87 protein-coding genes, 1 tRNA gene and 3 pseudogenes (1 of these 91 running past the window's edge) are annotated in these 115,343 nt (G+C 69.1%); 45 read left to right on the forward strand and 46 right to left on the reverse strand.

Annotated features, from left to right (window positions below; genetic code table 11):
- Positions 1-980 precede the first annotated feature (980 nt).
- Positions 981-1,562, forward strand: coding sequence for a hypothetical protein (locus AWX74_RS14880; protein WP_091276966.1), 582 nt, complete (start codon positions 981-983; stop codon positions 1,560-1,562).
- 1,856 nt (positions 1,563-3,418) lie between these two features.
- Here AWX74_RS14880 and AWX74_RS40740 read toward each other — a convergent pair.
- Entirely contained in the window at positions 3,419-3,682 is a 264-nt protein-coding gene (locus AWX74_RS40740; protein WP_207550332.1) for a hypothetical protein, read from the reverse strand.
- Between the two features lie 21 nt (positions 3,683-3,703).
- Between AWX74_RS40740 and AWX74_RS42520 the strand changes: the two are divergent.
- Positions 3,704-4,627 (forward strand): annotated as a pseudogene (locus AWX74_RS42520) (recombinase family protein); the annotation flags it as partial.
- Between the two features lie 381 nt (positions 4,628-5,008).
- Here the strand turns inward: AWX74_RS42520 and AWX74_RS40750 are convergent.
- Together AWX74_RS40750 and AWX74_RS14890 are read right to left on the reverse strand one after the other, a co-directional pair.
- Positions 5,009-5,179 carry a hypothetical protein gene (locus tag AWX74_RS40750; RefSeq protein WP_207550333.1) on the reverse strand — a complete coding sequence of 57 codons (171 nt, stop codon included), beginning with the start codon at positions 5,177-5,179 and terminating at the stop codon, positions 5,009-5,011.
- 20 nt (positions 5,180-5,199) lie between these two features.
- Positions 5,200-5,271, reverse strand: a tRNA-Arg gene (locus AWX74_RS14890).
- A 73-nt stretch (positions 5,272-5,344) separates the two neighbouring features.
- Here AWX74_RS14890 and AWX74_RS14895 point away from each other — a divergent pair.
- From AWX74_RS14895 to AWX74_RS15005, 22 genes are all read left to right on the forward strand, one after another.
- Positions 5,345-5,731 (forward strand): response regulator transcription factor, encoded by a 387-nt coding sequence (locus tag AWX74_RS14895; protein WP_006539829.1) that lies wholly within the window; start codon positions 5,345-5,347, stop codon positions 5,729-5,731.
- Positions 5,732-5,953: 222 nt separating this feature from the next.
- Positions 5,954-7,654: an arginine--tRNA ligase gene (gene argS, locus AWX74_RS14900; RefSeq protein WP_091276969.1), complete on the forward strand. Its 1,701-nt coding sequence runs from the start codon at positions 5,954-5,956 to the stop codon at positions 7,652-7,654.
- A 5-nt stretch (positions 7,655-7,659) separates the two neighbouring features.
- Positions 7,660-8,973, forward strand: coding sequence for a homoserine dehydrogenase (locus AWX74_RS14905; RefSeq protein ID WP_347280159.1), 1,314 nt, complete (start codon positions 7,660-7,662; stop codon positions 8,971-8,973).
- Complete coding sequence (gene thrC, locus AWX74_RS14910; protein WP_091276973.1) at positions 8,970-10,094, forward strand: threonine synthase; 1,125 nt, start codon at positions 8,970-8,972, stop codon at positions 10,092-10,094. Before AWX74_RS14905 ends, thrC begins: the two co-directional genes overlap by 4 nt.
- Before the next feature lie 59 nt (positions 10,095-10,153).
- A complete protein-coding gene (gene thrB / locus AWX74_RS14915; protein ID WP_207550334.1) occupies positions 10,154-11,119 on the forward strand; it encodes a homoserine kinase in 966 nt (321 codons plus the stop codon).
- A gap of 510 nt (positions 11,120-11,629) precedes the next feature.
- Positions 11,630-13,969 carry a transcription termination factor Rho gene (gene rho / locus AWX74_RS14925; RefSeq protein WP_091276980.1) on the forward strand — a complete coding sequence of 780 codons (2,340 nt, stop codon included), beginning with the start codon at positions 11,630-11,632 and terminating at the stop codon, positions 13,967-13,969.
- Between the two features lie 271 nt (positions 13,970-14,240).
- The gene (gene rpmE, locus AWX74_RS14930; protein ID WP_006544700.1) at positions 14,241-14,477 is read left to right on the forward strand and encodes a 50S ribosomal protein L31; all 237 of its coding nucleotides are present in this window, start codon (positions 14,241-14,243) and stop codon (positions 14,475-14,477) included.
- Between the two features lie 102 nt (positions 14,478-14,579).
- Positions 14,580-15,650: a peptide chain release factor 1 gene (gene prfA, locus AWX74_RS14935; protein WP_054565086.1), complete on the forward strand. Its 1,071-nt coding sequence runs from the start codon at positions 14,580-14,582 to the stop codon at positions 15,648-15,650.
- Complete coding sequence (gene prmC / locus AWX74_RS14940) at positions 15,647-16,753, forward strand: peptide chain release factor N(5)-glutamine methyltransferase (protein WP_091276984.1); 1,107 nt, start codon at positions 15,647-15,649, stop codon at positions 16,751-16,753. Before prfA ends, prmC begins: the two co-directional genes overlap by 4 nt.
- Positions 16,753-17,403 (forward strand): L-threonylcarbamoyladenylate synthase, encoded by a 651-nt coding sequence (locus AWX74_RS14945; protein WP_091276987.1) that lies wholly within the window; start codon positions 16,753-16,755, stop codon positions 17,401-17,403. The genes prmC and AWX74_RS14945 overlap by 1 nt, the downstream gene beginning before the upstream one ends.
- Before the next feature lie 195 nt (positions 17,404-17,598).
- Positions 17,599-18,855 carry a serine hydroxymethyltransferase gene (locus AWX74_RS14950; RefSeq protein WP_091276990.1) on the forward strand — a complete coding sequence of 419 codons (1,257 nt, stop codon included), beginning with the start codon at positions 17,599-17,601 and terminating at the stop codon, positions 18,853-18,855.
- Positions 18,856-18,954: 99 nt separating this feature from the next.
- Complete coding sequence (locus AWX74_RS14955) at positions 18,955-20,064, forward strand: MraY family glycosyltransferase (protein WP_006544705.1); 1,110 nt, start codon at positions 18,955-18,957, stop codon at positions 20,062-20,064.
- A complete protein-coding gene (locus tag AWX74_RS14960) occupies positions 20,061-20,555 on the forward strand; it encodes a Cg1360 family ATP-synthase-associated protein (RefSeq protein WP_006544706.1) in 495 nt (164 codons plus the stop codon). The genes AWX74_RS14955 and AWX74_RS14960 overlap by 4 nt, the downstream gene beginning before the upstream one ends.
- Positions 20,556-20,630: 75 nt before the next feature.
- On the forward strand, positions 20,631-20,918 hold the full coding sequence (locus tag AWX74_RS14965; RefSeq protein WP_242666244.1) for a hypothetical protein: 288 nt from the start codon (positions 20,631-20,633) through the stop codon (positions 20,916-20,918).
- A gap of 386 nt (positions 20,919-21,304) precedes the next feature.
- Complete coding sequence (gene atpB / locus AWX74_RS14970) at positions 21,305-22,180, forward strand: F0F1 ATP synthase subunit A (RefSeq protein WP_091276996.1); 876 nt, start codon at positions 21,305-21,307, stop codon at positions 22,178-22,180.
- Between the two features lie 68 nt (positions 22,181-22,248).
- A complete protein-coding gene (locus AWX74_RS14975; protein ID WP_076832912.1) occupies positions 22,249-22,497 on the forward strand; it encodes an ATP synthase subunit c family protein in 249 nt (82 codons plus the stop codon).
- A gap of 13 nt (positions 22,498-22,510) precedes the next feature.
- The gene (locus AWX74_RS14980; RefSeq protein ID WP_091276999.1) at positions 22,511-23,089 is read left to right on the forward strand and encodes a F0F1 ATP synthase subunit B; all 579 of its coding nucleotides are present in this window, start codon (positions 22,511-22,513) and stop codon (positions 23,087-23,089) included.
- A gap of 2 nt (positions 23,090-23,091) precedes the next feature.
- Positions 23,092-23,931, forward strand: coding sequence for a F0F1 ATP synthase subunit delta (locus AWX74_RS14985; protein ID WP_091277002.1), 840 nt, complete (start codon positions 23,092-23,094; stop codon positions 23,929-23,931).
- A gap of 99 nt (positions 23,932-24,030) precedes the next feature.
- Complete coding sequence (gene atpA, locus AWX74_RS14990; protein WP_091277006.1) at positions 24,031-25,689, forward strand: F0F1 ATP synthase subunit alpha; 1,659 nt, start codon at positions 24,031-24,033, stop codon at positions 25,687-25,689.
- Between the two features lie 3 nt (positions 25,690-25,692).
- Positions 25,693-26,589, forward strand: a complete 897-nt coding sequence (locus AWX74_RS14995) for a F0F1 ATP synthase subunit gamma (RefSeq protein ID WP_091277009.1) — start codon at positions 25,693-25,695, stop codon at positions 26,587-26,589.
- Between the two features lie 92 nt (positions 26,590-26,681).
- The gene (atpD, locus tag AWX74_RS15000; RefSeq protein WP_091277012.1) at positions 26,682-28,121 is read left to right on the forward strand and encodes a F0F1 ATP synthase subunit beta; all 1,440 of its coding nucleotides are present in this window, start codon (positions 26,682-26,684) and stop codon (positions 28,119-28,121) included.
- Positions 28,121-28,378, forward strand: coding sequence for a F0F1 ATP synthase subunit epsilon (locus AWX74_RS15005; RefSeq protein ID WP_006544715.1), 258 nt, complete (start codon positions 28,121-28,123; stop codon positions 28,376-28,378). The genes atpD and AWX74_RS15005 overlap by 1 nt, the downstream gene beginning before the upstream one ends.
- 218 nt (positions 28,379-28,596) lie before the next feature.
- Here the strand turns inward: AWX74_RS15005 and AWX74_RS15010 are convergent, their stop codons facing one another.
- Positions 28,597-29,187 (reverse strand): cob(I)yrinic acid a,c-diamide adenosyltransferase, encoded by a 591-nt coding sequence (locus tag AWX74_RS15010; RefSeq protein WP_091277020.1) that lies wholly within the window; start codon positions 29,185-29,187, stop codon positions 28,597-28,599.
- A gap of 63 nt (positions 29,188-29,250) precedes the next feature.
- Complete coding sequence (locus tag AWX74_RS15015; protein ID WP_242666245.1) at positions 29,251-30,279, reverse strand: hypothetical protein; 1,029 nt, start codon at positions 30,277-30,279, stop codon at positions 29,251-29,253.
- Here AWX74_RS15015 and AWX74_RS15020 point away from each other — a divergent pair.
- Both AWX74_RS15020 and murA read left to right on the forward strand, forming a co-directional pair.
- Positions 30,269-30,892: an NUDIX hydrolase gene (locus tag AWX74_RS15020; RefSeq protein WP_311984598.1), complete on the forward strand. Its 624-nt coding sequence runs from the start codon at positions 30,269-30,271 to the stop codon at positions 30,890-30,892. The two genes, AWX74_RS15015 and AWX74_RS15020, sit on opposite strands and share 11 nt — an antisense overlap.
- A gap of 11 nt (positions 30,893-30,903) precedes the next feature.
- Complete coding sequence (gene murA / locus AWX74_RS15025; RefSeq protein ID WP_242666246.1) at positions 30,904-32,181, forward strand: UDP-N-acetylglucosamine 1-carboxyvinyltransferase; 1,278 nt, start codon at positions 30,904-30,906, stop codon at positions 32,179-32,181.
- Positions 32,182-32,274: 93 nt separating this feature from the next.
- On the opposite strand, the gene AWX74_RS15030 is transcribed toward murA, so the two are convergent.
- The gene (locus AWX74_RS15030; protein WP_091277024.1) at positions 32,275-32,847 is read right to left on the reverse strand and encodes a hypothetical protein; all 573 of its coding nucleotides are present in this window, start codon (positions 32,845-32,847) and stop codon (positions 32,275-32,277) included.
- 310 nt (positions 32,848-33,157) lie between these two features.
- Between AWX74_RS15030 and AWX74_RS15035 the strand changes: the two genes are divergently transcribed.
- The 3 genes from AWX74_RS15035 (at position 33,158) to AWX74_RS15045 (ending at position 36,672) form a co-directional block, all read left to right on the forward strand.
- On the forward strand, positions 33,158-33,628 hold the full coding sequence (locus AWX74_RS15035) for an STAS domain-containing protein (RefSeq protein ID WP_242666247.1): 471 nt from the start codon (positions 33,158-33,160) through the stop codon (positions 33,626-33,628).
- Between the two features lie 117 nt (positions 33,629-33,745).
- The gene (locus AWX74_RS15040) at positions 33,746-34,381 is read left to right on the forward strand and encodes a hypothetical protein (RefSeq protein ID WP_091277027.1); all 636 of its coding nucleotides are present in this window, start codon (positions 33,746-33,748) and stop codon (positions 34,379-34,381) included.
- A gap of 293 nt (positions 34,382-34,674) precedes the next feature.
- Complete coding sequence (locus AWX74_RS15045) at positions 34,675-36,672, forward strand: protein meaA (RefSeq protein WP_091277030.1); 1,998 nt, start codon at positions 34,675-34,677, stop codon at positions 36,670-36,672.
- A gap of 126 nt (positions 36,673-36,798) precedes the next feature.
- Here the strand turns inward: AWX74_RS15045 and AWX74_RS15050 are convergent, their stop codons facing one another.
- Positions 36,799-37,875 carry a porin PorA family protein gene (locus tag AWX74_RS15050; RefSeq protein ID WP_165615638.1) on the reverse strand — a complete coding sequence of 359 codons (1,077 nt, stop codon included), beginning with the start codon at positions 37,873-37,875 and terminating at the stop codon, positions 36,799-36,801.
- Between the two features lie 333 nt (positions 37,876-38,208).
- A complete protein-coding gene (locus AWX74_RS40015) occupies positions 38,209-39,465 on the reverse strand; it encodes a helix-turn-helix transcriptional regulator (protein WP_165615639.1) in 1,257 nt (418 codons plus the stop codon).
- A 465-nt stretch (positions 39,466-39,930) separates the two neighbouring features.
- Here AWX74_RS40015 and AWX74_RS15060 point away from each other — a divergent pair, with 465 nt between their 5' ends.
- A complete protein-coding gene (locus AWX74_RS15060; RefSeq protein WP_226930793.1) occupies positions 39,931-41,643 on the forward strand; it encodes an AMP-binding protein in 1,713 nt (570 codons plus the stop codon).
- 642 nt (positions 41,644-42,285) lie between these two features.
- Here the strand turns inward: AWX74_RS15060 and AWX74_RS15065 are convergent.
- A complete protein-coding gene (locus tag AWX74_RS15065; RefSeq protein ID WP_091277039.1) occupies positions 42,286-42,627 on the reverse strand; it encodes a histone-like nucleoid-structuring protein Lsr2 in 342 nt (113 codons plus the stop codon).
- Between the two features lie 894 nt (positions 42,628-43,521).
- On the opposite strand from AWX74_RS15065, the gene AWX74_RS15075 reads away from it, so the two are divergent.
- A complete protein-coding gene (locus AWX74_RS15075; protein ID WP_242666248.1) occupies positions 43,522-45,135 on the forward strand; it encodes a diguanylate cyclase domain-containing protein in 1,614 nt (537 codons plus the stop codon).
- Between the two features lie 89 nt (positions 45,136-45,224).
- Here AWX74_RS15075 and AWX74_RS15080 read toward each other — a convergent pair whose 3' ends face one another.
- The 4 genes from AWX74_RS15080 to AWX74_RS15095 all read right to left on the reverse strand — a co-directional run bounded on the left by AWX74_RS15080 (position 45,225) and on the right by AWX74_RS15095 (position 49,112).
- Positions 45,225-46,163, reverse strand: a complete 939-nt coding sequence (locus tag AWX74_RS15080) for an LLM class flavin-dependent oxidoreductase (RefSeq protein WP_242666249.1) — start codon at positions 46,161-46,163, stop codon at positions 45,225-45,227.
- Between the two features lie 94 nt (positions 46,164-46,257).
- Positions 46,258-47,448 (reverse strand): CaiB/BaiF CoA transferase family protein, encoded by a 1,191-nt coding sequence (locus tag AWX74_RS15085; RefSeq protein WP_091277044.1) that lies wholly within the window; start codon positions 47,446-47,448, stop codon positions 46,258-46,260.
- 28 nt (positions 47,449-47,476) lie between these two features.
- Positions 47,477-48,310 (reverse strand): SDR family oxidoreductase, encoded by an 834-nt coding sequence (locus AWX74_RS15090; RefSeq protein WP_207550335.1) that lies wholly within the window; start codon positions 48,308-48,310, stop codon positions 47,477-47,479.
- Between the two features lie 181 nt (positions 48,311-48,491).
- Positions 48,492-49,112 (reverse strand): MaoC family dehydratase, encoded by a 621-nt coding sequence (locus AWX74_RS15095; protein ID WP_242666250.1) that lies wholly within the window; start codon positions 49,110-49,112, stop codon positions 48,492-48,494.
- A 41-nt stretch (positions 49,113-49,153) separates the two neighbouring features.
- Between AWX74_RS15095 and AWX74_RS15100 the strand changes: the two genes are divergently transcribed.
- The gene (locus AWX74_RS15100) at positions 49,154-49,666 is read left to right on the forward strand and encodes a thioesterase family protein (RefSeq protein ID WP_091277047.1); all 513 of its coding nucleotides are present in this window, start codon (positions 49,154-49,156) and stop codon (positions 49,664-49,666) included.
- A gap of 117 nt (positions 49,667-49,783) precedes the next feature.
- Here the strand turns inward: AWX74_RS15100 and AWX74_RS15105 are convergent, their stop codons facing one another.
- The 8 genes from AWX74_RS15105 to AWX74_RS15140 form a co-directional block, all read right to left on the reverse strand.
- Positions 49,784-50,476 (reverse strand): ABC transporter ATP-binding protein, encoded by a 693-nt coding sequence (locus AWX74_RS15105; protein WP_091277050.1) that lies wholly within the window; start codon positions 50,474-50,476, stop codon positions 49,784-49,786.
- Complete coding sequence (locus tag AWX74_RS15110) at positions 50,473-51,174, reverse strand: ABC transporter ATP-binding protein (protein WP_091277053.1); 702 nt, start codon at positions 51,172-51,174, stop codon at positions 50,473-50,475. The genes AWX74_RS15105 and AWX74_RS15110 overlap by 4 nt, the downstream gene beginning before the upstream one ends.
- The gene (locus tag AWX74_RS15115) at positions 51,174-52,202 is read right to left on the reverse strand and encodes a branched-chain amino acid ABC transporter permease (RefSeq protein ID WP_131799465.1); all 1,029 of its coding nucleotides are present in this window, start codon (positions 52,200-52,202) and stop codon (positions 51,174-51,176) included. The genes AWX74_RS15110 and AWX74_RS15115 overlap by 1 nt, the downstream gene beginning before the upstream one ends.
- A complete protein-coding gene (locus AWX74_RS15120) occupies positions 52,199-53,053 on the reverse strand; it encodes a branched-chain amino acid ABC transporter permease (RefSeq protein ID WP_091277058.1) in 855 nt (284 codons plus the stop codon). Before AWX74_RS15120 ends, AWX74_RS15115 begins: the two co-directional genes overlap by 4 nt.
- A 64-nt stretch (positions 53,054-53,117) precedes the next feature.
- Positions 53,118-54,344 carry an ABC transporter substrate-binding protein gene (locus tag AWX74_RS15125; protein WP_091277061.1) on the reverse strand — a complete coding sequence of 409 codons (1,227 nt, stop codon included), beginning with the start codon at positions 54,342-54,344 and terminating at the stop codon, positions 53,118-53,120.
- Positions 54,345-54,497: 153 nt separating this feature from the next.
- A complete protein-coding gene (locus AWX74_RS15130; RefSeq protein WP_091277064.1) occupies positions 54,498-55,445 on the reverse strand; it encodes an EamA family transporter in 948 nt (315 codons plus the stop codon).
- A gap of 87 nt (positions 55,446-55,532) precedes the next feature.
- A complete protein-coding gene (locus AWX74_RS15135; RefSeq protein ID WP_165615640.1) occupies positions 55,533-56,675 on the reverse strand; it encodes a LuxR C-terminal-related transcriptional regulator in 1,143 nt (380 codons plus the stop codon).
- Between the two features lie 143 nt (positions 56,676-56,818).
- Positions 56,819-58,072 (reverse strand): acyl-CoA dehydrogenase family protein, encoded by a 1,254-nt coding sequence (locus AWX74_RS15140; RefSeq protein ID WP_091277070.1) that lies wholly within the window; start codon positions 58,070-58,072, stop codon positions 56,819-56,821.
- Between the two features lie 164 nt (positions 58,073-58,236).
- Between AWX74_RS15140 and AWX74_RS15145 the strand changes: the two genes are divergently transcribed.
- Positions 58,237-58,680, forward strand: coding sequence for a MaoC family dehydratase (locus AWX74_RS15145; RefSeq protein WP_242666251.1), 444 nt, complete (start codon positions 58,237-58,239; stop codon positions 58,678-58,680).
- A 22-nt stretch (positions 58,681-58,702) separates the two neighbouring features.
- A complete protein-coding gene (locus AWX74_RS15150; protein WP_091277076.1) occupies positions 58,703-59,686 on the forward strand; it encodes an NADPH:quinone oxidoreductase family protein in 984 nt (327 codons plus the stop codon).
- Between the two features lie 33 nt (positions 59,687-59,719).
- Here AWX74_RS15150 and AWX74_RS15155 read toward each other — a convergent pair whose 3' ends face one another.
- On the reverse strand, positions 59,720-60,781 hold the full coding sequence (locus AWX74_RS15155; protein WP_091277529.1) for a phosphotransferase family protein: 1,062 nt from the start codon (positions 60,779-60,781) through the stop codon (positions 59,720-59,722).
- Between the two features lie 125 nt (positions 60,782-60,906).
- Here AWX74_RS15155 and AWX74_RS15160 point away from each other — a divergent pair, with 125 nt between their 5' ends.
- A complete protein-coding gene (locus AWX74_RS15160) occupies positions 60,907-61,704 on the forward strand; it encodes an SDR family NAD(P)-dependent oxidoreductase (RefSeq protein WP_091277079.1) in 798 nt (265 codons plus the stop codon).
- Between the two features lie 45 nt (positions 61,705-61,749).
- Here the strand turns inward: AWX74_RS15160 and AWX74_RS15165 are convergent, their stop codons facing one another.
- The 6 genes from AWX74_RS15165 to icmF all read right to left on the reverse strand — a co-directional run bounded on the left by AWX74_RS15165 (position 61,750) and on the right by icmF (position 71,400).
- The gene (locus tag AWX74_RS15165; protein ID WP_091277083.1) at positions 61,750-63,135 is read right to left on the reverse strand and encodes a PucR family transcriptional regulator; all 1,386 of its coding nucleotides are present in this window, start codon (positions 63,133-63,135) and stop codon (positions 61,750-61,752) included.
- Between the two features lie 81 nt (positions 63,136-63,216).
- The gene (locus tag AWX74_RS15170; RefSeq protein WP_091277087.1) at positions 63,217-63,804 is read right to left on the reverse strand and encodes a TetR/AcrR family transcriptional regulator; all 588 of its coding nucleotides are present in this window, start codon (positions 63,802-63,804) and stop codon (positions 63,217-63,219) included.
- A gap of 64 nt (positions 63,805-63,868) precedes the next feature.
- Positions 63,869-64,855 carry an NADPH:quinone oxidoreductase family protein gene (locus tag AWX74_RS15175; RefSeq protein WP_091277091.1) on the reverse strand — a complete coding sequence of 329 codons (987 nt, stop codon included), beginning with the start codon at positions 64,853-64,855 and terminating at the stop codon, positions 63,869-63,871.
- A 25-nt stretch (positions 64,856-64,880) separates the two neighbouring features.
- Positions 64,881-66,536 (reverse strand): AMP-binding protein, encoded by a 1,656-nt coding sequence (locus AWX74_RS15180; protein ID WP_091277094.1) that lies wholly within the window; start codon positions 66,534-66,536, stop codon positions 64,881-64,883.
- Positions 66,537-66,627: 91 nt separating this feature from the next.
- Positions 66,628-67,782 carry an acyl-CoA dehydrogenase family protein gene (locus AWX74_RS15185; RefSeq protein ID WP_091277099.1) on the reverse strand — a complete coding sequence of 385 codons (1,155 nt, stop codon included), beginning with the start codon at positions 67,780-67,782 and terminating at the stop codon, positions 66,628-66,630.
- A 249-nt stretch (positions 67,783-68,031) separates the two neighbouring features.
- Positions 68,032-71,400, reverse strand: coding sequence for a fused isobutyryl-CoA mutase/GTPase IcmF (icmF, locus tag AWX74_RS15190; protein WP_091277102.1), 3,369 nt, complete (start codon positions 71,398-71,400; stop codon positions 68,032-68,034).
- Positions 71,401-72,023: 623 nt separating this feature from the next.
- Between icmF and AWX74_RS15195 the strand changes: the two genes are divergently transcribed.
- Positions 72,024-72,557: a TSCPD domain-containing protein gene (locus tag AWX74_RS15195; RefSeq protein WP_091277105.1), complete on the forward strand. Its 534-nt coding sequence runs from the start codon at positions 72,024-72,026 to the stop codon at positions 72,555-72,557.
- A 24-nt stretch (positions 72,558-72,581) separates the two neighbouring features.
- Here the strand turns inward: AWX74_RS15195 and AWX74_RS15200 are convergent, their stop codons facing one another.
- The 16 genes from AWX74_RS15200 to AWX74_RS15280 form a co-directional block, all read right to left on the reverse strand.
- Positions 72,582-73,718: a DUF6624 domain-containing protein gene (locus AWX74_RS15200; RefSeq protein ID WP_091277108.1), complete on the reverse strand. Its 1,137-nt coding sequence runs from the start codon at positions 73,716-73,718 to the stop codon at positions 72,582-72,584.
- Positions 73,715-75,292: an AMP-binding protein gene (locus tag AWX74_RS15205; protein ID WP_091277112.1), complete on the reverse strand. Its 1,578-nt coding sequence runs from the start codon at positions 75,290-75,292 to the stop codon at positions 73,715-73,717. The genes AWX74_RS15200 and AWX74_RS15205 overlap by 4 nt, the downstream gene beginning before the upstream one ends.
- Complete coding sequence (locus tag AWX74_RS15210) at positions 75,289-75,942, reverse strand: HIT family protein (protein WP_091277115.1); 654 nt, start codon at positions 75,940-75,942, stop codon at positions 75,289-75,291. Before AWX74_RS15210 ends, AWX74_RS15205 begins: the two co-directional genes overlap by 4 nt.
- The gene (locus AWX74_RS15215; protein WP_165615641.1) at positions 75,926-77,227 is read right to left on the reverse strand and encodes a class I adenylate-forming enzyme family protein; all 1,302 of its coding nucleotides are present in this window, start codon (positions 77,225-77,227) and stop codon (positions 75,926-75,928) included. The genes AWX74_RS15210 and AWX74_RS15215 overlap by 17 nt, the downstream gene beginning before the upstream one ends.
- Positions 77,224-78,312: a TauD/TfdA family dioxygenase gene (locus AWX74_RS15220; RefSeq protein WP_091277122.1), complete on the reverse strand. Its 1,089-nt coding sequence runs from the start codon at positions 78,310-78,312 to the stop codon at positions 77,224-77,226. Before AWX74_RS15220 ends, AWX74_RS15215 begins: the two co-directional genes overlap by 4 nt.
- 44 nt (positions 78,313-78,356) lie before the next feature.
- Entirely contained in the window at positions 78,357-79,724 is a 1,368-nt protein-coding gene (locus tag AWX74_RS15225; protein ID WP_091277125.1) for a dehydrogenase, read from the reverse strand.
- A gap of 8 nt (positions 79,725-79,732) precedes the next feature.
- Entirely contained in the window at positions 79,733-80,341 is a 609-nt protein-coding gene (locus AWX74_RS41290; protein WP_226930791.1) for a radical SAM protein, read from the reverse strand.
- Positions 80,342-80,524: 183 nt separating this feature from the next.
- On the reverse strand, positions 80,525-81,229 hold the full coding sequence (locus AWX74_RS15235; RefSeq protein ID WP_091277127.1) for a hypothetical protein: 705 nt from the start codon (positions 81,227-81,229) through the stop codon (positions 80,525-80,527).
- A gap of 156 nt (positions 81,230-81,385) precedes the next feature.
- Positions 81,386-81,874: a hypothetical protein gene (locus AWX74_RS15240; protein WP_226930790.1), complete on the reverse strand. Its 489-nt coding sequence runs from the start codon at positions 81,872-81,874 to the stop codon at positions 81,386-81,388.
- Positions 81,875-81,894: 20 nt separating this feature from the next.
- On the reverse strand, positions 81,895-83,589 hold the full coding sequence (locus tag AWX74_RS41295) for an NsdA family TPR-like regulatory protein (RefSeq protein ID WP_226930789.1): 1,695 nt from the start codon (positions 83,587-83,589) through the stop codon (positions 81,895-81,897).
- Positions 83,590-84,152: 563 nt separating this feature from the next.
- Positions 84,153-84,938, reverse strand: coding sequence for an SAM-dependent methyltransferase (locus tag AWX74_RS15255; RefSeq protein ID WP_091277135.1), 786 nt, complete (start codon positions 84,936-84,938; stop codon positions 84,153-84,155).
- A gap of 82 nt (positions 84,939-85,020) precedes the next feature.
- Positions 85,021-85,896 carry a methyltransferase domain-containing protein gene (locus AWX74_RS15260; RefSeq protein WP_242666252.1) on the reverse strand — a complete coding sequence of 292 codons (876 nt, stop codon included), beginning with the start codon at positions 85,894-85,896 and terminating at the stop codon, positions 85,021-85,023.
- 69 nt (positions 85,897-85,965) lie between these two features.
- Positions 85,966-86,313: a hypothetical protein gene (locus AWX74_RS15265; RefSeq protein ID WP_091277139.1), complete on the reverse strand. Its 348-nt coding sequence runs from the start codon at positions 86,311-86,313 to the stop codon at positions 85,966-85,968.
- Positions 86,314-86,496: 183 nt separating this feature from the next.
- A complete protein-coding gene (locus tag AWX74_RS15270; protein ID WP_242666253.1) occupies positions 86,497-86,919 on the reverse strand; it encodes an NUDIX hydrolase in 423 nt (140 codons plus the stop codon).
- A 178-nt stretch (positions 86,920-87,097) separates the two neighbouring features.
- A complete protein-coding gene (locus AWX74_RS15275) occupies positions 87,098-87,454 on the reverse strand; it encodes a DUF6907 domain-containing protein (protein ID WP_091277141.1) in 357 nt (118 codons plus the stop codon).
- Entirely contained in the window at positions 87,451-88,146 is a 696-nt protein-coding gene (locus AWX74_RS15280) for an ATP-binding protein (protein ID WP_091277145.1), read from the reverse strand. Before AWX74_RS15280 ends, AWX74_RS15275 begins: the two co-directional genes overlap by 4 nt.
- 84 nt (positions 88,147-88,230) lie before the next feature.
- On the opposite strand from AWX74_RS15280, the gene AWX74_RS15285 reads away from it, so the two are divergent.
- On the forward strand, positions 88,231-88,563 hold the full coding sequence (locus AWX74_RS15285) for a hypothetical protein (RefSeq protein WP_091277148.1): 333 nt from the start codon (positions 88,231-88,233) through the stop codon (positions 88,561-88,563).
- Positions 88,564-88,590: 27 nt separating this feature from the next.
- On the opposite strand, the gene AWX74_RS15290 is transcribed toward AWX74_RS15285, so the two are convergent.
- On the reverse strand, positions 88,591-89,811 hold the full coding sequence (locus AWX74_RS15290) for a hypothetical protein (protein ID WP_091277151.1): 1,221 nt from the start codon (positions 89,809-89,811) through the stop codon (positions 88,591-88,593).
- A 540-nt stretch (positions 89,812-90,351) separates the two neighbouring features.
- On the opposite strand from AWX74_RS15290, the pseudogene AWX74_RS15300 reads away from it, so the two are divergent.
- The 6 genes and pseudogenes from AWX74_RS15300 to AWX74_RS15320 all read left to right on the forward strand — a co-directional run.
- Positions 90,352-90,603, forward strand: a pseudogene (locus AWX74_RS15300) (hypothetical protein); the annotation flags it as partial.
- 266 nt (positions 90,604-90,869) lie between these two features.
- Positions 90,870-91,085 (forward strand): annotated as a pseudogene (locus tag AWX74_RS42840) (SpvB/TcaC N-terminal domain-containing protein); the annotation flags it as partial.
- Between the two features lie 92 nt (positions 91,086-91,177).
- Complete coding sequence (locus AWX74_RS42845; protein ID WP_207550336.1) at positions 91,178-91,438, forward strand: SpvB/TcaC N-terminal domain-containing protein; 261 nt, start codon at positions 91,178-91,180, stop codon at positions 91,436-91,438.
- A 457-nt stretch (positions 91,439-91,895) separates the two neighbouring features.
- Positions 91,896-92,726 carry an encapsulin gene (locus AWX74_RS15310; protein WP_091277156.1) on the forward strand — a complete coding sequence of 277 codons (831 nt, stop codon included), beginning with the start codon at positions 91,896-91,898 and terminating at the stop codon, positions 92,724-92,726.
- 137 nt (positions 92,727-92,863) lie between these two features.
- On the forward strand, positions 92,864-102,937 hold the full coding sequence (locus tag AWX74_RS15315) for a Tc toxin subunit A-related protein (RefSeq protein ID WP_091277160.1): 10,074 nt from the start codon (positions 92,864-92,866) through the stop codon (positions 102,935-102,937).
- Positions 102,937-103,353 carry a nucleotidyltransferase domain-containing protein gene (locus AWX74_RS15320; RefSeq protein ID WP_091277161.1) on the forward strand — a complete coding sequence of 139 codons (417 nt, stop codon included), beginning with the start codon at positions 102,937-102,939 and terminating at the stop codon, positions 103,351-103,353. Before AWX74_RS15315 ends, AWX74_RS15320 begins: the two co-directional genes overlap by 1 nt.
- 1,203 nt (positions 103,354-104,556) lie before the next feature.
- Here AWX74_RS15320 and AWX74_RS15330 read toward each other — a convergent pair.
- Positions 104,557-112,761 (reverse strand): SpvB/TcaC N-terminal domain-containing protein, encoded by an 8,205-nt coding sequence (locus AWX74_RS15330; protein WP_091277164.1) that lies wholly within the window; start codon positions 112,759-112,761, stop codon positions 104,557-104,559.
- 425 nt (positions 112,762-113,186) lie between these two features.
- On the opposite strand from AWX74_RS15330, the gene AWX74_RS42290 reads away from it, so the two are divergent.
- Together AWX74_RS42290 and AWX74_RS15340 are read left to right on the forward strand one after the other, a co-directional pair.
- Positions 113,187-113,378: a GNAT family N-acetyltransferase gene (locus tag AWX74_RS42290; RefSeq protein WP_341271975.1), complete on the forward strand. Its 192-nt coding sequence runs from the start codon at positions 113,187-113,189 to the stop codon at positions 113,376-113,378.
- A gap of 628 nt (positions 113,379-114,006) precedes the next feature.
- A protein-coding gene (locus AWX74_RS15340) for a hypothetical protein (protein WP_131799467.1) crosses the window boundary here: on the forward strand, positions 114,007-115,343 show its 5' portion. 1,186 nt of this gene lie beyond the right edge of the window; only the first 1,337 of its 2,523 coding nucleotides appear in the window; its start codon is at positions 114,007-114,009; its stop codon lies beyond the right edge, outside the window.

Consider the following 115,343-nt stretch of genomic DNA (forward strand, 5'->3'; position numbering starts at 1 on the left):
CCTCGGTGGCCTCGGTGGCCTCGGTGGCCTCGGTGGCCTCGGTGGCCTCGGTGGCCAGCTCTCGCCGGTCGCGCCTGTAGCACCGGTTCTGCCGGTCCTCGCTGGTAGTGCTTGGCCTTGTTCGTGTAGCTCGCCGTTCCTGCCTCTTGCGTCGGCTCCGCCGGTTATACCGATCCCAACGGCCCGCACCGGTCCCACGGGGTTCTACGGGCCCACCTCGGTCGTGTCGAGTCCCGCGGCGCCGTGCCCGTCCCCGCGGTCTCCGGCCTGCCCGCTGGCCTGTCCGCCTGTGGTGCCAGGTCGGTCTCGCCGCCCCGCATTGGTCCTGTCTCGACTCTGGGGCTGACTGCCGGCGCCGATACCGGTTCCGCGTCCGCCGGTCCTGTCGTCCGCGCTGTTCTCGCCGGTTCCAGCCAGCCAGCTCATCCGCTCACCTACCCGCTCGCCCTCATACCCGCCTGGCCGCCCATTCCGCCGGATTCGTCGAACGGCGATGCGCTGGCGCCGTGCGGGTTCCCGCTGGCCGCGCGCGATGTCCCGAACGGCCGGCTCTGCCGGTCCGCGCTGGCCTCGCCGGCAGCGATCCGCCGGTTCCGCCTCGCAGACCCTGCGGATCTGTCGGCTCTGAGCGGTTCCTTTCGTGCCGGGCAGGCCGGTCCCGATGGCCCTGGTCAGGTTCCGTCCGGTTGACGGGCGGAGTTCGGTCGGATGGCCGACCCGACCCGACCCGACCCGGACCCGGCCCGGTCGGGTCCGGGTCCGGACTCGGACTTTGAGCGTGGGCAGGTTCGTGCTCTCGCGGACGGTCGGGATGATCCAGGCGCTGTTCATGGATAGACGGGCGATCGCCGGGCCGGGCTGGCCGATGGGCGCGCCTCAGGGAGTCGAGGACCGGTCAGGACTCTGAACGTGCCGGAGTCCCTGGCCTGCCTTTTGGCCTCTTCGAGGTCGCGGCGGCTGTTCCTGCGGATGGTGGCACCATGACCGCCATGCGTCTGGGCACCGCCGATCATCTCGGCTGGGCTGTGGCTGTCACGGCGACGGCGGACCATCAGGTCGTGGACCGTCGGCGGATCGAGCTGATCGAACCAGGCATGCCGGTGGCGCCGATCCACCATGCTGGCGGTCCTCACCAGCTCCACCGGCCGGGGGAGCCGCTGCGCGACACGGAACTCGCGGCCCTGGTGGCCGAGGTCCGCGCCTCAGCGGTCCGGGCCGCTTCGGCGGCCTTGGAGGAGCTGGCCGCAGCGGTGCCCGCACCGATCATCTCGCTCTCGCTGTGGACTTGGCCGGCCGGCTTCCCGGCCGACATCGCCGTGCAGCGACGCGTCCCGTACGAGAGCCGGGCCGACCCCATCATGTACCGGCAGGTGCTGGCAGACGTGGCGCGGAACCGCGGCTGGGCGATCCATCTCTACGACCCGAGAACTGTCGAGGCTGAAGCGATCCGCCTCCTGGGCGAGCGCGCGGACGAGGTGCTGCGCAGACCGCGGACGACGCTGGGGCCGCCCTGGGCGAAGGATCATCGGGTCGCCCTCGCGGCCACGATCGTGGCCGCGTGATCTCACCACTGGTGTGAGGTCCGTTCAGCTTCTGGGGGTGTCAGCAGAGCTTGCTGCGGAGGGACGCTGGCGGTGTGCCCAGCGCTTTCCTGTGCATGCTGGCGAAGCACAGCGTTGCAGGTCAGAGACCCAGTTGTGATCGGGTCCTGCCGCTGGCGTACCGCTGCGGGCCGGACGGGTGGGGGGCGGCTGCACGGGTCGGCTGTGCGCGGCCGACTGCCCAGCGATCTTGCTGGGCAGGATGCGGTAGATCGTGCTGGCTTTCCGCTGGGCACGGTGTGGTGCGCTAGATCCGCCCGAATCCCTAGGCATCGGAAAGGGCGGCCCCATGTCCGCGAAACGATCTCTATTGTGTGAGCGCACAGCTGACGCCAGGCAGCGCGGGCCGCGTTGGCAACTTCCCGGGGCTGCTCCCGCCGGCCGTTCCCAGCATCCCTGCCCTGGGGCGGCGCACCCGTCCCGATCGTCACGCGGGCAGGCCACGCGAGGCTTGATCCGGCTGCCGGCTTGGGTCGATGGTCGCTCATGGCGCGACGCGGTGATCTTCGCCGGTCGCTCGCCGAGGGCCGGAGCTGCCTGCGACAGCGACGGGCGCCTGTGATCTTCGCGATGGACGCTGTCGCGTCGTTCAGCGATCACCACCCGACTGGACTAGTTAATGGCACCATTTTTCCCTGTGAACGCACGTCGGACCATATTTTGATCTCTAATCCTGGTGGTCCGGTGGGTGGGCCCCATTCCTACTAGTCGGGGAGTGTGGGCGGTGCTTTCTGGCGGTCCTCCGGGCCAATTTTCTTCCGTCATCCATCGAACAACTCTTCAACAACTCTGGAGATCGACTGTCCGAAGTTGGCCTGAAAACCGGATTCATATATAGCGGCGTTTCGCGCCGCACGGAAGGAGGCCCGCCTCGTGACCGACCAGGCCCACACGAACGCCGACCGTCCCGGCTCCCGCCGCCCGCTGCGCGCGGTATCCCCTGCAGCACAGCAGCCAGATGGGCCGCAGCTCGCGCCAGCGCCCTCGGGGCCGCCGACGGTTCCCGCTGACCCGCCTCGCCCTGACGCGGCGGCGGGGGAGGAGTCCGGGTCCGGACCCGGTCCTATTCCTGGTCCTTCCTCGGACTCATCTGCGGGTGGGAATCCGCATCCAGCTCAGGCGGTGCTGTGTCCGCGGTCAATTCCCGGATCGGAGTATTTTCCGTGCTTCGCGGGTTCCCTTCCGGCCCGTCCGGGTGTTACTGTTTCTGTCAATGAGCCGGATACTGCCCCGTGCCCTGCTGGGAGCGGCTGCCCGATCCTGGCCTCCTCTGCCTCTGTCTGGTCCTTTCCTTCGGCGCCTGGAGGCTCTATGACGGCTGCCCGTCCCACCGGTCCCATCGACAACCCGGATGACAGCGGCGGGCCCCAGATCTCCCGGGCCGCCACCCGCCCCACGGCAAGCGAACAGGTCGCGCCGCCGGGGGGCACTTCAGCTGCGGAACCTCGCGGGCCGGTGGAGGCGCCGCCGGATGCGGAGGACACGGGGCGCCTCGCGCTTCCGCCTCCGACGAGGCCGGACGGTGGGAAGGGGCGGCCGGGTAGGCGGTGGGTGTTCCACGGAGAAGCCCAGACGATCAGTGGCCCGGAAGCCGAATGGACATGGGCCAACTTGGCGGCCGTCACCCGCGATCTTCTGGTCTGGTCTGCCGGGGAACGGGCCGCTGATGGCGACACATCGGATGAGGAGGCAGCGTGATCGATCCTGGTCGTCCTTCCCGCGCGGCCGGGCCAGGCCGCCTGGGACCCGGGGCGGCGGATCCGGCGAACCCGGCACTGTCGGACCTGGCGGTATCCCCGTTCGCCATGCCGCTGTCGCTACTGCACGACGAGGTCCGGGTCGCGTTCGCCGGGCGGACCTCCACCGAGGAGCAGCAGGACCCCCGTCAGTCGCTCATCCGTCAGCTCGACCGGGCCAAGTCGGCGCTGCCCGCGTCGTGGGTGATCGTCGCGCACTACTACGACGTCGAGTCCGGCCGCAAGGAACTGCACGACCGTGGCCACGGAGCTGACGTATCCCGGTTCGACATCCCGATCCCTCGGGACGGCGGCATCGACGATCTTCTTGCCGAGGCCCCCCATCCGAACCGGCGGTTCGACGTGGTGATCTGCGAGTCGATGTCGCGAATTGCCCGGCGGATGTTCGAGACACTGTCCATCGAACGTCAGCTCGAACGGGCCGGGGTTCCGCTGTTCGCCTGGAACGAGCCGATCAAGGTCGACGGGCCGCGGGCGTCGCAGATCCTGCAACGGAGGATCAACCAGTCCGTCGCCGAGTACGAGGTGTGGAACACCCTGGAGAGCTCCTGGGGTGGGCTGTGCACCCACGTCCGGGACGGTTGGAACATCGGCAAGCCGCCATATGGCTACCGGGCCAAGAGCTTCCGGCACCCGAACTCGGCCAAGGCCGACCGGGGAGCCACGAAGACCCGGCTCGAACCCGACGGGGCGCGCGGAGAGACCGTGACGCAGATCGCGCACTGGCGCTACTACCGCAAGCTCGGCTATGGAGCGATCGCCGAGCAGCTCAACACAGACCTGGAGCGCTACCCGCCACCCGAGCCGGTCGGCGGGGCCCACCAGGCCCGGGGCGCCTGGTCCAAGTCCACGGTGTCCGACCTGCTCCGTAACCCCAAGTACACCGGCTATCAGGTGTTCAACCGGCGGGCAAGCCGTTCTCGGCATGGAGCGGTCAACGGGCCGGAGAAGTGGGTCTGGTCAGCCCAACCCGTGCACGAGCCACTGATCCCCAAGTGGATGTTCGACGAGTTCAACGCCCAGCGGCAGAGCCGGCGGGGCTCTCGTCAGGGAAACGCCCTCAACACCCATCCCGCCACCCTGCGTACCTATGTCTTTCGGGGGATGGTGATCTGCACATGTGGGCGGCGTATGGCCGGCAACCTCCGCCGGCCCGGCGACCCCGTGTACTACATCTGCTGGCCGAAGGCGAACAACCGGGGGCGTGAGGACAAGCTCTCCGAACATCCCAAGACGGTCCGCATACGCGAGGATGTGCTCCTCGGTGCCATTACGGATTTTTACGCCGAACGGGTGTTCGGGCGCAGCCGTGTGGCGCTGCTGACCGCTGACCTCGCGACCTACGACGATCGAGCGGCCCAGGAACGGGCTGCCGCTAGAAGCAGGCTCCAACGGAAGATCGATGATCTTGGTCGTAGGCAGGGCAACATCCTGCGTCAGGCGCAGGACGGTGATCCCGCCGATCCGTTCACGCAGGGGCTAAGGCGTAACTACAACGACCTCGATGCCGAACGAACCGCCGCAGTCGCTCAGATCGAAGATCTTGATGTAGCTGACGAGGCTGAACCGGACCGGCCTGGGCCCGACAGCTTGCGACTCCTCGACGCGCTTCCGACGCTTCAGGTCAAGCTTGGTCAGGCGCCCGAGGAGCTACAGCGACGTCTCTATGAGATCACGCAGCTCACCGTCCATGTCGACCACGAGAGTCAAGAGGTCCTGATGATGATCAGAATTCCAGAGGTCAACCTTGATCAGGTAGCCGGTCTGGCGGGGGTCGTCGCCGACGGCGCTGCCCCACGTGCAGCGATCCCGCGATCTCATCGCCGCGTGGATGCTGTACGTGCCCCCGGCAGGATTCGAACCTGCGCACCCGCCTCCGGAGGGCGGTGCTCTATCCCCTGAGCTACGGGGGCTCCAGGGCAACGAGGCATACCGTACCAGGTGGGATCGGCAGACTGTGCAACCCGGTGCCCGTAAGCTTCGCCCGTGTACTTCAGCGCCCCCCGCGTGCTCGTCGTGGACGACGACGCCGTGATCCGTCAGCTCGTGGTCGTCAACCTCGAACTGGAAGGTTTCGAGGTGCACACCGCTGTCGACGGTGCTGACTGCCTCGAGCGGGTCCATGAGATCGCGCCGCAAGTGATCACGCTGGACATCATGATGCCGCGGGTGAACGGCTGGGACGTCGCCGCGCGGCTGCGTGACGACCCGGCGACGGCCGGCATCAAGGTGATCATGCTTACCGCGCGTGCGCAGGAGGCCGACGTCAAACGCGGTGCGCGCCTCGGCGTGGACTACTACCTGACGAAGCCGTTCGACCCCGATCTGCTGATCGGAGTGGTCAGCCGCCTCGCGGCGGGCCAGCCGGTCTGAGGTCCGGCTCCGGTAGCGGGGGTCGGCGCGGATGCCGGCGGCGCGGCGGGGGCTGGTGCCGGCGTGTCCTTCCGTGACCTTCCTGAAGACGCCACCGACTGCGCGCGGAAGGTATCCAGCGGGCGCTGCCTGGGGCGATGCCGAACGGGGCGCGGCACCCTTCGCCGCCCGGTCCGTACGCGCGGCGACCGGATTGGGCGGGCGCGCCGATAGCATCGCGACATGACCCCCGCCGAGCTGGCCGACTCCATCGTCGCGGCCGTTCGTGATGCCGTCGCAGGCGGAGAGCTTGATGTGCCCGTGCCCACCACGGTCACGATCGAGCGCCCGCGGCAACCAGAGCACGGTGACTACGCGTCGCCGGTCGCCATGCAGCTGGCGAAGGCGGCCCGCCGCCCGCCCCGGCAGGTGGCCGAGCTTCTCGCGGCGCGCCTGCGAACGAACCCGGGCGTGGCGGAGGTCGAGGTGGCCGGGCCCGGCTTCCTGAACATCCGGCTCGCCGGCGCCGCCCTCGGCGGGATCGCGCAGGCCGTCGTCCGTGGCGGTGCGGCCTACGGCCGTGCGACCACGCCTCGGGGCCTGCGGGTGAACCTGGAGTTCGTCAGTGCGAACCCCACCGGTCCGGTGACGCTGGCGTCCACACGCTGGGCGTCGGTCGGTGACGCGCTGGCCCGGGTGCTGGCGGCGGCCGGCTACGAGGTCGGCACCGAGTACTACGTGAACGACGCCGGAGTGCAGGTCGAGCGGTTCGGGGCGTCGATCCTGGCCGCGCTGCGCGGCGAGCCCGCGCCCGAGAACGGGTACCACGGCGCCTATGTCGCCGAGATCGCCACGCGGGTCGTGGCGGCGAACCCCGGCCTGGAGCAGCTCGTCGCCGGGTCCGGTGGCCAGGTGGCGGATGAGAAGGCGCTCGCGGTCTGCGCTCGCGACGGCGTCGAGATGATGCTCGCGGAAATCCGTTCGACGCTGGCCGGCTTCGGGGTCGAGTTCGATCTGTGGAAGTCGGAGCGGAGCCTGCACGAGGCCGGCGAGCTGACCGCGGCCATCGAGGAGCTCCGGGCGAAGGGGCACGTCTTCGACGCGGACGGCGCGGTCTGGCTGCGCACCACCGACTTCGGCGACGACAAGGACCGCGCCCTGGTCAAGAGCGACGGGCACCCGACCTACTTCTGCGCCGACGCGGCCTACTACCGGGACAAGCGCCGCCGTGGGTTCGACCGGCTCTGCTACCTGCTGGGCGCTGACCACCACGGTTACATCGGGCGGCTGCGCGCGATCGCGGCGTGCTTCGGTGACGATCCCGAGCAGACACTGGATGTGATCATTGGCCAGCTGGTGACCCTGTCGCGGGGCGGGGTGGCCGTGAAGATGTCCAAGCGTGCCGGCACGTTCCTGACACTGCACGACCTGGTGGATGCGGTCGGCGTCGACGCGGCGCGGTACTCGTTGGTCCGGGCGTCGATGGATTCGTCGCTCGACCTCGACCTCGACGTGATCGCGCGGCAGACCAACGACAACCCGGTCTTCTATGTCCAGTACGCACATGCCCGGATCAGCTCGCTGATCCGCAATGCGGCCGCGCTGGGCCTGGCGACCTCCGCCGATCCGGCGTTCGACGTCGAGGCGGTCGACGTGTCGCTGCTCACCCATCAGCGGGAGGTGGAGCTTCTCGGGGCGCTGGGTGAGCTGCCGCGGGTGATCGAGTCGGCGGCCGCCCTGCGGGCGCCGCACCGCATCGCCCGGTATCTGGAGGAGCTGGCCGGGACGTACCACCGCTTCTACGACTCCTGCCGCGTGCTGCCCCAGGGCGACGAGGAGGCGACGGCGCTGACGGCCGCCCGGCTGTTGCTGGTCGAGGCGACCCGGGTCGTCCTCGCGAACGGGCTGCATCTGCTCGGCGTCGGCGCGCCGGAACGGATGTGAGGCGAATGACGATCGACGGGGGGCGTCCGCGCCCGATGAGAATCGCGATGCTCGGCTGCGGCGTCGTCGGCACCGAGGTGGTGCGTCTGCTGCGCACGCATGCCGACGACCTGGCCGCCAGGGTCGGCGCTCCGCTGGAGATCGCCGGAATCGCTGTCCGTGACCCCGACCGGGTCCGCGGGATCGCGGTCGACCGGGCGTTGCTCACCACCGATCCCGGCGCGCTGGTCGCCCGGGATGACATCGACATCGTGATCGAGGTCGTCGGCGGCATCGAGCCCGCACGCAGCTGGCTGCTCGCCGCGCTGCAGTCCGGGAAATCCGTGGTCAGCGCGAACAAGGCGCTGCTCGCGACGCACGGTTCGCTGCTGCACGACGCGGCGGCCGCCGCGGGTGTCGACCTGTACTACGAGGCCGCGGTGGCGGGCGCGATCCCGCTGCTGCGGCCACTGCGCGAAAGCCTCGCGGGGGACCGGATCCGCCGTGTCCTCGGCATCGTCAACGGCACGACGAACTACATCCTCACCCGGATGGACGAGACCGGTGCCTCCTTCGACGACGCGCTGGCCGAGGCCGGCGCGCTCGGGTATGCGGAGGCTGATCCGTCCGCGGACATCGACGGCTTCGACGCCGCCGCCAAGGCGGCGATCATCGCGCAGCTCGCGTTCCACACCCGGGTAACCATCGACGATGTCTACCGGGAGGGCATCCGCGGGGTGACCGCCGCCGACATCGCCAGCGCCCGTGAGCTCGGCTGCACGGTGAAGGCCCTCGTGATCGCCGAGCGCGCCGGCGACCGGCCGGGCATCAGCCTGCGGGTCCACCCGGCGATGATTCCCCGTTCGCATCCACTCGCCGGTGTGCGCGAGGCGTTCAACGCGGTCTTCGTCGAGGCCGAGGCCGCCGGGCAGCTCATGTTCTACGGCCGCGGGGCGGGCGGCGCGCCGACCGCCTCGGCGGTCCTCGGTGACGTGGTCGCGGTCGCCCGCAACCGCATCGCGGGCCGACAGGGTCCGGGGGAGTCCGCGTACGCGGCGCTGCCGGTCCTGCCGATGGGGCCGACGGTCACCAGCTACCACCTGCAGCTCGACGTCACGGACAAGGCGGGTGTGCTGGCGTCGGTGGCCGGTGCGTTCGCCCGGCACGATGTCTCCATCAGAAGTGTTCGTCAGGACGGCCGTGGCGACGACGCCAGCCTCGTCCTGGTCACCCATCCGGCCGCGGACGCGGCGCTGTCCGCGACCGTCGAGGACCTACGTGTCCTCGACGGGGTACGGGCAGTGTCAGGCGTGGTACGGGTCGAGGGAGTTGAGTCATGACCACGATGTCGTCGATGCCGGTTTCGAGTGCGTCGAGCTCCGCTGAGGTCTCCGGGCAGCTGCCGCGGGCCTGGCGCGGGATCATCGAGGAGTATCGGGACCGGCTGCCGGTCACGCCGGAGACTCCGGTCATCACCCTGCGGGAAGGCGGCACGCCGCTCCTGCACGCGGATCACCTGTCGCAACTTACCGGGTGTGATGTTCATCTCAAAGTCGAAGGGGCCAACCCGACGGGCTCCTTCAAGGACCGGGGCATGACGGTCGCGATCAGCCGTGCGGTGGGGGAAGGCTCCCAGGTCGTCATCTGCGCTTCCACGGGTAACACCTCGGCCTCGGCTGCGGCCTACGCGGCCCGGGCCGGGCTCACCTGCGCGGTACTCGTGCCCAGTGGCAAGATCGCGCTCGGCAAGCTGGCTCAGGCACTGGTCCACGGGGCGCGCCTGCTGCAGGTCAGCGGCTCGTTCGACGACTGCCTGCGCGTCGCCCGCGAGCTGGCCGACACCTTCCCCGTGACCCTGGTCAACTCGGTCAATCCACACCGCCTCGAAGGCCAGAAGACGGCGGCCTTCGAAATCGTGGAGGCGCTCGGCCAGGCGCCGGACGTGCACTGCCTCCCGGTCGGGAACGCGGGGAACATCACGGCCTACTGGCGTGGCTACGTGGAGGAGGACACCCGGGTCGGCAGCGGCCGCCCGCGCATGTTCGGCTTCCAGGCCGCCGGTGCGGCGCCCATCGTGCGCGGTGAGGTCGTGACCGCGCCGCAGACCATCGCCACCGCGATCCGCATCGGCAATCCTGCGTCCTGGGATTTCGCGACCGATGCCCGCGACGCCTCCGGTGGCCTCATCGACGCGGTCAACGACCGCCAGATCCTCGCTGCCTACCGGCTCCTCGCGCGCCGTGAGGGCGTCTTCGTCGAGCCCTCCAGCGCCGCCAGCGTCGCCGGGCTGCTGGCAGCCCACGCCGACGGTCGGTTGGACGCCGGTCAGCGCGTGGTCTGCACGGTCACCGGCAACGGTCTCAAGGACCCCGACTGGGCCATCAGCGGAGCCGCGAAGCCCGAGACCATCCCGCCGACCGTCGCCGGGGCCGCGCAGGCCCTTGGCCTGCGCAACCTGTGACAGCCGTCGGTGGTCGGGCCGCCGCAGCCCACGAAACCACCCACGCCTCCGGCGTCGCGGTGAGCACGTCCGTGGAGGCGGCGGAGCAAGCTGGTGAGCCGGCGGCAGGCGGGGTCCGGCTGCGGGTACCGGCGTCCAGCGCGAACCTCGGGCCGGGCTTCGACGCCCTCGGGATCGCCCTCGGCCTGTACGACGAGGTGTCCGTCCACCCGACGCGATCTGGTCTCACCATTGACGCGGTCGGCCCGGACGTTGTGCCCGCCACCGAGGATCACCTTGTGGTCCGGGCTGTCCGGGCCACCTTCGACGAGATCGGCTGGGCTCAGCCCGGCCTGGCGCTGCGCTGCGTGAACCGGATACCGCACGGCCGCGGGCTGGGCTCGTCGGCCGCGGCGATCGTGGCGGGAGTAGCGGCGGCCGACACCCTTGCGGGCTCCCCGCTCGGCCCGGCCGGCCGGCTTCGGTTGGCGACCGCGATCGAAGGCCATCCGGACAACGTCGCGGCCGCGCTGCTCGGTGGTCTTACCGTGGCCTGGTTCGAGGCGGGTGTTCCGCAGGCGCTGCGGGTCGAACCGGCCGGTGAGGTACGACCCGTCCTTTTCGTCCCATCCCGCCGGCAGTCGACCGAACAGGCGCGGGGTGTGCTGCCCGAGCAGGTGTCGCACTCCGACGCGGCGGTGAACCTCGGGCGGGCCACTCTGTTGGCTCTCGCGCTCAGCGGCGCGGAACCCGCCGTGGCCGTGGGCGCCGAGCGTTCCAGGCTCCTGCTCGCCGCGACCGAGGACCGCCTGCACCAGCCCTACCGGCTGCCCCTGCTTCCCGCGTCGGCGGACCTGGTGCGGCGGCTGCGCGCGGAGGGAATCCCGGCGGCGCTGTCCGGGTCGGGGCCCTCCGTTGTCGCGCTCGCCGTCGGCGGAGGTCAGGCCGCGGCCGCGATCGGCGTGGCCGCGCCCGGGTTCTCGGTGATCCCGCTGACTCTCGACGCCGAGGGCGTACAGGTGGAGACCGTCGACTCCCAGGAGTAGTGAGCTAACTCCTGCTGGTGTACAAATGGCGGCACCTGACCGGTTTGGGTGCCAGGAAGGGGCTCCGGGTAGTCATCGAGAGTCCCTCGTGACGTCATCGAGAGATCCAGAGGTCTCTAGGTTGTTGCCGAGGTGTCTCCGTCTGGATAGTCTGATGACTGCACCCGCTGCCGCCGCGGCGCGTGCTCGCCCCCGCCAGCCTGATCTGGTCCTTCGTGGTGACCAAGCTGTGGTGGAGCCTCACCTCAGCGATCGGTCGCACACGGTGGCTGGTCCTGGTCAGGGATCCCGGTGCTTCAAGCCTCGTCGCCGTTGCCTCGGCTGGCGTACCGGCACCTGTCGGCGGGAAATCGGGTTCGCTCGCGGCTGTCGGCCGTCAGGGCCTTTGAGGGCGCGTTGCTCGCCGTTCAAATGGTGCTGCATCTCCACACATCCGGCATGCGCGCAGGCGAAGAAAGTTCACACGCTACGCCCGGCCTGAGAGGCCGGTTCCTTCCAGGAAGGAAAACCTTGAGCGACACCACCGACGTGCTGCCCGACAGCGCACGTGAGTCTGCGGCGCCTGCCTCGCCCGTCGACAGTCCCGCTGCGGCCGGCACGACGACCGTGGACTCGGCCGACCCGATCGGCTCGAACGGCAACCACGCCGCTTCGGCCGGATCGGCCACGGCTCCCCGGCGCCGGAGGTCCGGCACCGGCCTGTCCGCGATGCTTCTGCCTGAGCTGCAGGCCATGGCCTCGCAGATGGGCATCCCCGGAGTCGGTCGACTCCGCAAGGGCCAGCTGATTGCAGCCATACAGAACGTTCAGAGTGGAGACGCGGCGACCCGACCGGTGCCCAGATCCTCAGCGGCGCCGACGGCGGCCGCAGATTCCGTAGCCTCCGCCACCGCTGACCAGGCCGTGTCGGAAAAGCCCGCCTCCGCGGGTGCCACCGTCACCGCAGCCTCGCCGGCCGAGGAGAAGGCCGCCACCGCGCCGACGCAGGGCAGCGCGCCCAGCGCGGCGGCGCCGGCTGGCACCGAGGCGCCGTCCGCGCCCCCGGCCCGGGCACGTGGCCGGCGTGGTGCCTCCCGCGGGGTGACAAGTCCTGCTGGTGAGCAGCAGACGTTGCCGTCCGCGCCGCCGGCCGCCGGCGAGCCCGCCGAGGAGGCTGTCCGCCCCCAGGCCGCCGCCGAGGCCCCGACCGCGACCGCGCCGGTGGCCGCTGCGCCGCGTGCCGCGGCCGGCGGCTCCGAGACGACCCCCACCCGCAGCCGTGACGACCGCCGGGAGCGCTCCGGCGACCGTGACCGGGCGGACCGTTCCGCTGACCGGGATCGTTCCGCTGACCGGGATCGCTCCGGCGACCGCGACCGGTCTGGCGACCGGGACCGTTCGGGCGACCGGGCGGACCGCTCCGGCAACGACCGTCAGGGCCGTTCGCAGCCCGCGGGCGACCGGGACCGCGCGGGTGACCGTGACCGGACCGGCGACCGTGACCGCGGCGGGGACCGTGACCGCGGCGGCGACCGTGACCGTGGCGGCGCGGACCGGACGCGCTCCGGTGACCGGGCCCCCGCCGGGGACCGCTCCTCCGTGCCGGGCGACGGCGCGGGCCAGGGCGACGACGAGTTCGGCAGCCGGCGCCGCGGCCGATTCCGCGAGCGTGGCCGCAACCGTGGGCGCGGTGGCCAGGGCGGCCCGGCCGAGACCGAGCCGACGGTGCGCGAGGACGACGTCCTCGTGCCGGTCGCGGGCATCCTCGATGTGCTCGACAACTACGCGTTCATCCGGACAAGCGGGTACCTGACCGGCCCGACGGACGTGTACGTCAGCCTCGCCCAGGTTCGGCGCAACGGCCTGCGCCGCGGCGACGCCATCACCGGCGTCGTGCGCGCGCCGCAGGAGGGCGAGCAGCGCCGGGACAAGTACAACGCGCTGGTCCGGCTCGACACGATCAACGGCATGGAGCCGGACGAGGCGCGCGGCCGGCCGGAGTTCCACAAGCTCACCCCGCTGTACCCGCAGGAGCGGCTGCGGCTGGAGACCGAGCCGCACATGCTGACCACCCGGGTCATCGACCTGGTGATGCCGATCGGCAAGGGCCAGCGGGCGCTGATCGTCAGCCCGCCGAAGGCCGGCAAGACGATGGTCCTGCAGGCGATCGCGAACGCGATCACCACGAACAACCCCGAATGCCACCTCATGGTCGTGCTCGTCGACGAGCGTCCCGAGGAGGTCACCGACATGCAGCGGTCGGTGAAGGGTGAGGTCATCGCCTCGACCTTCGACCGCCCGCCGGCCGACCACACCAACGTGGCCGAGCTGTCCATCGAGCGGGCCAAGCGGCTCGTCGAGCTGGGGCATGACGTCGTCGTCCTGCTGGACTCGATCACCCGGCTCGGCCGTGCCTACAACCTGGCGGCGCCGGCGTCCGGGCGGATCCTGTCCGGTGGTGTCGACTCGACGGCGCTGTACCCGCCGAAGCGGTTCCTCGGCGCGGCGCGCAACATCGAGAACGGCGGCTCGCTGACGATCATCGCCACCGCGCTGGTCGAGACCGGGTCGACGATGGACACGGTCATCTTCGAGGAGTTCAAGGGCACCGGCAACGCCGAGCTCAAGCTCGACCGCAAGATCGCCGACAAGCGGACCTTCCCGGCGGTGGACGTCGACGCCTCCGGAACCCGTAAGGAGGAGATCCTGCTGGCGCCCGAGGAGCTTGTGATCATGCACAAGCTGCGGCGCGTCCTGCACACCCGGGAGCCGCAGCAGGCGCTCGACCTGCTGCTCGACCGGCTCAAGCAGAGCAGGACGAACTACGAGTTCCTGATGCAGATCGCGAAGACCGCGCCGCCGCAGGACTGAGCCTGTTCCGTCGCCGGAAGGGCTCACCGGCCGGCACTGGGCTGGCACTGACCGGCGCGACAACGCCTCCGACGGGCCCCGGGAACATCGAGGCTCGCCGGAGGCGTTGTCGAGTGCTGCTGGCCGGGTCCGGTCGGACGGGTCTGGCAGACTGGGAACACCAGCGACACATCAGCGTTACTCCGATCAGCAGCGTTACTGGAACAGCGGCTCCGGTTCACGCCCTCCGCGCCCGCGGCGGCGACCCGGCGGCCACATCGGAAGAGGGACCATGAAGGCTGACATTCACCCGACGTACCACGAGACGGTCGTGACCTGCACCTGCGGGAGCACGTTCACCACGCGCTCGACCAAGGACAACGCCGCGATCAGCGCCGAGGTCTGCTCGCAGTGCCACCCGTTCTACACGGGCAAGCAGAAGATCATGGACGTCGGTGGTCGTGTGGAGAAGTTCGAGCGTCGCTTCGGTCGGCGCCGGCCAGGCGACAAGGCCGGCGGCGCGAAGTAGGCCGTCCACGGCGCCCGTTCCGGACCCCCGGGCGGGCGCCGTTCGCGTCCTGGCGGCTGCACGGCCCCGATGCTGCACGGCACGATGACTGAAGGAACAGCGATGACCTCCCCGCTCGCGAGCATGATCGCCGAGCATGCCGACATCGAGAAGCGGCTGGCGGATCCTGCCATTCACAACGATCCGTCGGTGGCGCGGGAGCTCACCCGTCGGTACGCCGAGCTTGCCACCCCGGTCGATCTCGCCCTGCGGCTGGAGAGCGTCGAGGGTGACCTGGAAGCGGCCCGTGAGCTCGCCGAGCAGGACGCGTCGTTCCGTGACGAGATCACGGCGCTGGAGGACAGTCGGGCTGAGCTCGCCAGCCGTCTGCGTGCCTGGCTCGTGCCGACCGACCCCGACGACAGCCGGGACGCCATTCTCGAGGTCAAGGCCGGCGCCGGCGGCGAGGAGTCGGCGCTGTTCGCCGGCGACCTGCTGCGGATGTACCTGCGGTACGCCGAGCGGCGCGGGTGGCGAACCGAGATCCTGGACGCGAACCCGAGCGATCTCGGCGGCTACCGCGATGTGAGCGTCGCGGTGAAGGCCCGCGGCTCCGCCGGACCCGGCCAGGGTGTCTTCGGGCGGCTGCGCTTCGAGGGCGGGGTGCACCGGGTGCAGCGGGTGCCGGTGACGGAGTCGGCGGGGCGGATCCACACCTCCGCGGCCGGGGTCCTGGTCCTCCCCGAGGCGGCCGACGTCGACGTCGACGTCGATCCGAACGACCTGCGCATCGATGTCTTCCGCTCCTCCGGCCCGGGTGGTCAGAGCGTGAACACCACCGACTCGGCCGTGCGCATCACCCACCTGCCGACCGGGGTGGTCGTCTCCTGCCAGAACGAGAAGAGCCAGCTCCAGAACAAGGAGTCGGCGATGCGCATCCTGCGGTCGCGGCTGCTCGCCGCCGCCCGGGAGAAGGCCGAGTCGGAGGCCGCCGCCGCCCGGGCGAGCCAGGTGCGCACCGTGGACCGCTCCGAGAAGATCCGCACGTACAACTTCCCGGAGAACCGGATCAGCGACCATCGGATCAACTACAAGGCGCACAACCTCGAGCAGGTGCTCGACGGAGACCTCGACGCCGTGGTCGACGCCCTGATCGAGGCGGACCAGGCAGCCCGGATGGTGGCGGCCCCGTGACCCTGCCGCGGATCGCGGCGGCGGGCACCGGCGTCTCGGCGGCGGCCGGCGACCATTCCGTTCTTCTGCGGGACGAGCTGATCGCTGCCGCGGCACGTCTGGAGGCCGCTGGGGTGGGTAGTCCCCGCGGCGACGCGGAGCAGCTCGCCGCACACGTGCTGGACGTCTCCCGCGGCCGGCTGGCCCTGGTCGACCGGATCGACGCCGCCGCGGCGGCCGAGCTTCGGGCGCTGGTCGAACGGCGGGCGGGCCGGGTTCCCCTGCAGCACCTGACCGGTGTCGCGGGCTTCCGCCGGCTGGACATCGCCGTCGGCCCGGGGGTTTTCATCCCGCGCCCGGAGACGGAGTGGGTCGTCGAGGGCGCGCTCGCGGTGCTGCGCTCGCTGGCGGTCGCCCGCCCGGTCTGTGTTGATCTGTGCTCTGGATCGGGGGCCATCGCCCTGGCACTGGCCGACGAGTTCCCGGCCGCCCAGGTCCACGCGGTGGAGTTCGAGCCGTCCGCGCTCGGCTGGCTGCGCCGGAACGTCGAGCGCACCGGGCTGCCGGTGCACGTGCACCACGCTGATGTCGGCATCTCCACAGACACCGGCACTGGCACCGGCGCCGGCGCCGGGCGCCCGTCAGCGCCGCCGGTGCGGGCGGTGCTCGCCGACCTGGCGGGGCGGGTCGACCTGGTGATCAGCAACCCTCCCTATCTTCCCGACCGCGACCGCGCGCTGGTCGAGCCCGAGGTGGGCCGCCATGACCCGCCGGCCGCGCTGTGGGGCGGGCCGGACGGGCTGGACGGCCCCCGGGCTGTCGTGGCCGCCGCCGCCGTCCTGCTGCGCCCGGGCGGCGTGCTGGTCATGGAGCACGCCGACGAGCACGGCCAGGCCGTTCCCGCCCTGCTGGCCGAGAGCGGGCTGGCCGAGAGCGGGCCGTCCGAAGGCGGGCCGTCCGAGCACGGGCCTGCTGCGAGCCGGCCGTCCGGCGGCGCGGGATCGGCGGGCCTGTGGTCTCATATCGTTGATCATCCTGATCTCGCCGGGCGGGACAGGTTCGTCACGGCCCGCTGGAACCCGCCGGAGCGGGGCCGGCCGCGCGGCGCCGGAGAGGACGCATGATGCAGGTGTTCAACTGCGCGGAGCAGGATCGACGCGCCGCCGGACTCGACGCCGCCACGGCCGCCGTCCGCAGCGGCAGGCTCGTGGTCCTGCCCACGGACACGCTGTACGGCATCGGTGCGGACGCCTTCGACCCGGTAGCGGTGGGGTGCCTGCTAGGGGCGAAGGGCCGGGGCCGTGACATGCCCGTCCCGGTGCTGGTCGGCTCCTGGCGGACCCTCGACGGCCTGGTCGAGCAGGTCACCGATCAGGTTCGTGACCTCGTGCGGGCCTTCTGGCCGGGCGGGCTGACGCTGGTCGTCAACCACGCGCCGTCGCTGAGCTGGGATCTCGGCGACGCCCGGGGCACCGTCGCGGTCCGGATGCCGTTGCACCCGGTGGCGATCGAGCTGCTGACCAGGACCGGCCCGATGGCCGTGTCCAGCGCGAACATCAGCGGGCGTCCGCCCGCGACGACGGCCCATGACGCGCTCGCGCAGCTCGGCGGTGCGGTCGACGTCTACCTCGACGGGGGCCGGACGCCGGTCGGCAAGGCCTCGACGATCCTGGACTGCACCGGGACCGTCCCGGTGGTTGTCCGGGAGGGCGCGGTGGACCTCGATGCGCTGCGCTCGGTGGTGCCGCACATCGCGGAGCCCGTGCGCCGCTGATCTTCGCGCGCCGCTGATCTTCGTGCGTCGCTGACCGCCCGGCCGTCGTCGACCCCTGGCCGTCGTCGGCCCTTTGCCCGCAGGTGTTCCGGTGGTGCGGCGGGCCGGTGCCCGGCCGGATGGGATGGCGGCGACGCGCGGTGCCGCGGCGGCCGGACTTATCCTGGCGTTGCAGCCGCGGGAGGTGAACGCATCATGAGCACCCCGTTCTGGGGCCCGGACTTCGACCAGCTGCGGGCCACCGATCCCGAGATCGCCTCGGTCGTGCTGGGCGAGCTCGACCGGCTCCGCGGCGGTCTGCAACTGATCGCCAGTGAGAACCTGACCTCCCCGGCGGTGCTCGCGGCGCTGGGCTCGACCCTGTCGAACAAGTACGCCGAGGGCTATCCGGGGCGGCGGTACTACGGCGGCTGCGAGGTCGTCGACCGTGCCGAGGAGATCGGGATCGCGCGGGCGCGGGCCCTGTTCGGCGCCGATCACGCGAACCTGCAGCCGCATTCCGGTGCCCAGGCGAACTTCGCCGTCTATGCGGCTCTACTCACGCCGGGCGACACGGTGCTGGCGATGTCGCTGCCGCACGGCGGGCACCTCACCCACGGCAGCCGGGTGAACTTCTCCGGCCGCTGGTTCGACGTCGTGGGCTACGGAGTCCGCCGGGACACCGAGCTCATCGACTACGACGAGGTCCGTCAGCTCGCCCTGCAGCACCGGCCCAAGATGATCATCTGTGGTGCGACGGCGTACCCGCGGCTGATCGACTTCGCGGCCTTCCGCTCGATCGCCGACGAGGTGGGAGCCTGGCTGCTGGTCGACGCGGCGCACTTCATCGGCCTGGTCGCCGGTGGTGCGGTGCCCAGTCCGGTGCCCTACGCGGATGTCGTCAGCGCCACGACCCACAAGGTCCTGCGGGGGCCGCGCGGGGGCATGATCCTCTGCCGGGAGGAGCTGGCGTCGCGCATCGACAAAGCGGTCTTCCCGTTCAGCCAGGGTGGCCCGCTGATGCACGCGATCGCGGCCAAGGCGGTGGCCCTGCGGGAGGCCGCCACCGCCGAGTACGCGGCCTACGCGCGGCAGGTGGTCGCCAACGCCCAGGCGCTGGCGGGCGGGCTCGCCGCCGAGGGGCTGCGACCGGTCGCCGGTGGCACCGACACGCATCTCGCCCTGCTCGATCTTCAGGAGCTGGGCGTCACCGGCCGCGAGGCGGAGGCACGCTGCGGCGCGGTGGGCATCACGCTCAACAAGAACGCCATCCCGTTCGATCCGCAACCGCCCGCGGTCTCGTCCGGTGTCCGGGTCGGCACCCCGTCGGTGACGACCCAGGGCATGCGGGAGGACGAGATGAAGGAGATCTCCAGCCTGATCTCCCGGGCTGTCCGCGAGCCGGAGTCCGCGCCGGAGGTGACGGCGGCGGTGGCCGCGCTGGTCACGCGTTTCCCCGCGTATCCGAGGTAGTGGGCCGGGAGCAACCGTCCGTCCGACCGGCCCTGTCTGGGGACCTGCACCGAGGGGGCGCACCGAGTGCGCGAACGATGAACTGCGGAATGAGTTGACATGCGCGAGTACCTGCTCGTCTTCGCGGTCGCGGCGGCGGTCACCTTCCTCACGACTCCGGTCGCCCGCTGGATCGCCTTCCGCATCGGTGCGGTCGCGTGGCCGCGGGCCCGCGACGTGCACGCGACCCCGACGCCGCGCCTCGGCGGTCTGGCGATGCTCGCCGGGCTCTACGCCGGCCTCGAGGTAGCGGACCGGCTCCCCTTTCTCTCGGTGGTCTCCCAGGACTGGTCGGAGACGAGGGCGGTGCTCGTCGCGGGGACGCTGATCTGCCTGCTCGGGGTGGCCGACGACCGCTGGGAGCTGGACTCGCTGACCAAGCTCGCGGGCCAGGTGGCCGCGGCGGGGGTCATGGTCCTGCTGGGTGTGCAATGGTCCTTCGCGATCGACCGGGACAGCCAGACCACCATCAGCTTCGGGCCCGAAACCGCTGTGCCGCTGTCCATTCTCGCGACGCTCATCCTGGTCAACGCGATGAACTTCATCGACGGCCTGGACGGGCTCGCCGCCGGCGTCGCCGCGATCGCGGCCGGGGCGACCTTCTACTTCGCCTATCAGATCGCGGTGATCAACGGTTTCTACCGGGCCTCACCGGCGGCCCTGCTCGCGGCTGTCACGGCGGGTGTCTGCGTCGGCTTCCTGCCGCACAACTTCAATCCGGCCCGGCTGTTCATGGGGGACTCGGGATCGATGCTCATCGGGCTCCTTTCGGCGGCCTCGATGATCTCGGTGACGGGTCAGGTCGCGTACGGGGGTTACGCTGGACCCTCCCGGCAGCTACCGTCGCTTATCCCGCTGGCGATTCCGCTCGCGGTGCTCGCCGTGCCGGTGCTGGACTTCGGGCTGGCGGTGATCCGGCGCACGAAGGCGGGTCGCTCGCCGTTCGCTGCGGACAAAATGCATCTACATCATCGAATTCTTTCCATCGGAAACTCCCATGTCAGGGCGGTTCTGCTGATGTACTTCTGGGCCGCGCTCGTCGGCTTCGGGGGAGTGGCGGCATCTTTCTCGGACTCGCCGCTCCCGATCCTCGCCGCGACCGTCGGTGTGGGCCTGCTGGCGCTGGTCGCCCTGCTGCTCACCGGGCAGCGAGCGGCGCGTCGGGCATGATCGCCACCGCGCTGCCCGCGTTGCGTGCCGGCCTGTGCGCGATGGCGGCCCTGCTGGTCGTCGTGCTGACCCTCGGGGGTGTCCTGCGGGGTGCGTCCGGGGTGGCGGGGGCCGCCCTCGCTGTCGGCCTGGTCGCGGCCTTCTTCGCGCTGGGCAAGCTCGCTCTGGTCGCGGTGGCCCGCCGCGGCGCCACCACGATGCTGCTGCCGGCGGCGCTCGGCGTCTACGCGGCGAAGGTGGCTGTCCTCGGCGTGGTCCTGCTCGCCCTGCGGGACGCGACCGCGATCGACCTGCCCAGCTTCGCCTGGTCGATCATGGCGGCCACGCTGTGCTGGGTGGGGGCCGAGGTGTGGGTCGCCGCCCGGCTGCGGGTGCCGTTCTACGATCCGCAGACCTTCGATCCGTCCCGGGTCGCACCGCTTTTCTCCGCCCAGGGGCGCCCGTCCGGGGGCACCTCCGCCGCGGCCGCACCGTCACACGAGGAGCTGTAGGCAAGCATGGTCAGCCGCAGGCAGTCCGAGGTGGGCGCGGCCCTGGACAGGTCGTCAGCCCGGATTAGGCGCAACGTGGCGGCGGACAGCACCAATGGGCGGAATCGCGGCCATTCGGGCAAAAAGGGCAGTGGTGAAAAGGATGAAAGACTAAGATCGGGACCGGTCGATGCCGGCCCGCCGCCGGGAGAGGCCTGGGGCATCATCGGCACACTCGTGGCCGGCGGTGGGTTCTGGGGGCTGGTGGGTATTGGTGTCGATCACCTGGCGGGCTTCGGCCCCGTGTTCTTTCCGATCGGGCTTGTCGTCGGTATGGTCGCCTCGCTCTATCTGGTCATCTACCGTTTCGGCGCGCGCCGTTGACGGAGCGTGTTGTTGGCGGGGCGTTGGGCGACGCATCGACAACGTAGTGTGACAATATGTCCAAAAACCCAACGGAAGATGAACGTTCGACCGTCCGTCGGAGATCTTAGTCCTGCAACGAGTGCTCTCACGCGCCCGGCCGGATAGCATCTGCCCTGTCGAGGAGCGTCTGTGGATGCTGTCGGCACTGGGCGCCCCGCTTCGACCGCATCGGTACCGGGACAGTGAGTCCCCTGCCACCGAAGCTCTGAACGGGTAGTGCTCAGCGGTCCTCCGCTTGTCTTTGATTGCCCGGGGCGGCGGCCCATCCCGTATAGGGTGAGGTCGATCCAGCCCTGGGGGGATCGCGAACTTTGTCAGCATAAATGATCTTGGAGGTATCGGAAGTGCCGAGCGGATCGGTGCTCTTGGCGGCCGACGATGGCTTCCACGGGCCGACTCCCGATGTCTTCAAGCCGAAGAGCTGGTTCGAGTTCGACCTGGGACCGATCGACTTCTACTTCAACAAGTGGACCGCGCTGACGCTGTTCGTGGCGCTCTTCGTCGGAGTCTTCCTCTGGCTGGGGTTCCGCAAGGCGACGCTGGTGCCGCGCGGCCTACAGAACTTCTGTGAGTCGATCTACGACTTCGTCGACATCTCGATCGCGCGGAACGTGATCGGGGAGCGGGGTAAGACCTTTGCCCCGTACCTGACCATTCTCTTCTGCTTCATCCTGGTCGCGAACGTCATGGCGGTCATTCCCGTCGCCCAGTTCCCGGTGACGTCCCGGATCGCGGTTCCGCTGATCCTGGCGCTGACCAGCTGGGTGATCTTCAACGTCGTCGGTATCCGTGAACACGGGTTCGGTGGCTACTTCAAGGACATGCTGGTCCCGGCACCGACCGCCCCGCTGTTCGTCAAGATCATCCTGGCGCCCATCGAGTTCGTCTCGACCATCGTCGCCCGGCCCGCCACGCTGGCCATCCGGTTGTTCGCCAACATGTTCGCCGGCCACATGCTGCTGCTCGTGTTCGCTCTCGGTGCCGACTACCTGCTACCCAAGCCGCAGTTCATCTTCGGTGTGGTCTCCGGTGTGGTGGCAATCGGCCTGACCGCCTTCGAGTTGATGATCGACGTCCTGCAGGCCTATATCTTCACGGTCCTGACAGCCGCCTACATCGGCGGAGCGATCTCCTCGCACGGTGGCGACCACGGTGCGGACCACGCCCATGGCCACGAACACAGCGAACCGGTCGCCGCCGTCGCGGTGGCGCGGGCCTGAAGCCAAACGACCCACGCGCACCGTGGGAGATCCCCGGTGCATTGACCACAGAAGGACGGATAACAACGATGTCTCTTTCCGCGTCCGCGTTGCTCGCCGCTGATGAGGCCATCAGCGGCAACATCGGGACGGTGGCCTACGGCATCGCCACCCTTGGTCCCGGCATCGGCGTCGGCATCATCTTCGGTCTGGGTGTTCAGGCGATCGCTCGCCAGCCCGAGGCCGAGCAGGTGGCTTTCCGGTACATGCTGATCGGCTTCGCCGTCGTCGAGGCGCTCGCCCTCATCGGCTTCGTCGTGCCGTTCGTCTTCACCTGATCCGGGGCGCCTGGTGCTGCACACACTCATTCTCGCCGCCGAAGAAGGCGCGGAGCACGAGGACAGCGTCCTTGTGCCGCCGCTCGCCGAGCTGATCGTCGGCCTGCTGGCCTTCGGCCTGCTCGTGGGCTTCTTCTTCTGGAAGGTCTATCCGCAGGTCCGCAAGACCTATGCGGAACGGACCGAACGCATCGAAGGTGGCCTCAAGCGCGCGGAGACGGCGCAGGCGGAGGCACAGGTCCTGCTCGAGCAGTACCGCTCCCAGCTCGCCGAAGCCCGGACCGAGGCGGCTCGCATCCGCGAGGACGCCCAGGCCCAGGGGCGGCAGATCGTCGAGGAACTGCGCGCGCAGGCCCAGCAGGAGGTCGCCGAGATCCGGGAACGCGCCGACGCGACACTGGTGGCCGAACGGGCCCAGGTCGTGGCGTCGGTGCGCCGCGAGATCGGCGAGATCGCGCTCGAGCTCGCCACCCGCATCGTCGGGCGCGAGCTTGAGAACGACGCGAGCCAGCGGCAGCTCGTCGACGACTTCATTGCGGGTCTCGACGAGGCGCCGCGTCCCGCGGCCGCCCCGGCCGGGCCGGGGGCCTGACGGTGGAGGGAGCCAGCCGGCAGTCACTCGCCGCCGCCAGGTCGGTCCTCGACCAGGTGACGGCGGTGCCGGTCGGTGCCACCGCCGGCTCCGGGCAGCCGGATGTGCGCTCGATCGCCGAGGAGCTCGGAGCGGTCGCGGCACTCATCGGTCGTGAGGCGACGGTCCGCCGTGCGCTGACCGATCCCGGTGCGCCGGCGCAGTCGCGGGCGGGTCTCGCCAGCCGTCTGTTCGGTACCCAGATCAGCCCGGCGTCGCTCTCCGTGGTCTCAGCGGCCGTCTCCGGCCGCTGGTCCCGGCCGATCGACCTGCGCCTCGCACTGGAGGAGCTCGCGGTCGAGGCCACCCTGGCCGAGGCGCAGGCGGCTGAGGTGCTGGACGAGGTGGAGGACGAGCTGTTCCGGTTCGGCCGCATTCTCGGGCAGAACCCGCAGCTCTCCCTCGCACTCACCGATCCGGCCGCGCCGGCGGCCGCGAAGGCCGCCCTCGTGTCCCGGCTGTTGTCCGGCCGGGCCCACCCGGTGACCGTCCGGCTGGCTCAACAGACGACCGCCGACCCCTCACAGGGCGACGTCGAACGGCGTCTGGAGAATCTGAGCCGGATCGCGGCTGCCCGCCGCGGGCGGGTGGTCGCCGTGGTCCGGACCGCGACCGTGCTCGACGAAGACCAGATCGCAAGGCTGAAGGCGGCCGTCAGTCGTTTCTTCGGCCGGCAGATCCAGCTCCAGATCGACCTCGACCCGTCCATCCTCGGCGGTCTGTCCGTGCGGGTCGGCGACGAGGTCGTGGACGGCACCGTCCTGCGCCGGCTCGCCGCGGCCCGCCGCGGGCTGACGGGCTAGGCCTGGACGCGCGATGGGCGAGCGCAGACCGGGCCCGAGGCCAGGGCCGGCAGTGACGACCTATGACCAGATCCACGTCAGCCATGAAGGACCAACGCGATGACTGAGCTGTCCATCCGGCCGGAGGAGATCCGCGACGCCCTCCGGGAGTACGTCGACTCCTTCCAGGCCACCTCCGGTGAGCGGGAGGAGGTCGGCCGCGTTGTCGTGACCGGTGACGGGATCGCGCGGGTCGAGGGCCTTCCGCACACGATGACCAACGAGCTGCTGGAGTTCCACGGCGGCGTGCTGGGCCTCGCTCTCAACCTCGAGGTCGGCGAGATCGGCTGCGTCATCCTCGGCGAGGCCGAGCACATCGAGGAGGGCCAGGAGGTCCGCCGCACCGGCGAGATCCTCGCCGTCCCGGTGGGCGACGGCTTCCTCGGCCGGGTCGTCGACCCGCTGGGCCGGCCGGTCGACGGCCTCGGTGACATCGTGGCCGAGGGCACCCGTGCCCTCGAGCTGCAGGCGCCGTCGGTCGTGGAGCGCCAGCCCGTCAAGGAGCCGCTGCAGACCGGCATCAAGGCCATCGACGCGATGACCGCCATCGGTCGTGGTCAGCGTCAGCTGATCATCGGCGACCGGCAGACCGGCAAGACGACGGTCGCGATCGACGCGATCATCAACCAGCGTGACAACTGGCTGTCCGGCGACCCGAAGAAGCAGGTCAAGTGCGTCTACGTCGCCATCGGCCAGAAGAAGTCGACCATCCGCGAGGTCGTCAACACCCTTGAAGAGGCCGGCGCGCTGGCCTACACGACCATCGTCGCCGCCCCGGCGGACGAGCCGGCCGGCTTCAAGTACATCGCCGCCTACACCGGTTCCGCCATCGGGCAGCACTGGATGTACAACGGGCAGCACGCGCTGGTGGTCTTCGACGACCTCTCCAAGCAGGCCGAGGCCTACCGGGCCATCTCGCTGCTGCTGCGCCGCCCGCCGGGCCGTGAGGCCTACCCGGGCGACGTCTTCTACTTGCACTCCCGCCTGCTGGAGCGCTGCGCGAAGCTCTCGGACGAGCTGGGCGGCGGTTCGCTGACCGGGCTGCCGATCATCGAGACGAAGGCCAACGACATCTCGGCCTACATCCCGACGAACGTCATCTCGATCACCGACGGCCAGATCTTCCTGGAGTCCGACCTGTTCAACCAGGGCGTCCGGCCGGCGATCAACGTCGGTACCTCGGTCTCCCGAGTTGGTGGTAGCGCGCAGGTCAAGGCGATGAAGTCGGTCGCCGGCCGGCTTCGGCTCGACCTGGCCCAGTACCGCGAGCTGGAGGCCTTCTCGGCGTTCGGCTCCGACCTGGACAAGGCCTCGCGCGACCAGCTCGCCCGCGGTGCGCGGCTGGTGGAGCTGCTCAAGCAGCCCCAGAACAAGCCGTTCTCCGTCGAGCGCCAGGTCGTCTCCATCTGGGCCGGCACCACCGGCAAGCTGGACGACGTGCCGGTCGAGGACATCCGCCGCTTCGAGACCGAGTTCCTCGACTTCGTCGGGCGGACCCACGGCGGCATCTACGACACGATCGTCAACTCCGGCAAGCTCGGTGACGACACCGTTGCCTCGCTGACCTCGGCGATCGCCGAGTTCAAGCAGCAGTTCACCCTGACGAGCGGCAGCCCGCTGGTGAACGAGGCCACCCCGGAGGCGCTCGACCCGTCCGCGGTCGAGCGTGAGGAGATCGCCGTCCACCACCCGAAGCCGTCCGAGAACAAGGGCCGCTGACCGATGGCGGGCCAGCTTCGGGAGTACCGGCGGCGTATCAAGACGGTCAACTCGACCAAGAAGATCACCAAGGCGATGGAGCTGATCGCCGCCTCGCGGATCGCCAAGGCCAGGGCGCGGGTCACCGCGTCCCGGCCGTACGCGGACGAGATCACGCGAGTGATCACCGCGGTGGCGTCGCAGACGACGATCGCCCATCCGCTCACCACCGAGCACCCGCAGCCGTCCCGCGCGGCCGTGGTCGTGATCACCAGCGACCGCGGCCTGGCCGGCGGCTACAGCTCGAACGCGCTCAAGCGCGCCGGTGAGCTCGCCGAGCTGCTGCGCGAGGAAGGCAAGGAGCCGCAGCTCTACGCGGTCGGCCGTAAGGCGGTGTCGTACTACCGCTTCCGCGGGCGGACGCTGGCCGGCGAGTACACCGGCTTCTCCGAGCAGCCCGGCTACACCGATGCCAAGGCGGTGGCGGACGCGCTGATCGAGGCGTTCACCACCCCGGCCGACCAGGGCGGCGTCGACGAGATCCACATCGTCTTCACCGAGTACGTCAGTGCGATGACCCAGACCGCGGTCGCGCACCGGCTGCTCCCGATGGTGCTGCGTGAGCACAACGAGCCGCCGCCCGGCGGTCCGTTGCCGAACTACGAGTTCGAGCCGTCGGCGGAGGCAGTGCTCGACGCGCTGCTGCCGCGGTACGTCGAAAGCCGGCTGTACGCGGCCCTGCTGGAGTCGGCGGCCTCCGAGTCCGCCGCCCGCCAGCGGGCCATGAAGTCGGCGACCGACAACGCCGAGGAACTGGTCAAGACCTACACCCGCGCCGCGAACCGGGCCCGGCAGGACGCGATCACCCAGGAGATCTCCGAGATCGTGGGTGGCGCGAACGCCCTGGCGTCCGCCAACTAGGAGTCAGGTGTGGGACTCCGGCCCGTCGACACCGACGAACGTCAAGCCCGAAGCCCGCGGCGGCGGGCAACGACAGTGAAACCGAGGACGCCATGACCGTCACCACCAGCTCGCCGGCCACGGCGGAGGGCCGGACTCCGGGGATCGGCCGAGTCGCCCGAGTCATCGGACCGGTCGTCGACGTCGAGTTCGCACCCGACGAACTGCCCGAGATCTACACCGCGCTGCACGTGGAGCGCACCATCAACGGTGAGACCGCGGTCCTCACCCTCGAGGTCGCGCAGCACATCGGCGACAACACCGTCCGCGCGATCTCGATGCAGCAGACCGACGGCCTCGTCCGTGGCGCTCCGGTGCAGGACACCGGCGCGCCGATCTCCGTCCCGGTCGGGGATGCCACCAAGGGGCACGTGTTCAACGTGCTCGGCCGGCCGCTCGACGTGGACAGCGTCGACGCCCAGACCTACTGGCCGATCCACCGCTCGGCGCCGACCTTCGACCAGCTCGAGTCGAAGACCGAGATGTTCGAGACCGGCATCAAGGTCATCGACCTGCTCGCCCCGTACGTACGAGGCGGCAAGATCGGCCTGATGGGCGGCGCCGGCGTCGGCAAGACCGTCATCATCCAGGAGATGATCCGTCGAGTCGCCAAGGAGTTCGGTGGCGTCTCGGTGTTCGCCGGTGTCGGCGAGCGCACCCGTGAGGGCAACGACCTCTTCCTGGAGATGACCGAGGCCGGCGTCATCGACGACACCGCCCTCGTCTTCGGCCAGATGGACGAGCCGCCCGGCACCCGGCTGCGGGTCGCCCTCGGCGCCCTCACCATGGCCGAGTACTTCCGGGACGTGCAGAAGCAGGACGTGCTTCTGTTCATCGACAACATCTTCCGGTTCACCCAGGCCGGTTCCGAGGTGTCGACGCTGCTCGGCCGGATGCCCAGCGCTGTGGGCTACCAGCCGACGCTCGCCGACGAGATGGGCGCCCTGCAGGAGCGGATCACCTCGACCCGTGGTCACTCGATCACCTCGCTGCAGGCGATCTACGTGCCCGCGGACGACCTGACCGACCCGGCTCCGGCGACGACGTTCACCCACCTCGACGCCAACACGGTGCTCGACCGAGCGATCTCCGACCTGGGTATCTACCCGGCTGTGAGCCCGCTCGACTCGAACTCCCGGATCCTGGACCCGCGCTACATCGGGCAGGCGCACTACGACACCGCCCGTGAGGTGCAGCGGATCCTGCAGCGCTACAAGGACCTGCAGGACATCATCGCCATCCTCGGTATCGACGAGCTCTCCGAAGAGGACAAGATCCTCGTCAACCGGGCCCGTCGTATCCAGCGGTTCCTGTCCCAGCCGTTCTTCGTGGCCGAGCAGTTCACCGGCATCCCCGGCAAGTTCGTCCCGGTCGCGGAGACGATCGAGTCGTTCCGCAAGCTCACCCAGGGCGACTACGACCACCTGCCCGAGCAGGCGTTCTTCATGTGCGGCGGGATCGAGGACGCCGAGAAGAACGCGGAGAACCTGTAATGCCGATGCGGGTGGCGATCGTCTCGCCCGAGCAGGAGGTGTGGTCCGGCGACGCCGACATGGTCGTCGCCCGGACCGTCGAGGGCGACATCGGTGTCCTGCCGGGCCACGTCCCGATGCTGGCGGTCCTGGTCCGTGACCAGGTCGTCCGCGTGAAGGTCGGCTCGCAGGAGATCTCCGCCGGTGTCGACGGCGGCTTCCTGTCCGTCACCAAGGAGGGCGTCAGCATCCTCGCGGAAAGCGCGACGGTCGCCTGACCTGCACTCCTTTGTTCTGAACTGTTGTTCTGACTCTGGCCCGGTTTCCGGTGCTGGCACCCCGCCAGCGCCGAGCCCGGGCCAGATCCGTTTTCCCCCGGGATTCGACCGCTCATCCGCTTCTCCACGGAGAGCCTTGCTCCCGGGCAAGATTTGAGGATTCTGGCTGCTGGGACGACCAAAATCCTCGGATCTTCGGGCCTGCCGGCGGCGTTCGCTCAGCCTCCGGCGCCGGGCTTCCACAGCACGTCGCCGTTGGGGTTCGCGACCCTGGACAGGATGAACAGCAGGTCCGACAGGCGGTTCAGGTAGCGGGCGGGCAGCGGGTTCGTGCTGTCCGGCTCCGCCTCGAGCAGCGCCCAGCAGGACCGTTCGGCCCGACGGGCCACGGTGCGTGCCACGTGGAGCAGTGCCGCGGCGGGAGTGCCCCCCGGCAGGATGAACGAGTTGAGCTTCGTCAGCGTCTCGTTGTACCGGTCGCAGGCCTCCTCCAACCGGTCGACATACGTGTCGGTGATCCGCAGCGGTGGGTACTTCGGCTCCGCGACCACGGGGGAGCACAGGTCCGCGCCCACGTCGAACAGGTCGTTCTGCACCTGGGCGAGCGTCTCCCGCACCTCGGCGCCGGGATCCCCGAGAGCGCCGAGATCCCCGAGGGCGAGCGCCACCCCGATCGCCGCGTTCGTCTCGTCGACGTCCGCGTAGGCCGCCAGCCGCACCGACGTCTTCGGCACCCGCGACATGTCGCCCAGCGCCGTCGTCCCGTCGTCGCCGGTCCGGGTGTAGATCCGGGTCAGGTGCACCGCCATGCCGTCACTGTATGGGGGAGCCTGCGCGGATGCCCGCGGTTACAGCCGGCGCGATCGCGATCGCTACTGTGACCCGTCCGCGCCGCCCGGGTCGAGAATCGGGGCGAGGACGGCGTGTACGACGCTCGCGTCGTCGCTGGCGCCGAATCTCGGACGGCGGACGCGGTCGGGGTCGGCCGCCTCCACCGCCCGCAGCCGCTCCACCAGTTCGCCGGCCGCTCCGTGGCGGACCGCGGCCAGCAGGGCACCGTAGCCGTCCACCAGACCGAACGGTTCCACCAGGCGGCCGAACCCGTCCGAGCAGATCAGAACCTCCGCGTCGCCGGTCAGCGGCACGCTCAGGCAGCGGGCGTGCGCGGCGGCGGCCGGGACGTCGCCGAGGATCCACGCGCCGGCGTCGGTGTTGCGGCGTCTGCGGTGGTCCAGCAGGGTCTCGTGGAGTCGCCCATAGGCTGTGGCCGGATCGTCGCCTCGGTCGAGGCTCGCCCGGACCCGGCCGAGCAGCTCACGCTCGACATCGTCGTACTGCGGATCCGTGAGGACCATCGGCTGACCGTCGGGGCCGTCGGGGCCGTCGGGGCCGTCGGAGTCGGCGGTGCTCGTGGTGGTTGCGGGGCTGGCGAAGCCGCTGAGCACGACGGGGGCGTCGCCGAGCAGACAGACATCCAGCAGGACGCCGCGCTGGCGGACCAGTGAGATCGCGGCGGTGGGGAATCCGGACGAGCGGGCGGTGCCCGCGTCGACCAGCCCGGCTCGCCGACCCCGCTCGATCAGGTGCTCGATGAGCTCCACCAGGACGTCCCGCAGCGCCTGCCCGTCCCAGTCGACCTCGCTGAGATAGGCCCCGGCCAGGATGCTCACCCAGGCGGGCCCGGGCAGCCCGTCGAGGAGCGGTCCTGGCTCCAGCGCCGAGGCGCCGTCGATGACCCAGGCGCCGTCCGCGCGCGATCCGCAGGTGTCCTCGTTGTGAGCCTTGAACGACCAGCTCCTGGCCACCGTGGTGCGCATCCCGGTGATCGCCTCCCGCGTCGCCGAACCTGCCTCCTCAGAGTAGTAACACGCCGACACCAGGTGGTGGGAGGTGGCTGTCACGTCCACCGATGATGCGGGCGTGGACGTCCCGGGAGTTCTCCACACGCAGGTGAGCGTCGGTGTCAGCGTGGCCGCGGTGATCCGTAGGGGTGACGGTCGTGTGGTCTGCATTCGGCGGCGGGACAACGGGGCCTGGCAGATCCCGGGTGGGGTGCTCGACCGCGGCGAGACCTTTCACCAGGCGCTTCGCCGTGAGGTTCGCGAGGAGACCGGAATGTCGGTCGAGCCGGAGCGGCTCACCGGGATCTACCTGAACCTGCCGCTGGGCGTGGTCGCGCTGGTCTTTCTCTGCCGAGAGGGGCACGCCGAGGAACTGGCGGAGGCGGAGCCACCGACGGAGACCGAGGAGGCCACGGCGGTCGAGTGGCTCACGGTGGAGGAGGTCGTGCGGCGGTCGACGCCCGCGTTCGCCGTGCGGGTCACGGACGCGCTGGCCGGTCGGCAGGAGCCTGTCCTGCGCCACCATGACGGCGTTCGTCTCCTTGGTGTGGAGAGTGGCGCGTTGGACGGCGTGGGAGAAGAGGCGTCAGCGGAGGCCGGACCGGGGGTCCGATCGTGGTCCACAGCGGCCAATCCCCGGGGTTGGTCTGAAGATCCCCCGCGCAGCACCTAGCATCGGAGCCCGTGGAACGCTTCGTCGTGACAGGCGGGACCAGGCTGGTCGGCGAGGTCGCCGTTCCGGGTGCGAAGAACTCGGTGCTCAAGCTGATGGCGGCGAGCCTGCTCGCACCCGGCCGCACCACGTTGGAGGCCGTGCCGGACATCCTCGACGTGTCGGTGATGGCGGACGTCCTGTGCGGTCTCGGTGCCAGCACCTCACGTGACCGGGACGCGGGGCGGGTCGTCATCGACGTGCCCGAGATGGTGGAGTCCACCGCACCGGCGGAGCTGGTCCGCCGGATCCGTGCGTCGGTCGCCGTGCTGGGGCCGCTGGTGGCCCGCCGCGGCGAGGCCCGGGTGGCGCTGCCGGGGGGTGACGCGATCGGCTCGCGTGCGCTCGACATCCACATGAACGGCCTGGCGAAGCTGGGCGCGGTCGTGGACGTCGAGGCGGGGGCGCTGGTGGCCCGCTCGTCCGGGCGCCTGCAGGGGGCGTCGATCTGGCTGGACTTCCCCAGCGTCGGCGCGACCGAGAACCTGCTGATGGCCGGCGTGCTGGCCAAGGGCACCACGGTGATCGACAACGCCGCGCAGGAACCGGAGATCGCGGACCTGTGCGCGCTGCTGGTGGAGATGGGCGCGCGGATCGGCGGGGTCGGCACGTCCACGCTGGTCGTCGACGGTGTCGACACGCTGAGCCCGGTGTCGCACCGGACGGTGCCGGACAGGATCGTCGCGGGCACCTGGGCGATCGGCGCGCTGATGACCGATGGCGATGTGATGATCCACCATGGCCGCGCCGATCATCTGGGGATCGTGCTGGAGAAGCTCTGCGACGCCGGTGCCCTGGTGGAGCTGCATGCGGACGGCTTCCGGGTCAGCGCGCAGGGGCGGCCGAAGTCGATCGATGTCGTCACACTGCCGTATCCGGGCTTCCCGACCGATCTGCTGCCCCAGGTGATCGCGTTGGAGGCGATCAGCGAGGGCACGTCCCTGATCACGGAGAACGTCTTCGACAGCAGGTTCGTGTTCTGCCGTGAACTGCACAAGCTCGGCGCGGACCTGCGCACCGACGGCCACCATGTGGTGGTTCGTCCCACCCCCCGCCTGGTGGGCGACTCCGTGCTGGCGTCGGACGTCCGGGCCGGCGCGGCGCTGGTGCTGGCCGGGCTGGTCGCGGAGGGCACCACGGAGGTCCGCGACGTGCACCACATCGACCGGGGTTACGCGAACTTCGTCGAGAGCCTCACCGGGTTGGGCGCCCAGATACGCCGTGAGCCGCCCTCGGTGGTGGCCGCCTGAGGCCTTCTGAGGGCACGAGGCCCTGAAACGCCGCGGCCCTGAACCCCTGAACCCCTGAACCCTCAGCCCCGAATTCCGAGGTCGGGCGCGGGGTCAGCGGTTCGTGCCGCCCCCGCCGCCCGGCTTGCCGGCTGACCCGCTGCCCGGCCCGCCGCCGTCCGGCCCGCGGTCCGGCCGCTGGCCGGGTGCGCCGCGGGCCTGCCGCAGGGTCCGCAACGCGCTGGGGACGTCGTTGGCGAAGACGAGCACGTGGGCGAGCTCGACCGGGCGGCCATGCCGGGCCCGGACCGTCCCGGCCGGGCCGAGGGTGGCGCGGACCCCACCGGCAGCCAGCACGGCCCGCACCTGCGCCGCCCGTTCCTTCGGCCCGGTGGCGACCGGCACGAGCAGGCCGAAGTCCTGCGGCTGCCGGGCGCCGGGCCAGGCCCGGCCCGCCCTCGAGGCACGGTTGCGGGGATGCCCACGCTGTGGCCCACGTCGCCGGCGCCCGCTGTGCCTGGATGTGCCGTCTCGTGGGCTCCTGGGCCGGGCGCTGCCGTTCCGGGGGCTGCCGGCCCGGCCACGGGGCGCCGAACCGGATGTCAGCCGGCAGATGAAGACCAGCACGCCGATGGTGAGCAGCACCAGGGTCGGCCCGTAGAGAAAACCGAGCGCGGTGGTCTCCACGGTCGCCTCCTGGACGCGCGACGTGCCGTTGGGCGATCCCGCGCAGGGCGCCGGATCGCTGCCGCCGGGTCCATCGTCGCACCGTCGCGGGTCCGCCGGAGAGAACTTCGTCCCTGATCAGGCTGTCGCCGCGGCGGAACCGAACATCGTGGCCGTGTTGGTGGGATCATCAGTTCGAGTGGGCTCCGAGTGGCCCACTTCCGCGGTCGGATGTCCGGTTCGTGCGGGCAGCTCGAGCGCGTGTCCAGGTGCCCAACGGCGGGCCCCGACAGACGTCTCGGGCAGCCGGTGCATGGGATCGGAGGCCTCGGTGGACGTGCTGTCGGCAGGTCAGGCGGTGGTGCCTCCAGGCGCCGTACGGGCGGTGGCGGCAGCCGATCGCCCCGACCTCGACCCACACCGGGCGGACCCACACCGGGCGGACATGCACCATGCAGACCCGAACCAGGTGGACGTGCACCAGACGGTGCGGCTCACCGGGACGGTGGACGTCCGATCCGTCGGTGAGCTGCGGATCCAGCTGCACGCGGCGATCGACGCGGGGTGTGGGCCGCTGCACGTGGATGTCGGCGGCCTGGAGCTCACGGACAATGCCGGTGTCGGGGTGCTGCTCGGCGGTGCCCGGCGGGCGCGTTCGATCGGGCGTTCGCTGGTTCTGCTGGACGTGCCCGCGGCGCTGTGGCCGCTGCTGGCGGCCGACCGCCTCGGGCAGCTGCTGCGGGTGCGCAGTGTGCATGAACCGCTGGTTCCGGATGCCTCGCGAGATACGTCACCGGAATGATCTGTCGCGAGACGGTGCGTGACTGACGACCGCCCGTCGGAGGATGTCGAGTCGCGATAGGGCATGCTTTCCCGATAATCAGGCCGAGGCATGGCATGGTGGAGGGCAGACGCAGACATGCTGGACGTGGAGGTGCCCGCAGGGGTGGACTCAGCCAGTGGTCGCGTGGCCGGATCCGGCGCCGCGACGTGGACCGAGCGGAAGCGACCTCTTCTCGTCGCGGGCTCGTTCGTGGTCGCGATCCTGCTCGGGGTCGTTCTCGGACTGGCCTGGGCCGACGACGAGGAGCCGGCCACCGTCACCACCACGACCGAGCTGCCCGACAATCCGGTCCTCAGCCCGGCTCTCCCGTTGGTGAGCTGGGCGACGAGCCGAGTCGAGGGCACTCCGCACAAGGTGACGCTGTCGGCCACCGAGCGTCAGAGCGTGCGCCTGCCGCTGCAGTGGCTCGCCGCCTGGAAGGTGCGCGAGAAGACCCCCGGCAGCACCACGCCGACCATGGACGATGTCACCATCGTCAAGGACACCCTGTTCTACGGCGCGATCGAGGGCGCCGACAGTGCACATGACGAGTTCTGGGCCGTCGCCCAGACCGAGATCAAGGACGTGCCGGAAACGGATGCGCCCGACCCGCATGTGTGGAAGCGCGTCGGCAACGAGCCCTGGACCCTGGTCGCCCTCGGTCCCGGTGCGTGCAGTTCGATTCCGGCCAAGCTGATGACGGTCCTGAGCCCGGGTATCTGCGCCTCCTGAGCCGACCGGACCGGATCTCACAGCCCGGTTCATCTCCCGCAGGCCGGTTCGGCGCCGGCGCGGGCCGGTTCAACCTTGTCGTAGGCCAGGTCACATCCGGGGCGCGCGGGCGGCTCGGGCCGTTACTCTGCTTCGGTCGCCGGCAGCCTTCGAGCTGGCGGCAAACGATCTCTGTCCCGGCCCGGCGTCGGTGACGGCCAAGCCTGTGCTGCCATGCCCTGTGCCGCCTGGTGCCGTCATGCCCGACCGCTGGTTCCGGGCACCACCCCCGCACGGAGCGCGAGGAGACGGCGATGACGGAGACGGCTCGGCCAGAGCGGGATCGGCCGTGGATCATCCGGACCTATGCGGGTCATTCGAGCCCGGCCGAGAGCAACGCGCTGTATCGGCGCAATCTCGCGAAGGGGCAGACGGGTCTGTCGGTGGCGTTCGATCTGCCGACCCAGACCGGGTACGACCCCGATCATGTGCTGGCGCGGGGTGAGGTCGGCAAGGTCGGGGTCCCGATCGCGCACCTGGGTGACATGAGGGCGCTGTTCGACCAGATCCCGCTGGGCAAGATGAACACGTCGATGACCATCAACGCGACGGCGATGTGGCTGCTCGCGCTCTACCAGGTCGCAGCGGAGGAGCAGGGTGCGGCGCCGGCGGAGCTGACCGGTACGACGCAGAACGACATCATCAAGGAGTACCTGTCCCGCGGGACCTATGTGTTCCCGCCGGGGCCGTCGCTGCGGCTGATCACCGACCTGGTCGCCTACACGGTGACCGAGATCCCGCGCTGGAACCCGATCAACATCTGCAGCTACCACCTGCAGGAGGCCGGCGCGACGCCGGTGCAGGAGCTGGCCTACTCGCTGTGCACCGTCATCGCCGTGCTCGACGCGGTCGTCGCGTCCGGGCAGGTTCCGCAGGAGCGGATGGGTGAGGTGTGCGCCCGGATGTCGTTCTTCGTGAACGCGGGGGTGCGGTTCGTCGAGGAGCTGTGCAAGATGCGCGCGTTCGTCGCGCTGTGGGATGACCTGCTGCGCACCCGCTACGGCGTCACCGACCCGCGTCACCGCCGGTTCCGTTACGGGGTGCAGGTCAACTCGCTGGGGCTGACCGAGGCGCAGCCGGAGAACAACGTGATCCGGATCGTGCTGGAGGCGCTCGGGGTCACGCTGTCGAAGGACGCTCGCTGCCGGGCGTTGCAGCTGCCGGCGTGGAACGAGGCGCTGGGCCTGCCGCGCCCGTGGGATCAGCAGTGGTCGTTGCGCATCCAGCAGATCCTGGCGTACGAGACGGATCTGTTGGAGTACCCGGACCTGTTCGAGGGTTCGGTGGTCGTGAACGGCCGGGTGGACGAGCTGGTCGCGGCCGCGACCGAGGAGATCGACCGGGTCCAGGCGATGGGCGGGGCGATCGCGGCGGTGGAGAGCGGCTATATGAAGTCGCAGCTCGTCGCGTCGCAGGCGACCCGGCGGGCGCGGATCGAGTCCGGTGACGACGTTGTGGTCGGGGTGAACCGGTTCACCGAGACCGAGCCGAATCCGCTGCTCGCGGACCTGGACACGGCCGTGCAGGTCATCGACCCGGCCGGTGAGCAGGCCACCCGCGAGCAGGTCGCGGTGTGGCGGGCGGGCCGGGACGCCGCGGTGGTGGATGAGGCGCTGCTGGGGTTGCGGGAGGCGGCGAAGACGGATGTCAACCTGATGCCGGCGACGTTGGCGTGTGCGCGGGCGGGGGTGACGACCGGGGAGTGGGCCGGTGTGCTGCGGGAGGTGTTCGGTGAGTACCGGGCCCCGACCGGTGTGTCGGGGGCGGTGACCGCCGGGGCCGGTGAGGGCCTGGCCGAGGTGCGGGGGCTGGTCACCCGGACCGGTGAGGAGCTGGGGCGGCGGCTGCGGCTCCTGGTCGGCAAGCCGGGGCTGGACGGGCATTCGAACGGCGCGGAGCAGATCGCGGTGCGGGCCCGTGATGTCGGCTTCGAGGTGGTCTATCAGGGCATCCGGCTGACCCCGGGCCAGATCGTCGCCGCCGCGGTGGAGGAGGACGTCCACCTTGTGGGGTTGTCGGTGCTGTCGGGTTCGCACATGAACCTGGTGCCCGAGGTGCTGGACGGGTTGCGGGCCGCGGGGCTCGGGGACGTACCAGTGGTGGTGGGTGGCATCATCCCGCCCGCCGACGCGGACAGGTTGACCGCGCTCGGTGTCGCGGCGGTCTTCACCCCCAAGGACTACGGCCTCACCGAGATCATGCGAGGGATGGTGAACATCGTGCGCACCGCGAACGGCCTCGCCGGTGCCTGACCCGTCGGCTCCTGACCCGGACGAGCCCGGACCTCGCCCCCACCGGGGCGAGGTCCGGGCCGTAGCGCGGTCATCGACTACAGCGAGGCCTCCTCCACCAGCACCGATACCACAACAGGCAGCGTCTCAGTCCAGTTCTGCCTTGGCGGGTGCCGGTTCCTCCACATCGCCGCGGTCAGCCCCTGTACCGGCGGAAGACGTGCCTACGGCGACGGGTGGAGTACGGCGGATTGCGGCCAGGACGACGAGCAGCAGCCCGACTATCGCGAGGACGATCGGCACGACGACACCGATCAGAAGCAGGAGTCTCCCGGCCGAGGTCGCCTTGTCCGTGAGCTCCGCCACCGACGCAGCGGTGAGCTTCACCTTGACCGCCCTCACTGGCAGCAGCTCGACCGTCGTCCCGGCCGTGGTCAGATTCGCGATGATCTGCTGGTCCTGTGTGGTGTCGACGACCAGCCCGGTCTGCTGGTCGACCACCGCCACCACCGTTGTCCGGGCGGTGTAGCTGATCGGAACATTCGCGGGCAGTGACGGCAGCGCGGTGGTCAGCTTGCCGGTGGCTACGGCGGGCAGCAGCGGGGTAAGCGACGACAGCAGGTCCTTGGGCAGCGCCGCCGGCAGCGCCGCCGCCACCGCGGGGTCCTTCAGCGCGGCTGAGGCGATATACCTGAACCGGTAGGTGGAACGACTGTTCGTCGAACCCGTCCCGAGGTATTTCCCGGGCCAGCTCCGTCGCGTCGCGGTGTCATACAGCTGGTACTGCTTCGAAGCGCTTGGACCGATTGGCCAGGCCACCGGAAGCGCTCCGGTCGTCGGCTCGACGACTGTCGCGTCCGGAGACGCGACACCGGCAAGGCTTGTTCGATCCAGCGCATAGGTGTGCCGGTTCGTCTGCACGGCGCCACCAGCATTGACCGACACGTCATCGCCGACGATCGCCCGGTCCCCGTGCACTGATTTCACATAGGTATGCCGGTCGATACTGATGGGGACATCCTTCGTGAGCGCATGCGCCGTGTCCCCCGCGGCCAGTGCCTTCGCGTCGAGTAACGTTCCCGAACCGGTGTACTTGACAGTGATGTCGGTGCTCTTCGGTAACTTCGTTCCCGCGGGTAACACAACGAACCTAGTAAGTGCGGCGGCGGCGAGAAGCACAAGACCGACAGCAGAGAGCACGATCGAAGAACGACGGACACGCACGAAAACTCCCTCAGTTCTGGATTTCAGGCGCTGTCGAGGAGATTGCAAATGGGAAATATTGCGAAAACGACGGCAAAACGCATCCCTGCGGAGCCACCGGACTTGCCACCTCGAAAGGCGCGATGAGATAGCTGGGGCGATACCAGGAAGCCGTGTCCGCAGCCTGCCACCAACGACGGAGGAGGCTGCGGATAAATTTTGCCCGACGATATTTTCCGGGCATTCGGAGCCCGCCGGAAAGGGTCGTTCCAATCGCGCCGGAAAACTGTTCCCGGCGAACTTCCACCCACAGCGATCGCCACCTATTGTGCGATCACTGTGGTGCTACTTACATCATCCGAAGGGGTGGGCTTTCTGCCCCCTCGAGTGGCCGGTTCCGGCGAGCGCGAGGGCCCGGTCGGTACCACGGTGATACGCGGCCCCGGCTTCGGAGCGGGTCGCCGCGCCGAGCTTGCGCATCAGGCTCTTCACATGCGATTTCACGGTCGCCTCGGTAACGAAGAGCCGCTCGCCGATCTGCGCGTTGGTCAGCCCCTCGGCGACGAGTCGCAGAACCTGTTCCTCTCGGCGGGTCAACCCGGACTTCCAGTCATCGGCATCCGGCAGCTCGGATAAGCGATGCGCCGGGCGTACGGCCCGCGCGACGTTGACGCTCTGCTCGCCCGGGTCACGTGACAGGCAGGTCGGCCCATCGGAGAGTGAGATGGGAAGGGAGCCCGCGTCGGCGTCGGCTGTGGGGTGGTTCTGTCCGTTCCCGAGCCGCCCCACCAGATCATGCAGCATCACGGCGTGGCCTTCGACGGTCTCACGGACGGTCTCCAGGTCCCTTAACGTCCGGACCCGGTCCAGCGCGAGCCCGAGGCCCGCGGACAGAAGAGCGAGCAGGTCGCGATCGAACCCGTCCATCGCGCCCGTCTCAGCGTTACGGTCGACGTGCAGCAGGCCTACCACCTGGTCCCGCAGCACCAGCGGCGCGGCCACGTAGGAGCGTGAGTGCGTGACTGCCAGCAGCTGGGTGTGCACGCGAGGGTTACCCTTGACGTCGCGGACCAGGATCGTCGAACAGCTGCGCACGACCTCGTCCTCCAGCAGGCCGTGGATGCGTCGATAGGCCGGGGTGCCGCCGGCGGCGACGATGGCCGCCGCCTCGTCCGGGTCGCTGCAGGTGCGGGCCGCACAGGGAATCCACCGGCCGTGCCGGACCCAGGAAAGAAGAACCCGGTCGTAGCCGAGCTCGGCCGTCAGATTCGGGATGAGTTCAGTGAGTTCGGCGACCGTCGTGGCCGCACGGAGCCGCTGCAACACCCGGGCGAGCATGCCGGGGCTCCCCCGCCCGCGAAGAGCCGTCCAGCTGACGAGATCCAGCTTGGCGGCGGCGAGCTCCCCCGCGGCCAGCTCCGCCGCCTGCGCCAGACCCGGCCCCGCCGTAGCGCGCACCGCCGCGGACGCTTCGGTCAGCGCCTGGAGGACCTGCTCAGGGTCATCCACCCCGAAGCGAGGCAGCGGAAGATTTATACCGAAAACGGACGTCGCCGAGCGGAGCGCGTTCTCCGCGGCAACGAAGGCCTGTTCATACGCGATGCGCCGCACCGTGGCATCCCTCCGATCATGCCCCCCACCAGGAGTTTCGGAACGATAAAATGGTATGACCTAAACGTCAAGGCACCAGACGGCCGCGACCGAAACGTCTCCCGTGGGATTGCCCGCCGAGAGCGGACCTGACGGCCCCGACACGCTCAGCTCCGGCGGCCGCCGCCACCCGCGTGCCGCCGGCGGGACTCGGTCGAAGCGACACGCGCCCGGAAGAAGATCTTTAGACCCCGGGGGCCGAGCGTCGGCATTCACACCGAAGATCCCCCACCCGCGGCCACAGCCCAAGCGCGCCCGGGGGACCATGCAGCACCCCGGGATCGAGGGAGTGGACACATTTGGCCATACCATTATAACTTGCGACCAGTAGCCTTCTGGCCCATGTCGATCCGGCCTCCCGGCGACAGCGGAGCGCACACCCCGGCGCCCGCCATCCCGACCGTGCCTGAGCACAACGATCCCAGGATGACTGTCATGGAGATTCCCACCGTCAGTGACCGCTACGATCGCCCCGCGGTCGATCACTACTACGCCTCTGGCCGTTGGGGGAAAGAGACGTTAGGGCAGATCCTTGCCCGGCAGGCCGGCGAACGCGGAGACAAGACCTTCATCACCGATGGCGATGCCTCCATGACCTACCGCCAGGTCTACGAAGCCGCACTGCGCCTGGCCGTCGGCCTGAAGACGCGGGGAGTGCGAGCCGGCGACCGGGTGGCAGTCCAGTTGCCCAACTGGGCGGAGTTCGCCGTCGCTGCCGCGGCCGTAGCCCGAGTGGGCGCCGTGATGGTGCCGATCATGCCGATCTACCGCCGCGACGAGGTTGGCCATGTGCTCGATGACGCGGACGTGAGGGCGGTGGTCACACCCGCGACGTTCAAGGGCTTCGACCACCTGGGAATGTTCCGGAGTCTGGCGGCCGATCGGCCGGCCCTGCATTCGATCCTCGTGGCACGCGACGACGCGGCCGTACGCGCGTCGGGAGCTCACGCCGGGGGGCCAGGCGCCGAGGTCCTCTCCCTGAGCGCGGTGAGCGCCGACATCGAACCGTCGCTCGCGGAGGTCACCCTGGGTTCGCCGGTGGGCCCGGACGACCCGTTCGTCATCGTTTACACCTCCGGGACCACGGCCCGCCCCAAGGGCTGCCTGCACACTTTCAACACCTATGCGTCGGGTGCCCGCGCGCTGGGCACCGCGTTCGGCTACACCGAAGACGACGTGCAGTTCGGCCCGTCGCCGATCACCCACACGACCGGGCTCGTCACCAGCGTTCTTCTCCCCCTCCTGCACGGCGGGGCGACGCATGTGATGCCCGAATGGGACCCGGTGCGCGGCCTGGCCGAGATCGCCAGGTATCGGTGCTCGGTGGCCGTCGCCGCCACGACCTTCCTCCAGATGGCGCTCGAGGCCTACGATCCAGACCGCCACGACGCCTCGAGCCTGCGCGTCTGGGTGTGCGCTGGCGCTCCGATTCCCCGTTCGCTCGTGGAACGTGCCCGGGCCCTTCTCCCGGACACGAGAATCCTCAGCCTGTACGGACGCAGCGAGAACCTCACCACCACCACCTGCACCGTGGGGGACGATCCCGAGCGGGCGCTGACCTCCGACGGAGCGGCGCTGCCGTTCAGCCAGGTCCAGATCGTCGATGAGGCCGGCGAACCCGTCCCGGCCGGCACCGAGGGCGACATCGCCTACAAGGGTCCGACCCATATGCTCGGTTACCTCGGCCGACCCGAGGACACCGCCGCGCTGTTCACTCCCCACGGGTTCTCGCGCTCCGGCGACCTCGGAGTCATGGACGCCGACGGATTCGTGCGCGTCACCGGCCGGACCAAGGACATCATCATCCGCGGTGGGATGAACATCAGCGTCCGGGAGATCGAGGACCTGCTCGCCGCGCACCAGGCGGTCCGCGCCGTCGCGGTCGTCGGCATGCCCGACGAACGACTCGGCGAACGCGCGTGTTGCTATGTCGTCCCCGCGGATCCCGCCGACCCGCCCACCCTGCCGGAACTGAAGGAATACCTCCAGAACCGGGGAATCGCGCTGCAGAAGACGCCGGAGCGGCTGGAACTGCTCGACGCGATGCCGATGACTGCCACCGGGAAGATCCAGAAGCACGTGCTCCGGCAGGAGATCGCCCAGAGGATCGAGCGCACCGAGATCCCTGCCCGGACCTGACGCCGGTCGCCGGTCGGCGCAGGACCTCCGCCGATTGCGCTGGTCCTGCGGCGACCGACCTCCTCGTGGGCGCTGATCGGCAGCCCCCGCCCCTTCGGACTGTCCCGGGGTGCAGCCTGTGGTACGGCCAAGGACTGTTCGCTCGAGTCCTCGGCGGTCCGCTGCCCTTGCTGATCCCGACACCCACCGCGAAGCGCGCACCGCGCAGTCGACCCCGGTGGGAGAGCTGGGAGTGGGCCCCAACCTCGATCTCGACCGACTCCAGTCAGACCTCAGCGGCACCCCACCCCGGACTATGACGACCACGGTGAACTGCCGTCCCCAGATCCGCCGGCGATCGACACGGAGGGCGTCCTCGGCGCAGCCGTCTACCTGACGAAGGACGATCAGCCGCGCAGACTGACTCCCCCGGCCCGGCAAGTGACTCGTTCGCGGAAGGTCAATACCGTGGCCCTCCGCCGAGGCCTGCGATGGTCAGGCGTCGGGACACAGCGGGGGCGCGGCCCGACGCACCTTCGCCGCACAGCCGTGACCGCGCCAGCCAGGACCATCAACGTGAACCACGCAACCCGCCGTTTCGAGGTCCCGAGCGTCGGATCGCGTCGCGCCAGCGGTGCGTAACCGCCGGTCGAGCCGGGGTGGTCAGTGAGCCTTGTCGAACGCTTCGACGATGTTCGACGCGATACGACCCCGGTCGCTGACCGTGTAGCCGTTGTCTCGTGCCCACTCGCGGATGTCAGCGGTTCGGTCCGCTGCCGCTGACCGAGGCGACGCGGCATGCGGGGCGCGGCGTCCACCGGCCGGACGGCCACCGGAACGGCGGCCCGCGGAAACGAACGAGGCCAGTGCCTCCCTCAGCTTCTTGGCGTTCACCTCGGACAGGTCGATCTCGTACTGCGCGCCGTCCAGCCCGAACCGGACCGTCTCGTCGGCCGTCTCGCCGCTGAGGTCGTCGATCAGCGAAACAATGGTCTTCTGCGCCATAAGGATTCCTACTTCTCCTCGCGGACGGTGTGTCCACAACGTATTTCCCACCGTATCGCCTGACCGTCCGAGCCGGTCCACCGCCGCATCGAAATTACCTAAACATGCCTAGACGGCTTCCCCGTGAGAGCACTGCACTGGGGCGCGAAGAGCCTCGGGAAACCCATGAGGCCTGAGTGTGCCTCACGTGTATAGGACAGGCCCACGCTGGCCACCGCTGACCATTTAAATACGCACTCCGATCGAGGTAGTCCCGCACGCGCACGGCTACGGCTCCGGCAGTCAGCCGGTTTCGGTGCGGTCATCCCGATCGGGATGTGGTCGGAGTAGCCGGTCTCGTCGACGGTGGCGCCCATGCCACCAAACGGGCGGGGCCGCCGATGGTCGCCGCCGTGGGCCAGCTCGGGAATGCGAGGGATCCGCGCAGCAGAGGGAAGAGGGCTCGCAGGACGGGCCATATTCGCGTTGACGAGGAACGGTCCAGCGGGTTCGGTGGTCCGCATCAGGTTCCAGAACCGCAGCGTATCCGCGCCTGATCAACTGCGGATGTGGTGCGTTTCGGGGGTGTCATCCCTGCGACCAGTCACTCGGCCGCGCGGCCCACCTCGGCTGCCTGGTCCGCCTCCGACCGTGCGGCGTGGGCGCGTACTGCGGCCAGGTGGTCGCGCGGGACGTTCGGTACCAGGACAGCCGTACTGGTAGAGCGGCGGTTGCGCGGTGGGCGAGGTCGTGCGTTGCCCCAGTACCAACGCCCACAGGCGCCCGGCGAGCCGTGGGGTCAACCATCCCGTTTCGTCGGTTGATGGCGGGGAAGAGGCAACGAGGGGTGCCCCGGAATTGTACGACGATTGATTTCCTGCGACCAATGATCGAAGCTGGGAGTGACCCGAGGGAGTGGCCAGAGAGAGCGCGCGGGACGGCGGGTCCTTCGTTGGACGACTCAATGCGACGCAGGCCGCATCGGGCGGTCAACAGCGCTCGCCGGGGATGGCTGACGTCTTCGCAGCGGGCGGCGAGGTGGGCCGGCTGATGTCGACCATGGACTGGTCCGCCACACCGCTCGGGCCGTTGAGTCGCTGGTGTGCTGAGCTGCGAACGGCGGTGAGTCTCTGCCTCGAATCCCAGTTTCCGATTCAGATCCTGTGGGGGCCCGATCTGATTGAGCTGCACAACGACGCACTTACGCAACATTTAGGCAGGAAACATCCGAAATGTATAGGGCGTCCCTTTCGTGAGTTCTTCCCGGAAGCCTTGGAGCTTGTCAGCCCACTGCTCGACCAGGTGATGTCCGGAGGTGGGGCTACCTGGGCGCAGGACCTGCGGGTCCTGTCAGACCGGCGTGGATACCTGGAGGAATGCTTTTTCACCTTCTCATATGGCCCGATTCGGCGGATCAAGACCGCCGAAGTTCTCGGAGTTCTCACAGTATCGACCGAAACGACACGAAATGTGGTCAGCCTGCGGCGCCTGTCCTGCCTGCGCGAGATCGCGGGCCTCACGATACATGCGCAGACGTCCGAGGAGGTCTTCAAGAACTCGGTTGACGCGCTGGGGCGCTGCTGGGCGGACGTTCCGTACTGCATGATCCTCCTGCGGGATCAGGATACCGACCGTCCGACCGTGCGTCCCGTCGCAACAGCCGGGCTGGCAGCGATGCCGGGCGCCCCGTCTGACCAGGACACGCTCGACGCCGATGGGCTCCTGCCCGAATTCGGCGAATCGTTGCTCTCCGGCCGGATGATGATCTCCAGACGGCTCCCCGACCGACTCGATCTCCAGATCATCGCCGCTACTCCTGCCCTGAACCGGGCGATTGTCGTCCCACTCGCGGCTAGGGGGAACGAACCGCCTCCGGGACTGCTCGTGGCAGGGATCAGTGATCGGCTCCCTCTCGACGGTGACTACCGCACTTTCTTCAGCCTGGCGGCATCCCAGATCTCCGGCGCCGCGTGGGCGGCCGACGCGGCCGCGGCCGAGCGAGCGCGGGCGGTCGAGGCCCGCTATCAGTCTCTGCACGATGCGCTCACCGGGCTGCCGAACAGGTCCGCACTGTTCGATCATCTTGATCAGGCTCTCGCTGATGCCAGGGAAGGAGGACGGCACGTCGGCTTCCTCTTCATCGATCTTGACAGATTCAAGATGGTAAATGACCTGCTAGGCCATGAAGCAGGCGATGATCTGCTTCGCGAGATCGCTCGTCGCATGCGGCGCACCGTCCGTCCCGCGGATTTCGTCGCTAGGCTTAGCGGCGACGAGTTCGCTGTCGTCTGCGCGGACATAACGTGCCCGGACGGAGTCGAAACGGTCGCCGAACGCGTTCGCGCGGCTCTGTTGACCACCAGAACCCAGGGGGCGAGGACATTCAGTGTAAGCGCAAGTGTCGGTGTCGCCATATCCGATCCAGACACCTTCTCGCCGGACGGCCTTGTGCGGACAGCTGACGCCGCGATGTATCAGGCAAAGCGGCGCGGTAAAACCCACGGTCAGATCCTCGACACCGTGCGCTAATCACGGCACGGCGTCAAGATGAGAAATCGTTTCGAGACACGCATTCCCACTTTGGGGAGGCCTGCGGGCTGGCGGCCCCGGCCAAGCGGTCAGCCGCGAGAGGGTACCTGGGCCCGGAGCAGAGCCCGGACCTCGGCGGCCTGCTCGATACCCTCGTGCACGGTGTCGGCGACCGGTATCAGGGTCAGCGTCCGGGCACCCGCCTGGACGTAGGGCAGCAGAAACGCGGCGACGTCCTGCGCCGTGCCGGCCGCGCTGATGTGGGCGAACTTATCCGCGGGCAGGTTGTACAGCTGTGACATCCGCTCCCCGAGCGCTGCCCGCGCCGTCGCCGCGTCCCTGCCGAATCCGACCCAGACATTGAGCCCGGCGAAGGTCGGCGCGGGCCGGCTGGCGGCCGCGCACGCCGTCAGGATCTGCTGGTGGGTGGCGGCATACCTGCGGGCCGAGCACCACATCCCGAGCCATCCGTCGCCGTGCGCGACCGTGCGCCGCACCGCCACATCGCCCGAGCCACCGATGACGATCGGTACCCGGGGCTCCAGGGGTGGCAGGATTCGCGCCCCGTCGAGCTGGAAGAACTGCCCGCTGTGGTCGACGCTCTCGCCCGTCGCGAGTCGGCGCAGCAACTCGAGCGTCTCGTTCACGCGGTGCCCGCGGGTCGCCGGGTCGACGCCCATATTGCTGACCTCCAAGCGGTCCTCCCCCGCGACCCCGACGCCCAGGACGAGCCGGCCGGGGGCGATCTGGGTCAGTGTCGCGAGCGAGCGGGCGGTGGCCATCGGATGGCGCAGGCCCGCCAGGTAGACACCGATCAGCACATTGAGGGTGTCGTGCGACGCGAGCGCGGTCGTCGCGGCGACGAACCCGTCGAATCCGGTGCCTCCATGGAAGCTGATGTGGTCACCGACCGTGAGATGGTCGAGCCCGGATTCGGCCATGTGGTCGAGGATGGCCCGGCGAGCCACCGGATCGGCCGTGAGCAGCTCGTCGTTGACGGCGATACCGAGGGTGAGATCGGAGGTCACCACCACATCCTCTCGTAGACCAGGCGGACTTTCGACTAATGGAATGACCAAATACTGGTGACCGGTCCAGGCCAGCCCCGACGCCGGCACGACGTCAGCTCACAGCCGTCCTGCGGCCGATGGCGCCGGCCCGCTCCCACCCGTCGACCGTGTCGGCTGGCACCCCCCACTCCGCCAGCGCCGCCCAGGTGTGCTCGCCGGGGGCGGGCGGCGGTCCGTCCACCCTTGCGGGAGTGCGGCTGAAACGCGGCTGTGGGGCAGGCTGCGTGACGCCGTCGATCTCGACGAACGTGCCGCGCGCGACGTTGTGTGGATGCGCCCAGGCCTCGCGCGGCTCCAGCACCGCGGACACGCAGCCGCGGCCAGCGGCCAGCTCGACCCACTCGTCCCGTGTCCGCTCCCGCACCACCCGGGCGAAGATCTCCTTGAGCCGCGGCCACTGCTCCTGGTCGTCCCGGTCTGGCAGGCCGGCCGGGTCAAGGCCGAGGATCGCCACGAGGTCGGCGTAGAAGTGCGCCTCCATCGCGGCGACCGCGAGCCATCTGTCATCCGCCGTCAGGTAGACGTCGTAGAAGGGCGCGCCGGAGTCGACGATCTGGGTGCCGCGCGGGCCCGGCCACACGCCGGCGCTGACGAAGCCGTGGAAGGCGGCGCCCAGCAGCGCCGCGCCGTCGACCATCGCGGCGTCGATGACCTGCCCCTGGCCCGAGCGCGCCGACTCCCACAGTGCCGCGCAGATTCCCAGCGCGAGCATCAGCCCGCCGCCCCCGAAGTCCCCGACGAGGCTCAGCGGTGGCGTTGGGGGCTGGCCGTACCGTCCGATCAGCGCCAGAATGCCACTCTGGGCGACGTAGTTGAGGTCGTGCCCGACGGCCTGGGCCATCGGCCCGTCCTGGCCATAGCCGGTCATGCGGCCGTAGACCAGACGGGGGTTGACCGCCAGGCAGGTGTCAGGGCCGATGCCCAGCCGCTCGGCGACGCCGGGGCGGAAGCCCTCGATGAGCGCGTCGGCCCCACGGACGAGAGCACGGACGACCTCGGCTCCGCGCGGGTTCTTCAGGTCGACCGCCACCGACCGCCGCCCGCGGTGCAGGACCTCGGCCCGGAAGTCCGCGTTCGGGCCGACCAGAGCGGCTCCCGACAGCCGGTCCACCCGGATCACGTCGGCGCCCAGGTCGGCGAACAGCATCGCGCAGAACGGCCCGGGGCCGATGCTCCCGACCTCGACGACCCTCATTCCGGCCAGGGGTCCGGTGAACGACCGTTCGACAGGGGTTCGGGTCATCTCTCCGCCTCTCTTCGGATCGGGCCGGTCAGGCCTGCCCAGGTCGGGCAACCGACGAGGTGACCGACCTGGTGTTGAGGGCGTCGCCACCGTCGACCGTGAGCAGCTGCCCGGTCACCATTGCGGACTCCGGGGCGGCGAAGAACGCCACCGCGTTGGCGATGTCATCGGGATCCACGAAACCGTTCGGCAGGCTGTCCAGCCAGGCATCCTTGATCGGCTCAGGCATTCCGAGGATGCCCGACGATGCGGTCATGCCCGGCAGGACGCAGTTGGCGGTGACGCCGAGGCGGACGTTCTCGGCCGCCACGGTCTTCACCATCCCGATGAGCCCCGCCTTGCTGGTCGCGTATGACACCTGGGCGGGCATGCCCTGCGTGCCGGAGGTGGAGGAGATCACTACGATCCGGCCGTAGCGGCGTTCACGCATGCCTGCCAGGCACTTCTGCAGAACACGGAACGTTCCCGTGAGATTGATGTCCAGGTCGAGCTGCCACTTCTCGCGCGAAAAGGTATGCGCGGCACCGAACAGCGTCGTGATGGCCGCGTTGGCGACGTACACGTCCACCTGCCCGAAGTCGGGCAACTCGTCGGTGGCGAGGTCGACCTGCCAGGTGCACCCCGGGAGCTTGTCGAGCGTGAGCACTTCCATGCCGTCCACCTCGAGTCGCTTCACGATGGCCTGGCCGATGCCGCCGTCGCGGCCCGCTCCCGTCACCAGCGCCCGGTAGGACATACAGCCTTCCTCCTTCTTCAGGTCCTCGGGCGCGAGCGCACGAGCCGGACTGGCAAACGGCGGATGCGCGACACCGCACCGGTCACGGAAGGTGCGCCGGCCGCGCTCGCCGTTGCCCGGCGACACCCGCCAGTCAGCGGTCCGCCCTGAGACGGAGCCGAGGAGTACTCCCGCACTGTGCATCCACCACCGCGGCGCGACCAGGATCGCCTCCGGATGCCGGTGTGGGGCTCCACAGCCGGGTAGCGGACAGGATTCCCGCCGCTTTGGCGGCACCAGCCGAGCGACCTCGCGACCGGGTGCGGCCCTAGCGGGCGAACGACTCTGCGGGATAGGTGAGATAGATCGACTCTGCGACCATGGCGGGGCGGTCCTGTCCTCGCACCTGGATGGCGAGCGCGACCCGGTACTGCACACCGCCGTCGTCGCGCCGTCTGCCGTCCTTGATTGACGCCGCGAGCCGGATCTCGGACCCGACCCGGACCGGCGAGGTGAATCGCACCCGCTCGAGGCCGTAGTTGGTGCCTCGTCCGTGATCGGTGATGGTGAGCAGCTCCTTGAGCATCGCGGGCACGAGTGAGAGCGTCAGGTATCCGTGCGCGATGGTCCCGCCGAAGGGCCCGGTCGCGGCGCGCTCGGGATCGACGTGGATCCACTGCTGATCGTCCGTGGCATCCGCGAAGGCGTCGACCCGCCGCTGGTCCACGACCCGCCACGGCGAAGCGCCCAGGTCCAGGTCGCTTGCCCCGACCAGCTCGGCTCCCGTGATCTGCAGTGCCACCGCGTCCTCCTCGTCCGGGGCGTCCGCGCAGTCGCGTCGCCGCTGCCGCTGCCGCTGCCGCTGCCGCTGCCGCTGCCGCAGTGTGCCTGAGCCTGGGCCGACCGCGGCGGCCCCGCCGGTCCCGGCGCTGTGGAAACCGACAGTCACGCCGATTCGTCCGGGCACCGTCCGGGCCTAGAGTCGGCGACATGACGTCTCCGACGACGCACGCGCTCTCCTGGGAGCTGGTCAGGCAGGTCCCGTCCCTGGTCGAGGCCAAGGTCGAGCCGGAGTTCATCGACTTCAACGGACACATGAACGTCCGTTACTACCTCGACAAGGGCGCCGAGGGGGCCGACCAGCTGTGCCGCGCCGTCGGGATCGACGAGGCCTACCGGCGGGACCGGAGAATGGGTGTCTTCACCGCCGAGCACCACCTCCGGTACCTGTCCGAGCTGCAGGCCGGTGACGCCTTCTCGGTGCATGCCCGGGTCCTGGACTGTTCGGACAAGGTGACCCACCTGATGGCGTTCCTGGTCGACCAGGCCCGGGAGAGGCTCTCCTGCACGGTGGAGATTGTCCTCGTGCATGTGGGCCTGGACGACCGGAGACCCCGGCCGTTCCCGGAGGACGTCGCCGCCGGCTGGGATCGGCTGGTCCACGAGTCCAGGGCTCTGCCATGGGATGCGCCGGTGTGCGGCTCGATGGGTGTGCGTCGCTGAACGCGTGTCGCCGAGCGCCTGGGACTCGCCGCGGCCGGACGAGCGCGGTTCTCTGCGGGGATGTCCGCGTCGCCCGGCGGGCGTCGCGGGACACGGCCGCTCGTGCCGCCCCCGGTGTCAGAGAGCGATGAGCTCCTGCACGGCGCGGTCCTGCAGCCGCGCGACCGGGCCGTCACCGACCAGCTTCCCGCCGCGCAGTGCGAGGTAGCGGTCCGCCAGCTTCTGGATCATGCCTATGTGCTGCTCGACCAGCAGGAGCGCGGTGCCACGGGCACGGATCTCCTTCAGCGCCTCGACGATCGCGTCGATGACCACAGGCGCCAGGCCCTCGGTGGGCTCGTCCAACATCAGCAGGGCCGGCTCGGCCATGAGTGCCCGGGCGATGGCCAGCATCTGCTGTTCACCACCGCTGAGCGCGGTGCCGTGCCGACGTCTTCCCCGCGCCAGGTTCGGGAAGAGCTCGAAGACGGCGTCGAGCGTCCACGTGCCCGTGCGGCGCGACGCACGGCCGAGCGTGATGTTCTCCTCGACGGTCAGGTTGGGAAAGATCCTCTTGCCCTGGGGCACCAGGGAGACCCCGCGCGAGGTGGGCACGTGCGCGCGCCCGGCGAGAGGTACGCCGTCGACGAGAATGTCGCCTTGGGTGGTCGGCACGCCGTAGACGGCGAGGAGAGTGGTCGACTTTCCCGCGCCGTTGCGGCCCACGAGGCCCACGGTCTCCCCGGAGCCGACGGCGAACGAGACGTCCCGCAGGATTGTCGCGCCGCCGTAGGAGGCGTCAACATGACGGAACTCCAGGATCGCGCTCATGCCGCGCTCCCCAGGTAGGCGCGGATGACCCGGGGGTCGGCCCGGACCTCCTCCGGCGGGCCGGAGCTGAGAACCTCGCCGAGGTCGAGCACGGTGATCGTGTCGCAGGTCCGGAAGACGCCTTCCACATCGTGCTCCACCAGCAGCGCCGCGACGTCGCGCTCCCGGCACAGGTCGCGCACGTGCCGCAGCATCCGGCCCGCCTCGTCGGCGACCAGACCCGCGCACGGCTCGTCCAGGAGCACGACGCGTGGCCGGCCGATGAGGGCGATGGCCAGGTCGACCGCCCGCTGGGTGCCGTAGGCGATCTCACCGCAGACCCGGTCGACCACCTCGCCCAGGCCGAGCGTGTCGATGATCCCGGCCAGGTCGGGCTCGGCGTTCCTGCGCGCGACCATGCTCAGCTGGGCGCCCACCGTCATGGACGCGAAGACGCTGGTGCGCTGGAAGGATCGCGAGATTCCGTGGGCGCGCCGCCAGCGGACGGATCGGCGGGTGATGTCCTCACCGTCGAGGAGCACCCGGCCCGACGACGGGCGCCGACGCCCGGACAGCGCGTCGATGAAGGTGGATTTGCCCGCGCCGTTCGGACCGATCACGCCGTGCACACACCCCTGGACCAGGGCGATATCGATGTTCTTGTTTGCCGCGACGGCGCCGTAACGTACCGACAGCCCGCTGGCTTCGAACACGGCCATCAGCGCTTCACCCGCTTCCAGAGACGCTGCAGGGTCCCGGTGATGCCACCGGGCAGGAAGACCAGAACGACGATGAGTGCGACGCCGGTGTACAGCGGCAGGTTGGCGCCGGAGTTCAGCCGCGACTCGCCCCACACGTACAGTGCGGTGCCGACCAGCGGCCCGGCCAGCGTGCCGAGCCCACCCACCATGGCCGCGATCAGCGAGTCGCCGGCCTGGGCGAAGCCCAGGAGGTCGGGTGAGACGTAGGCGGCGTTGAGGGCGAACAACGCACCCCCGAGCGACGCCAGCAATCCCGAGAGAACGAAGGCGGCCAGCCGGGGCAGGAAGGTGTTGTAGCCGGAGAAGCGCATCCGCTCCTCGTTCTCGCGTATCCCTTCGAGAGTCGTCCCGAAGCGGGACCGCCCGACCAGCCACACGACGACGAGGCCCACCGCCAGCGGAACCCAGACGACGGGCCAGAAACGACCGGGGTCCTGCAGGTCCGCCGGCGAGAGCCCCACGAAGGAGGAGTCGGCGTCCAGGCCGATCAGCAGGCCGTCGTACGCTCCGGTGAGTGGGCGGAAGGCCGTCTGCACGCAGAGCTGGTAGAGCGCCTGCGAGAGAGCCAGCGTCAGCATGAGAAAGCCCATGCCCGAGGCGCGGACCACAAGGACGCCCATGAGCACCGCGATGACTGTGCCGACAAGAACCCCGAACAGCACCGACGGCAGCGGGTCCCAGCCCCAGCGGTTCACCGCGATGCCGACCGCGTAGGCCGCACCGCCGAAGAACGCCGTGTGGCCGAGACTGATCAGGCCGAGATGTCGGGCCAGGAAACCGATCCCGAGGGCGAGCAGGCCCAGCAGCGCGGCCTCGACCGCCAGGCCCATCGTGTAGGCGTCGGCGACGACGGACGGCATCGCCAGGCCGGCCACCAGCACGACGGTGGCCACGGCGAGCCCGAGCAGCAGCCTGCGGCTCGGCCTTCGCCCCGCTTCGGGAGCTGTCCCGCTGGCAGTCACCTCAGCCGTGGTGGTCGCGGTCATGATGCCCTCCTGCCAGCCAGGCCCCTCGGCCGCCACAGCAGCACCACGACAAGGGCGGCGTACGGAACCAGGACGGAGACGCTCGGCGACCAGACGGTGATGAGAGTCTGGATGACACCGAGGCCCATGCCGGCGGCCATCGCCCCGCCGACACTGCCCACGCCGCCGACGACGACGACAATGAGCACGGTGATGAGGAACCGGCCCCCCATCGACGGATCCACCGAGATGTAAGGTGCCGCGAGAATTCCGGCGAGACCCGCGAGCGCCGCACCGAGACTCACGACGATGATGCTGATCCGGTTGACGTCGACGCCCATGATCGCGGCCGTCTCGATGTCCTGGCTCGCCGCCCTGATGTACAGCCCGGTGCGGGTGTGCCGCAGCCAGAGGACAAGCGCGGCGGCCAGGGCCGCCGCGATCACGATGACACCGAGCCGATAGGTCGGGTAGTGCACGCCGAACAGGGACGTGGTGCCCCGCAGCCCGGGAGGCGGGTCCAGCGATAGGGTCTTCTCCCCCCAGGCGAGCACCACCAGGCGCTCGGCTATCAGCGCCAGTCCAAACGTCACCAGGCCGACCTCCATGTGGGACCGGCCCTGCAGGGGCCGAAAGAACACGAGCTCAAGGAGCACTCCGATCGCCGTGAGAGCGAGCGGCACCAGCAGGAGCGCGAGCCAGAAGTCGAGGTGCCGGGCCACCGAGTAGCCGATGTAGGCGCCGGTCATGTAGAGCGCTCCATGGGCGAAGTTCGTGACGCCCCGGAGTCCGTAGATCATCGCCAGCCCGGAGCTCAGCACCATGAGAAGGGAGCCGAGCGCGATGCCGTTGAGGACCTGGGCCGCGTTCATGCACAGCCTTTCTCTGAGGACGGGGGATGCGCCACCCTTGGCCGTTCGCACCCCCCGCGGCGAGTCACAGATCGCAGTCAGGGCTGGGTGTCGGTGACGTCTGGCTCGCCGGAGCCGAAGCGAGGATCTTGAACTCCAGACCGGTGTCGGACCCCGCGACCTGGCCCAGGTAGGACGGCCGCAGCAGCTGGTGGTCGGCTCCTCGCATCGTCACCGGCCCCACGATGCTGTCGAAGGTGAGCCCGTCCAGCGCGGCACCGACCTCGTCGGGGTCGGTGCTTCCGGCCTTCTCGACCGCCGCGAACAGCGTCTTCGCAGCCAGGTAGTTGTCCGCCGGGACGTAGTAGGGCGCGCTGCCGTACTTCGCCGCGTAGGCGGCGACGAACTTCTTGTTCAGCTCGTTGTCAGCGTGCACGTCGTACCCGACGTTGTTGTAGTACCCGGTGACGCCGTCGCCCAGGACGGGGAACAGGGGCTCGGACACCATGTTGAAGCCGAGAACCGTCTTGACCTGCGAAGCCAGATCGAACTGTGCGGCCTGCTTCACGAAGGCGACACCGTCGGCGCCGTATTCGACCGCGAAGAGGGCGTCCGCGCCACTACTTTTGATCTTGGTGATGTACGAGCCGAAGTCCGTCGTGTTCAGCGGTGCGAACTGCTGCAGCACCACCTGCTTGCCGGCCGCCCGCGCAGCCTCGGTGAAGGTGTCGGCCGCACTGTGGCCGGTCGAGTAGTCCACCGCCTGGATCGCCCACTTGGTTCCCGGCATTGTCTTGAGCGCCGAGGCCAGGGCATTGATGTCCATCGTGTCGGTCTGGACGATGTGGAAGCTGTTCGCCACGCACTGCTTTCCGACGAGACCGGCGTCCTTGGCTGTCGCGTGGAAGGCGAGCGCTCCGAGGCTGCCCAGCTGCGCGTTGAGCGCCGCAGCCTCGGTCGAGGTCATGACGGCGCCGATGAACCGCGCGCCGTCCTTCGTCACGGCCTCCCGCGCCGCTTGTAAGGTCGTGCCGCTCTTTCCGTCCGTGGTCTTCTTGATCAGCTCGACCGGATGACCGTCGACCCCGCCTGCGGCGTTGACCTCGTCGACCGCGAGCTGCCACCCCCTCACCTCGTCGGTTCCGTACTGGGCGAGCGCTCCAGTACTCGGTGGGATGAGCGCCACCTTGATCGGTGAGGTGCCGCCGCCGGACGAGTCGGTGTCCGCCGAACTCCCGCCGGGCGAACCGCACGCGGCCAGCGCGACGGATGTCGCCAGCGCGAGCGCCGCGATCGGAACAACCTTCTTCATGTGCACCTCGCGAGGCAGAGGAGTCCCGGGCCATGCCGGGATGTGATGGGCCTCACCAAATATTGGTCTGATAGTTGGAGCAGTTCGACCCCCCTGAAGGGGTGTTCACCTACCCCCAAGGAGTGGTCCGGGTCCGGGCTGCAACCGGGACCGCTAGGACGCCTCACCCTGCGTGGCGACCTGCTCCACCCCAGGTCGCGGGGCACGCTCGGCCGTGACGACGAGCGCAACCGAGCTCAGGACGAGGCCGCCGCCGACGAGCACAGCCAGTCCGACCGGCTCGGCGAGGATCGCCCAGCCGAGGAGCAGGGCCACGACCGGGTTCACGTAGGCGTGGGTGGCCGTCAGCGACAGCGGCACATGCGTCAGCAGCCAGGCGAACGCGAGGAACGCGACGATCGAGCACGCGACGACCAGGAAGGCGAGCGCGGCCCAGCCCCGTGCCGAGTAGGCGAGGCTGACACGCTCCCCGCTCGCCCCCGCCAGAACGGCCGAGCACAGGAAGGCGACGATCTGCTGACAGGCCGCGACGACGAGGATGTCCCCCGGTAGATCGACCGTGCCCTGCAGGTACGAGCCGACCGTCCAGCTCAGGCTCGACCCGACGCAGAGCAGCACACCAGCGACCGGCATCGTCTCGCCGAGACCCCGGCCGAGGAGAACGAGCATGACCAGTCCCGCGAAGCCGATCCCCACGCCCGCGACGGTGAGCCACGCCGGGCGCTCTCCCGCGAGAATCCGCAGGAGTACAGCCCATGCCGGCACAGACGCCGCGATCAGTGCGGCGACCCCGGAGGGCAGCCCCTTGACCTGGGCGAGTGCCTGCAGCCCGTTTCCGAGCCCCAGGAGGAGCACGCCGGTGATGACCAGCGAGACGCCCTGAGAACGCGTGACACGCATCGCTCGGGGCCCGCGGCGCGCGACCACGATGACCGACAGGATCAGCCCGGCGAGCAGGAACCGCTGAGCCATTGCCTGAAAGGGCGCGACCTCGTCGATGACCACGTGGATCGCCAGATACACCGATCCCCACAGAACCCATACGACCGCGAGACACAGCGCGACGAGCGATCTGTTGGTGCCCGCAGCGAGTTCAGGCACCGTCAGCCACGTTCGGCGGACGCCTGGAGGTAAACGCCATGGCTGCCTCCTGTTTCGGCGGAACGGGACGGGTCGGACGGGGACGGCTCAGTCCTCCCGCGCACCGACCGTCATGCGCAGGTACAGCGCGATGGCCTCGGCACGGTTCTCCACCCGCAACTTGCGCAGGATCTGCTTGACATGCGACTTCACGGTGTCCGTCGCGATGACCAGGCGCCTGGCGATACGCTCGTTCGTCGCGCCCGTGGCCATCAACGCCAGCACCTCCTGCTCCCGACCGGTGAGCAGACCGTCGAGCATGCGCGGCCGCTCGGCCACCACCGGGCGCAATGGGCGGACGACGTTGGGTGCGGTCGTCTCGGCGCGCGAAGCCAGCTCGATCTCGCTCGAGGCGAGCTCGTCGAGAGCCGCCTCGACCGACTTCAGAAGGTGCATAACCTCGGTCCGCTGATCACGCAGACGGGCCAGGAGCACCGAGCGCTCGAAGATCTGGGCGAACCCGGTCGCGAAGAACCACAGGATCTCCCGGTCGATTTCGGCCACGTCGCCGTCCCGGTTGTCCGCGTGCAGTATCCCGATGACCCGCTCGCCGCTGACGATCGGCGCCGCGACGTACGAGGCCAACCGAGCGACCCGGGCCAGCGGCTCATAGACGCGGTTGTCCGTGGACGCGTCCGATACGATCGCCGGCTCGCGCCTTCGGACCAGTTCGTTCTCCAGAAGCATGTGGGAGAGTCGGATCCTGGGCTCGGTCTCGCGCATCCAGCCCAGGAACGCCCGCTCGGCCGGGCCGATCTCGCGCGAGTAGCTCCGCCACGGCCGCCACTCGTCATCGTCGACCCGCGACAGCATGACCCGGTCGAAGCCACCCGCCACGGCCGCGGACTCACAGACGACATCGAGCAGGGTGTCCTGGTCAGTGACACGACGAAGCCGCGCCAGACCGTGATCAAGAGCGTCGAGGCGGCGCAGCCTCTCATGTCCCAGGCTGTCATGGATGGCGAAGCGGACCGTGTGCATTTCATGCAGCGCCTGGCTCAGCTCGACGACATCCGTGCGCAGAAGGTCCCGCCGCGGGTCCTGGAGGAGGTCGCGCACAATGCCGCCGAGGATCGCCAGCTGACCGTCGAGGGTATGTAGATCCGTCGGGCACGGCTGCTCGACATCGGCATACTCCTGCGCCGAGGTCAGCCGCCCCACAACGGCAAGCGCCTGCCGGTGCGCACTCACACCCTGGGCCGACAGGTCACGACGGCGTCGCGACGCCGCGGCGGACAGGGACTCCTTCTGCCGGCTCCTCTCGCCGCATTCGTGGGAGACCGCTCCAGAACCACCGCGGATCGCCCCGGAGCCACCGCGAAGGTCGCCGCTCCTCACGCGTCTGGGCGGCGGTTGGACCTGAAGTCCCACATCGCCGCGGCGATCCGGCGGTACTGGAGCTCGTCGGACCCCTCCGTGATCCGATAACGCCGGTGATGCCGGTAGATGTGCTCGAAGGGGTAGTGCCTGCTGTAACCGACCCCTCCGTGAATCTGCATCGCACGATCGGCGGCGTCACACGCCAGCCGGTTGCCGCGCACGTTGACCATGGCCACCTTGTCGCTCACGGCCGTCCGGCCGCGTACGTCCATCTCCCAGGCGGTCTTGTACAACGTGTTGCGCACCAGTTCAGCCTCGGTCTGCAGCTCGACGAGCTGCCACTGGATGCCCTGGTAGTCCCGCATCCTCCCGCCGAAGAGCCGGCGCTCGTCCGTGTACCGCACGCTCTGGTCCACGCAGAACTGCGCCGCGCCCAGCGAGGATGCCGCCTGCCTGATCCGGTTCTCGTGGACGAACAGCTGCGCGCAGTCCAGTCCGCGCCCCACCTCGCCGACAACAGCGCTGCCGGGCACGCGGACGTCGTTCAGGCGCACCTCCGCATGGTCGGTCGGCATGTTGAAGGTCCACCAGTAGAACGGGACCTCGAAGCCCGGCGCACTGGTCGGCACCAGGAACGCGGTGATCCCGGACGCCTTGCCGTCCTCGCCACCGGTCCGGGCGAAGACGAGGTCGACCTCCGCCACGTCGACGACGCTGTTCCAGCGCTTGGCACCGCTGATGACCCAGTCGGTGCCGTCGCGGACAGCCCGTGTCTCCAGCCAGGTGGCGTCGCTGCCGTGGTTCGGCTCGGTGAGTCCGAACGCCATCTCCATGGCACCGGAGACGAGCCGTTCCAGGTACGTCTCCTTCTGCTCGTCGGTGCCGTACTCGTGCAGCACGAGTGCCAGCGGCAGGTTCGCCACCACCGAGGCCTCGTGGCTCAGTTCCGCGTGCAGGCCCGGGCCGCGGTGGGCGAGATGCTCCCGGATCGCGGCCATCGCGACGTTGGTGCCGTCGCCTCCGCCAAGTGCCGCGGGCAGGGGGTACCGGTAGAAGCCGGCCTTGTCGGCCAGCACCCGCGCCTCCTGCATGATCTCGCGCCACCGGGCTGACGGAATGCCGCCTCGTTCCAGATCGGTGCGGGTGAACTCACGTCGGTGGTCGAAGTACTCGGGGTGCTTTTCCTCGATCGGCTTTATCTGGATGTCGATGAAACGATCGAGCGCGGCGATGAAGGCCGTGACGTCCTCGGGGAGCGAGATGTCCATGGTCGCTGTCTCCTCTGCGTCGGGTCGGCGGCTACGACCGTAGGCCGGCGCGCCGGGACGGCGAATCGAGCGTCTCCGGCGGCGCTGTCGAGTTCTCCATCGCCGCGGACGACGGCCCTCGCCTCCGGCGCCGGTGGGCTGCTTGCATCCGTGACATGGAGGCCTTGCAGGGAGTCGACGCGCTGCGCGCGAAGGTGGGGCGGCAGCTGGGGACCAGTTCCTGGCACGACGTCACCCAGGAACGAATCCAGGCGTTCGCCGACGCCACCGAGGACTGGGAGCGGATTCACCTCGATCCGGCCCGTGCCGCGCAGACACCGTGGGGGGTAACGATCGTGCACGGGCTCTACACGTTGTCGCTCGGCCCGAAATTCCTCTACGAGATCTTCTCGATGAGCGGCCACCGGCTCGCCCTGAACTACGGATTCGACAAGGTGCGTTTTCTCTCCCCCGTGCTCGTCGGCTCGCGGATACGGATGGCCGCCCACCTCACCGGTGAGGAGCGCATCCGCGGCGGGTCGAAGTTCCGGATCACGCAGACCTTCGAGATCCAGGACGCGGGCAGGCCCGCCTGTGTCGCCGAGTCCGTCGTCGCGTATTTCGACTGACCAACCCCGAGGAGGATGAGCGATGCGCGCCATGGTTGTCGAGAATTTCGGCGGGCCGACGGCAACGGTGCTACAGGACGTCCCCGAGCCGGCCGGGGCACATCCCCGGGCCTGCGGCCGCCGCGTGCTGGTCGAAGTGCACGCCGTCGGGCTTTCCTTCATCGACCCGCTGCAGACGCGCGGCCTGTACCAGGCCGGTGTCGCGGCGCCCTACATCTGTGGTTCGGAGCTGGCCGGGCTGGTCCTGGAGGCCCCCGCGGACTCGTGGGTGAACCCCGGCGACCGGGTGGCGGGGATCGTCTGGCAGGGGGCGATGGCCGAGCGCGCGCTCGCGATCGACGACTTCATGGTCAGGCTGCCCGACTCCATGTCGTACGCCACCGGCGCCGGTGTCTACATGAACTACGCGACCGCGTGGTACGCACTTGACCGGGCCGGTTGCCGTCCGGGGGAACACGTGCTGGTCACCGGCGCCGCGGGCGGCGTCGGCACCTGCGTGCTGGACCTGGGCCCCGCGTTCGGGGTGTCGACGATAGCCCTGGTCTCCTCGGACGCGAAGGCGGCGACGGCACGGGCCGCCCGCGCGACCCACGTGGTCCGCACGGACGAGGACTGGCAGGGCGAGATCCGGCGGCTGACCGACCACCGTGGCGTCGAGGTCTTCGTGGACATGGTCGGCGGTGAGACGTTCCTCGACACGGTCCGTGCGCTGCGCGTCGGCGGGCGGGGGGTCGTCGTCGGGTTCGCCGGCGGCTCGATACCGGAGATCAGGGTGAACCGGCTGCTGTTGCGGAACCTGACCCTGACCGGCATCACGATGGACGTGATGGAGACCGAGTACCCGGGCACGCTCACCCGTGTTCGCACGGGCGTGCAACGCCTGCTGGACGCCGGCGAGATCACCCCTTCGATCGGCTCGACATACCCACTGGAGCGGGCTGTCGACGCGCTCCGGTCGTTGGAGGACCGCACAGCCGTCGGCAAGGTGGTCGTCCAGGTCCGCTGAGCAGCGGCTCGGGCTGCTCGGGCGTCGGCGGGTTCACCACCCGTCCAGCGCCCGGTGCCCGGCTTCGAGGACGTCGGCCAGATGACGGGCCGCGACCCTCAAGGCCGGATCGGGCTCAGGGCGCCGGCGGTCCCGCTTGTAGATCACCGCGATCGTCGCCGCGACCTTGTAGTGGCAGACGCCGAGGAACCAGGCCAGGTCGGTGGTGCTCTGACCGGCCTCCCCCGGCGTCGCGCCCAGCGCGCAACGCGCCGACATGTACTCGGACAGCAGCGCCGTCTGCGTCGGCAGCGCCGAGGCGGCCGCTCGATCGGCGGCCGGGCGGTCCTCGTGGAAGACGTGCGCGGGGAGCGTGTGCATGAGCAGCCAGGCGAGATCCGACCGAGGATCGCCGACCGACCAGATCTCCCAGTCGATGACCGATTCGAGCGTCACCCCGACGAACAGCATGTTCGCCAGGCGGAAGTCCCCGTGGAGCAGCCGCGGCTCCGCACCGGCGGGCACGCCCCTCGCCAGGCGCGCGGACAGCTCCTCGTGGCCGGGGCCGATGTCCGCGTCGACGGTGGCGAAGAGTCGCTGCCACCGAGACAGTTCCTCCGCAGGTGGGCAGACGGGCTCGGCGCCCAGGCCCAGCGCGCCGGGCGGCCGCGACTGTAACCGCGCCAGGGCACGGGCCGCGACCAGCATCCGTTCCGCGGCGACGGCCGCGGTCGGGGGTGCCGGGCTCACGTCCAGACCGGGCTCATAAGACTCACCGGGCCGGCGCGCCATCCCGAACAGGGGTGGGACCGCCGGCGGCGCGCCGGAGTCCTCGAACTCGACCTCGGGGACCGGGAAGCCGTCGAGCCGGGCGAGGCGGCGCAGCACCTGGGCCTGGCGCAGGACGTCACGGTTGCGGACGGGGGCCAGACCCGGCGGCGCGACCTTCAGAACCACCGGCCGCTCGCTCTCGACGGTCCTCATCGTCGCCGCGTAGGTCAGGCTCGAGACCCCGCCTTGGAGCCGGACCAGTCCGGTCACGTCAGCGTCTGGGTGCACGCGGCGGGCCGCAGCCGTGGCGCGGCGCGAAACGTCGTCCAGGTCGATGTCGGTCACGTCGGCCACTGTGCTCAGCGGCCCACCGCACCGGCAAGCATGCCGGGGAACGCGGGTGGAGATGCCCACAGGACGGCCAGGGGCAACGTCTCGTGGAGGCCGGGCGCCCGCGGTAGAACCGGGAAATGATCCCCATCACCCCGCAGTCGTTCGATCCTTCGTCCTGGCAGAGCCGGTTCCGCCTCGACGGGAAGGTCGCCGTGGTGACGGGAGCGTCCAGCGGCCTGGGGGTCGCGATCGCGCAGGGCATGGCCGCCGCGGGGGCCGATGTCGCCGTCGGCGCGCGCCGTCTCGACCTGCTGACACACACCCGCGAGATCGTGGAGAAGCTGGGCCGCCGGTGCGTCACCGTACCGACCGACGTGACGCGTGTGGCGGAGTGCGACCGCCTGGTCAGGACCGCCGTCACCGAGCTCGGCCGGTGCGACGTGCTGGTCAACAACGCGGGCATCGGCGGAGACTACAACCCGGCGACCGAGGACCCGCCCGACCACTTCCGGCACGTCGTCGATGTGAACCTGATGGGCTCGTACTGGATGGCGCAGGCCGCCGGCCGGGTCATGCCGCCCGGCGGCGCCATCGTCAACATCTCCAGCGTGATGGCGGTGACCACCGCCAAGATGCCGGCGGCGGGATACAGCGCGGCCAAGGCCGGGGTCCTGGGCATGACCCGAGACCTCGCGGCCCAGTGGGGAGCAAAGGGCATCCGGGTCAACGCCATCCTTCCCGGCGTGTTCCTGACCGAGGCGACCGCGAACTACAGCCCCGGCTACCAACGCAGAATCATCGAGGCACGGGTGCCCGCCGGGCGTCTCGGCGACGCGATCGAGGTCGCGAGCACCGCGGTGTTCCTCGCCTCGGATGCGGCCGCCTACATCACCGGGGCGGGCGTACCGGTGGACGGAGGCGTCCTGCTGCTCTGACGGCGCGCCCTGGCATGCCCAGGGCTTTCGCGACTGCCCGGCGGGTCATGCGGTGTCCTTCTTCCTCGAGGCCGGGCGGTCCGGGTCGGCGATCGCCTGACGCTCGACGAACGGCGGGAGCGCCGGGTGGCCCTCCAGCCGCAGCACCAGCAACGCGGTCTGCACGCTGAGCTGGTCATTCGCGTTCGCGGCCACATCCAACCCGGTGAGGTCGTGCACCTTCGCCATCCGAAGTCGGACGGTGTTCTCGTGTATCCCCAGCCGGGCGGCGGACTCACGCACCGAACGGCCGGTGTCGAAGAAGCACTGCAGCGTCCGCAGCAGGTCGGCCGAGCCGGGCGTGTCACCGAGCAGTGAGCCCAGCGCATCATGCACGTATCGCCGGACCGACCCTATGTCACTGTTCGCGACGAACAGGCGCGCCGGGCCGAGGTCGTCGACGGCGATCACCCGGTGGAGCCCACGCCCGAATCGGTCAATACACAGCACCACCTCGCGTGTCTCCCGGTACGCGCGCTTGAGGCCGCTCGGCCCTGACACAGCCGACACTCCGACTACGGTCTCAGGCTCGCCGATCCGAGCGATGACCTGCCGCAGCACCTGCTTGACCCGGTGAACGAACGCGACGCACGCGGTCTCCTCGGGCACCTCGACGAGGAGGATCATCCCCTCACGGCCACGGGTCGCCAAAATCTCGACGCCGAGCTCCCTGGCCACCACATCCGCGAGGGCCTGGTCGTCACACAGCTCGTCCGCGGAGTGGTCCCCCACGTAGACGAGCACGCGGTCGGCGTCCGCACGGACTCCGAGATAGTCCGCGGACGCGAGCAGATCGGCGTCGGTGTGGGACCCACGCACCAGCTGCCGGGCGAACGCGGCACGCGCGTTCCACGACGCACGCGCGACCCTGCGCTGCACCACGTACTCCGTCGCGAGATGGAGCGCGGTCCGCTGGGCCAGGTTCGTCTCGTCGCCGCCGAGCCGTACCGCCACCTCCGCCATCACCAGCCATGCGAACATTCGCCCGTCACGGGCGACAGGAACCACAAGATGCCGCCGGGCGAGGCCGCGGGCGGGCTCGGCGGGGATCACGACGGGTTTCGTCGAGGCGATGTCGACCGGCCCGCACCGCGCGAGGAGCAGGTCCAGGTCCGGCGGCTTGAAATCGGAGCCCCGCGCGACAACAGACCTCGACACGACTCTGCGTCTCGCGTCGATCAACCACAGCGGATTCGCGGTGAGCTCCGCGGCGGTACCGACCAACCCCGAAATACCTCCGGCTCGGGCGACCGAGGCCGACAGCCGCAGTTCGACCGTATGCCGCCGGGCCAGCTCGTCGTACCGGCGCCGCAGCTCGTCGGAGGGGACAGGCGTCAACGCCTCGGCCGGAGTGCTCGCTGCCGCGCTCGCGCGGACCTGACGCGTGAGCATCAAGACACCTCCCTCAACGCGGTGGCCGTTCTAGCCGGCCATATGCCCGCACACTAGAATGGTCTGACCATTACTTCAAGACTAGTGTCGATCATGGCCGCCAGATGCCTCACCACCAGCGCGATCATGGCCCCGCAGGCCGACGTCCAGCAGCTCCAGCAACAGACCCGTGAGGTCCTCGTGCGCGAGGGACCGCGCCGGCCAGTACGACACCGAGAACACCATGCCGAGACACGCCTGGGTCACCGCCGCCACGGTCGCCTGCGGCATGCCCGGAAACCTGTCGGCGACCAAGCGCTCCCAGCGCTCGGTGTACTGAACGCGCCGGCGGTCGAACGCGCGCCTCCACGGGGCGGCGAGGGAACGGATCTCCCGCTGGTAGAGATTGACGAGGTGTCGGTGGGCGACCGCGAAGTCGGCATGATGACGCAGCGCCCGGTCGAGGTCGCGCCCCGGGTTCCCGTGAACCGGCAGCGTCGCGCTCATCAGCTCGTCCATCGCCTCGTTCAGCAACGTCGCGAGGATCTCGTCCTTACTGCCGAAATGCCGGTAGATGGCCGGGCCGCTCAGTCCGGCCCTCCTCCCGATCTCGTCGACGCCGACTCCGTGGAAGCCGTTCTGGTAAAAGGCCTCCGCGGCGACCTCGAGAATTCGACGATCTTTCTCCATACCTCAGGGTATCCAGCTGTGAACGCTCGTTATCAGGTATCAAGCGGTTCGGGCGCCGTCCGCACTAGTCGGAGACAGTGACAACCACCTTTCCCGTCGACGCCCGCCCGTCGAGAAGGCACAGTGCCTCGGACGCCCGCGCCCACTCCAACCGGTGGCCGATCACGGGGTGCAGTCTGCCAGCCGCCGCGGCTGTCTCCAGCTCGTGGATCAGCTGGCCGGCCAGTCGCGGATGGCGCTCGACCCATGGCTCCACCGCGACCCCCATGACGGTGAGGTCGCGCAGGAGCAGGCGATTCAGGCGGACCTCGGGGATCCGCCCGGCGGCGAACCCGACAACCATGAGCCGCCCGCCGACGTCGAGCGCACGCAGCGACTCGACCACCCGGTCACCGCCTACGGGATCGACGACGACGTCGACCCCGCGGCCACCGGTGAGCGTGCGCACCTCGGTGGACCAGCCGTCCCGAACCTGGACCGCGTGGTCGGCACCGGCCTCGATCGCGACAGCGGCCTTGACCTCGGTGGACACGAGCGCGATGGACGGGGCCGCGCGCCCGCGCAGCAGGTCGAGGGTGGCCGTTCCCACGCCACCGGCCGCGCCGTGGACCAGAACCGACTCACCGTCCCGGAACGCGGCCCGTAACAGGGTGAACCAGGCGGTCGCGTAGTTCAGGAAGAGCGCCGCGCCCTGCTCCCAGGACAACGTCTCCGGGAGTCGGACCGTGTACCGCGGAACAGCGAGCACGCGCTCGGCCAGCGCGCCGAACACGCTCAGCCCCGCCACCCGGTCCCCCGGCCGCAGCCGCGACCCGGCCGGCGCCTCCAGGACCACCCCGGAGAACTCGCCACCCGATACATAGGGCGCCGGCCGGCCGTGCTGATAGCCGCCCCGGCTCTGCAGTAGGTCCGGGAAGCTCACCCCCGCGGCGCGCACCTCGACCAGCAGCCGTTCGCCGCCGGCCCAGGGATGCGTGCCCTCGGGCTCCGGCACCTCGGCGAGCACCGCCGCCTCCGGACCGTCCAGCCGTGGGATCAGCAGGGCCCGCATGCGCCTCCCTCCATCACCGGCCGGCTCATGCCCCGATCCGCCTGCTGATCTCGGCGCGCAGGACGTGCTTCTGGACCTTGCCCGTGGCCGTCATCGGCAGCGCCGGAACGACCTCGAGCCGCTCCGGAACCTTCTGCACGGCCACTCGGTGCGCGCGCAGATAATCGGTGATGTCGGCGAGGGTGAGCGGTTCGGCACCCGGCTCCAGCACGAGGAACGCGCACGCCTTCTCACCGAGCCGCTCGTCGGGCATCCCGACGACGGCGACGTCGGCGATCGCCGGATGTGCCAGCAGGTGGTCCTCGATCTCTCGGGCGCTGATGTTCATGCCGCCGCGGATGATGATGTCCTTGGTTCGGCCGGTGACCCGGACGAAGCCGTCAGCGTCCATCCGCCCGAGGTCACCGCTGCGGGAGAAGCCCTCAGGGGTGAACAGCGCGGCCGTCTGCTTCTCGTCGCGAAAATACTCGAGCATGTGGCTGGGGCCGCGGTAGGCGATGTCCCCCTCCTCGCCGCGCGGGACCTCCAGGCCGTCGGGCCCCACAACCTTGACCTGGGCCCCGGCCAGCGCGGAGCCGTCCGAGGTGAGGGCGCGCTCCGGCGCGTCATCGAGCGTGCACATCGTCGTCAGGAAGTTCTCGGACCGCCCGTAGAGGCTCAGGGTCCGGCAGTGCGGCAGCACCGCCCCGGCCCGTTCGACGACGGCGGCCGAGATCGGCGACCCGGCGCAGACCCAGACGCGCATGCTGCTCGGGTCGTGCTTTGCGGGGTCGTAGGCCGTCATCAGCATCTGCAGGAACGGCGTGGCCGAGACCGTGGCAGTGCATCCGTGACGCTCGATCCGCGCCAGAGCCTCCTGCGGATCCCAGGCCTCCATCAGGTAGGAGCTCGCTCCGGCCAGCAGTGGCAGCACGACACTGGTCACCAGCCCCGTGCTGTGGGTGATGGGCGACGGCCCGAACTGGACGTCCCGCTCGGTGTACCGCAGGCTGGCGGCGATCGCCTCAGCGCTCGCCCGCAACGTGTTGAAGGTGTGGTAGCAGCCCTTCGGGCGCGACGTGGTGCCCGATGTGTAGACGATCAGAAAGCCGTCGTCCGGCGAGCTGTCCGGCCCAAGACTCGCGCCGAGGTCGGCCAGGTCGCCCTCGGTGTAGAGGGACTCCAGCGCCGTCGCCCCGGCGAGGTCGCCCTCCGGACGAGCGACGATGACCCTCCTGAGACGGTCCCGTCCTGTCGCCAGAATCTGGAACATCGCGCGGTGCTCAAAGCCACGGAAAGTGTCAGCCGTGATCGCGGCGACCGCGCCGCTGTGGTCCAGGACATAGCCGACCTCGTCGTCGCGGTAGATCGGCATGATCGGCACGATGATCGCGCCGATTCGCGACAGCGCGGCGGCTACCAGCGGGAACTCGGTCCAGTTGGGTAGTTGGACCGCCACCCGGTCACCTCGTCCGACACCGGTGGAGGCGATGCCGACGGCGAGCCGGAGGGCCCGCTCATGAAACTCGCCGTATGTGAGGCTGGTCGTCCCGTCGAAGACGAAGGTGCGGTCGCCAGCCGCGCCGGCCTGAGCGCCGATCAGATCGAAGAAACTCGACGCCTTCCAGCGCCCGGACGTGTAGAGGGATGCGAACTCTTCGTCCGAGTAGCGGCTGCGAACAGTCGGTAAGACATCGGACATGCGAGACCTCCTAGTGGCGTGTATCACGTCATAACATAGAATGGTTGGACCTTTTGAGCAAGATGGATCGACAGCGGCTCCACGCGCGCCATCACCAGACGATGCTGCCGCGGCGGTAGGCCTCCCGCGCGATGATCTTCTTTTGGATCTCCGCGGTACCGTCGGCGATCAGGTAGGCGAACACGTCGCGGTACCGCTGCTGCAACGGGAACTCGACGGCGTACCCGAGATTGCCGTGCACCCGGATGGCCGCCTCGATGGCGTTTTTCGCCACCACCGGCGGCCACCACTTGCTCATGGAGGCCTGCGCCGTGTGCGGCTGCCCGCTCGCCCGCAGCCACAGCGCCCGGTAGCACATCCATCGAGCAGCCTCGACATAGGTGGCCTGCTCCGCGAGCAGGAAGGAGATGCCCTGGAAGTCCGCGATCGGCCGACCGAACGCCTGCCGCTGCTGGGAGTGGGCGAGAGCCTCGTCGAGACTGGCCCGGGCGGCACCGAGGCAGAGCAGGCCAAGGGCGGCACGGCTGAAGTCGAAATGGGTCATGACGGCCCGGAAACCCGCGCCGTGCTCGCCGATGCGATGCGTCGAGGGAACGAAGACATCGTCGAAGTGCAGGGTGCCCCACCCGAGCGGCAGGCAGCCCATGCCGGGGAGGTGATTCCGGGTCAGGCCCTCGGCGTCCATCGGCACCACGTAGGCGCTCACCCCGCGTGCACCGGTCGTACCGGGCTCACGGGCGTACACGACCGCACTGCTTGCGTTCATCACCCAGGTGATGGCGGTCTTCTCTCCGCTCAACCGCCATCCACCGGCCACCGGGGTCGCCACCGTGCGCAGTGCGGCGGCGTCCGAGCCCGCTCCCGGTTCAGTCAGCGCGATCGCGACAGTCTCCCTCCCCTCGACCAGCGCCGGCAGGTACCGCTCACGCACCTCGCCGCCGGCGAGGGCGAGCTGCGAGCCGGTCAGGCCCACCTGAACAGGAGCCGCCGCCACGTTGACGTCCCCGTACGCAAGGGTCTCGGTGGCGAGCCCGAGCATGATCGGGTCCTCCTCGCCGGTGCCGCCGTACTCCTTGGGCATCCCGATGCCGAGCAGCCCGAGCTCACCTAGCTCACCTAGTGCGTCGAACGGGAACTCGGCGGAGGCGGCGCGCCGGCGGTAGGCCGGCGCAAGCGCCGAGCGCGCGTAGTCCTCCAGAGTCGCACGGAAGGCTTCATGCTCCTCGCTGAACGCGAACGACAACACTGCGGTTCTCCTCGTCCGTGACACACGGCCACCGTTATGCGCCGGTCGTTATCGCGGCGCCAGGCTGGGCTGTGCGATAACGATCGTTCACACACTGAGCATTTGTCAATGGTCAGACCGTTTTGTCGATGGGCGTCAGTCCAGTCACGGCCGGATCCCGCACATCGAACTGGACGAGCCCGCCGCCAGCGGCGGACGGACAGCGGGCGGACGATCCGCCCTGAGGAGACGGGGCTGGAGTCACGCTCCTCAGATGTTTCGGCGATACTGTCCACCGACCTCGAAGAACGCCGCGCTGATCTGACCGAGCGAACACACCCGCACCGCGTCCATCAACGCCGCAAAGGTATTACCACCCGCGATCGCGGCCTTCCGCAGGCGGTCGAGCGCCAGGGCGGCCTCGGCCGTGTGGCCGGCGGTGAACTCCTCAAGGCGGCGTAGCTGTGACTGCTTCTCCTCCTCGGTGGCGCGGGCGAGCTCGAGCTGGTGCGCCGCTTCCTCGTCGTCGTCCGGGCCGAGGAAGGTGTTGACCCCGATGATCGGCAGTGAACCGTCGTGCTTACGCCGTTCGTAGAGCATCGACTCGTCCTGGATGCGACCGCGCTGGTAACCGGTCTCCATCGCACCGAGAACGCCACCACGCTCCGAGATCCGCTCGAACTCGACAAGGACGGCCTCTTCGACGAGATCGGTGAGCTCATCGATCACGAACGAGCCCTGCAGGGGGTTCTCGTTCCCGGCGAGACCCCATTCCCGGTCAATGATCATCTGGATCGCCAGCGCACGCCGGACCGACTGCTCGGTGGGCGTGGTGACCGCCTCGTCATACGCATTGGTATGCAGACTGTTGCAGTTGTCATAGATCGCGCACAGCGCCTGCAGCGTCGTCCGGATGTCGTTGAAGTTCATCTCGCGCGCGTGCAGCGAACGACCCGAGGTCTGCACGTGGTACTTGAGCTTCTGCGAACGCTCCGACGCACCGTAGCGCTCGCGCATGGCCACCGCCCAGATGCGTCTGGCGACCCGGCCGATCACGCTGTACTCGGCGTCCATGCCGTTCGAGAAGAAGAACGAGAGATTCGGGGCGAAGTCGTCGATGTTCATGCCGCGCGCCAGGTACGCCTCAACGTAGGTGAAACCGTTTGCGAGCGTGAAAGCGAGCTGGCTGATCGGGTTCGCCCCGGCCTCCGCGATGTGGTACCCGGAGATCGACACCGAGTAGAAGTTGCGCACCTGGTTGGCTATGAACCATTCCTGCATGTCAGCCATGCAGCGCAGCGCGAACTCGGTCGAGAAGATGCAGGTGTTCTGGCCCTGATCCTCCTTGAGGATGTCCGCCTGCACCGTGCCACGCACGTTCGCCAGCGCCCAGGCGGCAACCTCGGCGGCCTCGGCGGCCCGGGGCTCACGGCCATGCTCCACCCGGAAGAGGTCGAGCCGCTGGTCGACCGCAGTGGTCAGGAACATCGCCAGAACGGCCGGCGCCGGGCCGTTGATCGTCATCGAGACACTGGTCGTCGGCGCGCACAGGTCGAAACCGGCGAACAGCGTCTTCATGTCATCCAGCGTGGCGACCGAGACGCCGGAGGTGCCGATCTTCCCGTAGACGTCGGGCCGGGCACCCGGGTCACGCCCGTAGAGAGTCACCGAATCAAAGGCGGTGCTGAGCCTGGTAGCCGGTGAATCCGCGGAGAGGAGGTGGAAGCGCCGGTTGGTCCGGAACGGATCACCCTCGCCGGCGAACATGCGGGCCGGGGCCTCACCAACCCGCTTGAAGGGAAAGACCCCGGCGGTGAACGGAAACAGCCCCGGCAGGTTCTCTCGCCGGCGGAACCGCACGATCCGGGCGTCGTCGTCTATCACCGGAAGCGCCACCCGGGGCAGTGAGGTTCCGGAGAGGGTGGTGTGTACCAGCGGAGTGCGGATCTCCCGGCCACGCACGGTGTAGACCATCTCGTCGCCGGCGCGCTCGGCACGCAGCGCGGGCCAGGACCCGATCAGGTCCCGCGTCTCGGCGTCGAGGCCCGACTCGGCGGCATCTCGCAGGCTCCGCAGCACCCGAAGATCCGACTCCTCGGACTGCTCCAGCTCCCCCCGCCCGGCGCCGCGATGATGCGTTTCGAGCTCGGCGACAGCGGTGGCCAGGTGCTCGCGACGACGCGCGAGCAACGCCTGTGCCTCCGTGTGGGCGTGGTACCCACGGACAGCATCTGCGATCTCCGCGAGGTAGCGGACCCGGGCCGGTGGAACAACCGTGGTCAGACCGCTGGATACCCGCACCTCGACGGGTTGCAGCGCGCCCTGCTTGCGCTCCAGGCCACGGTCGCCTAGAAGATCGCGCAGGTAGAAGTACAGCGCGGTCACTCCGTCGTCGTTGAAGCGGGCCGCGGATGTGCCGAAGACCGGCATGTCCTCCCACTCGGCGCCGAACTCCTCCCGGTTGCGGACCATCTGACGTGCGACGTCCCGGCGTGCGTCCTCAGCTCCACGCCGCTCGAACTTGTTGACAGCCACCGCGTCCGCGAAGTCGAGCATGTCGATCTTCTCCAGCTGGGATGACGCCCCGTACTCGGGCGTCATGACATACAGCGAGACGTCACAGAAGGGCACGATGGCGGCATCACCCTGACCAATTCCAGGAGTCTCCACGATCACGAGGTCGTAACCCGCTGCCTTGCAGGCGGCGATGACGTCAGCGAGATACTCGGGCAGCTCACCCCCCGCCCGACGGGTCGCCAGCGACCGGAAGAACGTCCGCGACGCATCCCCTGTCGCCGCGTCCTGCTCCGGTTCGTCCGTCGCGGCCATGCCACCGTAGTCCTGCCGCTCGGTCAGTGCGTTCATCCTGATTCGGTCGCCAAGCAGAGCCCCGCCTCCCCGCCTCCGGGTCGGGTCGACCGCGAGAACGGCAATGCGCAGCGAGTCGCCCTGATCGAGCCGGAAGCGTCGCAGCAGCTCATCGGTGAGCGACGACTTGCCAGAGCCGCCGGTACCCGTGATTCCCAGGACGGGTGTCGCACCACGCTGGTCGGCCGCTTCACGCACGGCGGACGCGAGCACGGGGTCCCGGGCTTCCTCAAGCACTGTGATTGCCCGCGCCAACGCTGCATCGCTGCCAGCGCGAAGCTCGGTCACCCTAGGCGCGCCGCCGGCGAGGTCGAGGTCGTTCTCCTGGATGATGCTGTTGACCATGGCGGCGAGCCCGAGCCGCCGGCCGTCCTCCGGGGAGAAGATCCGGGCCACGCCACGCGCGTGCAGCAGATCGATCTCCTCCGGAACGATGACACCGCCACCGCCGCCGTAGACCCGCACGTGCCCGGCGCCCCGCTCGCGCAGCCGCTCGACGAGATAGGTGAAGTACTCGACGTGGCCGCCCTGGTACGAGGAGATCGCGACCGCCTGCGCGTCCTCCTGGATGACCGCCGTCACGATCTCATCGACCCCGCGGTCATGCCCGAGGTGGATCACCTCCGCACCCTGCGTCTGGAGGATGCGCCGCATGATGTTGATCGCGGCGTCATGTCCGTCGAACAGCGCTGCCGCGGTGACAACCCGCACCGGCCCGGTGGGCACATGCAGCCTGGAGATCTCCTGCTCCGCTACGGCGACTGCGGTCATGCGGCACGCTCCCTGGAAGACGTTCGACCACTAGCCGAACTTATCGGCCTTCCGATAGTAGGACATCAAACATTCTCGAGCCACCATAGACGTCCCGGCTGGGTTCGGCACGACGAGCTGGTTGCGGTCCAGGGCCTGGACCTGGGTCTTCGTGCGTCACGAAACGCCAGTTCCGGATGGAGGTGGAAGACCTTCGTCGCCGCTCGGTCGCGACTCCAAGAGGTGAGGCTGGCGGCAGCCTGACCCGTGTAACGACGGTGAGGGTAGGAGCAGCCGTGACCCGGCCGGACTGCCAGACGGCTCGGGTCGATGGGGTTACACCCGCCGGAGTCCAAGACCCCGGTCAGTCGGATTGGCAAGCACGATCCCCGACCGCGCCGACGACCCCACCCCAGCCAAACCCGCCGCTGCTTGACAGAGGAGCTAGAGACACTCCCGCCAGCGGTCGGACGAAGTCGGACACGCCGAGCCTCGACGTCGAGAGGGGATGACCGCTGCCCTATGCTGACCTCTCGGCCGCGCCACAACATCTGGCGCCCAGCGTTACGTAGTGGCGCTATCTGTTGTGATCATTACTGGATGTGACTCGTCAGAATGAACATGTCGATCGAGAGGAACGCGCCATGGTTGACGCGACGTCGACGATGGGAAGCCGTACGCCCAGTGGCGTGGTGCGGCGGGCGCCACGCCATCGTCAGTCCGTGACGAGAGCCTTCACGGTTGGGGGCGCCTACGGCTTCATCATCGCGTCTCTGCATGCCGACGGTTCGCTGGCGGACATCAATCTGATCATGGCGAAGCAGGGATCCACCTTGCGTGGAATGACCGAGACCGTCTCGTCGGCGATCTCGACCGGTCTGGCACACGGAGTGCCGCTGACGACATACGTTCGGCAGTTCGCTGACCTGCGGTTCGAGCCTGCGGGAATGACGGACGATCCGGAGATCCCGCGGGCTCTGTCGATCATCGACTATGTGGTCAGGCGGCTGGCGCTGGATTTCCTGCCGGTGGAGGATCGCACCGCGTTGGGCGTTCTCACGCCGCTGGAACGCGCCGAACTCGCGGCCGGTTCGGCACCTGCGCCGCCCGCGTCGTCGAACACGCCGGAGTCGCCGAGATTCGCGCCCTTCGACATCCCCGTCCAGGTCTCCTACTGAAGCGCGTCGGCCCGACGGGCCGCCTCAGGCCGCGTCGGTAAGCGCACGACATGCTGCTGCCAGGGCACTGTCAATGTCATTACTGATTGTGACGGATGGCAGCATGTCGAAGCTGCACCGCGGAGAGCCCTTGACGATGATCACGGGTTTGCCGTAGGCGAGCGCACAGCCGATCTCGGTCGTGACGCCGTCGCTGCGCCGGCTGAGCGGGTAGGCGAGAAGCAGGCTCGCGCGGGCGATGTCGTCGATGCAGAGTTGGGCCGCGAGCTGGTTGAGGACGATGCCCGCGTCGAACTGACTGCTGGGTCGCGTGAGGGGGTCGAGATCGATCCAGCGAGCGGTGGATTCCAGAGGCGGCGGCATGCGGGCGCGGACGCGCCGGATCTCCTCCCGGTCACGCAGTGTCGCCGCAAGGTAGACACCGTGACGGTTGGCGGAGTCCTCCGCGGGACTGTGCGTCGTCGGCTGCGGGGCGCGCGGTGGTGGCAGGACGGCGACGGTGGCCGGTGCCGGCGGGTTGACGGGTGCGCTGCGGGCCTGCCGGTAGGGAGTGATCGGGCAGTAGGCGTAGGGCGTGTCCTCGGCCAGAGTCGGCAGTCCGATTCGCTGCCGCTCATCGTCGACCTTGCTGATTTCGGCGGTGGGGTAAAGGAAGCATGGGCGATCGTCACGGACGAGGACGAACGTTCCGTACCGCTGCTCCTCGCCGCGCAGGGAACGGTCCCGGTCGGTCAGAAGCGCCAGATGCCGAGGGTCTGCTCCGCGATGTTCCCAGGCGTCCGCCATGTCATGGAGAAGATCGCGACGGGTCTCGGCCTCGGTGTCGGAGTGTTGGAGGAGCAGCCAGGCGGCGTCGCGGGCCGCAGGGTGGCTTGGAGGCGGCCAGCCCCATCGGCTCAGTGTCTCGAGGACCTGCGCGGTCGCGGAGGTGGAAACAGCTGCGTAGGCGGCGAGTTCGGGTGTGCTGGCGGTGAGGTGCGCGGCCCTGCTCGGGAACAGCGTCAGGGGCAGAGGCCAGTCGGGGTAGTTCAGGGCCGCGGCGACCTGGGATTCGAGCTGGGAGTCGGTGGCGAGCCGGGTCAGGACGGCGAGGAGCGCGTGCTGTTCCTGCTCGGCGAGCGTGATGAGGTCAGCCCACGCGGTGATGTCGGGTGTTGTCATGAGCTGGCCTCCTGGTCGCCGAGAAGCTGGCGGGCGCAGACGAGGTCGACCTTCCCCGCCGGGGTTCGGGGTATGGCGGCAACGACCCGGACCACCCGTGGGATCTTGTAGCCGGCGAGGTCGCCGCGGATGTCGCCGAGCACCTGCGCGAGTCTGCCGCCAGCGCGGAGCTGCAGGACGCAGCCGACGGCGCTGCCGAGCCGCGTGTCGGGAACGGCGAGGACAGCGGCGTCAGCGACATGGGGATGAGCGAGGAGCGCGGCAGCGACCTCGGGGGCGTAGACCTTCTCGCCGCCGGTGTTGATGCAGTCCTGCCCACGGCCGAGCAGCTCGATCTTCCGGGACGGCAGAAGTCGGACGAGATCTCCGGACAGGAGGTAGGTGCGTCCGTCATCGGAGTGGACATAGCGGTCGGCCGGAAGGGCGCCCTGAGGGTGAATACCGGCTGGGAGCGGTTCGTGGACGGCCACACGGCCGATTTCGCCGACGCGGGTCGGTGTTCCATCCGCGCCGAAGACCTGGGCGTGGCGGCCGAGGTCGAAGTGCCCGGTTGCAGGCACCTGCCCGGAGCGGGCAAGGGACGATCCCAGGCCGGTGGCCTCGGTGGCGCCGAAGGTCTCGACCAGTCGCAGATGCGGAACCAGGGCGAGGAGTTCGGTTTTGGCTTCGGTGGTCCAGGGCGCACCCGAGGAGGTGACGGTGCGCAAGGTCGATAGGTCGACTTCAGAGCGTGTGCGGATGATGTCGATGAGGGGGCGCGCGTAGGCGTCGCCGACGATGGCCAGAGTGTCAGCGCGGTGCCGTATGACCGCGTCGAGCACTCCGGCGGGATCGTAGGAGGCCCCGGGCACGGTGATGACCATCCCGCCGGCGCACAGCGCGCCCAGTGCCCGGGTCAGACCCGAGCCGTGGCTCAGGGGGCTGGCGACGACGATACGAGCGTCGGCCAGAGCCAAGGTGGTCCGCGCCGGAGAACGGGTCAGGTCATGGCGGGCCCAGGGGTTGTGGGCGTTGAGATTGGTGAGGATGTCGACGACACGCCAGGCCACGGCCTGGGGAGTCCCGGTGGTTCCACCCGTACATTTGATCATGATGTGCTCGGTTGATTCATCCCGCGGCGGCACCGAGGAGAGGCGCTCAGCTGCGCTGGCCACGAGCAGTAGGTGGGCGCCAAGCGGCCGGATCTGTGTTGCCTCGCGGAGACGGTCGCTGGCGTGGAGCGCGGCGATGTGAGAGCCGGAGTCCGGGTCGGAGATCGTCGCGGCGGGTCGCAGGAGGCGGAGCAGCTGGTCGAGTTCACGGGAGCGGTGACGCGGGTTGAGCTGTGCGGGTGTCGCACCAAGACGCAGAACGGCAGCGAGGCTGACGAGATGCTCAGGGACGTTGGGCAGGCAGAGAGCGACGACCTGGCCGGGTGCCACTCCTCGCAGGCGCAGGTCGTCCGCGACGGCCGCTGCCGCGGTGTCGAACTCCGCCCAGGTCCACGCCAGGTCGCGGTGGACCAGCGCAGTCGTGTGGGGCTGCAGTGTCGCAATGTGCTGCCAGAGGGCCGTGAGGGTCCATGGGGTCGTCATGACATCTGCCTGGCCGTGACGGGCGCAAGGTCGTCGACGGTGCGGCGGATGAGATCGGTGTGCGGGGCGGCTTCCCAGTCCCAGGCGCCCTCCTCCAGCCGCGGGTCGAGCGTGGCGACGACGTGCCGCAGCCGAATGCGTGGCTGCGTGTCGGTGGGGACCGGGTAGACGGCCAGCGCACCGCTCTGATCACGAACGGTGATGTAGGAGTTGGTCGGGTCGGTGGGAAGGTCTGCGAGGGAGGCGATGGGGTAGCCGGTGAGCCGGTCCGCCAGCCAGCCGTGCAGATCCGCCGTGGTGGGCAGGAGATGGAGGTGCCCATGTTCGATCCGGCGCTGCCCGGCGGCGTTCAGGCCGTACTCGAAGCCGAGCACCGGCCTGTCGTACCGCTCGGCGAGCCGCACAGCCATCTCGCGCATCAGTGTGTCGACGCCGGCTCGGGCGTCCCGATCGAGACCTCCGAGAGACAGGACATGGGATCTGGGGACGAGGAGCAGGTAGCCGGCCGTATAGGCCCCGATGGTCGGGATCGCGCAGGCATGCGCATTCGCCGCGAGGACGCGAGGTTGCGCCCTGGCCAGATGCCGCTGCAACGCGCAGTCGATCACGGCCAGGTCGAGAGCGGCGCAGAGGTCACAGATCGACGGCATGGGCAGTCGCCTCCGGCGGACTGGGACGGATCAGATCAAGACGGACGGGGCGCTCGGGCGCGGCAAGGCGGGCGGCGCAGTAGGCGTGGAGCTTCTCCGTGGTGAGCGTCGGGGCCCGTGTCTGGACCTCGGAGATCAGCCGGTGGCCGTAGACGGTGTCGGGGACTGCGGACACCGTGCAGTAGTCGATCGCGGGGTGCGCGGCGAGTACTGCGTGGACGTGTTCGAGGGCGACGTTGACACCGCCGACGATGGCCCGTCCGGACACGGCGACGGAGGCGAGATGCAGCCGCCCTGTGCTGTCGACATGGCCCTGGTCACCGACGGTGTGCCAGGCGCCGGGTGGTGGGCATCCCTCGGGGAGGAAATGGCTGGCGAGCCCCACGCCGCTGCGCGCCTCGACCGTGCCGACGGTCCCCGCCGGGGCCGGTGCACCGTCCGGTCCGCAGATCCGAATCTCGGCCCCGTTGATCGGGACGCCGCCTGCGGCGTCACCGATGCGGAGTGTGCCGTCGTACCCGGCGGAACCGTAGTACTCCGCGATCCGCTCGGCGCCGAACACGGCGAGAAGACGGGCACGGAGATCGGGCGGACAGGGCTGGGACGAATACACCAGCCTGTCCACCGAAGCGGCGGCCTGGGCGACCACGGTCTCGCCGACGTCGTCGAACAGCCGACGTAACTGGGTGGGGACCAGGAAGATCCAGCTCGGCCGATGCCGGTCCGCATACGTGGCCCAGACTTCGGGGGTGAAGACCGGGCAGATCACAACGGTGCCACCGAGCAGAATCTGCCGCACGGCGAACTCGAACGGACCGTTGAGGTGTAACGGAGAACTGATCAACGCGCAGCCGTCGGGCCGCATGCCGAGCGCGAGCGCCTTCCGTGGGACGCTCGGCGGCTCCCCGTGGGTGACCAGGAGACGGTAACGACCTTCGTCGATGCCGAGGACAGCCTTCCACGGCTCGCATCCGGCGCCCGGGGTACGCGGCAAAGTGCGCGCCAGCTCCGAGGCACCGTGGGCCGGCAGTGGCAGGGGGATTCCCCCGGCCAGCCAGGTCGCGAACACGTCGACGAGGAAGTCGGCATCCGATCTGGCTGTGAGGGGACGCAGCCGACGGCAGCAGTGATCGAGATTCCGGGACCTGTCGCGAGCCCGCTGGTGCAGTTCGTTGAAGGTAAGCGGGCCTGCGGAGTCGATCATCGCCGGAGCGTCGCGGCGATCAGCCGCGAGGCGATCGAGAACAGCGGCAAGCTCGTGCCGCCATGGCCGCGTGCCGCTCACGCGCTTCCGCCTGCGGGGCCGGCGGGGACCGATGGCGGCGTCCAGGTGGATGCGGCGACGCGCTGGAGATCGTCGGTGAGCCATCCGCCGCGCAGGCCCCGTTCGACGGCACCGGGCCGCCGGTCGGCCACCGGCAAACTGATCCAGCACCGCAGCAGATGCCGCGCCAGCCGCGGATCGGAATCCGTGTAGGCCGTGCGGGAGTGCAGGACGCAGTGATTGTGCACGATCTGGAGATCACCGGGCTGGAGTTCCATGTCGCAGGCCAGGCGGTCCGCGACCTCGTCCAGGAGGTCGAACGCGGCAAGCGCCCGCGACGACAGGGGTGCGCCGGTTATCTTCTGCGTCTCCAGCAGCGTGTGCCGCACGAAGCGAGTACTAAATTGCTCGCGGTGCAGGCAGAAGATCGTTGAGATGAACGTCGGTGGGCCGCCAGGGATGTTCCCCCCGGCCATATGGAAGTGAAATGGCTGGTAGAGCTCGGCGACGAGGTCCGGTGCATCCGCCAGCATCGCGTTGTGCACGGCCGCGGCGGAGGCCACGCGGCTCAAACCACCCCGGTCGGCGGCACGCAAGCACAGCAGAAGGGCCGCGTCGGCACCGTCGGTGTGGAACCACAGTCGCTCAGCTGTCTGGTGTCCCCGCACCCGACCGTCACCGAGAGTGTGACCGGCGCGAACGTGGCGGATGAGCTGCCCGTCACGGCTCTGCGTCGCGATTCGTCCCAGCTGAGCGGCCACTCCGCGGATCAGTACGAGGCTTTCGTGTTCACTGAGCTCGTCGACCGGAAGGCCTCGGAGCACGGCAAACCCGGGCCCGTTGGTGACGGCTGCAGACAACGCGCCTAGGTGCGTGTTCAGCTGCGACAGAGAGAAATCTTCGCCAGTCAGGTCGCGGTCACGGAAAACGTCCCTGGCTGCCAGCCGTGCACTGGCAGCGCGCACTTCCGCAACCAGATCAGCACGATGGCCGTCATCGATCCGGTGAAGATAGATCTCTGGACGCAGATCCCGACCGATCCAGATCGGCGCATGGTCGATAGAAAGCTCTACAGGGGAGAAAATCGGGTCCGTGGGATTCGCCATTGGAGCCCTCCGGATTGAAGGAACTGACAGTTTTCGATAGATATCTAGCGGTGCGCCTCGGCGGTGATCGCGTCGCCCGCGATCCAGCCGGTTTCGGCGGCGCCGATGATTCCTCCGGTCAGTCCGGGCCCATCGCCCACGAGATACAGTCCTGGATGGCCAGGGGCTGACATGTCGTCATTGACGGTGAAACGGGAAGCCCAACGCTCTACCGCCGGCCCGTAAAGGACATTCTCCGGATTGAGGATTTCAGGGCACATGGTGGAGAGCCGGTGAAGGTATGACTGCAGGACATGAACTATTTCGGCCGGGAATTCGGTGGTGAAGTCGCCGGGAGTAGCTCCGGGGAGGCTCGGCGAAAAACCGCGTACCGCCCGGCCGGCGGCCACGTCCTCGTTCGAGAGGAAATCGCCGAGACGTTGGCTCATCAGACCGCCGTAGCGGCTGTTGATCCCGGTCACGAGCCCTCGGACATCCGCTACGCTGAGGGGAAGCCTGCGCCCGGCCGTAGCGATGATGGCACTGTTCGAACGGTTCTCGGCGTGGGTGGAGGTCGCATGCCCGCCCACGAGCAGCAGGCCGTGATAGTCGGCAGGGACCACATTGCCGCCGTAGCACACGCAATGGGTCCGCGCCTCCACCCCGTCGGGTCCGCTCCAGATGACTTTGGGATCAGTAGCGACCTTCAGGAGAGGTGCGAGAAATTCCTTCGCCCCCTCCAATCGAAAACCGATCTTCGGTCGTGCCGGGTCGCGGCGCAGGTCGAGGGCGCGGCCAACCTCCCCGAGCCACGATGCTCCTACTTTCCCGGGGGCCAGGACAACGTTGACCGCATGGACCCGCTTGAAAACTGGGCCGTCCAGCTCCAGCTCCCACCGGAAATCGCGACGTCCCGACGGGCGAAGGTCCAGACAGGTCGTACGGCAGGCGATAGTAGAATTCCCAGACAGGCGAATTCTCAGCCGCTTGAGCATCCGTGGAAGCTGGTCGGTTCCTACGTGTCGGACCGGATAGTGAACATACTCCAGGCCGGCGGTCTCGGCTAGTTCCTCCAAACCTTTTGCGGCCTCCGCGTCGGAGCCGTGAAGGTCTGCCCGTTCACCGGAGCGAAGAATCTCATCGATCGCGTGCTGACGCTTCGAGACGAGAGCTGGGGGAAATCTGTGACTGACGGTGCTTCCGATCCGCGGAGACAGGCACAGTTTTCCATCGGAGAACAGGCCGGCGCCCCCGAAACCCCTGGTCACGACATCACGTCGATCTCCCGACCGCATGACGCTAACGCGATCGTCCACATCGTCCCCTCCGTCGAGGAGGAGAAGTCCTGGCGCGGGCACGTCACTTCGGTGCGCCGCCATTAATCCGCCGGGGCCTGCTCCCACCACGACGGTATGGAACTCGCGCTCATTCATCGCGATTATTAATCCTTTCGGAAGGCTGCGCTATGGATCCCCAGGGCGATCAATAGGTTCGCTTGGTTCGAGTGAACTGGCGGTGCGCGGGTCGCGTTGGTCGGCACGCCGAGCACCGTCCCCGCGAACATGTCGACGAAGTCCCGGCGCAGCAACGGCTCGCCACCGGACAGGAACACCCGAGGCATCCCGGCCAGGTTGTCCCGCATCCGCTCCAGCGCGCCCAGCGAGGGGTCCGGCTCCTGAAGTGTATCGGAGCAGAACGAGCAGTCGAAATTGCATTTCTTCGTGACCTGAAGAATCACCGACAACGGGCCTGTAGCCGCGGTCGCGACCGCGTCCAGATCCATCGGGGCCCTCAGCTGGAAATGGTGCCCGTCGGTGAAGGCGACAGGCTCGGCGGCACGTGTGTAGATCTCATCACGGCCGGGCGTCGTCGCGGTATCCGCAGCTGGCGGGGGCAGAGAAGTGGCGATCATCAGGTCCTCCTCGATGTAGGGCCTCGACGACCGATCCAGCCGACCGCCGCCATCGTGACGGCAAGCTGACGCGCCGACGCTGAACGTCGTCAGCTTTCCAACCGACCGCACGCCCGTCATTCCCCGTGAAACGAACATCCGCTTCGGGTCCGTACAGCGCCGCTGACCTGCGGCGACGGCAGCGGCGTGGCGTACTTCTTCGGCTCGAACCCGCTGATTCGTTCGGCTGACTCCGCTCAGGTCAGAGCGCGCCGCGGTCCCGCCGTGTTACAGCAGCGGAAGACAGCCCCGCATTCGCACGTTCCGGCCCCACTTACCCGTTCAACCAGTTGAGGAGCCGGCATCCGGAGGCAGCAAGTTCTCCACCGCCAGGGCCAGGCGTTGCACGATCGCGGCACGCTCCTGTCCGGTCGCGTCGGCCAGCCAGCCAATCAGCAGGCCCTCCAGCAGCAGATGCAGCCCAACCTCACGGGTGCGCACCTCGGCGTGCCAGGCTAGTGCGTCCTCCAGGATCTGCACGTCCTCCGGGGGCAACGGGGTACGCATCCGCACACCGAGTTTGCGCGGCTGGTTGACCTGCGCGATCAGCTCCGTCGCCCGCGCTGGCGTGATGCCTGGTTCGCCGGTAATCGTCAGGGTGCGCAGCCAGTCCTCGGCCAGCTCCCGCGGCGACGGCCGGGGCACTACCGGTCGAACCCCGACCGGCCAGACCCACAGCCCGCCGCCATCCTCGACACCGGTCACCACACCGAACCCGGCGGCGGCCAGGACATGCCGGTAGCGCTGTTCCTCAACAGGACGGTCGAGAACGTCGTCGGTGACGCAGCGCACGCGAAGCGCCTCGTGCTTCTCCTGGGATTCGACGATGAACCCGCCGTGCCGCTCGCCGTGTTCGGCACACTCAGCGGCGCGCAACGCGTCCCGGATCGCCTCGGCATACTTTTCCCGCGTGACGCCCGGCGGGCGGGTTTCATCGCCGGCGGAGGGACCGTGGTGCTCGGGCTTGGTCCTTCGCCGCCAACGCATGATTCACGGTAAGGCCGACGATCTACGACCGTCGACCACTCTTCTCACCCGGCTACAGCAATCTTGGCGGAGGCAGCCAAAGGGGTGCCCGCCCTGTGGTCGGATGGGATGCATGACCGGCGACCGCGAGGCCGCCTTGTCCGAGCCAAACCAGGATTACAGTCGTCGCTGTCGCGCTGCCCCTGTTGGCCAGATGACCTGGACGGAGCGTTCGTTCTCCTGGGCGTGAGCGACGACGGCGGCTGTGCCGCCTTGGTCCGCGGCAGCCTGGCCGTCCCAGACCGCCATGAGCAGATCGACGGTGTCGAGGAGCGCCTCGTTCGCAGCCTCGTACGCTGACCGATCGGAGACCTCGTGCGGCAGGACCCGCACGGTGGCAGCCCGACGGACGAGGTCGTCGAACAGATGGGCGTGGTCGGGTTTGACCTTCCTCGCGCGGTAGTCGGCGGCAGGGATGATCACTTCGAGTGTGCCACCGATTTCCAGGACGACGTCGGCGAAGATGCTGTCGGCGCCGGCCGCGATGCAGCTGACGCCGGTCAGGTCTGGCGCGTACGGCATGAGAGCCGCAGTGAGAGCGGCCCGGACGAGGGGGACGGTCGCGGGAGTGAGGTCCATGTGGCCGGTGACACCGATGCGGGTCAAGTCCTGACCTTCCTCACGTCTCATATCCTGGCCGCCGTCTGTTCGGCACGAAGCATGGGTTTGATCCTCCCGCACAGCTCGGCGATCGGGCGGGCGGATGTTCTGGTTTCGGCATGTTGATAGAACTGGCCTAGTTTGACCCGGACGCGGCTGGACCGGGTCTGCTCGACCGTTGTCACGGCGGCGTGGCCCAACCGTGCCGCCTCGTCGAACTCGCCCTGCACCAGCCTGATCTCGGCGTGCCCGAGCTGATCAAGAGCGGTACTGCGGACGCTGCCGACGCCCCGAGCTCGGACGGCCTGGCTCAACCAGGTGGCTGCTTCGTCGGCATACTCGGGCGCTTGGTGCGCGATGTCGAGGAGACGACCCCCGGTGACGCCGGCCAGTTCCGCCTGGTCGAAGTAAGAGATCCAGTGCGGTTCAACGGCCGGGTCGACGTCGCGGAAGGCGTCCTGCGCCCGGCCTGTCGCGCGCCGGAAGGCGAAGAGCCGACCTTGCTGGGCGTAGGCCCATGCCTCACGCGTGAACAGCATCGCACGTACCGCCGGGGTCGCCCGAGGGCCGGCGACGTCCTGCGCGAGGCGGACGAGCTCAAGTCCTTCGGTCGTCCGGCCGAGATAGAACTGCTGCCGGGCCATGCCAGCGAGGATGTTCGCGCAGAACGCGGGATCGTCAGCGGCCTTGGCTGATCGAAGAGCGATCAGGTAGTAGCGCTGCGCTATCCCTCCCTGTCCCGAGTCCCAGGACATCGTCGCGGCGGTCTCAGCAAGATCGGCCATCACGCCGTGCAGCCGCCGGGTCAGATTCTGCGGATGCGAGAAGTCGCGAAGCTCATCCGCGATCTCAGCGAGCTGACCCACGACCGCCTTCCTTCGAAGGCCACCGCCGAACTGGTTGTCCCAGGCTCGGAAGGTTCGCGCGGCCAGCTCAATCTGCTCGATCTCCTCATCGCCGACACCAGCGGTGTGACGCTGCCCGGCGGGTGGCTCGATGGCATTCAGCCAGCGCTCCGCCCCCTCAAGAAGAGCAGCGCCGACGATCACGTCCGCCATCGCGCGAGCCGCCTCGCGGCGATCAAGGGAGAGATCATCCCTGGTGATCATATCCACCGCCTCTGTCGTCGGTACCGTCTCCCACGTCATGGGACCTGTCGTTTCCCCGGAAAGGCGGCCTACGGGACTCGTGCACAGTTCCACCAGCAATCGAGTTCCCCGGGCGGCGGCGGTTTCCGCCATGGCGCCGGCATCGGTCCTGTCGCTCTGTTGCCTCGTCTGTCCCGACAGTTCTACCGGCCGCGGCCGTGCGGTTTTCGACGTCTTGTCAATGAGGAGCAGGTCGGCGGGGTTGAAATGCTCGCGGTCGTCGAGGTCTATCAAACCGTGGATGCTGGTGTCGTAAACCTCGGCGAGCAGGGCGAGGAGCTGAGGGGTCGGCCGGCGGCGGTTGCTCGGCAGCGGCCAGTTCTCCAGTTCCGACAGCTTCGGTGCGGTCATGGGGGCAGCGCCGTCCGGGTCGAGGCCGGCACGGGCGGCGTGGGCGTTGATGCGGTTCACGGCCTGCGTCTGGGTCCAGCCGCGGGCATGGCGATGGGCAGCTCGGGGCCGCAACTTGTATCGGCGGGCGAACTCGACCGCGATCTCGTCGTGGGACATGCCGACCGCGCGCATCCGCTCCCGCAGCTCGTCCTGCTCCGTTCGCTGGCTCGCCCTAGTCATGACAACGCCCTCCAATCCTCTCCGGATCCGACTGGCTGATCGCCCAGTTGCCCGCGACGCGGACGATTCTCGCGATGATCGTTATGTCGCGGACTGGGCGAGCAGGGCGAGAATCTGAGGGTAGGTCGGCGGGAGTTGTTCGGCTGCGGCCAGTTTTCCAGCTCCGACAACCGCGGACCTGCTCTTGGGTCCTGCCTTGCGGGACCCGATTGGTCGCTCGGGGCCGCAGCTGGCAGCGGCGGGCGCACTCAACGGCGATCTCGCCGTGCGACATGCCGACCGCGCGCATCGGCGCCCGCAGCTTATCGTGCTCCATCCGCCGGCCGAGCTTGCTCATGAAGCCACCGCACATCCTCTCCGGACATGAATGCTGCTCGCTGCGCCGTCTACCCGTAGCGTGATTCCATATCAGGGTAGTCAACCGGTTACGGTTCACGCAGCCCGGGTGTTCGCCTCAGAGACATCTGGGACATACAGGCACGCCTTCCAGGCGTAAGAGCCCGGAGAGGACAGTAACGGGAATTCCTGCCTGCCCGTCGTCTGCGGGCTGGTTCGCCTGGCGATCAGTCCTTGCGCCCGACTCCGCACATCCCGAACGGCGCGAGTGGGTCCTCCGGCGCAGGAGCGTTTCGCCAGCATGCTGGGGGCACGATGCCGGGTTCGACGACGTCGAGGCCGTCGAAGAATCCGGCGATCTCCCGTGGCGTGCGGTACCGGTATCCGTGGCGTTCGGACAGCGCTTCGAGCTCTGTGATCTGTTCGTTCTCCGGGTCGACCGTGCCGTCGTCCAGGACGAGGTAGCTGCCCGGCGCCAGGGCATCCAGGAGTGTCCGGGTGATGGCGTACGCCTCGTCGAGGACGACCAGACCCATGACCGCCGTCAGGATCAGGCCCACGGGTTCGGCGAGGTCGAGGGTCTCGGCCGCGCGTCCGAGGATCACCTTCGGCTCGTGGACGTTGGCATCGACGGTGACGGTCACGCCCCCGGGCCCTCCGATGAGCAGCGCGCGGGCGTGAGCTAGGACGAGCGGATCGTTGTCGACGTAGACAATGCGTGACTGTGGTGCCACCCGTTGGGCGATCTGGTGGGTGGCGTGCTCGACGGGCAGGCCGAGCCCGATGTCGAGGAACTGCCGCACGCCCGCGTCGACGGCCAGGTAGGTGACCGCGCGGACCAGGAACTGCCTGGACGCATGGGTCGCCTCCGCGATGTTCGGGACGATCGAGGTGAGGGCGGCGGCGTGCTCCCGGTCGACCGGGAAGTGGTCCTTGCCCCCGAGGAAGTAGTTCCGCACCCTGGCCGGGTGGGGGCGGGTGGTGTCGAAGGTGGGCGGCGGGTATGCGGCCATCGGTGAGCTCCCGAACGTATGTCAGGTTCGTGGGTGGCGGTCTGCGGCGCCGCGCCCTGCGCGACGCGGCCGTGTCCAGCGGTCAGGTCCCGGTGTCTGGCTTGACGGCGGTCAGGTAGACGATCGGGGTGGTCAGCACGAGGGGGCGGCGGCGCGCGGTTACGCGCCACGCGTCGGCGTAGCGGCGGGCGAAGGCGGCACCCAGGGCGCGGTTGATCGCCTGGTAGACGGACTCGCCGGCCGGGCCCGGGGCGTGTAGTGCCGCCTCAGCGGCGGCCACATTCGTGATCCTGGTGGTGACGGTGTCGGTGATGTGCTCGATGTGGACGAGGCCGGCGAGGCGGGCGTTACCGACCGCGGCGGGCACGGTGAAGGCGTGGGCTGCGGGCTGGACGTCTGTCAGGACCTTCATGACCTGGGCGAGGTCGTGCCGGTTCAGTCCGTCGAGGTCGGTCGGGCTTCGCTGGCCGAGCAGCGGTTCGCAGATCGACAGCCGTCCGCCTGGTCGCAGGACGCGGGCGATGTCGATCAGCATGCGGCGGGGATGGCCGAGCGGCGCCAGGACGGTGCGGCCGATCACGGCGTCGGCGCTGGCGTCGAGGAGAGGTAGATCGGTGAGGTCCCACACGGATCCCCACCGATAGCGGGTTTCCGGAGTTGGCCGGATCAGGGCCAGAGCTGAGGCGGTCGGGGCGACGGCGGTGACGCTGCCCCCGGGGCAGACCGCCGTCAGCGCGCCCGTCATCAGCCCTGGGGTCGGGCTGAGCGCGACCAGGTCCTGTCCGGGCCGGGCGCTGGCACCAGCGAGGACGACGGTCTCGCCGGCGCAGGGTCGGCGGTGACGGGGGTTGGGCTGATCGAAGTGGCGGGCGATGAGCAGGTCCGACTCGGTCCACTCGCCGGTACGGAGGGCGCTCCGGCTCGTGTCCGTCGTCCCGGACAGGTGCTGCGAAGCCACGGCCACTCCTGGTGTTGAGGCGGTACCTACCTCCCGCGGGCAGGCAAACAAACAGAATGATCAGCTGGATTAATCGCCGTGTCGTTCCCCGCGGAGGGAACGTTCTGTTCGCCTGGTGGCCACCGGCCTGAGCTGCGTGAACGCCGTGATGCGGCGCCCGTTGTTCGTCGCCGAGGGCGGCAGACCGTCGGCTCCAGACCCCGCGATCATCGCGGCGACGTCGACCTGCTGGCATGCCTCGTCCAGGTCCAGTCCCTGGTCAGCTGCGTGGTCATAGGCGTCCAGCGCCGCGCAGAGGTCAATCCAGGCCGGGCCCGCGGGGTCAATGGGCGGGATGAAGGCGGCGAGCACGTCTGCCAGCTCGGTGGGCGGGAGGAGATCGCGCATCCGGGCGAGCAGGACGACCGGTCGGAGCATGGGTGGGACCGTGCGCGGGGGTGTCATGGGCGTCGGCTTCGGCGTCGAGGGGTGAAGGCGGCGGGCTGGCTCGGCTGCCGGGTCACGTGACGCTTCCCCTCCAGAGACGGGGTGGTGCGTCCCAGGGGGTAGGTCCGCGGGCAGCGAGGTTGGAGCCCAGTAGAAAAGAATGATCATGGGATGTCAGGGCAGGACGGGCCAGTCCGGGCTGGCCCAGCCGATCTCGGTGTAGGGCGTGATGGTGAGGAGCACCGGAAGGGCCTGGGCGTCCCAGGTGGCCATCCGCTCAGGGGGTCTACCGGGAGAGGCCCACTGACGCCAGGCGCTTTGGGCGGGTTCGCCGTTCCACACGCCGACGCTGAAGACCAGGCGAACCGTGTCGCGTTCGGTGGTTCTGTGCGCGCTGACGTGGGCAAGCAGGAGATCGCGTTCGGCGATCTCGATCCCCAGATCCCTCCCGGCGAAGGCGACGACATGGCGTTGGGGTGAGACGTCGAAGCGCAGCTCGGTCGCGGGCAGGCCCCACCGGCCGTTCGCCGCCTGCTGTAGCAGGATCCGTCCCGTCTGGTCGATCAGGAGCAGGTGCGCGGTGACCGCGATCGGCACGGAGCGTGCGGAGTGTGGGGGCCTGGCGGCGGTCGGTGCCGGGCCGGTCCCGGGCCTGCCGCTGCGTGGCCCGGCCGCCCGACTGGCTGCCGCTGGGTGGATGCGCGGACCGCTGGGGTCGGCAGGGTGCGTCGGTGGATCGGCGACCGCACCGGATCGGGGTGTGCCCCGAGGCGTGTCAGACGGGGCCATGATCGTCCTGTGTGTGGCACGGCGCGGTGGCACGGACGTGGGCGACCGCGCGGGTGAGGGCCGAGATGAGGGCGTCGATCTCATCGAGGGTGAGGGCTTCGTTGTCCGCGTCGTCGGCACCCAGCCCGATGGCGATCATGGGCTGGTGGGTGGTCGTGGCGGTGACGTACTGCTCGATCGCGACCTGGATCGCGGTGGTGTCCCGCAGGCCGGGGATCTGTGGCAGGTCGATGACCGTGAACGCGGAGATGTGGTAGTCGCCGGGGCCGGCGGGTTCGGTGACCAGGTGGCCGGCGGGCTGCGCGCACCACGGTGGGCAGGAACGCTCGGCGGGGCGGGTCATGCTGTGCCGCCTGCTCCGGGACGGTGGGGGTGGCTGCTGGTGCGGAGGTGGGTCCCGTCGTCGAGGTTGCGCAGGCCATCGCGTACTCGTTGCAGCAGCGCCAGGTCGAACACGACCGGGTCCTGTGCCGTCTCGGTGAGGCCGGGGGATGTCGCGCGCCGAGGGAGATCCCCCGCGGCGGTGTCCCGCGGCACCTGGGCGGATGGGGTTGTGTGCGGCAGGCTTGCCCAGGTCACCTTGCCTTTCGGCCGGTAGCCGGCGGCGGTGCGGACCCGGGCCTGGTAGTGGCCGCTGTGCCCGCTCAGGGCGGTGACCAGGTGCAGGCCGCGGCCGTCCTCGGCGTCGGGCCCGGCGGCTCGGCGGGTCGGGCGGCCAGTGCCTGCGTCCCACACCTCGACGATCAGGTCCTGGGGGCTGTAGGTCAGGCGCATCGCGATGCGGGAGGTCAGGTCGTCGTCCCCGCTGTGGCGTGCGTGCTGGCTGGCGGCAAGCGCGTTCGTGACCAGCTCGGAGGTCACGAGGGCGGCCGTGTCGGTCAGGCTGTCGAGGCCCCAGTGGTGGAGTTGGGTTGTCACGTGGCGGCGGGCATCGGAGGCGGACCGCGGGGCGGCGGGGTAATGCCAGATGCGGTGCGGCAGCAGCTGGTCGGGCGGTTCGACGGGGGCGGATGGGGTGGCAGCGGTGGTGGTCACGGGGTTCTCCCGGCAGAGGGTCGCGAGCCTGGTCGCGCCCTCACGTAGCGGGGGCGTAGACGGGGATGGGTCAGGGGCGGTCTCGTGGACGAGCGCGAGGTTGTGCTCGGCGAGTACCGCCGTGCCGCACGGCCAGGCGCCTCCGCAGCCCGCGCACACGCCATCGCGCTGAACGTGAACATCCAGGAGATCGACGGCGGTGCGACGAAGCCGCTCGAACGCGACGCCCGCATGGTAGGGCGCTTGTTCGCCTACGCGGCGGCCGGCCTGCCGTTCGCCGGTGATCACCGGATCGGTATGGGCGTCGGCGACGATGCCCCGTGGGCCGGGGCACCACTGGGGCCAGATTCGGGTAGGGACCGGTTGTCCGGCGACGGGCGGAGAGTCGTGGCCATGCAGATTCACCTCGGGTTGTGAACGGGAGCGCGAACAGGGTTGGCGAGATCAGCGGGGTGTGGCTGTTGCGGTGAGGTCAGCGCCGTCGGCCGCGGTGCCGGCGGCGCCGGCGAGCGCGCTGAGGGTGGCGTTCAACGCCGCATCGGTGCCGCGGCGGCGTAGCTCGCGCGTCAGCACATCGAGAGCGGCCAGCGCCGGCAAGGGATCGGTCCGGAGCGCGGCGGCGACGGGTGCGAACGGCAGCGCGGCGGGCAGCGTCAGAGCGGTGACGGCCGTGTCGAAGACGGTGGCCGCCCAGACCGTGAGGACGGCAGACAGCCAGCCTCTCCACTGGTCCCGGCAGGCCGCCAGCCGGCCGGAGAGCCAGGCTTCGAGACCTTCGACAAGATCCGCCCGAATGTGCGGCGCAGCACCGACAGCCAGCAGATGCAGGTGACCGAGCAGCGTCCCGGTGTCCGCAGGTTCCCCCTCGGGCCCGAGCGAGGGTGCTATCAGCATCGGCGCCGGCGAACCGTCGGGATACAGCACGTGGCCGGGAGAGAGGTTCCCGAAGGCGAGTCCGGCGCTGGGGTAGGCCGCGGGATCCCACTGGGCGGCCAGCCGACCCAGCCGCATCGACAGGCTGCCCGCGAGCGCCCGCAGCTCCCCGACCTCCCCCGCCGGCGCCCGGTCGGCGTGGAAGTGATCCGTCGTGTGCTCCAGCGCCGCGGTGACCATCCGGGGCAGGCCGCGGGCCTGGGCCGGTGCCGCGGCCTGCCGCAGCTGTCGCGCCGGATCGCGGTGCAGTTCGCTCAGGTCGTCCATCAACGTGGCCAGCAGCTCGGTCAGCATCGCCGGCTGGGCCTGCACGCGGGCGGCCAGGCTCGGCCCCCCCACCCAGGGGGTGAACAGCACCCCGCCGGCCAGGGCGGTCGGGGCGGCCACCCGCAGCCCGCTGTGCGCGGCCAGCGCGGTGAGCTGCTCTGCCTGCGCCTGCGCCTGGTCCGCGCACCCGCGGTCATCCGCACGCACTGCGGCGAGATCACCGTGGTCGCCACGGACGACACGCGACAGCGCACCCCCAGGTCGCACCGCCGCGCACACCACGGACCCCCCGACCTGGACCCGACTGGCGAACGTGGTGCCCGCCGTGAACAGCGGCCCGACGTCCACCCGAAACTGCGGCCACAGTTCCGCGGTCGCGGACACGATCCGCCGTTGCGTGTCCGCGACCAGCCACCGCACATCCGCCTCCGGCCAGCAGGCCGGGCAGCCGGGCGGCTGGCTCACCGCTCCTGCTCCCCGCTCCACGGCAGGACGCAGTCGTCGCCCCTCGCACCGCCCGGACCTGCAGGCCCACCCACGGCGAAGCCCGTCGCGCCCGTCATGGATGCGCCTGCGACCAGCCGGCTACTCCGTAGTGGCCTCTGGCCGGTCGGCACCGCCGGCTCCATCCGGTCGGTGCAGGTGGCGCTGGGTCCGGGGGGATGGTCGCGGAGTGTGGCGTCGGCGATCCACATCATGGGAACGGCCCTCACTGACGGTAGGTGAAGCGGAACCGTTCCACCATCGCCCCAGCCATGCCGCCGGTCATTCCCTCGAACGCGAAGAAGCTGTTCGTCTCTCCCGATCCCGTGTGAGCTGGGAAAACACCCACGGCAACGGCAATCGCTTCGCGGCGATACCACCCCCACCGGCCCCGGGCGTGATCGATGGACTACCGTGGACAGGCCGCCGGAATCGCGAGATGACACGCTGTCACGGAAGGGACTCGCGACCGTCGTGGCCACGCCCAGCCATCGCGTCGAGCAGGACGAGTTGCGGGAGCGAATGCGCGCCGTCGGCATGTCTCACGACGAGATCGCGATCAAGGTCGCCCGCCGCTACAACTACCGTCCCCGCGCCGCGTACCGGATCGCACACGGCTGGACCCAGCAACAGGCCGCCGGCCGGATCAACGCCCACGCCGCCCGCACCGGCCTCGACCCGCACGGCAAAGCCCCGATGACCGGCGCGCGTCTCAGCGAGCTGGAGAACTGGCCGCTGCCCCTGCGCCGCCGGCCGACCCCCCAGCTCCTGGCGAATGCGGGCCTCGTACCCTCCGCGCGCGTGGGACACTCGCGCAGCGCGTCCAGTGCAACTTGATCTTACGGGGTGATCATGTTGACGCCCAGACCCGCCGCGGCATCCTCCCGCGAGGCAGCACGATCAGCTGGCGGGGAAAGCCAGGTCGGTAGGGCCGACGACGCCGCAGGACGGCCGCCGGCATCGTCCCCCGCTCCCCCCTCCGACAGTTTCCTTACCCAAGGGCGGCGGGGCGATCCGGGGGGATCGGGGAGAAGTTCTCCGTGAGCCCGGTACCGGTCGCGACCAGCCCGGGAAGGTCGGGCTTCGGGCCAGCGCTGACCTTGTCCAACGATTTCGGTCGGGGCAACGGGCTGTTCGGTTTCGGATGGTTGCTGGCGCTGCCCTCGGTCACGCGTAAGACGGACAAGGGGTTGCCCCGCTACGACGCCGCGGCGGAATCCGACGTCTTCCTCGTCTTCGACGCCGAGGACTTGGTGCCGGCCCGCGACCCGGGAGCGGGACTGGGCACGGGTGAGCCGGATCGAGTCCGGCTTCCGCGTCGACCGGTGCCGGCCGCGGGTCGAAGGGGTTGTTCGCCCGGATCGAACGCTGGACCCGGCTGGCCGACGGTGACACGCACTGGCGGTCGATCACCAGGGACAACGTCACCACCGTGTACGGCGTTTGCGGCCTTTTTGCCGGATATCGCGGCTGGTGTTGCCAAGAAGGCCGGCGCGAGCGAGACCGTCGTGGGGCATGTCGGGGTTGGGGCAGCGTCGCCGCCGGAGGCATAATGGGTGCGGCTGCGGGATTACAGGAAGGGGAGTCCCTGCGATTCCTGGCACTTTGATTGGCGGCGCGATTGGCGGAATCGGATACCTGTCGAGAAACTATGAGCCCTACAATTCCCTTCGTTAGCTATAGCGGCTGAGATGTGATCGACTTCGTTGCCAGCCGGAGGCGCTGTGCCTGAAGGTTCGGAACGGCCTGCCCGCCGACCCGGTTCAGCTCGTCCGGGTCAGGGTTGCCGTCGATCGGATCGTCCCAGACAGCTGGTGCCGAACAGGGTGCGCTGGTACCAATGCGGCGGCCGTTCGGACCGTCAGGCCGGCCCGCGCGCTAGAGCCCGCTCCCGACGTGACGCCGACCGTCCAGTCTCAGCCTTGCCCGTGGCCACAATTCGTTCCTCAGTGCAATCGTGAGAGAGATTCGTTGAGTACACGTGCTACTTCCGTCCTCCACCCTCTACAGCAAGCCTCAGGCTTTTAACGCGTCGTCCGGTTCTGAACATAATAGATTGGGCAGGAATGAATGGCTCCGAGTGGTTGCAGGCGCATCAAGGCGATATTGATCAGATCATCGCCGGCGAGACGGAGCAGGCTCGACTCGCTCAGCGGCTGCTGCCGGCCTATCCCGTTCCCGAGCAGATGCGCTTTGTTTCGAGCGACAGATTCGACTACGAGGCTGGAACCGTGGACGACGAGACGCGGGTCGACATCGAGCGGTTCGAGGAGAAGGTCAGCATCCCAAAGTTGCAGATCGATGATCCTAACCCCGCGCGTGCCCTGGTCGCGGTGCGCCACGCGGCGCAGAAATTGGCCCGCAAACACGACGAGCGAGTGTTCCGAAAAGGGATCGCCGACGAGATTGTGGAGGCGGATGGGATCGCCGACGAGATTTTGAAGGCGGGTGGGAAGCTGCAATTCCATCGGCTGGTCGACGTCAAGGCTGTCAACGGTTCGCTCGGCGAGGGCCTGATTCCGTCTGTCGCGAGTGCCCTGGCCGTCCTCGACGACGAGGGTTACCGCACTGGTTATGCGATCGTCGCCAGCAACTCGATCTGGACGGAGTTGCACCGGCGGGGAGATGGCTCGTCAACGATCCCCATCGATGCCGTGAAGGCGCTCATAGACGACGGCCCGGTCTACCGGTCGTCTGTGCTCGAGAACGGTGGCGCGTTGCTCTTGTCGTTGGCCGAAGGGCGGATTGACCGGGTGGTGGCGGAGGCGCCGCGGCTGGCCTTCATCACCCAGGGGAAAGACATGCGCCGCTTCGACCTCTACGAGCGCTTCGTGCCGCGGCTTCGCGAAACCATGAGCGCCGTGCTGCTGAGGGCGAAGCCGAGGGATGAAGCGTAGGACGAAGTCAAGGGATGAAGCGTAGGACGAAGTCAAGGGATGAAAAGGCCGGCGGCGCCGCCGCGCGCGCGGCGGGAAATCGAGCCAGAGCTGACAGTACCGACCAGAGCGGCAGAGCGGGGTCCGCGGTGGCACGAGTGAGGACCGGCGAGTTCGAGATCTGGTTCGACGGCGACGGGGCGAACAGGCCATCAGGCGACGTCGTGTCCACTCAGCCGCCTATCAGGGTGGCGGTCCGGCCGCCCGACGACAGCCTGGTGGTCTCGATCGAGTTCCGCCGGGGAGGTGGAGTCTGGCAGCGACGCATGCTCGATCCGGCTGGCGACGTCGGTGGAACCAGGTACTTCGAGGGTGCGTTTCCCGAGCTGCGTCCGGGTGAAGAGGTCGCGTATTACGTGACCATCAGGTCGGGGGGTACCCGGCTGGTGCCGGAGCGGCGGGTCGGCGAACTTGAACGGTTTCGGGTCGTCGATGCCGGCACCCGCGCGGCGATTCCCGCCGTGTCGCCGTCGCCACGGTCGACGCTGCGCCTCGGCCCGCCGGTACCGATGGCGGCAGGCGCCGGACGGGGTGCGTTGGCGCCGGTGGGGCCGGTCGAACCTGCCAGGCCGCCGGGACCCACAGACGGGCCGGTGAATCCGCCGAATCCTGCGAGTCCAGTGCCGGCGGCGGCCGGAGCGGGGATGCCAATCGAGGTCACCACCGGTTCCGCTCCCGACGCACCAGCCCTCCACGCGGCGCTGCGCAAGCTGCGAGTGCCTGCCGGTCCCGAGGCGATCCGCACGTTCCAGGAGCGGGCCGGGCTGGCGGCCACTGGCCACGTCGACGACGCGACGGCGACGGCGATGAACCAGGAGCTTGCCCACCGCTTCTTCGCCGACAGCAAGACCCGTCTGGCCAAGGTGCAACGGCTGCTCGTGCGCACCGGCGCGCAGATCGACCCGGCCGAGCTGAAGGCCCGCACGCTGGGACCGACCACCGAGGCGGCCTTGGGCGGTCGGCCGCTGTCGGCCGAGGTCGTCGGCGAACTGGAGGCCTCGGCGCTGCGCGCCCGCCTCGCCTCGAAGAACCAGGTCGGCCAGATCCAGCGGTCGCTGCGGCGGGCCGCCGCCATCGCCAAGCTGGGGGTGACGATCGACCCCGCCGAGCTGGCCAGCAAGACCCTCGGGCCGACCTCCGTCGCGGCGATCACGGCGTTCCAGGCCCGCTACCAGCTGCCGGTCACCGGCGAGCTCGACCCGTTGACGATGCGACGCATCGAGACGGTCGCCACCAGCCGGAACAGCAACGACGTCGCGGCATTGGCGGCGACCGACGAGACGGCGCTCACTCCGGTGATGCGCAACCTGCGGCTCAACGCCACCAACAAGCATGTGGCCTCCGTTCAGCAGGCGCTTGCCTACCTCGGCCAGACGATCGACGTCAAGGAGTTCAAGGCGTCGAAGTTCGGTGCGTCGACGCGCCAGGCCGTGATCGCCTTCCAGCGGGCCGAGGGGCTCACCCCCAACGGGCACGTCGACGGCCAGACGCGCAAGCTGCTCAACACCAAGATCCTGGCGGCCAATCCGTCGGAGGCGGCGAGCTACGGCTACCGCATCCGTGGCTCGGTGCGCGATGCCACCACGGCGGGAAGGGTCGGTGTGCGCGTCCAGGTGTGGGAGAAGGTGCTGCGCGGCGGCGGCACGCTGCTCGCCGAGCGCCCGACGCGGGCCGGCGGATTCTTCGACATCCCCTACCTGCCACCCAAGGACGCGAGCAGCGGCCGGATCAAGACGCCGTACCACCTTGCCGTGAAGGTGCTTGACGGCGGCGGTGCGCCGGTGTCGACGAAAGTGGTGTTCAACCCGACGTCGATCGCGTGGGTGAACTTCATCGACGGCGACCAGCCCTACCGCGGCACCAGCGAGCTCGATCAGCGTATGCGCCAGGTAGCGCCGTCGCTGGCCGGCGTCGCCCTCACCGATCTCGCCGAGACCGCCGAGCAGCAGGACGTCACCCACGTCTCGGTGAACTCATGGCTGGCCAAGGACGACGTGATGCGCCTCGCCCTGGCCGCCCGGGTGACCGCCGAGCTCGCCGACCCGGCGCTGCCGCTGGGAGTGGCCTACGCGTTCATCCGCCAGAACCTGCCGGCGTCGCTGCCCGGCGACCTGCTCGCGTCGACGGCGCAGTGGACTCTGATCGACCAGCTCGTCGAGCAGACGACCGCCGGCATCGTGTTCCTGGATCCCGACCTCGCCGCCGCGGCGTTCGACAACGCGACGGCCGGCAACCTCATCCCGGCCAGCCTGTCGGCCCAGCGCGCCGCGGTCCTCGCCGCCCTGGCCGCCAAGCGGGAGACGTTCACGCTGACCAAGCCGATCCTCGTCGGCAACGGCACGATCCAGGCCCTGCTTGATGCCTCGGCGGTCGGCGCTGCCCACTACCCAGCAGTCGCCGCCGCCTTCCTCACGCACCGCAGCTTCGGCGCCGACTTCTGGGCCGACGCCCGTGGCCGGCCCGACGACTTCGGTGGCCCGGCCGCGCTCGACGACTTGGAGGAGACCGTCCGGATCGGAGAGATTACCAAGAACTTCGCCCCGACGGCGACACAGCTGAAGGCGCTGATCGGCAATCCGGCGCGCCCCGACCTGACCAACGCTCGCGACTTCGCCAAGCTCGACCACGACGGCTGGGTCGCGCTGCTGACGACCAACGGCAACCGGGTGCCGCCCGGCACCGACGGCGCCGGCGCCGACGCGCAGAAGGCCACGTATGCGGCGACCCTGAAGTCCCAGGCCGAGCGGCTGTACCCGACAGTCGCCTTCGTCGCCGAGGCGGCGCGCGGCACCAACCACCAGCTCACCCATCTCGACGCCGTCGCCACGCTGGCTGACGACAGCCCCGACCTCGACCTGCGATACACCAACATCGACGCCCTCGTCACCCGGTCCAACGCCACGGTCGCCCCCGAGGCGCTGGCCGAGGCCAAGGCGCTGCAGCGGATCAGCCGCATCAGTGCCGACGCCGAGCAGGGCCGGTTGCTGCTCGACCAGGGCATCCACAGTGCCCACCAGGTGATCGGGCTCGGGCGCGACCAGCTCGTCACCCGCCTCGGCGCGGCCGGGGTCAGCGAGCAGGCGGCGCTCACCGTATGGGGGACGGCTCAGTTCCGCTACGCCCAGGCGATCGCCCGCCTTGTCGACTACCGCAGCGAGCTGAATCAGGCCAACCCGAAAGCGATCGTGTCGTACACCTACACCGCCGACGAGCTGAATATGCTTTCGGGTGGCGTACCCAACCTGGAGACCCTGTTCGGGCCAGCGGACGTATGCGCCTGCTCGGAGTGCGAGTCGGTGCTCGGCGCACCCGCCTATCTCGCCGACCTGCTGCGGTTCCTCGCCGCGATGCCGTCGGAGACCACGGGCGTGAGCGTGAAGGACGTGCTGTTCCAGCGCCGCCCCGACCTCGGCGACCTCCTCCTCGGTTGCGCCAACACCAACACCGCGATGCCCTACATCGACATCATCAATGAGCTGCTCGAAGCGCTGGTCGCGCCGACCGATCCCCCGGTGACGTTCCAGACCACGCGCCCGGCCGCCGAACTGCGGGCCCAACCCGAGAACGTCCGCACGGCGGCCTACGACACGCTACGCACCGCCGACTTCCCGATCCGCTCGTCGTTCGACCTGTGGCAGGTGGAGGCGCGCACGTTCCTCGATCATCTCGGCGTCCCCCGCGAGTACCTGATGGAACTGCTGCAGAGCGGGTCGCCGGTGCCGACGGCGGTGAGCATCGCCGGCGAGCACTTCGGCCTGTCAAGCCACGAGACCACATTGGTGGTCACCGCCGCCGCCGACGACGCCCGCCAGACGACGCTGTGGGGGTTCGACGGCGCCACGGTTCCGTCGTCGCTGACCGTCACCGAGTTCCTGGCGCGCAGCGGGCTGACGTACAACGAGCTGCTGGAGCTGGCCCTCGTCGCATGGGTCAGCCCGTCAGGTGACCCCCAGCGCCTCGTGGTGCAGCGCCCGGTCGACACGGCCGCGCTGAGCGCCCAACACGTCGCCAACCTCACGGCGGCCAACGCCGACCGCGCCCACCGCTTCCTGCGGCTCTGGCGGCACACGCCGTGGAAGATGGGGGAGCTCGACCGGCTGATCCGCTCGCCCCAGGTCGGCGACGGCATGCTCGATGCCGCCGCGCTGACCCGCCTGCGCCGCGCCCACGAGCTGCAGATCACGCTGGGCATCGGTACCGAGGCTCTGCTGACCACGCTAGGCGACATCGCCACAACCCCGCAGCGAGTCCCGACCGACCCGTCGGCGACCGTGCCGTCGACCTACGACACCCTGTTCCAGAACCGCCTCGTGACCAACCCGGTCAACGCGGCCTTCGCCCTCCCGCTGGCCGGCGGCGGACACCTTCACCTTGCGGACCACCGCCCGGCACTGGCCGCCGCCATCGCGGTCACCGACGCCGAACTGCAGCTGCTGCTGGCCCGCACCGACGGCGATCTCACGGTGGCCAACCTCGCCCGCCTCGTCGGCCTGGCGACGCTGGCTCGTGGGCTGCACCTGCGCGTTGCCGACCTGCTCACGCTGGTCGACCTGGCCGGTATCCCCGACCCGGTGGCCTCGCTCGACTCGATCGCCGCGACCGCGACGGCCGCCGCCGACGTCTCGGCCGGCCGGCTGTCGATCGGCGAACTCCACTACGTGCTCACGCTCGACCCCGATTCGCCCTACGGCCTGCGCAACGACGTCATCGTGCAGGGACTGGAGGCGATCCGCCAGAGCCAGCGCAGCAACCCATCGGCCACCCCCGACGGCCAGGCCATCGCCTCGATCTCGTCCACGTTCGGGCTCACCGACGAGCAGTCGGCGACGCTGGCGAACACGCTGAAGGTGGGCGGCGCAACGCTGCTGGCGCTGCTGACGGCGGCGCAGCTGACGGCGCAGGCTTCCGACGGCACATTCGCCAACGTGCTCGACGAGACCACGTTCTCCGACCAGTTCACCGCCTACCGGCTGCTGCACAAGGTGGCCATGGTGGTCAGCCGCCACCGCCTGACCGACGCCGCCGAGCTGGCCTGGCTGCTCGCCCACGCCGGCGACGTGGGCGCCCTCGCCCTCGGCGACCTCCCGGTGACGGCCGCCCCCGGCGCGTCGCTGTTCGCCCATTGGGTCGCCCTGCGCCAGCTCACCGACTTCCGCGACGCCCACATGGCACCCGACGGCGCCAGCCTGCTGGCCGTGCTCGACGGGGCGCGCGCCCATGGCGCCACGGCGCAAGATATCCACGCCGCGCTGTCGGCCCTGACCAGCTGGACCACCGTCGACCTCGGTGCTGTGCACACCGGGCTCGGGTTGCAGCCAACCGACTACCTGGCACCGGCCACGCTCAGGCGGCTGGGCGACGTGTTCGCGATGCTCCACCGCCTCGGCGTCGACGCCAGCCAGGCGATCGACTGGGCCGACCGCGACCACGACGCTAGCCAGTTCGCCACGGCGCAGCAGTGCCGCCAGGCAGCCAAGGCCCGCTACGACGACGGCGCCTGGGCGACGATCGTCACCCCGCTGTCGGACTCGCTGCGCGAGGCGAAGCGCAACGCCTTGCTCGCCCACCTCGTCGAGCAGTCGCAGCGCACCGAGCCGGCGACGATCACGGTCCACGCCAAACAGTGGCCCAACCCCAAGCGCTGGGCCGACGCCGATGGCCTGCTGGCGTGGCTGCTGATCGACGTCGAGATGGGCGCCTGCCAGCTGACCTCGCGGATCAAGCAGGCGATCAGCGCCGTGCAGCTGTTCGTCCAGGGCTGCTTCCTCAACCTGGAGCAGGCGTTCGTCCAGGTGTCGCGCGAGTCGCTCACTGACACGCACTCGTCGGACAACTGGCGGCAGTGGAAGTGGATGAAGAGCTACCGGGTGTGGGAGGCCAACCGCAAGGTGTTCCTCTACCCGGAGAACTGGCTGGAGCCCGACCTGCGCGACGACCGCTCGCCGTTCTACGACGACCTCGTCAGTGAGCTGATGCAGAGCGACCTCACCGACGACCTCGCCGAGACGGCGTTCGTCCATTACCTCGAGAAGGTCCATGAGGTCTCCCGGCTCGACATCACCGGGATCTACTACGAGGTTGACGACGACGACCCGACCGGCAACCTCGGCCCGAACATCAACCGGCTGCACGTCGTCGGGCGCACGCGCACCCATCCCGCCGTGTACTTCTACCGCTGCCACGACCTCACCACGGGCGAGTGGACGCCGTGGAAGCAGATCGACGTCGACATCAACGGCGACCAAGTCGTGCCGGTGGTCTACAACCGCCAGCTCCACCTGTTCTGGCTGGTCATCAACGAGAAGCCCCAGAAGGTACGCAAGCAGCCGGCGGCCACAACCTCGGACAAGCCGACCACCACGCCGGATCCGGCCAACCAGCTGGAGCTCCAGCTGGCGTGGAGCCTGCAGACCCACGACGGCGGCTGGACGGCCAAACGGATGTCGCGCCAGAAGATCGTCCACCCGTGGCAGCGGCCGCACTCGGCCTACAACCTCAAGCCCCGCTACAAGCCGCGGGAGAACCTGCTGTGGATCGACCTGTACCTGTCGACCACCGCCGAGTTCAACAACACCACGTTCTACGACCATTACGCGGCCGCGCCGACCTACGTCACAGCGACCCGCTTCAACGAGGCGATTCGCCCGTGGCACTCGTCGTCGTTCGTGTTCGACGGCGGCGTCGTCGACATCAAGATGAAGGGCCTCGCCGGTCAATACCGCTTGAAGAACGCGTTGGGGGTGATGTCGGACACGCCGTCGGCGACCGACTCCTACACCTACGCCAACAACGCCTTCGGCGCCGACGGGGCGGCGATCAAACGGCTCAGCGGCCCCTACGAGATCGCTCCCCGCCTCGCACTTCCGACGGGCATGCACTTCGAGAACGCCAAACTGCACAGCAACCGCTCGAACGGCTCCAGCCTGCAAGTGTTGGAGGGCGCGCAGAGCACGGCGCTGCTCACCGGGGCCCAGGCGCCGTTCGAGCTGGTCGTGTCGCAGCACGCCATCCAGTTCGACGAGGCGGTGTCGTTCCCGGCACCGATGATCTACCAGGACACGCAGCGGTCGTTCTTCATCAAGCCCGAGTGGCAGCAGGTGATCGCCGGCTACAACAAAGCGCTGAAGCTGCTGCGCTACACGTTCTCGCCGATGCACCACCCGTACACCGCGCTGTTCCTGCGGGAGCTGAAGCGCGGCGGATTGGAGGGGCTGCTCAACCGCAAGGTACAGCTCAACCCGCAGACGTTCTACCCGGGCAATAGCTTCAGCTTCGCCCAATACGGCCCGACCGCCTCGTCCGCCGCCGCCGGCAGCGCGGCCCGCGACATCGTCGACTTCGACCGTCAGGGCGCGTACAGCATCTACAACTGGGAGACGTTCTTCCACGCCCCGCTGGCGATCGCCACAAAGCTGAGCCAGAACCAGCGCTTCGAGGAGGCGATGCGCTGGTTCCACTTCATCTTCGACCCGACCAACACCGACGCGCTGCCGTCGCCGCAGCGGTTCTGGGTGACCAAGCCCTTCTACGAGCAGAACGCCGACTACTACCGCAAGCAGCGCATCGAGCAGCTGCTCGACCACATCGTCGACAACACCGACCAGCTCAACGCGTGGAAGAACAACCCGTTCAACCCGCACCTCATCGCCCGCTTCCGGCCCGTCGCCTACCAGAAGAACGTCGTGATGCGCTACATCGACAACCTGATCGCCTGGGGTGACAGCTTGTTCCGCCGGGACACGATCGAGTCGATCAACGAGGCGACGACGCTCTACCTGCTGGCCCGCGAGCTGCTCGGGCCGCGCCCGGTGCAGGTGCCCAACATCGCCCGCGCCGACAAGTCCTACAACGACCTCACCGCCGACGCCGCCCTCGACCCCTTCGGTAACGCCAAGGTTGAGGTGCTGGCCGAGAACCTCGCCGCTTCGCCGGTGCAGGTGGTGGCCACCAGGGATGGCGCCGAGCCGCTGCCGGTACTGGAGATCAGCTACTTCGGCATCCCGGTCAACGACCAGCTCCTCGGCTACTGGGACACCCTCGCCGGCCGCCTGTCCAAGGTGCGCCACTGCATGAACCTGGCCGGCGTGGTGCGGCAGCAGCCGCCGTTCGAGCCGCCGATCGACCCCGCGCTGCTGGTGAAGGCCGCCGCCGCCGGCATCGACATCGACAGCGTGCTGGCGGGAGGCGGCCCCGGCGCCAGTCAGTACCGGTGCATGCCGCTGCTGCAGAAGGCGCTCGACTTCACGGCCGACGTGCGCACCTTCGGCGACAAGATCCTCGCCGCGCTGCAGAACCTCGACAACGAGCAGTTGTCGTTGCTGCGCTCGACGCAGGAGGTGGCGATGCTTGACGCGGTGACGGCGCTGAAGAAGGACGCCGTCGCCCTCGCGGCCGCCGACACGGCGGCGCTGGAGCAGAGCCAGGCGATCGCCCAGGGCAAGCTCGACTACTATGCGTCGCGCGAGTTCATGAACGGTTTCGAGATCGCTGCCCTGTCGCTCAACGGTGTGTCGGCGCTGGCCCAGACGGCGATCGCCCTCGGCTACTCGCTGGCGGGCGGGCTGGCGTTGATCCCGCGGTTCACCATCGGGGCGTCGGGCTTCGGCGGCTCGCCGGTCGCCAAGGCCGACATCCCCGACGGGATCAAGTTCTCCAAGGCGGCCGAGTGCGCGGTGTCGACGCTCGGCGCGATCGCCTCGGCCGCCGACAAGTGGGCCGGCATGGCCTCGACCACCGGTAGCTACCAGCGCCGGGCCGACGACTGGAAGTTCAACGCCGACCAGGCGACCATCGAGCTGGCCCAGATCGCCAAGCAGCTCGACGGCTCGGCCATCCGCGGGGCCGTGGCCCAGACCGAGCTGGAGAACCACCAGCTGTCGATCGAGCAGTCGACCGCGGTCAACGAATACCTGCAGAGCAAGTACACCAACGACCAGCTCTACGACTGGATGATCAAGCAACTGTCGACCGTCTACTTCCAGGCCTACCAACTGGCGTTCGACATGGCCAGGCGGGCCGAGGCGGCGATGAGCTACGAGCTGGGAGCGTCGGCGATGCCCAAGGGCGGTTTCGTCCAGTTTGGGTATTGGGACGGGTTGAAGAAGGGTCTGCTGGCCGGGGAGCGGTTGGCCAACGACCTGCGACGGCTGGAGGCCGCGTGGTACGAGCAGAACACCCGGCGGCTGGAGCTGACCAAGCACATCTCACTCGCCCAGATCGACCCGCTGGCGCTGGTGCGCCTGAAGACCGCGGGGGCGTGCGACATCACGCTGCCGGAGTGGCTGTACGACTCGGACCACCCGGGCCACTACCAGCGGCGGATCAAGACGGTGTCGCTGACCGTGCCTTGCATCGTCGGCCCGTACACGTCGGTGAACGCGACGCTGTCGCTGACGAACCACGGCACGCGGGTGACCGAGGACGTATCCACCGGCTACGGCGACCCGCTCAACCCCGATGGCGAACGCTTCGCCAAGGTCGACGTGCCGGTGCAGGCGATCGTCACCAGCACCGCTCAGAACGACAGCGGTCTCTTCGAGCTGCGCTTCGACGACGAGCGGCTGCTGCCGTTCGAAGGCGCTGGCGCGGTCAGTACGTGGCACCTCGCCCTACCGCCGGAGGACAACACGTTCGACCTCGCCACAATCTCCGACGTCGTGCTCAGCGTCCGCTACACGGCGCTCGCCGGATCGACGGCGTTGGCCACCACCGCCCGCACCAACCGCGCCGCGGTCGTGCCCGTCAACGGCGTGCGGCTGATCGTGCTCGACCAGGAGCTGCCCCGCGAGTGGCAGCGGTTCCTCTCGCCGGGCACCGACACGGATCAGGTGCTGACTTTCACGCTGGACCGGCGCTACCTGCCGTTCGTGTTCCGCTCGGCCACGAACCTGCGCCTGACCCGGCTCGACCTGATCGTCGAGAGCGAGGTTACCGGCCCCTTCGAGGTGCAGCTGATGGTGCCCGGCGGCGCCGGCGCCTCGACCGAGACACTGGCCCCGGACTTGGCGATGCGCGGCGCCCACCATCTGGTGAAGACAGCGTTCAACCCGCCGACCAGCCCGCTCGGGACGTGGACTATGAAGATCCGCCGCTCCGGTGCCCCCGACTTCCGTTCGCTTTCACCCGACGACCTGCGCGAGGCCTACCTCGTGGTCGGCTTCACCTCGTCGTGATGGCCGGTTCCATCAACCCGGCTGTCGACACGGCCCTGGGCGCCATCACCGACACGGTCGTCGAGTGTTGCGATCCCGACGCCGTGGTGCTGTTCGGGTCGTGGGCGAAGGGGACGGCCGACGTCCACAGCGACATCGACCTGCTGGTGGTCGGCCCGTTCCGCGCCTCGCCGTGGCTGCGCGACCGCGAGCTGCGCGACGCACTGCGCTGCTTCGCCGTGCGCTTCGACCTCCACCTGGTGACGCCCGCCGAGCTGGCCGCCGGCCCGGCCCACGGCTACCTCGACACGCTGCGCACCTCGTGCCGTGTGCTCTACGCCCGCCCCGGCTTCGACCCCGGCGCCCTCGGCCTGCCCGAAATCCGCTTGACGGACCCGTCGGAACGGCCTAACGTTGCTATCGTCGAAGGTACTTAAGGTTGAAGTATTGCCTGCTGAATTGTCCACAGAAGGAAAAGCATCAGCGTAAAAAGACCATCGGCTCATCGTGGAGATTCCCCCGTTGCAACGCATCGGGGGCTTCTTCATTTTTGGGGCTTCGCGTGCCGCCGGGGTGGACGCGGCTGTAGGTGCCACAAGTGAGGGTGAGGAACATTGACGCACCGGAACCTGCGCCCGAACGTGAGCCGGGCCTCCATGGTGCTGGGGAACTTCTCCCCGAACGCCGCCACGAACCCGGCCGGGGAGTACCGCATGACCTGCAGCGCGGAGTCGATGTCAACGGACGACAGCGTAACCGTCGCGCGACGGGCTGATCTGGAACAGCCGCTCCACCTTGAGCGCACCCTCCGTGCCCTGGGGCTGAGGTCCGCGAAGCCCTCCCACGTGCGCACGGGAACGACACCGAGCGATGCGTTCGCACTGCGCTGCGTGAAGAAGGCGGCGACCGCGTCCTTTGCCGACGGGCGACCGCGACGGCATTGCTGCGGACGAGGTCGGCGGTGATCCTTGCGGGGAACCGGGTCGCGACCTGCGCCGCGAGTCCGGATGTGTACTGCTCGACGGTGAGCCCCTCGGGCACGTCGTCGCCGACGACGTCGCGCCACGCCGCCGCGCGGTAGAAGCTATGGTCGGCGAGCTCGGCGGCGTCGCCCAGCCCGGTCCGCTCGACAAACCGGCGGACCACGGGCGCGTTCTGCCGCGTGAGCGCGCCCAGCACGGCGTCGGTCTGCAGCGCGTCGATGGTGCGCTCGTCGAACCTGCGGTCGGCGAGCGAGGACTACAGCGCGTCAGGGTCGCTGTTCGTCAACCGGTACGCTCCGTTCGTCGATCACCCGCCCGTTAATGGAGCCGGCCACGCTCGCCACCCTTTTCATTGCGGTATCTTCCCGTCAATTGCGATGCGCGTTGAAGTCATCGACTTTACGAGAGCGGTGCGGCCCTGGAGCGCACCTCGCCCGGCAGGATGGAGAAGAGTCCTCCAAGCCGATGAGGAACTTCGGGCGATCACAGCCCACTCCTCTCCTTCGCCCCTTACTCGCCCGTCAAGCCTCGGCACATGGACACGTCGCGCCGGAGGGCAAATTATGGCCCGCAATATGTCTCTCTTGCGTCAATCTCCTACTCGGACCCAAGCCGCCCACGTGCTGGCACAAACTCGACCAGATTCAAGCGGTGCCGTCATTGTTGCTGTGGCCCCCAGTTCTTTGTGAAGTTCTTACATCCTTCGTTACAGATGATGCTGTTTCCACCTTTCCCGCGACTGATGGCCCACTCGGTGACCGTCGCGTTTTTCTCTTTCCGAAAGATCTCGAGCTGTTGTTCGGCGTGGATTCCAGAACCGGGAGTCCTGGCATCGAGCGGCTTGTATCCCAGACTGACCGCCTTTTCTCTTTGTTCTGGCCGCCATCCAGCACCCTCGTTGGGGACAGCCACCTTAAGTTTGCTTCCGTCTGGCATTTTCAGTTCTGCAGTTAGTAGGGTCTGCCCGCCTCTGTACTGGTCCACTCCATGTATCGTGCCGGCGTCAGCTTTCAGCTGCTTCTCTTCTGGCTTCGGTGCCTGGCCACTTTTCGGCTCGCCTTTTGGCGAACCATTCCCGGCTGCTACGATGGCCATCGCCAGCGGACCTGGCGCCGGAGTTGTCAACGCCCCTGGCGCCGTCCGCACGAGGTATCCCGTGCTCGTCGCCACGGCCGGCGGGCTAGGAGGACGAGTAATCCGATTGGACTGGAAGGATCCGACGGCGCCCACGATCATCGTGGCGTTAGTTGATGCGTACTTCATCATCTTGTAGGTCCGTTGCATCGACTCCGGAAGATCATCGCCCTCCGGTGCTCCTGGAACGAACGCGCTAATGAGGCCGAGCGTTCCAGCCATGATCTTGGATGCGTACGGATCGTTTACGATGTCGTCACGCATCTTCTGCACAGCCTCGAATTTTTGCCAGCCGAAGGTACTCTGTGCCCACTCATAGCCAGCGGCTTGGTAGGGACCTAGCTCTCGGTCGGTCTCGTAGCCTACGATGGCGTGGAGAGTTCCGAAGACGTTGCCGGAGAACACTCTGGCCCTCGGAGCGACCTCCTCCTTGGTAAACGCTACCGGCTCCCATTCCCACGGTTTCCAAGTGAACTCCCAGTCCGCCCCCTGGATATCGGTTCTATTTAGCGGGTTGCCATTGCAGTAGCTGAATAGATTGGGCTCATCCTTCACCCCGATCGGATCACAGCTCATCCACCTGCCCAACCATGGCGAGTAGAACCGCGCCCCATGGTAAGAGAACCCGCTCTCCGTATCCCGCTCCCTCCCGGTGTAGCGATACCGCTTTCCCGTCTCTATCGAACTGCGCACTCCCTCATAGGTCGAACTGCCGTAAGGCGAATACTCCTCGCACGAGATGATCTGCGCCCGCTCGTCCAGCTCCAGGGTGGCCGACCCGAGGTGGTTGCCGAACTGGTAGCGGATCAGCTGTCGGGGGGCCTGATCACCGCCCGCCGTGTCGAGCACACGCGTTTCAATCAGCGCGATGCGCTGCTTGTCGGCCATCAGATGCAGTGTCTCGCGCTCCAGCGTGACGGTGTTGGCACCGATGGGACCGCCATGCCTGCGGAAGACCTCGAAGCCGCCGAGATAGATGCGCTCCTCGGTGAGGCTCGGTGCCTTCTCCCACACCTTGCGCACGCGCTGGCCTGAGGCATCGTAGACATAGAAGGCCGCGCCACCGCCGCCCTTGTCGACCTGGCGAAGCTGGTCCTTGTAGTCCCAGTGCATGTTCGGCCCGGCACCGCCGCCGCCCAGGTGGGGCATGCGCAGCATGTTGCCGTGGGTGTCGTGCAGGTAGGTCGCGGGTATGGTCGCAGGGCCACTGCCTACGTGCGTGCTGGTCAGCTGGTTGTTCTGCTTACCCGGTTCGGTCAGGCTGGTTTCCGCGTAAGTGTAGGCGCGTGTCCAGCCCGGGTGCGCCGGGTCGCTGCCCCGGTGCTGCATCTGGAGGAAATTGCCGACGGCGTCATAAACATAGCGCTCGGTGTAGGTGCCCATGGCATTGCCGTCGCCGGGGTGAAGCAGACCGACCCGGCTGGCGTCGTCGGGCGAGTGCGGGATCGGCGCCCCGCCGGCTTGGCCCAAATGCTCGCGACTGTCGGCCTGGATCAGCCGATAGAGCGCGTCGTAGATGTAGTCGTTGCTCGGCTCGACGCGCTGATTTCGGAAGTAGACAGTCTGCTGCGCGTCGTCGCGGATGTGGGTGATGTTGCCGGCGGGGTCGTAGGTGTAGTGCAGGTTCTGCAAGCCGCAGCTCTTGCCTGCGGGTGGCTGTGCGGGCGCGGCGACGGCGACGGGGGGCGGGTTCGGGTTCTGGCAGTCGTCGGTGAAGGCCACGCCCTGGGCCGTCGCGGGGTCCACGCCCCGGCGGGTGTACAGGTGCGTCAGGCGGAAGGTCTCGCGGTCGTAGGCGTAGGTGGTGCGGATGACCGTCGCGTCCCGCGTCCTGTAGTCGATGAGGGTGCGCTGGCCCTTGGCGTCGTAGTCGATATCGGCCACGCCGACCGGTGACGGCGCGTCGACGGCCGGGTCGAGCAGGCTAGTCGGCTCGGCGGCGCGCTCCAGCCAGACGTCCACCCGCTCCAGCAGGTTGGCCTCGTTGAAGACAGGCTGGATGACGTTGAACTTGTCGGGGTGCCCCGGTCGGTTCAGGCTGCTGTGCGGGGCGATGGACTGGATGGGGCGGTTGAGCGCGTCGTAGCGCGTGCCGCCCTCGAACGTTTCGGCCTCGAGTTGGGGGTTGCGCAGCCAGTCCGGGATGGCGGCGTAGTCGCTGACCAGTTGCCGCGTGCTGCGCAGCAGGTTGCCCTTGAAATCGTAGGCCTCGGTCGGGTTGCGGCCGGCGTCGAGCCGTGCGTTGGTGGCGATACCCGCGGAATCGGAGTGCCGGAGGATGCGGGTGCGCAGGTTGAGGCGCTGCGCCTCGGCTTCCTGGGCCGGCGTGGCGTTGAGGGGCGGCTCGCCGTATTCGATCCTGTCGACCAGGATGTCGCGGTTCAGCGTGCGCGGGTCGGAATTGGGTTTGAGCGGATCGGCGTCGCTGAAGGTACCTCGCACCGTCTGCTCGACCGGTCGGCGCAGCGCATCGTACGTCGTCGTGAATTCGTGGCCGCGGCTGTCCCAGGCGCGGATGGGCTTGCCGGCCGCGTCGTTGACCATCCAGCGTGCGCCGGCCTCCATGCTGTGCTGGTGGATGCGGTTGCCGAGCATGTCATAGGCGTAGCGCATGACGACGCGGCCGAGCGGGTCGCCGGCCTGCTGGATGGCGTCGCGCACGGAGCGCTGGTTGCCTTCGATGTCCAGTTCGACGCGGGATGCGAGGCTCTCTTCAGTGCCGTCAAGATCGTGTTCAGCGCAGACGACGCGGTTGCGCGCGACGGTTAGGAAGGGGCGGCCCAAGGCGTCGACATGCGCGGTGGCGGGCGTGTCGGCATGGGCCGCGGCACGCTCGGCGGCGTTGCGCTCGTCGGTACCCAGAGCGTTGCCGATGCGCCGGGCGTGCCAGGTCAGCCACGCCGCCGGCTGGGCCTTGAAGTACTCCTCGACGTAGCCGCCGATGTCGGGGTCGGTACGTGGGTCGCCGGTCTGCGCGTCGCGCGCGGCGCAGGTGTCGTTGACGTCGTACGTCGTCTGCTGCCAGGGGTCGAACACCACCTTTTCGTAGGTGTCGTTCGGGTGCAGCGTGGCGACGACGCGTTCAGCCGGGTCGTAGAACAGCACCGGGCTAACGCCGATGCGTGCATCCAGCTCGAAGCGGTGGCTGTCGGTGAAGAAAGGCTCGTACTGGCGGACCGGCTTGCCCTTGTTGTTGAAGACGGTCCAGCCGCTACCCACCCAGCGTGGACTCACGTCATTCGATGTCATCACGGGCTGGCCGTCGACACCGATGATGATCTTGCCGGTCGCGTCGCGCCGCGGCACCGGACCGGGCTCGGCCTGGATCTTCTTCTGGATCTCGCGGCCGAAGCCGTCGGAGTAGCTGAAGCTGAGCTGGATCTTCAGGCCCTGCGGCGGTAGCGGAGCGTTGACGTGGGTTTCGCGGGCGAGCGTGGCGGCGTACGCGGGCTGCCACCGCTCCGGGGCACTGGGATTCGCCTGCCGCGTGCGCTGGAAGCGGTCGAGGTTGTAGACGATGCGCGTTGTGGCGCCCTGGAGCAGCACTTCCGCCGTTGCGTGTGGATCGGCGGCGTCGACGAAGCCGTCGAGCTGGGCCTGCGTGAGATCGGGGACGAAGCCGGCGAGCGAGTCGCCTTCCGTCGGCGCGGGCAGCGGCTTGCCCAGCACGGCGGTGCCGGCCACCATGCCGAGCGTGTCGAAGGCGACTTCGGTCCGGTTGCGGTTCGGGTCGCTGACCAGGCGCGGCTGCAGCACGCGGTAGTCGTTGGCGTCCACGGTGACGCGGTTGTTCAGCGCGTCGCGGGTTTCGACCATCAGCAGGTCGTGAGCATCGAAGTCGACGAGCGCGTCCTGGCCGAACGGGTCGCGATAGCGGCGCGGAAGGTAGAAGTGCCGCCGCGCTCGCGCCAATTCAGCGAGCACGTCGTCGGCCGAGCTCGGGCTGAAGAACGACTGCCCGGAGGCCAGCCACCAGTGATCGTCGGCGTCGTCGCCGGGGAAGCGTCCGTCGGCCTTGAGCTCCTGGCTTTGCAGATAACCGCCCCGGTTGCCGGCTTGGCCGCCGAGCACGGCGGCAGGATCGGGCAGCAGCGGCTCGGGGCCCTGACCCTCGCGCGGACGCTGAAAGACCTGGGCGAGCAGACCGGGCGTGAAAGCGAGCCTGTAGCTCTCCCCAGGCAGGGCGAGCGATTGCAGTCCCCCGAGCGGCAGCAAGCCGGTCAGGTCGTCGCGACGGTAGAGCGTGCGCAGTACCTCGATGGGGCGACGCCGTTGGCTGCCGGCGGCAGCGGACTCATACGGGACTTCCGGAGCGGCGAACGTGTGGCGCAGGCGGCCTGGCGCCGCGGGGTCGGGTTCGACAAGGTCCGAGGTCTGGTAGCGGCCGGCCGGCCCGGTGGCCAGGTAGCCGGTCAGTTCGAAGGTAGCCGCCTCGCAGGGGAGCGGATTGCGGTGCGCGTCCGGCGAGTCGATGGCGTTGGTGACGCGGTTTTCGGTGTACGTGAGCAGTGGGGTGGTCTGCCGATCACGATCCCATTGCGCTGGCAACGGCGAGGCACGGCGGCCGTAGCCGACGGCGGCCTGTTTCAGGACGTTGCCGACGTCATCTACTTCCAGCGTCAGCGTGTGCTGGATACGTGGATCGGCAGGGTCGCGCTCGTAGTGGTAGCTGAGCGCCTCGCGCGCATGGGTGAGGAACACGGCGTGGCGATTGGAACCCCGTGCCTGCAGCGTACGGATGGTGAAATTCTGCTCGGTGACGGAGTAGGGCCTGCGGGCGCGCTCGATCTGCGCCGGCGTGGCGCCGGGATGGTCGGCGTCATCGGCATAGATCTCCTGGCGCAACATCGAGCCCCGGAGCGCACGGCAGGCTTCGCGCTCTTCGTCGAGCGTGAGCCCTTCGGGAAGCTCGGTGTCCGGCAAGAGCATTGCCCGTGCCTGCGCGTCGGTGGCGCCGGGTTCGCGGAAGTACTCGCCCTGGTCGGTGGCCGTCAGCAGGCCGGCGAAGTAGTCGGAGACATGCTGGCGGCCGAGGTAGAGCCCGGTGTGAAACCAGGTCTTGGTGTGGACCGGCGGGACGTGCGAGGCGGCGTCGACATTGTCGGCCGGCACTGCTCCGTCGGCCAGGGCCGCGAACTGCTCCGTGTCCCACTGCTCGACCAAGCCGAAGCCGCGGAACTCGCGCTCGTCGCCGTCGAAATAGCCGTGGTGGTAAGCAAGGCGGGTGACGAAGCGGTTGCGGCTGATGTGGTCGTACGTTTCGACACGCTCGACCACATGCACCGGGAACGGCAGCCGCGTGATCCAGGGCCGGCCGTCGCGGCTGTCCTGCAGGTAGAACTTGGTTGATGGCGCGTAGTCGACCCGGGTTTCGGCGCCCAGGTTGTTGACGGTCCTGACCAGCAGATGCGGCTTGCGACCGCCCATCAGGTTCACGTAGCGCATCGCCCGCCGCCCGTCGCCGGGCAACGGCGACGACCAGACCAGGCAGGCGGTGCCGTCGCCGAGCAGGTCGATGGGCACGATGCTCAGCAGGTCGTCGACGCGCGGGAACACCTTGAGTAGCTGAGGCTGGCTCCAGCCGTTGCCCGACTGGTTGAAGTACAGACGGACGCCGCTGCGGTGCAGGTAGATGAGGTCGGTGGTGCCACTGCCGTCGATGTCGGCCAGGCGGATGCGCTTGTGGTCGAACTGGTCCGGGTGGTCAAACCACGGTGCGTCGTCCATCGTCACCTTCGTGCCGAAGCGGCCATAGCCCAGGTTGGGCCAGTAGCAGATGTCGCCGTTGCGGATGCGGACGATGTCGGTGAGGCCGTCGCCCGACAGATCGGCCAGGTAGATGCACTGGGTGCCGTCGGCGAAGACGACGCGCGGGCCTTTCTCCTCGTCGAGCGCCTGAGCGACGCGGTGGGCCGGGCCGAAGCCTTCCTCGGCCAGCGAGGCATGCCAGACCAAGGCGTCGTCCTCGGTGATGAGCACGTCCGCATGGCCGTCGCCGTCGAGATCGACAAACTTGAGGTTGGGGTCCCGCAGGTCGCGATCCAGGCGCGAGCTGAAGGGGCGGAAGGGCTGCCAGCCCGTGGCCTCATCGTGTTCATACAGGCCAGGCGTCGGCCCTTCCATGACGACGACGTCAGGTTGGCCGTCGCCGGCCAGATCCATGAACTCGGCGCCGGCATTCAACGACACATTGGGCTTGAGCGCGACCGCTTCGAGCGGGGCGAAGCGGGCCTTGACGACCTCGCTGCCGTCAGTCTGCGGCTGCGGAATCGGGCTCCAGTTGCGCTTGTAGAACCAGGCGCCGGCCTGCTCGGTGAGGATACCGGGGACGCCTTCGCCGTGCAGGTCGGTCCAGCGGTAGGTGCTGCGGTCGAGGCCGACGGGCATGTTCGCCAGGCTCGCCGGGTCGACCTCCTCGACAACCTCCTGTACGCGGGGCTCGGTATATTCGAATTCGACCGGCGGCATGCTGCTGCGTGTGGTCGAACCGCCGTCCTGCTGCCACCCCGTCTGCACGACCTGCCTCAGGAAGCTGTAGACGGGTCGGGTAGCGAGACCGGGCTCGATCTCGTCGTCGTAGGTGAATTCGGTGCTGCAAACCACGCCCCGGTAGCCGGGCTGCGCCGGCCGGTCCGGGCCCGCCGGCTGATCGGGGATGTGGTGCAGCATCAGCACCCGCTCACAGCGGCGGCAGGTGCGCACCTCGAAACCCGAGCGGTAGCTGGAGAAAGCATCGGGGCGGTAGAGCCAGGACTTCTCCGGCTGGCCCGTCGGGTTGCCCTCGTCCAGCTCTCCGTAATCGAAGCGCACTTCGAAGAACCAGTCGGCATCGGTGTCCGACGGCGGATCAGGCAGGTCACTCAGGTATCGGGGGCGCCGGCCCTGGGCATCCAACAAGGGCTTGAGGTTTCCGTACAGCACCCGCTGCAGATAGCGCTGCGCGGTGCGGCGCGCATCGGCCGCAAGGCCCCGGTTGCGCTGGTGGACCTGCCTGAACGGATCGGGCTGGCCCGGCCTGGGCTGGTAGGTGCCGTCCTCGTTCTTGTACAGGTAGCGAATACCGTTGCCCTGGCCGTCGCGCGATTCGCAGATCAGCCATGAGAAGATGCGGTCGGCGTCGAGCGGGTCGGCGACGCGCGAATTCGCGTCATAACCATAGAGGGTGAGGATGTTGTCCTTGGAGATCGAGCGCCAATGGACGTCACCGGGCGAGCCGATCCTGCTCCAGCGCTCAATACGGGCAAAGAGCCCTTCGATCCGAGGACGGTAGCGGTCGATGACGAACCCGGGCGCGGTCGTGTCGTCACGGAAGCGCGTACCGTCGGCCCGGAGGACCGGCACCAGATCTTCCGCCCCGGACAGGACGAAGACGTCGGAATCCACTGCGTCGAGATACTGCGGCAGGCCTTTGTCGGTCTTGCGTGCGATCGACGGCAGCGACAGGCTCCACCCGAATCCGAACGGTCCGTTGCCGGCACCGGAGTCGTAGGACAGGGAGAGCTGCGGCCCGAAGCCGGAACGCCCCGGGCTGGTAGCGATGGGTACCGACACCGAGCCGGTGCCGGTGACCGGGTTGGCGGCGAACTTCTCGCCGATGCCGCGGATGGCGCCGCCGCCCTTGGGCAAGGTCAGAGAGGGCGTAGAAACCGCAAACGAAGCCTCGCCACTTACAGCCTCGGGTTGCCCGTCACGTTGAGCGCCGCGCAGGTTGGCCGGACCGAGAGCCATGGCGAGGTTTCTCCCGTCAGACGGCTTGGACCGCGCTACTCGAGGACATCCTGCCCTGACCGGGAACATCCGGAGACTGTTCCGCCGCACCCTCGAAGGAAAAGTGTAGCCGTCGTTCGCGTTCGGCGGCGGGATTTCCGTCACGGCAGGCTGACAGGCCGCCCTGGCCGCTGGGCGCCCGGCGGCCCGTGTCACCACCCAAATGCGACAGGCCGCGACACAATATCGCCCAGCCAGCGCCCATCTACCGGACTGGCAGAAGGCAGACCTGTTGATATAGATGCGAAGTCCCACGAATTCCTTGGCGGACTCCAGTAAATCGGGTACTTCGAGCAGGTGGACGACGAGCTGTTCTACGGCTTCGGTCTGCGACCGGACCGGACCTGACCGGGCGCGGGCTGGGCGAGCGGTTCGTTCGTGACGGGCTGTCGTTCGCCCGCAAGCACTATCCGCGCACGCGCGTCGTCCTCGACGTCGCCGCGTTCAACCGTCGGGCCCTCGCCGTCTACACTCGCGTCAGCTTCATCGAGACCGGCCGCCGCACCGAGAGGTTCGAGGGCTATGGCGATGTCGAGTTCGTCGAGATGGAACTCCTCGACACGGAGATGTCAGGCTGACGCCGTACCGACCCGCAACCGCTCCCAGATCGTGCGCCCGCTGTTCCCGGTCGGCCAACTTCACTGGCACGAGCTCCCAAGGGGCCTGGTTCGATGGCAACGGACCGACTTCGATGGCGACGGACACACCCATAGATGTCACGCTCCGTCAGGGTCGCCCGCGGAGTCGGTGTAGGCCGTCATGATCTCGATCGCGACCGGCAGGAAGTCTGCCGGGCCGCCGCTGACTTCGGACACGGGCGTCTCCCTCTGCGCGAGCGGTACCTTGGTCAAGACATCAGTTGCAAAGCCTACGTAACTGCAAGGTCTGTTCAACTGTGGGCTCGGGGTCGACTCGCCGGTTCGCCGGCCGGCGAACCGGAAGGGTCGCGATCTTCAGATGTCGCCGACGTTTGATGACCGAGGGTCCTGGCCAGGCTGTCGGGCGCCGGAGGGGCGCCGGATCAGTCCGGTCCCCGTCTAGTCAGGTGTTGACGATCAGCCAGCTACCTGCGGCACGGGCGGCCACCGCGTTGCGGGGCCTGCGAGGGCTGCGGGCTGACGAAGCTACGGCGTTGGTCCAGAGGCCGCGGACGTAGCGTCGATCTGGAGGTGCTGTTCTGTCGGATCGTTGTGATTCATTGAGTCGGTGATCTCACCCGCGCCGTTCTCCTATACCTCGGTGAGGCTGACCCTTCGTCCCTCCCGGGTGATCATCGTGATCGATGGAGGTGAGCACTGGGGCTACTGGGCTCGCCGTGCGCTCTACCGTGCGAGCCGCATCTGGGGCGGTGGCGGCTTCGTGGTCGTGCCGCACCGTGACGGCAAGGTCAGTCCGATCCTTTTGGCCGCGTGCCAGGCATACGATCCGGACTTCGTCGTGACCTACAGCCCTACGGTCGAGGACTGCGAGCACTTCACCCCCGGCTGGTTCCAAGTAGCCGCCGAAGGTGGCGCACTCCTGAAGGCCGAGGAACGGGACCGCGCCTTCGAGGCCGCACGGACTACCGAGATCGACTCGGTTTCCGACGAGGCCGCCCGCGACGAAATCGCGAAGGTCTGTTCTGTCTACAGGATCGGTGGCGACGACGTCACGTCGGTCGGTGAGGAGGTCATGTCGATCGGCGACGGAGCCGCAGGCCATTTTGTGGACATCGGGGACGTTCCTGGTACCTGGTCCGGCGCCGTGTTGGGCTGCCCTTCGGGGTGGGGTGGAATGGTCGGGGCCGCGGTCGCTCTACATGCCGGTGTCGCCGAGCCTCCGTCGCGGGACGCGGTGGAGCCGGACCTCACCGACGAGACGCTGGACCGGCTGATTGACCGGCTGCTCGGCAGCGGTCTCGCCGCTGCCGGAGCACCTGACGAGTTGGTTTGGTACCCGGGAGCCGCGGGCGGTATCGATACGCGAACCGCGACGAGCGCCCGCGAGCGCACGATGAGTCACATCGAGCCGATCTTGACGGGGACCGGCTACGGGCGTTCCGGACTACTCGTGCTGGGTAACACGGCGGAAGACTTCGCGCTTGCGGGCCTGTGGCAACAGACGTTCGGCGTGGCGTGTTGGCTGCCGTCGGCCCTGGGTGTCGACCGTGCCGAGTTGCCGTGGACGCTGGGGTACGGCGTCGCCCACTTGGCCCGAAGCCTGCGCCGGTCCCCAGCGGGGCTAACGATCACCTCAATATCACAATCATCCGACAACCTTGCTGTGATCCGCGAGCGTTTGATGGCGGCGAATCCGGTTGTCTCGGTGTCCTGGGCAGGCGAAGAGATCGCCGGTGATGACGACCGAAAAGCGAGGCCAAGGCGTGCACCGCTGCGAGCGGACCCACTGAAGATCGTTCCGGCGTCCGAACTGTGCTGGCAGCAGCCCACATCGGTCGCGCTCGCGATACGCGATCAGTGGGACAGCGCCGTGACCGTTCCGGTGACCGTTGACCGGACCGGCACGACGGTCATGGCCGCGCCGCTTCCCGCGCCCGTACTGAC

The sequence above is a fragment of the Parafrankia irregularis genome (genome assembly GCF_001536285.1).
GTDB lineage: Bacteria > Actinomycetota > Actinomycetes > Frankiales > Frankiaceae > Parafrankia > Parafrankia irregularis.

What these genes read in the sequence shown, in the direction of transcription:
- AWX74_RS14880 (WP_091276966.1), top strand. Translation starts at nt 981, where the DNA reads ATGACCGCCATGCGTCTGGGCACCGCCGATCATCTCGGCTGGGCTGTG.
- AWX74_RS40740 (WP_207550332.1), bottom strand. Translation starts at nt 3,682, where the DNA reads ATGGGGGGCCTCGGCAAGAAGATCGTCGATGCCGCCGTCCCGAGGGAT.
- AWX74_RS40750 (WP_207550333.1), bottom strand. Translation starts at nt 5,179, where the DNA reads ATGAGATCGCGGGATCGCTGCACGTGGGGCAGCGCCGTCGGCGACGAC.
- argS (WP_091276969.1), top strand. Translation starts at nt 5,954, where the DNA reads ATGACCCCCGCCGAGCTGGCCGACTCCATCGTCGCGGCCGTTCGTGAT.
- AWX74_RS14905 (WP_347280159.1), top strand. Translation starts at nt 7,660, where the DNA reads ATGACGATCGACGGGGGGCGTCCGCGCCCGATGAGAATCGCGATGCTC.
- thrC (WP_091276973.1), top strand. Translation starts at nt 8,970, where the DNA reads ATGACCACGATGTCGTCGATGCCGGTTTCGAGTGCGTCGAGCTCCGCT.
- rpmE (WP_006544700.1), top strand. Translation starts at nt 14,241, where the DNA reads ATGAAGGCTGACATTCACCCGACGTACCACGAGACGGTCGTGACCTGC.
- prfA (WP_054565086.1), top strand. Translation starts at nt 14,580, where the DNA reads ATGACCTCCCCGCTCGCGAGCATGATCGCCGAGCATGCCGACATCGAG.
- AWX74_RS14945 (WP_091276987.1), top strand. Translation starts at nt 16,753, where the DNA reads ATGCAGGTGTTCAACTGCGCGGAGCAGGATCGACGCGCCGCCGGACTC.
- AWX74_RS14950 (WP_091276990.1), top strand. Translation starts at nt 17,599, where the DNA reads ATGAGCACCCCGTTCTGGGGCCCGGACTTCGACCAGCTGCGGGCCACC.
- AWX74_RS14955 (WP_006544705.1), top strand. Translation starts at nt 18,955, where the DNA reads ATGCGCGAGTACCTGCTCGTCTTCGCGGTCGCGGCGGCGGTCACCTTC.
- AWX74_RS14960 (WP_006544706.1), top strand. Translation starts at nt 20,061, where the DNA reads ATGATCGCCACCGCGCTGCCCGCGTTGCGTGCCGGCCTGTGCGCGATG.
- AWX74_RS14975 (WP_076832912.1), top strand. Translation starts at nt 22,249, where the DNA reads ATGTCTCTTTCCGCGTCCGCGTTGCTCGCCGCTGATGAGGCCATCAGC.
- atpA (WP_091277006.1), top strand. Translation starts at nt 24,031, where the DNA reads ATGACTGAGCTGTCCATCCGGCCGGAGGAGATCCGCGACGCCCTCCGG.
- AWX74_RS14995 (WP_091277009.1), top strand. Translation starts at nt 25,693, where the DNA reads ATGGCGGGCCAGCTTCGGGAGTACCGGCGGCGTATCAAGACGGTCAAC.
- atpD (WP_091277012.1), top strand. Translation starts at nt 26,682, where the DNA reads ATGACCGTCACCACCAGCTCGCCGGCCACGGCGGAGGGCCGGACTCCG.
- AWX74_RS15005 (WP_006544715.1), top strand. Translation starts at nt 28,121, where the DNA reads ATGCCGATGCGGGTGGCGATCGTCTCGCCCGAGCAGGAGGTGTGGTCC.
- AWX74_RS15010 (WP_091277020.1), bottom strand. Translation starts at nt 29,187, where the DNA reads ATGGCGGTGCACCTGACCCGGATCTACACCCGGACCGGCGACGACGGG.
- AWX74_RS15040 (WP_091277027.1), top strand. Translation starts at nt 33,746, where the DNA reads ATGCTGGACGTGGAGGTGCCCGCAGGGGTGGACTCAGCCAGTGGTCGC.
- AWX74_RS15045 (WP_091277030.1), top strand. Translation starts at nt 34,675, where the DNA reads ATGACGGAGACGGCTCGGCCAGAGCGGGATCGGCCGTGGATCATCCGG.
- AWX74_RS15060 (WP_226930793.1), top strand. Translation starts at nt 39,931, where the DNA reads ATGACTGTCATGGAGATTCCCACCGTCAGTGACCGCTACGATCGCCCC.
- AWX74_RS15065 (WP_091277039.1), bottom strand. Translation starts at nt 42,627, where the DNA reads ATGGCGCAGAAGACCATTGTTTCGCTGATCGACGACCTCAGCGGCGAG.
- AWX74_RS15085 (WP_091277044.1), bottom strand. Translation starts at nt 47,448, where the DNA reads ATGACCCGAACCCCTGTCGAACGGTCGTTCACCGGACCCCTGGCCGGA.
- AWX74_RS15100 (WP_091277047.1), top strand. Translation starts at nt 49,154, where the DNA reads ATGACGTCTCCGACGACGCACGCGCTCTCCTGGGAGCTGGTCAGGCAG.
- AWX74_RS15105 (WP_091277050.1), bottom strand. Translation starts at nt 50,476, where the DNA reads ATGAGCGCGATCCTGGAGTTCCGTCATGTTGACGCCTCCTACGGCGGC.
- AWX74_RS15110 (WP_091277053.1), bottom strand. Translation starts at nt 51,174, where the DNA reads ATGGCCGTGTTCGAAGCCAGCGGGCTGTCGGTACGTTACGGCGCCGTC.
- AWX74_RS15115 (WP_131799465.1), bottom strand. Translation starts at nt 52,202, where the DNA reads ATGACCGCGACCACCACGGCTGAGGTGACTGCCAGCGGGACAGCTCCC.
- AWX74_RS15120 (WP_091277058.1), bottom strand. Translation starts at nt 53,053, where the DNA reads ATGAACGCGGCCCAGGTCCTCAACGGCATCGCGCTCGGCTCCCTTCTC.
- AWX74_RS15125 (WP_091277061.1), bottom strand. Translation starts at nt 54,344, where the DNA reads ATGAAGAAGGTTGTTCCGATCGCGGCGCTCGCGCTGGCGACATCCGTC.
- AWX74_RS15140 (WP_091277070.1), bottom strand. Translation starts at nt 58,072, where the DNA reads ATGGACATCTCGCTCCCCGAGGACGTCACGGCCTTCATCGCCGCGCTC.
- AWX74_RS15150 (WP_091277076.1), top strand. Translation starts at nt 58,703, where the DNA reads ATGCGCGCCATGGTTGTCGAGAATTTCGGCGGGCCGACGGCAACGGTG.
- AWX74_RS15160 (WP_091277079.1), top strand. Translation starts at nt 60,907, where the DNA reads ATGATCCCCATCACCCCGCAGTCGTTCGATCCTTCGTCCTGGCAGAGC.
- AWX74_RS15165 (WP_091277083.1), bottom strand. Translation starts at nt 63,135, where the DNA reads ATGCTCACGCGTCAGGTCCGCGCGAGCGCGGCAGCGAGCACTCCGGCC.
- AWX74_RS15170 (WP_091277087.1), bottom strand. Translation starts at nt 63,804, where the DNA reads ATGGAGAAAGATCGTCGAATTCTCGAGGTCGCCGCGGAGGCCTTTTAC.
- AWX74_RS15175 (WP_091277091.1), bottom strand. Translation starts at nt 64,855, where the DNA reads ATGCGGGCCCTGCTGATCCCACGGCTGGACGGTCCGGAGGCGGCGGTG.
- AWX74_RS15180 (WP_091277094.1), bottom strand. Translation starts at nt 66,536, where the DNA reads ATGTCCGATGTCTTACCGACTGTTCGCAGCCGCTACTCGGACGAAGAG.
- icmF (WP_091277102.1), bottom strand. Translation starts at nt 71,400, where the DNA reads ATGACCGCAGTCGCCGTAGCGGAGCAGGAGATCTCCAGGCTGCATGTG.
- AWX74_RS15195 (WP_091277105.1), top strand. Translation starts at nt 72,024, where the DNA reads ATGGTTGACGCGACGTCGACGATGGGAAGCCGTACGCCCAGTGGCGTG.
- AWX74_RS15200 (WP_091277108.1), bottom strand. Translation starts at nt 73,718, where the DNA reads ATGACAACACCCGACATCACCGCGTGGGCTGACCTCATCACGCTCGCC.
- AWX74_RS15205 (WP_091277112.1), bottom strand. Translation starts at nt 75,292, where the DNA reads ATGACGACCCCATGGACCCTCACGGCCCTCTGGCAGCACATTGCGACA.
- AWX74_RS15210 (WP_091277115.1), bottom strand. Translation starts at nt 75,942, where the DNA reads ATGCCGTCGATCTGTGACCTCTGCGCCGCTCTCGACCTGGCCGTGATC.
- AWX74_RS15220 (WP_091277122.1), bottom strand. Translation starts at nt 78,312, where the DNA reads ATGGCGAATCCCACGGACCCGATTTTCTCCCCTGTAGAGCTTTCTATC.
- AWX74_RS15225 (WP_091277125.1), bottom strand. Translation starts at nt 79,724, where the DNA reads ATGAATGAGCGCGAGTTCCATACCGTCGTGGTGGGAGCAGGCCCCGGC.
- AWX74_RS41290 (WP_226930791.1), bottom strand. Translation starts at nt 80,341, where the DNA reads ATGTTCGTTTCACGGGGAATGACGGGCGTGCGGTCGGTTGGAAAGCTG.
- AWX74_RS15235 (WP_091277127.1), bottom strand. Translation starts at nt 81,229, where the DNA reads ATGCGTTGGCGGCGAAGGACCAAGCCCGAGCACCACGGTCCCTCCGCC.
- AWX74_RS41295 (WP_226930789.1), bottom strand. Translation starts at nt 83,589, where the DNA reads ATGACTAGGGCGAGCCAGCGAACGGAGCAGGACGAGCTGCGGGAGCGG.
- AWX74_RS15255 (WP_091277135.1), bottom strand. Translation starts at nt 84,938, where the DNA reads ATGGCCGCATACCCGCCGCCCACCTTCGACACCACCCGCCCCCACCCG.
- AWX74_RS15265 (WP_091277139.1), bottom strand. Translation starts at nt 86,313, where the DNA reads ATGCTCCGACCGGTCGTCCTGCTCGCCCGGATGCGCGATCTCCTCCCG.
- AWX74_RS15275 (WP_091277141.1), bottom strand. Translation starts at nt 87,454, where the DNA reads ATGACCCGCCCCGCCGAGCGTTCCTGCCCACCGTGGTGCGCGCAGCCC.
- AWX74_RS15310 (WP_091277156.1), top strand. Translation starts at nt 91,896, where the DNA reads ATGAATGGCTCCGAGTGGTTGCAGGCGCATCAAGGCGATATTGATCAG.
- AWX74_RS15320 (WP_091277161.1), top strand. Translation starts at nt 102,937, where the DNA reads ATGGCCGGTTCCATCAACCCGGCTGTCGACACGGCCCTGGGCGCCATC.
- AWX74_RS15330 (WP_091277164.1), bottom strand. Translation starts at nt 112,761, where the DNA reads ATGGCTCTCGGTCCGGCCAACCTGCGCGGCGCTCAACGTGACGGGCAA.